We start from the raw sequence: 103458 nt of genomic DNA on the forward strand, positions 1-103458 counted from the left end.
GGCGTCGCGCCAGCTGCGCTCGACCTCGATGGCCGCGGCATCGAGCTCGCGCGGGTTGACGATCATCGACGAGCCGCCGCGCGCGGTCCGGCCCTCGACGCGCAAGCCCGCGGGCGCCTCGGCGGCCGCGATCTCGACCATCATGGCCGTCGTGCCCGTCGACGAGTTCGGATTGATGAGCAGGATCTGTCGTTRCATTTCGGCGCGGGAGTGGAGGGGTCAGTTCGCCTGCGCTGTCGCGGCGGCGTGGGCGCCGTTCACGGGCGGCGGGGCCTCGCCGGGCAGCGGCAGCGCGTCGGGCGACCGGTCATAGGTTTCGGGCACGCTCTGGACGCTGACCACGAAGATGGCGTACATCGCGGCGGCCAGGCCGAACACGCCGACCAGGCCGAAGGCAGCAGCGCCGGCGCCATCAGGCAGGCGAACAGCCAGCGCCAGGCGTTGTCGCCCGGAAAGAGCCAGAACACCAGCAGGCCGAATTGACGAGGCCGAGCGCCGTGCCGCGGAACTTGGTGGAGCAGAACTCCGACAGCATCGTGACCGCGATCGCGATCTCGCCGCCGAGGCCGAAGCCGACGATCGCGCGGCCGATGGCCATCACGGCGAGGTTCGGCGCCATCGCGCAGACACCGGCGCCGAGCGTGAACAGCAGCAGGTCGATGGTCAGCATCACGCGGGGGCCGAAGCGGTCGGCGATGTAGCCCGAGATGATGCGGCCCAGCGCCGCGCAGGCGAAGGTGACGGTGTTGAGCAGCCCGATGTCGGAAGCCGTGAGCCCCCACTGCGCTTTCAGCATCGGGCCGACGATGCCGACCGCGTTCTGCTCGAAGCTGTCGAACAGGCAGCCGATGAGGATCAGGAAGATGATCGTGTGATGCGAGCGCGTGACGCCGATCTGGTCGAGCGCGCGGTCGAGTTCGGCGACCCGGGGAGAGTCGGTCGCGGAAGAAAGTACAGGTCCACCAGCCATTTGAAACTCCTTGATGAAGGAAGTGCGTGCTCGGCGCTGCTCGGGTCTAAAAGGAGAATGAAGTCTGCCCGGGGATCCATCACTAAGTGCCTGCTGCACATGGTTTTTTTGGTCGCGCCTAGGGCCTCCAATCTATCCAGAAACGCCTGCCTTGCCTTCGATTGTTCAACGAGGTAAGCAGAGCATTGACGCAAACGTGACCCCCCGTGGCCACTAGCATCAACGTTCAGATACGACTCGACGAGCTGCAGCTTCAGTTCGGTGAGGTGCCGGCGCTCGGTGGTCCAGTGCTCTTTCCTTGGGCACCCGACAAGCCTGTGCCAATTCACACCGCCCGATCTGTCCACCCACAGGAGGGCAGTCCACCAAATCGAACACGAAGATGACATCGGCTCCATCGCCGACGGTGAATTCCGGCACGACGCGCTCCATTACGACGGATTGGTCCCATCGCGCGAGCATGGATCTATCGTCTATTTGGATATTAACCATCTAAAAAAACAGGCTTTTCCGATGGATAGAGGCCCCCTACTCTTCGGACATGCAGATCGCCGACGTTGGCGCACTGCTGGCAACGACCCCAAGCCCTTATGTCAAGAAGAGAGTCAACTATGAGCACAGTCATCCGTTTCCATGCCTACGGCGGCCCCGAAGTCCTGCAGGTGGAAGAGCGCACCGTCGGCGCGCCGGGCTCCGGCCAGGTGCGCCTGCGTCACGACGCCATCGGCGTCAATTTCATCGACACGATCTTTCGCCAGGGCATCTACCCGGTGGCGTTACCGTCGGTCCCGGGCGTCGAAGGCGCCGGTGTGGTCGAAGCCGTCGGCCCCGGCGTCGAGGCCTTCGCGGTGGGCGACCGCGTGGCCTATTTCCTGGCACCGGGCAGCTATGCCGTCGACCGGCTGATCGCGGCAGAGGCGCTGGTGCCGCTGCCCGACGACGTCTCGACCGAACAGGCGGCCGCTGTGCTGACCAAGGGCCTGACCGCCTGGGCCGCGCTGAACGGGTTCCACCGGCTGCAGGCCGGCGAGACGATCCTGGTGCAAGGCGCGTCCAGCAGCGTCGGCTTGCTGCTCGTGCGATGGGCCAAGGCCCGGGGCGCCACGGTCATCGGCACCGCAGGCGCGGGCAAGCGCGGCGCCCTGCGCGCCGACGTGCACCACGCCCTGGTCTCCAGCGACGCCGATCTCGCGGCGCAGATCCGCGAGATCGCACCGCAAGGCGTCGACGTCGTCTACGAGTTCGTCGGCAAGGCCACCTTCTCGGCCTCGCAAGCGAGCGTTCGCGACGGCGGAACGATCGTCAACATCGGTGCGGCCTCCGGCGCACCCGAGATCGACGCACCGTCGCTCGCGGCCCGGGGCGTGAAGGTGCTCGGCGGCCCGATGGCGCAGCATCTGCAGGGCGATGCGCGCGCACAGGCGACGCACGCGGTATTCGATGCGCTGCGTGCCGGTGTCTTCGGTCAGATCGATATCACGCGCTATCCGCTGTCGGCCGCGGTCACCGCGCATGCCGACATCGCGGCCCGCAGCCGCTCGGGGTCGGCCATTCTGGTGCCGTAACCCGCCACGCTGCGACGCTTTCCACGCCCTGTCCGGCCGCGATCGAACGATGCGTCTGGAAGAACGATCCTCCGCAGAGAAGCGCTCGACGAGCGCGTGCCCGGCGAATTGCTCGCCAGTAGCAAAGGCCGGCTCTGGAAAGACCTGCTGGTGCAGATCTTCCTTCGCCGCCCGATGCAGGAAAGCTTGATCATCCCCGCGGTGCCCGAACCGCTGATCGTGTGGGTGCTATCGGGCAGCGCGGTCGTCGAGGAACGCCCGCTCGAGAGGCCATGGATGGCCAACCCGGTGCGCGCTGGCGATTTCTTCCTGACTCATTCCCACCGTCCACCGAGCGCACTGATGGTGCAGGGCCTGGCACAGAGTCTGGCCGTGCACCCGGTGCGCGCCTACCCTGATGCCGACAGTCGCTCACAGGCGCCGCACGGGGGGTTGCCCGCATTCAAGCTCCATCGCATCGTCGCCATGCTCGAAGCGCGCCAGCCTGAGGACGCACCACCTCTCGGACCCAACGATTGCGCTGTCTCGCAGGAGGTCGAAATCTTCGAACACGACATTCAACGAAATCGAAAAGCGGCCCGATGGCATTTGCAGGATGCCCGAGCACTCGCGTACCCTCGCGGGACCATGATCCTCCCCCGCCTCCTGGCAGGCATCCCGAGCCTCATTGCGCGCCATCTCGCGGCTCGCCGGACATGGCTGTTGGGGTTGCTCCTGCTGGCCGTGGCCGGATGCGCCCAACTTCCTCCGCACGCGCAGCGTCCGTTGTCGCTGGCCATCCAGGACGACGGAGGCATCGCCCTCGGGCGCATCACCCGCGCCGCCAGCCCCGACCCGGAGCTCAGCGGCTTTCGCCTTCTCCCGATGCCGGCCTTCGCGCTGGAGGCGAGGCTGGAACTCGTGCGGCGCGCCGAGCGTTCGATCGACGTGCAGTACTACCTCATCCAGAACGACCAGATCGGTCGGATCCTGCTGCGCGCTCTGCGGGATGCGGCGCAGCGAGGCGTGCACGTGCGCATCCTCGTCGACGACCTCTACACGGCGAGCACCGATGCCATGTTGCGCGCACTCGCTGCTCATCCCGGCGTCGAGGTCCGGCTGTTCAACCCGTTTCCCGCGGGGCGCGCGAGCCTGCCGACCCGGTTCGCGGCGGCGATCCTGGACTTCGACCGGCTCACGCGCCGCATGCACAACAAGCTGTTCGTCGTCGACAACGCGATGGCGGTGGCTGGTGGCCGCAACATGGCGAACGAGTATTTCGTCGGCGACAACGTCGCGAACTTCATCGACATCGACGTCCTGATCGCGGGTCCGCTGGTGCGTCAGCTGTCGTCGCTGTTCGACATGTACTGGAACAGCCCCTTCGTTTACCCCATCGAAGCCTTGGTGCCGGCCCATGCATCGGACGACGCCTTGCGGGCCGGCTTCGAGTCGATGGTCTCCTCCACACCACGCCCCGCACCGCCCGACTCCAGAGACCTGCTCGGCTACAACCCGCTGGGCCGCGACATGGCCGAAGCGCCGCAGGCCCTCGATCTCGTCTGGGCGCAGGCCGAAGCCTATACCGATCCGCCGGGCAAGGTGCGGTCGTCCACCCGGGCGGGAGAACCGCTCCCGGAAAGCGCGAACGCGACGGTTCTGTATCGCGCCCGAACCCTGGTGCGCGCCGCGCAGCAGGAAGTCATCGAAACCACGCCTTACCTGATACCTGGAAAGGAAGGCATGGAATCGATGCGCCGCTTGCGCGCACGCGGCGTGCGCTTCGCCATCGTGACGAACTCGCTGGCCACCAACGACGAGACCCTGGTCCACGCCGGCTACACCCGCTACCGCACGGACATGCTGCGCCTGGGCGTCGAACTCCATGAGCTGAGTCCGACCCGTTCCATCGAGAGCGAGCGCTTCGGCATCCACGGCTCGCCCAGCGGCCGCCTGCATGCCAAGTCCGCGGTGATCGACCGGCGGACGGTGTTCCTCGGTTCGCTGAACTTCGATCCCCGCTCCGATGCCGAAAACACGGAGCTGGGCATTTTCATCTTCAGCCCCGTCATCGCGCGTCAGGTCTACAGCCTGATCGGTTACCTGCAGCAGGAGGGAGCCTACAGACTCCGGCTGAACGCGTCGGACCAGAGCACCGAGTGGGTCAGCCCGCACGGGGACGACACGCATGAGACCATCCTTCGCGACGAGCCGGAGACGAACTTCTGGCTGCGCTGGCAACTCAAGCTCTTCGCACCGTTCGTCCCCGAGGGTCTCCTGTGAACGGCTCGTCAGCCCCGATGCGTGTTGTCGACGATCGGAGAGCGCACGGCGCACACGCCATGCACGTTCACTTCGACGACCGACCCTGGCTTGGCATAGCGCCGGGGCTTGCGGCCGAACCCCACGCCCGCGGGCGTGCCGCTCGCGATCACGTCGCCGGGACGCAAGGTGATGGTCTTGCTGATGTGTTCGATGACCTGGCCGAACGAGAACACCATGTCTGCCGTCGTGCCGTCCTGCATGACTTCCCCGTCCAGCGTGGTGGTCAAGCGCAGATTGCCGGCGTCGACTGCATCGTCCGTCACGATGAACGAACCGATGACGCCGCTGTTGTCGAGGTTCTTTCCGAGCCCCCACTGGCCCGTGCTCAACGTCATCGCCTCCAGCTGGGACGCACGCCCGCTGAGGTCGTTGAACACGGTGTAGCCCAGCAGCCCCTCGAGGCCGCGCTGCGCGCTTGCGTCGACGATCGTGTCGCCGATGATCGCGGCCAGCTCGACCTCCCAGTCGATGCCGTCGGGCTCCGCCGACGGCACGGGAACCGGGATGCCGGACGGCACCAGCGTCGAGTACCAGCGCGCGAACAGGTTCGGAAAGCCCGGCGTCGGCAGGCCGCCTTCCTTGCCATGCTCCACGTAGTTGATCGCGACGCAGATCACCTTGGACGTCGGCGGAACGGGCACGGCCAGGGTCAAGCCGGCCAGCGGCATCTTCCCCTTGCGAAGCTGTTCGGCCTTGGCACGCCAGCCCCGCACGTCCGAATAGAACGACTCCAGCGATGTCAACGGGGCGACGGTGTCTTCGAAGACCACGCCCATCTGGGTGGGCGCGTGGTCGCCATCGGCGGCGGATCGGTAGGCCATCAGTTTCATAGGTCAATCTCCAGTGGGTTGGGAATGGGAAATGCACGAAATGAACGACAGCAGCGCGCCCGCATGCGCTGCCGTAAAGTAACCGCGGCGGTCGTCCCGCGAATCACGATGTCGGAGACAGGCGGAAGATGATGGATCTGAGAAGCGTCGACCTTCACCTGCTGGCGTGCTTCGACGCGCTGATGGCCGAGGGCTCCGTCACGCACGCCGCGGTGCGGATGAACCTGAGCCAGCCGGCCATGTCGAATGCGCTGGCCCGGCTGCGCGACATCTTTCACGACCAGTTGCTGGTGCGAACGGCGCGCGGGATGGTTCCCACGCCCCGCGCCATCGAGCTGCATGTGCTGGTGCGCGGCACCTTGCAGGCTTTCACGAGCCTGATGTCGGACGGCAGCGATTTCGATGCCTTCGCGTCCACATCCCGCATCGCCGTGGCGGTCAGCGACTACACAAGTTCGCTGCTGGTGCCGCACCTGCTGCCGCTGATGCGCCAGGAGGCACCCGGCATGGAGGTCACGCTCGTCTCTCCCGACCAGAGCCGGGTGCGCGAGAGCCTCGAAAGCGGCGAGGTCGATCTGATGATCGGCTATCTGGTCGACCTGCCCGAAGGGCTGCGCGCAGTGGAGCTGTACCGCGATGCCTTCGCCTGCCTCGTGGCCGCCAACCACCCGATCGCCCAGGGCGCGATGGACCTCGCCACCTACAGCGCCGCGGCGCATGTGCAGCGCGGCACACCGACGACCAACCCGTTCACGCTCGAGGTGATGGTCGACCGCGCCCTCGAAGAGCAAGGCCTGCGCCGGCGCGTGGTGCTGCGCACCCAGACGGCCTTCGGCCTCGCGCAAGCCGTCGCCTGCAGCGACCTGGTGGGCACCATGGCCCGCACCGGGGCGCGGCACTGCGCGAACATCTTCGGCCTCCAGGTGCTCGACCTGCCCTTCCCCGTCGTGACGCCGACCATCTCGATGGTGTGGCACGAGCGCACACACCGCCAAGCCCCCATGCGCTGGTTCCGCGAGGCGGTGCGGCGATGCGGTGCCTGGGACGCGCACGTCGCCTGAAGCCGTTCGCGCCACGGCCTTCATGCCTCGCGCCCGGCCGGCGCCAGGCCGAGTTCCTGCAGCAGCGCCGCGCGGTCGGCATCGAGGTGCGGTGCGGGCGTGTGCTTCGCCGGCGGTTCGCCGGCGAAACGGATCGGGTTGCCCGCGACCTTGATCTGCCGCCCCCCGCCCAGCGGCAGGGTCACGAGCATGTCGCGCGCCGCCACCTGCGGGTCGCCCATCACGTCTTTCACGTCATTGAGCGAGCCGCACGGAATGCCGAGTGCGCGCAGGTGCGCGAGCCAGTGCGCGACCGGCCGCCGTGCGAGGGCTGCATCGATCAGGTCCTTGAGCGCCGCATGGTGCTCGCAACGGTCGGCATTGGTCGCAAAGCGAGGATCGTCGCGCAGATGGGCCGTGTCGAGGGCGTCGCACAGCTGGAGGAACATCCCGTCGTTGCCCGCCGCCACGACCATCTGGCCGTCTTGCGCCTGGAACAGCCCGAAGGGCGTGATCGACGGATGGCGCGACCCGATCGCCGAAGGCGTCCTGCCATCGACCTGCAAGCGGGCCAGCGCGTTTTCCAGCAGGGCCACCTGGCAGTCGAGCATGCCGATGTCCACGTGCTTGCCGACACCGGTACGCATCCGCTCGACGATCGCCGCCTGGACGCCGATCGCGGCGAACATGCCCGCGGCCAGATCGCCGATGGAGACGCCCACCCGCGTCGGTGCCCCGCCCTCCTCGCCGGTCAGGCTGAGAATCCCGCCCATCGCCTGGACCACCATGTCGTAGGCCGGCAAGTCGCGGTACGGCCCCGTTTGACCGAACCCCGAGATCGACGCCAGGACGAGGCGCGGGTGCCTGCGATGCAGCAGCGCCCAGGGGTAGCCGAGCTTCGCGAGCGTTCCTGGCGTGAAGTTCTCCACCAGGATGTCCGCGCCGGCGAGCAGGCGGTCGAAGATGGCGCTGTCCTGCGGGTGCTTCAGGTCGAGCGCGATCGATTCCTTGTTGCGGTTGATCGAGAAGAAGTAGGCCGAAACGGCTTCGTCGCCTGCTTGCACGAAGGGGCCGATGTGCCGCGCGTCGTCGCCCTTGTCCGGCAGCTCGACCTTGATCACGCGCGCGCCGAGATCGGCCAGGATCATGGTGCAGTAGGGCCCCGCGAGCACGCGCGTGAGGTCGACGATGACGAGGCCGCTCAGGGGACCGGCGTCTCTGGGTTGAAGTGTCACGGTCATCCCCTCACGCGCGTCTCTGGGCCATCGCATGGGCGACACGCTGCGCGATCGCCTCGCCGTCGACCGCGTCGACCAGCGTGCGGTGCGCCCGCTGCGCGTCCTCCTCGCTCCACCGCGACGGGGTGGCATTCAGCACGGCCTTCATCGCGGACAGCGCCTCGCCCGGCATGGCCGCCAGCAGTTCAGCAAGCGCGTGGACCCGAGCCTCGAACGCGTCGGCCGCCACGAGCTCCGTCACGAAGCCCGTGGCCAGCATCGCCTCGGCGTCGAGCGTCGTCGCGGTCAGCACCAGCCGCTTGGCCTGGGTCAGGCCCAGCCGCGTCGCGAAGCGGCGCAGTGCGCTCGCATACAGCGGCAGGCCGAAGCGCGCGGCGGGCATGGTCATCCCGGTACGCTCCGAACCGATGCGCAGATCGCACGCCAGCGCGAGGTCGGTGGCCCCGCCGATGACCGGGCCGTTGAGCGCGGCCAGCGTGACGAGGCGCGTGGACTCGATCCGATTCGCGGCGCGCTCGAAATCTGCCTGGAGCGCATCCGCGGACGTCCCGCCGCGCGCGCGCTCCAGCAAGGAAGGCAGATCGAAGCCGGCGCTGAAGTAACGCCCCCGCCCCGTGATCACCAGCGCGTGCGCCTCGGGCCGCGCCTCTGCCAGATCGAGGCAGCGGTGCAGCGCCTCCAGTTCCTGCGGCCGCAGGCTGTTGGCACGGTCGGGGCGCGCGAATTCGATGCGTGCCACCTGCCGCAAGGGAAAGCTCAGCTGAACGGTTTCGGTTGACACGCGATTCACTCCAGGTTCACGATCACGGTCTTCTTGTGCGTGAAGTGGTCCAACATCGACTCGAGCGACAGCTCCTTGCCCATGCCCGACTGCTTGATGCCGCCGTACGAAATGTTCGGACCCGCCACCTGGTTCTGGTTGATCTGCACCAGCCCGGCCTCCAGCCGCTGTGCGGCGGAGAGCGCGGTCTTGAGGTCCTTCGTCCAGACGGTGGCGGCCAGCCCGTAGTCGCTGTCGTTGGCGATCGCGATCGCCTCGTCCAGCGTGTCGAAACGCAGGACACAGGTGACGGGGCCGAAGATCTCCTCCCGCGCAAGCCGGCTCTTGTTGGTCAGGCCCGTGAAGATCACCGGCTGCAGGAAGAACCCCTCAGCCAGGGCGGGATCGGCGGGCAACGTCGAGCACCGGATCGCCTTGGCGCCCTGCTGCGCCTGGCCGAGCTCGACGTAGTACTTGACCTTCTCGAACTGCGGGCGCGAGACGATGGTGCCGATGTCGGTCGCCTCGTCGAGCGGGTCGCCCATGACCATGGTGTTGACCCGCTCCGACAGGCGCCGCACGAATTCATCGTGCACCTGGCTGTGCACCAGCATCCGGCTGGCCGCGGTGCAGCTCTGGCCCTGCCGCGTGAAGCGCATGCCAGCCACCGCGCCTTCGACGACCTGGGCGAGGTCGGCGTCGGGCATCACGATCATCGGGCTCTTGCCACCGAGTTCCAGCGTCGCCGGGATCAGTTTTTCGGCGGCGGCGTGCGCAATGATCCGCCCCGTCTCCACCGAACCCGTGAAGGTGATCTTGCGCACGGCCGGATGGATGGCCAGCGGACCACCGCAGGCAGGGCCGTCGCCCGACAGAATGTTCAGCACGCCAGGCGGCAGCACGCTGTTCAGGATCTGGATCACGCGCAGCGCGCCCAGCGGTGCCTCCTCGGCGGACTTCACGACCACCGCATTGCCCGCGATCAGCGCCGGCGCGATCTTGAACGCCATGATCAGCACCGGCACATTCCACGGAACGATCACCCCGACCACGCCGACAGGCTCGCGCGTCGTGTAGGTGAGCGCGGTGGGCTTGAGTGGAACCGTCTCGCCTTTGAGTTCGGGCGCAAGGCCGGCGAAGAAGTTCAGCGCATCGGCGGTAGCGTTGATTTCGGGCCGCGACTCCGTGCGCAAGGCCTTGCCGGTCTCCAGCGCCACGAGCCGCGCCACCTCCTCCGTGTGTGCCGTGAGCCGGCGCGCGGCCTCCGCGAGCAGCCGGCCGCGTTCGCGGGCCGGAAGCTTCGCCCACGCGACCTGGGCGCGCGCGGCCACCGCGACGGCGTGCTCGACGTCGTCGGAATCGCCATCCGCGGCATCGCCGATGTGCTTGCCCGTCGCGGGGCTCACGACTGGGAACGTCCGCTTCGAGACGGTGGGGATCAGCTGGCCGTCCACGAGGTTCAGGCCGGACAACTGGCGGGCGAGTGCGAACGGATCGTCTGTGACGTTGAGGGTGCCGGTGGTCAAGGAAGGTCTCCGTCTGGTGAGTGGATTCGAGGCCGCAATGGTCGGGACAGCGAAGCGCCCGCGCAATCCGGTTCGGCGAATGTGCCGATTGCCTGCGCGTGATAGTGGCGATGCCACAGCGCCGCTGATACGCACATTGACGGCGCTTTATTGCACTGGCGCCGCGCGGCGGATGGAATGGCGGCTTTCAACCCCACCCGGCCATGCCGACCTGGAGAGCAGATGACGCTGACAGTGGCGCAGATATTCACCGAGGCGCGATCGCAGAACGGCTATCTCGCCGAACGCGTGAGCGACGACACGCTCCACGCCCTCTACGAGACCTTGAAATGGGGTCCGACCTCGGCCAACTCGTCACCCGCGCGCTTCGCGTTCGTGCGGACCGAGGCCTCGCGGCAGCGCCTGATCGACTGCGTCAGTCCGGGCAACGCCGAGAAGGTCCGGCAGGCGCCGGTCAGCGTCATCGTCGGCATGGACATGCGGTTCTACGACGAACTGCCCGCACTCTTTCCGCACGCGGATGCCAGAAGCTGGTTCGTCAACCAGCCCGCCCTGGTGGAAAGCACGGCCTTTCGCAACTCCAGCCTGCAGGGGGCCTATCTCATCATTGCCGCGCGCGCGCTCGGCCTCGACTGCGGGCCGATGAGCGGGTTCGATGCGCAGAAGGTCGACGAGGCCTTCTGGCCCGGCTCGACGGTACGCACGAATTTCATCTGCACGCTCGGCAAGGGCGACCCGTCGAAGATTTTTCCGCGCAACCCACGCCTTCCTTTCGAGAAGGCTTGCGTGCTGCTGTAGCGCGTGCGAAAGCCTTCGTCCGCCCCCTTCTTCTTTGCATGCCGCACCCGGCATTTCTCATTTCTATTTCTGACAGATCCCAAGGAGACAAGATGATCCAGGTTTGTGGCGCCAATTACGTGGTCTTCGGTGTGAGCGATCCCCACAGGACGAGCGAATTCATGACGGACTTCGGTCTCGTCCCAGCGGGCCGGGAGGGCGACTCGGTCTTTCTCCGGGGCGCGCTCGCTGCGCCCTACGTCTATGTCGGCAACAAGTCGGACGCCCCCGGGCTCCAGGCCGTCGGAATGGCCCTGAAGACTGCGGACGACCTGGCCCTGGCGGCCAGGATCGAAGGCGCCTCGGCCATCCGCGACCTGGACCGCCCCGGCGGCGGCCAGGTGGTCGACGTCGTCCTGCCCGGCGGGATCCGACTCGAGCTCGTGCACGGCATCGCGGGCGCCGCGCCCCTGCCGATCCAGCCGCCGCTGGTGCTCAATGAAGGTGTGCGCAAGACACGCTTCAACGCGCCGCAGCGACCGCCGCGCGTTCCCGCCCAGATCCTGAAGCTCGGCCACGTCGTCCTCGGCGTGCCGAACCCCGTGGCGGCCAAGGACTGGGCTGTCAAGAACCTCGGCATGATCGTCTCCGATGCCCTGCTCGTTCCAGGTTCGAAGGACGAATACATGGCCTTCTTCATGCGCTGCGATCTGGGCAGCACGCCCGCCGATCACCACTGCCTTCTGGTCACGAAGTCGGACATGCCCGGCGTGCACCACGTCGCCTTCGAGGTCCAGGACATCGACACCGTCTTCATGGGACACGAATGGATGAAGACCACGCCGCACCGGCCGCACTGGGGCGTCGGTCGCCATGTGCTGGGCAGCCAGGTGTTCGACTACTGGTGGGACCCCGATGGCTTCCGGATGGAGCACTACGCCGACGGCGACCTCTTCGACAACCAGGTCCCGATGACCACGGTGGAGGCCACGCACGAGCAGTTGTGGGCGTGGGGACCGGAAGTGCCGGCCGCCTTCTTCCACCAGACGCGCGAACTCTGATCCGGCGGCACCTGCCGCGCAAAGCCGCGCGGCAGGCCGAGGCAGGAGCAATGCCGCCACGCGACGACCTAGCGGAACAGCAGGCCGATGGCGAAGACGATCCCGGCCGTCGCGAACGCTGTCAGAAGGCAAGGAAGAATGAAGAGCGCAACGCCGAGGTCTTCGTGATGCTTGTCGATGAAATTACAGAGCTTCATTTCGATCTCCTGAACAGGTGATTCAAGTTGCAGGTTAGGGATATTTCGTCTCGCGCAGAAGCCTGAATTTCTCGATCCGAGCCATCGATGCGACCGATGGGTGGCCGTTTGCTTCGAACGCGATCCGTGGGGTGGCATGAGAGACGACCCTCGTCGTGACCCACGAAAAAAAAGGCCCGCTCCATCGCTGGGGCGAGCCTCCCGTTCGTGCCGGCTCAGCGGGTGGCCAGCGAATGACGGGGCACTTGCTTGCGGTTGTCGATGCTGAAGGCGCCGGCGCCGAAGGCCACGACCTGGATCAGGCCACCGGCCATCGCGAGGTTCTTGAGGAAGTGGAACAGCTGGTTCTGGTCGCCGAGCGCGTGATGGAAGATGAGTGCGGAGGCAATCGAGAAGACGGCGAGCCCGAGCGCGACGGCCCGGGTGCGGTAGCCCGCCAGCAGCAGCAAGCCGCCACCCAGTTCGATGGCAATGGCCGCCAGGTAGCCCAGCAGCGGCGCGGGCAGGCCGACGGACGCGATGTAGCCCTGGGTCGCCTCGGGCGCCGCGATCTTGCCAAGGCTGCTGACGATGAAGATCGTGGCCAGGAGGATGCGTCCGACGAAAGGCAGGACGGTGGTTTGGGTGGTGTTGTTCGTGGTCATGATGAATTTCCTAAGTAAGGTTGGTTGAAAGCACTGGGGTTGAAGACGCTGAAAATCAAACGGGGAGTCAACGGATGCGTCCGTCCGAACGAAGCTGCCGTCCGATTCGGGCGATTTCCGCCTCTCCTCGTTGAAGCGCCTCGGGCGAGGTGTGAACGGAGTAGTAGCCCAGCACGAGGTCGTGCGGGTGCTTCACGGCCGACCCGACAATGAAGTCGGTGTCGCCTTCGGCGGTGAAATCGATGGCGTCGCCTGATTCGTCGAACACCGCGAGCTCCCCCTGGAGGCGGTCGACGGCCACGAGGAGCCCCCCGCGGTGAACGTGGGTCCACGCCACGTCGTGTCCCGCGGGCGGCTGGTAGCGCCAGCGCTCGCCCGCGGCCAGCCGCACGTGCAGCAAGTTCATGCCTTCCGGTGCAGCCACGCGGCTGTGCGCGCCGTCATGGCGCCCCAGCACGACCCGGGCGGGACCTGCCTGCGGCACGGCCTCGGCGGGCAGGTACTGGCTTTGCGCCATGCGGTTCTCCAGGCTGCGCGGCAAAGCGACCCACACCTGGTAGCCCTGGAAGCGTTCGAACCCGCTCGGGCTCGCGTCGTGCCACACGCCGTTGCCGGCCCGCATCCATTCGACGCTGCCCGCGGACAGGGTGCCCGACGCGCCTGTGGTGTCCTCGTAGCGCAGATCGCCCGAGAGCAGCACGGTGATCGTCGCAATGCCCGAATGCGGATGCATCGGGAACAGCGCCTTGCCGGTCGGCTTGAAATCGAAGTAATCGAGAAAGACGAACGGCTTGATCAGCTCGCCGATGTCCGAGGGACTGACGACGCGCGTGACCGGTCCGTGCGCACGACCCCGGGTGCGGGCCACGATACGGCGCGTCTGTACAGACGGGGCCGGCGGGGATTCGCTGACTGCGTGCTCCATGAAATTTCCTTCAGGTGATGACATGGCCTGAAGGTTAGGAGCTGGACATCCCCCTGAGAAGCCTATATCTTTCGATGCAACCCATCCAAAGGAACGATAGATGCTCGACGGCTTATCCATGGACCAATTGCGGACCTTCATCGCGGCAGCAGACGAAGGCAGCTTCTCGGCGGCGGGCCGCAAGCTGCGTCGGGCGCAGTCGGTCGTCAGCCAGACGCTGGCCAATCTCGAGGCGCAGATCGACGTGCAACTGTTCGACCGATCGGCGCGCTACCCGCAGCTCACCGAGCAGGGCACGGCCCTCCTTGCGGAAGCCCGCGTGGTCGTCAACAGCATGAATGGCTTCAAGGCGAAAGCGCGCACCATGGCTGAGGGGCTGGAGCCCGAGCTGTCAGTGGTGGTCGACGTGATGTACCCGATGGAGTCGCTGACGGTGGCCGTGGGCCTGTTCCGCGCGGCGTTCCCCTACACGCCGCTTCGCCTTTATGTCGAGGCTCTGGGCGCCGTCATCCAGCCCGTGCTGCAGGGCACCTGCCGCCTGGGCATCATCGGGTCCATGCCCGTTGTGCCCGATGCGGTGGAGGCCGAGAAGCTGCTCGATGTGCCCATGGTCACGGTGACCGGCAACGCCCATTCGCTGGCGCGCCGCAAGGGGCTCATCCGGCTGCGCGAACTGGAAGAGCATGTGCAACTGGTCCTCACGGACCGCACGAGCCTGTCGGACGGCAAGACCTACGGCGTCTTCTCGCCGCTGACCTGGCGCCTGGCCGACCTGGGCGCGAAGCACGCCTTCCTGCGCGCGGGCTTCGGCTGGGGACACATGCCGCAGGCCATGGTGCGGCATGACCTCGACACCGGCGCACTGGTGCAGATGCAGATCGAGAACTTCCAGCCGCGGACGCCGCCCATCTCGATGTTCGCGGCCTACCGCAAGGATTCGCCGCCGGGGCCGGCCGGCCGCTGGTTCCTCGACCAGCTCAAGCAGACCGATTCGCCAACTCGCGCTTGAAATCCCGGGGGTTGGTGCCGTAGGTGGCCTTGAACATGCGGCTGAAATGCGCCGGGTCTTTGAACCCGACGGTATAGGCGATTTGCGTCAAGGACAGGTTCCTGTTCGCCGGCGACAGCAAGACCCGGCGCGCGGCATCGATCCGCTCGTGCCAGATCCAGGCTGAGAGCGTCAACGGCTCGTCTTCGAAAAGGCGCTGCAGATAGCGGGTCGACAGCTGGACCGTCGCCGCCACGGACTCCACCGACAGTTCGGGATCGAACAGGCGCTCCCGCACCACGCCGCGCACGCGCTCCCGGTGGTATCGCTCGAGATTGCTGGGCACCTTCACCTGCGCCGATGAGACAGACGCGATCGAAGCACTCAGAAGGTCGACCAGCGCATCGCCGACGCCTGCGGCCGTTCCCCCGACGAGGTCTGCGGCCGTGTCGCGCAGGGTGTTCAAGACCCCGAGGAAGATCCTCCCCGCGCCCCGGTTGCCCGACATCGCCAAGGAGGTGAAGCGCGCCGGATCGGACATCGACGCCTGCAGCGCACTGCGCGGCAGCTTCAGGACGTCATGGTGGATGCGGTGCGGAAAGCGCATGGCATAGGCACGGCTGCCGTCGAGCAGGACGAACTCCCCCTCTCGCAGCCATCCGGCGCGGCCGTCTTGCTCGATCCAGCTCTCGCCCTCTCGCTGAACCATCACAAAGAACGAATCGTCGCCGCTGCCATGGTGCTGCCGCGCGGTTCGCAGCACCGAGTGGCTGTCGACCCGCACCTCGGAGAAGTCGAGACTGCCCGTCGAGTGCTGAACGATCCGCCCCTCGAACCCCTGCGGTCCGGTGCGCGGTGCGTCGACCTCCAGGTGCATGAACACATCGCAGATGGCGTCGCGCCAGTACGCCACCTGTTCGCGCGCGGCGACAGCGTCGGTGCTGAAAGTCACGGACATCGGGTTCGCCTCCATGCAAGTTTCGTTGCGGCTCCAGGCAAGACGGATTCCCGGCAGCGCGTCAAAGTCGCCTCCAAACCCGACGACGAGAGATGGACGTGGCGTCCACTCCACCGATTCGGCGAACAAGAAGGAGACAAAACATGCGCACCATCGAAGTCCCGGTTTTCATCGTCGGTGCCGGGCCCACCGGCTTGGCGGCGACCTGCCTGCTTCGCACACAGGGCGTCGAGACGCTGACCATCACGCGCTACCCGGGGACGGCCAACTCCCCGAGGGCCCACATCACGAACCAGCGGACGGTCGAGGTCTTTCGGGACCTGGGCATCGAACAGCGCGTCCTCGATGCGGCCAACCCGTCGCACTTCATGAGCAACAACGTGTGGGCCACCAGCTTTGCCGGCACCGAGATTGCGCGGCTGCAAAGCTGGGGGAACCTGCCGGAGCGCAAGACCGACTACGAACTCGCCAGTCCCAGCGCGATGTGCAACATCCCGCAGCACGTCATGGAACCGATCCTGCTCGACGTGGCGCGCGAACGCGGCGGCCGGTTCCTCTTCAACACCGAACTGGTTTCGATGACGCAGGACGACGCCGCGGTGCATGCGATCTGCCGCGACCGGCTGAGCGGTGAAGAATTCGAGGTCGTCTCGCGCTACACGATCGGATGCGATGGCGACAACAGCGTCGTCGCCAGTTCCATCGGTTTCGAGACGGAAGGCGAAATGGGCCTGGGCGCCGCCCTCAACGTCTGGCTCGAAGCGGACTTGACCAAGTATGTGGCGCATCGCCCGGGCGTCTTGTACTGGATCACCCAGCCCGGCAATGACTACTTCGTCGGCAGCGGGACCTACATCTGCGTGAAACCGTTCACCGAGTGGGTGATGGTCTCGATGTACGACCCGACCGCCGGCGAGCTCGATCTGAGCGAGGAAGCGCTGATTGCCCGTGCCCGCGCCACCAACGGCGACGACACCGTTCCGATCCGCATCAAGGGCGTGTCGAAGTGGACAATCAACCGGATGGTCGCCAAGACCATGAACAAGGGCCGCGTCCTGATCGCCGGCAATGCCGCCCACCGCCATCCGCCGACCAATGGCTTGGGAAGCAACACCTCCGTTCAGGACGCCTTCAACCTGGCCTGGAAGCTCGCGCTGGTGCTGGCGGGCAAGGCCGGCCCGGCGCTCCTGGACACCTACACCCAGGAACGCCACGCGGTCGCACAGCAAGTCGTCGATCGGGCGATACGGTCGATGGAAAACATGCAGCCGATCTCCAAGGCGCTCGGATTCAAGCCGGGCCAGACTGAAGCCGAAGGCTGGGCCAACCTCGACGAACTTTTCAGCGACACGCCGCGGGGCCGCGATCGGCGCGGCGACTTGCGCGATGCCGTCGATCTGCAGAACTACCAGTTCAACTGCCATGGCGTGGAGCTGGGGCAGGTGTACGAGTCCCGCGCGGTGGTGCCCGAAGGTCGACCTCGCCCCGCGCCGCTGCGCGATCCGGAGCTGTACTACCAAGCCACGACGTACCCCGGTGCCAGCCTCCCACACGTGTGGCTCCAGCAAGGGCTCACGAAGGTCTCCACGCTGGACCTGGTCGGCAAGGGACGCTTCACGCTGCTGACCGGTGTCGGCGGCGCAGGCTGGCGCACGGCGGCCGCCTCGGTCGCCGCGCGCCTGGGCGTCGATGTCGACGTTCATTCGATCGGAGGCCCGTCTTGCGACGCACATGACGTGGACAACCGCTGGCACCGGGTCTGCGAACTGTCGGATTCGGGCTGCGTGCTGGTCCGGCCAGACCGCCACATCGCCTGGCGGCAACAGCAGATGCCCGACGCGCCCGCCGAAAAACTGGAGGACGTGCTGCGCACGGTTCTCGCACTGCCGACGCATCCCTGAACTTTCCCAGAGGAGACCACCATGTCCTGGAACACCACCGGCGAATCGCGCTTCGGAGTCCACTCGATCGACCATTTCGCCCTCGAGGTGCCTTCGCTGTCGGAGGCGCACGCGTTCTTCTCGAACTTCGGCCTGCAGGTCACCGCCAGCCAGGGCCATCTGGAACTCAGGGCCCAGGGGCAATCGCATACCTGGGCCCGTATCCACGAAGGGCCCCGCAAGCGCCTGGCCTATCTGAGCCTCGGTTGCTATGCCGAGGAGTTCGAAGGCCTGCGCGCCCAAGTGGTGCAAGAAGGCGCGCGACCCGCGTCCACAAGACCCTATGTGAATGCACAGGGCCACTGGTTCTTCGATCCCGACGGCAATCTGATTCAACTCAAGGTCGGACCGAAGACGACGCCCTCGGGGTTGGCGCCGCGTGAAGACGTTGTGCAACGGGCCGGCCAGCGCGGTTCCCAATCCCGGGGCGGCGCCAGGCGGGTGTGCCCCCGGCGCCTGTCCCACGTCGTGCTGTTCACCCCGAGCGTGGAGAAGGCGCTCTCGTTCTACCGCAACGCACTGGGCTTGCGCCTGTCGGACCGCTCGGGCGATGCGGTGGCGTTCACGCACGCACGGCACGGCAGCGACCACCACCTCATCGCTTTCTCCGCCAGCGACGCGAGGGGCTGGCATCACAGCGCCTGGGATGTGGCCAGCGTCGACGAGGTGGGCGCAGGCGCGGAGCAGATGCGCAAGGCGGGGTACCCGCACGGCTGGGGCACGGGCCGGCACGTCCTGGGATCGAACTACTTTCACTACGTGCGCGACCCGTGGGGGTCGTTCRCCGAGTACTCGGCGGAGATGGACTTCGTCCCGACCGGCACGCAGTGGACCGCCGCGGACCACCCACCGGAGGACGCGATGTACCTCTGGGGCCCGGACCTGCCGGCTGATTTCGTGAAGAACACCGAGCGCGCCGCCACAGGCGACGACACCGAATTTCCCCACTGAAAGAGAACAGGACGCCCGATGATTCCCATCACTTCCACCGCCAGCGCGCCCGAGGCGCCGACCGATTCCGACAGGCCCAGGGGCTATGAATGGAAGGCCGTCACCCTGATGTCGCTCGGCCTCGGCCTGGTCGGCATCGACCGCTTCATCATCGTGCCGTTGATGCCGGTCCTGATGCGGGATCTGCATCTCGACTACCAGGACCTGGGCCACATCACGGGCGCCCTTGCCATTGCGTGGGGCTTCGCCTCGCTTTTCACCGGCAATCTGTCGGACAGGTTCGGCTTCCGGCGCGTGCTCGTTCCCGCGCTCATCGGATTTTCCCTGCTCGCCGGCCTGAGCGGACTCGCCACAGGCGTGGGAAGTCTCATCGTCATTCGTGCCGCCATGGGCCTTGCGGAAGGGGCCTTCACGCCAGCCAGCATCATTGCGACGATGGATGCCTCGCCGCCACAGCGGCACGGGCTGAACGTCGGCATCCAGCAGACCATGCCGGCGCTCTTCGGCCTCGGCCTCGCGCCCATCGCCGTGACACAGCTTCTGAAAGTGATGGACTGGCCCTGGATCTTTCTGCTGGTCGCGGTTCCCGGCTTCATCGTCGCGCTGCTGTCGCACAAGGTGTTGCGCCAGCCGACGCCCCGCCAGATCGCCGCCCACAGCGTGACGCACGACGCGGCGCCACACCGCTGGCATGAGGTCTTCAAATACCGCAACGTTCCGCTGGCCGTTCTCTGCCAGTTGTTCTGGCTGACCTGCATCGTCGTCGTGGCCGCGCTCTTTCCCAACTACCTCGTCGACTACCTGCATCTCGAGATGGACCAGATGGGCTTCGTGCTGTCCTCGCTCGGCTTCGGCGGTGCGATCGGCGCGTTGACCCTGCCAGCGCTGTCCGATCGCATCGGAAGAAAACCCGTCATGCTGATCTCGGCGGTCGGCGCCTTCGTGTCGTTCTGGGTCTTCCTGCGGACAGGTCCGGACACGGGCACCTTGTTCCTCTGCTTGCTGACCGCCATGGGTTGCCTTTACAGCCTTCTGACATTGACGGTCGGACCCATCACCGCAGAGGCCGTCCCCGCCAAACTCATGGCCACCGGTTCGGGCATGGTGATCGGGATCGGTGAAATCTTCGGCGGTGGCCTCGCCCCCGCATTGGCCGGCTACATCGCCAAGCACTTCGGCATCCAGCATGCCGTGACCATGCCGCTGTGGGCTCTCGCGATTGGCGTGGTGGTGATCCTGGCGCTCAAGGAGACGGCGCCCGCGAGACAGCGCGGCATTTGACGCGACGCGTTCTGCACGGGACATAGGGCAGCGCAATGAAAGAAGAAGCCTCGCGAATTTCGAAGCGCTGCCGGGTCACTCGACTCGCACGCTCACCTCGCCGAGGCCGTCGATTCCGCCGCGCATCGTCTGGCCTCGCTCGACCTTGCCGACACCTTCCGGCGTTCCTGTGTAGACCAGGTCACCGGGACGTAGTTCGAAGAAGGTCGACAGGTTGGCGACGATCTCTGCACACGACCAGATGAGTTTCGCGATGTCGCTGCGCTGGCGCACCTCGCCGTCCACCTGCACCCAGATCGCGCCCTCGGTCGGGTGACCGATCACCCCGGCGGGATGCAGGTGCCCGATGGGCGCCGACTCATCGAAGGATTTCCCGAGCTCCCACGGCCGGCTCCGTTCTCTCGCACCGATCTGCAGATCGCGTCGCGTCATGTCCAAGCCTACCGCGTAGCCGAAGATATGCGCTTCGGCCTGAGCCACTGGGATGTCGCGCCCTCCCTTCCCGATCGCAACCACCAACTCGATCTCGTGCTGGAAGTCAGTGCTCTTTGAGGGGTACGCAATGCGGACCGTCTCGCCGGGTGGCGCCACGACGATCGCGTTGTCCGGCTTGCAGAAGAAGAACGGCGGCTCGCGATCGGGGTCGAAACCCATTTCCCGGGCGTGTGCCGCATAGTTGCGTCCGACGCAGTAGACCCGCCGGACCGGGAACATCGCGTCGCTCCCCGCGACGGGGACGACGACCTGCGGCTCGGGTTCGAAGACGTATGCCATGGCCCCCTCCGCCCTAGTCCAGGATCKCTCTCGCGAGAAACGGCGCGAGCTGCTCGCGGGCCATCTCCGGCGTCACGACGTCCGCGGGATCGAGCTGCTCGTAGCTGTAGCTCTCCGGATCGTCGTAGATGCGCTCTGAAATCAGCTTCGGCTTCGCGTCGCTKGTGTACGTAAAGATCTGGAACAGGTGGTGGGTCATGAGGTACCAGGCGTCGGGATCGGCGTCGATCGGGTGGTCCTTGAGGCAGACACCCGGCACCACGTGCGTCCAGACGGCCTCCGTGGTCACGCCGTAGTCCTCCACCCCCATGTTCATCGTCCGGGCACCCATGACGTTCTGCCGGGTCTCGAAGGCCTCCCGGTAGAAGCCCTCCACCGCCGCCTTGCCTGACAGGACGTGCATCACCCGCCTGTCGCCAACGCGGTACATGGGCTCGTCGACCGTGAGTTCCGGCACGATGATCTGGTCCCAGTAGCCGGCCACTTCCAGCAGCAGATGCCGCAGGTAGTTTTTCAATATGGCCCGGTGCAGCGGCTTCTCGGTCGCATGGAGAAAGGCCTCGACCTGCCTGGGCCACTCGGTGACGTCGAACTTGGGTGGCACGCGCATCAGTGTTAGCGCATCTGCGGTGTTCAGGCGTTGGTTTTTTGGGTTCACGGTCCCTGGTTGCATGGTGTCTCTCCTGTTCCGGCGCCTGCCCGAGGCGATGCGCCGAAGGTCTCTTTCGTTGATGAAATCGTAGTGGCGGCCGCCCAGCGGACGCCGATGAAAATTTCGATGCTTTCGTTCAAGAAATCAGGCAAGCGCCTTCACTGCAGTGCCTGCTGCACCGCGCGCGAAGCGATCACGCTCACCAGCGCAGCCCGATACTCCGCGTTCGCGAACATGTCGGAGAACATGTCGTCGGCGTCCAGCACCACTGCGGCCGCCGCCTCCGGACGGAAGTCGGCGTTCAGGGCCTGCTCGATCCCGGTCGCGCGAAACACATGGGCCTTGGCGCCGTTGATGGCCACCCGCACGCCACCTGCACCTTGGGCAACGAACGCGCCGACGACCGCGAACCGCGATGCGGGGTGCTTGAACTTCACGTAGGCTGCGCGCTCGACACGCGGGAAACTGACGGCCACGATCAACTCGCCGGGCTTCAGCACGGTCTGATAGAGCCCGATGAAGAAGTCATCAGCCGCGATAGGCCGGCGGTCGGTCTGGATCGTCGCGCCGAGTGCCAGCGCGGCGGCCGGGTAGCACGCCGCGGGGTCCGCATTGGCCAGCGAGCCACCCAGCGTGCCCATGTTGCGCACCATCTGGTCCGCGATGCCGCCCGCGAGCGCCGCCAACGCCGGAATGGCGCCCTGCACCTCGGCGGAATGCGCGACTTCCGCATGGCGGGTCATCGCGCCGATGACCACGGCATCGGCAGTGACCACGATCTTCCGCAGCTCGGGAATGCCACCCAGGTCGATCAGCTTCGGAACGTTGGCCATTCGTAGCTTCATCGCCTGGACCAGACTCTGTCCACCCGCAAGGAAGTTGGCCTCATCGCCAAAGGCTTCGGTGGCCTGCGCGATCGTCGCGGGGCGTCGATAGTCGAAGTTGTACATAGGGCTCTCCGTTTCGCCGACCGTTACAGCTGCCCCGCCGCGCGCTGAACCGAACGCACGATGTTCTCGTACCCCGTGCAGCGGCAGATGTTGCCCTCGAGCCCTTCGCGGACCTGCTCCTCCGTGGGATCGGGGTGGTGCTTGAGCAGCTGGATGGTCGACATGACCATGCCCGGCGTGCAGTAGCCGCACTGCAGGCCGTGGCATTCGCGAAACGCCTGCTGCACCGGATGCAGTTCGTCACCCTTGGCGATACCCTCGATGGTCGTCACCTCGCCGCCCTGGGCCTGGAGCGCCAGCATCGAGCACGACTTCACCGCCCGGCCGTCGAGATGGACCGTGCAGCATCCGCATTGCGCGGTATCGCAGCCGACATGGGTGCCCGTCAGTCCGAGGTGGTCACGGATCACCTGGACCAGCAAGGTGCGCGCATCGACGGTCACGGCCTTGTCCTGACCATTGACCTTGAGGTTGATGGTTTGCATGTTCATTGCGTTCCTCTCTTCGAAGCTGCGGCGCTCGCCGCCTTGACGACCTCAGGCAGCCGGTCGTCATTGCCCAGCGCCACCCGGCGCACCTCGGCGCTGTCCGCCGGCTGGTGCCCGACGTCGGCGCGCGGCGCCGGCGCGGCAACCACACGGTTGGCCAGGCGCCCCAGCCCCGTCACCTCGATCTCGATCAGGTCGCCGATGTCCAGGGGGCGGGAGTTCGCAGGTGTGCCGGTCAGCACGATGTCACCAGGCATCAGGGTGATATGGCGGGCCAGGTCCGCGATCAGGTAGTCGATGCCGAAGATCATTTCCGCGACCGCTCCCTCCTGCACCAGCACGCCGTTGCGAAAGGACCGGATCACCGACTTGCGGATGTCGATGCCAGCCACCAGACCCGGCCCCACGGGACAGAAGCCGTCCTGCCCCTTCACGCGCAGCATCGAGCCGCCGTCGGTGTCGCGCATGTCCTGTAATCCAACGTCGTTGGACACAGCGAAGCCCGCGAGATGCGCCCAGACCTCCTGTGGCAGGACGTTGCGGGTCGGCCGGCCTATCACGGCCGCAATCTCGCCTTCGTAGTTCAGGTAGAGCGACCCTTCGGGACGCACCAGTTCACCGCCGTGCGCATTGAGCGCCGTCACGGGCTTCTGGAAGTAGGTGGGCGCTGGCGGCGCATCGGACTTGCCGGAGAACTCGTAGATCCGGCTGCCGAAGTTGGTGTGAACGCACAGGATCTTCGAAGGCTCGCACGGCGGCAGGTACCGCACGCTGTCTTCGTCGATCGACCGGCCGTCCGCCAGCTTCAGGCGGCCATCCTCGTACGCTGCCCAATAGGCGCTTGCGCCGTGCAGCACGCGTCGCATCTCGCGGCGGGGACCGTCGAACACATTCATGAGGGGACTCCTGTGGTTCCGGCTTTCGCCGCATTGGCCTTGGCCGCGCGAATCGCGGACCAAATCTTCTGGCTCGTGGCCGGCATGTCCATCGTGGTGATGCCCAGAGGCGAGAGCGCGTCGATGACGGCGTTCATCACGGCCGGTATCGACCCCACGGTGCCCGCCTCTCCCGCGCCCTTGGCACCGAGCGGGTTCAATGCCGTCGGCACCGCGTTGCTGATCACGTGGATGGGCGGCATGTCGCTGGCGCGCGGCATGGCGTAGTCCATGAAGCTGCCCGAGAGCAGCTGGCCCGATTCGGGGTCGTACGCCACCTGCTCCATAAGCGCCTGTCCCAATCCCTGCGCGACGCCGCCATGGATCTGGCCCTTGACGCCGGTCGGGTTCACCATGGTGCCGACGTCATCGACCACGAGGTAGCCGATCACCTGGACCTGCCCCGTCAGCGGATCGACCTCGACTTCGCAGACATGCGTGCCGTTGGGCCAGGTGTCGGAAGAAGGCACGAAGGTGGCGGTCTCGTACAGGCCGCCCTCCATCCCCTGCGGCAGGCGGGCGACGACGAAGGCCGCCTTGGCCACGTCCTTGAGCGCGATCTTCCGGTCGGTGCCCGCGACGACGAATGCGCCGGCAGCGAACTCGATATCCTGCGGCGCAGCCTCCAGCAGGTGCGACGCGATCTTTCGCCCCTTCTCCACGATGCGGTCGGCCGCGTTCCACAGCGCGGTGCCACCGATCGCGGTGGAACGCGAACCGTTGGTGCCCATGCCGAAGGCCACGCGGTCGGTGTCGCCGTCGATGAACTGGACTTCCGAAGGCGCCAGGCCCAGCCGTTCGTAGACGATCTGCTTGTACATCGTCTCGTGGCCCTGCCCCTGGTTCTTGGTGCCCATGAGCACCAGCGCGCTGCCGCTGGGCGTGAAGCGGATCTCGGCAAACTCGTGCTGGTTGGGCGAAGCCGCCCTTTCGATCGCGTTGGCAATGCCGATGCCGCGCAGCATGCCGCGCCGGCGCGCTTCATCGCGCCGCGCCTCGAAGCACGCGTAATCCGTCGCCTCCAGCGCCTGCGCCATGCCCCGCTCGAACTCCCCGCAGTCGTAGACCGCACCGAAGGGGTTGCGGTAGGGCATGGCCGACGCCTCGACCAGGTTCCGCCGGCGCAGCTCGGCGCGGTCCATGCCGATCTCGCGCGCAGCGTCGTCCATCAGCCGTTCGATCACGTAGATCGACTCCGGTCGCCCCGCCCCGCGGTAGGGAGCGGTGGCGTTCGAATTGGACATCGCGCAGATCACCTCGACGTGCGCGGCGGGAATGGCATACAGACCCGACAGCGTGTGCACGTTCACGAAGGTCGCGAGCAGGTTCCGGTCCGACGAGATGTAGGCCCCGACGTTGGCGAGCGTGCGCACCCGCAGGCCCAGGATGCGGCCGTCGGCGTCCAGCGCCAGCTCGGCGTCGCTGATGTTGTCGCGCGCATGCTCGTCGGCCAAGATTGCTTCGCTGCGCTCGCAGGTCCACTTGACCGCACGCCCGAGCTTGCGCGCGGCCCAGGGAATCAGGCGATGCTCCGGGTACTGCCATCCCTTGGTGCCGAAGCCGCCGCCGATGTCGTTGGCAATAACCCGGATGCGATGCTCGGGGATCTTGAAGATGTTCTCCGCCAGCGCATTGCGCACGCGGTGCGGGTACTGCACGTCGGCCCAGATCGTGTAGCGCTCGTCGCCTTCGTCGTAGACGGCGAGCACGCCGCGCGGCTGCATGTAGTGCGCGTAGACCCGGCTGATCACGTAGCGCCGCTTCACCACGCGGGCTGCCTTCGCGAACGCGGCCTCGGTCTCCGCCGCATCGCCGGCCTGGAACACGTTCGAGATGTTGTCCGGGCATTCCTCCCACACCCGCGGCGCGCCCGGCGCGACGGTCTGGGCGGTGTCGGTTACCGAGGGTAGCGGGTCGTAGTCGATCTCGACCAGCTCCGCCRCATCGCGCGCCTGCAGCAGGGTCTCGGCGACGATCAGCACCACCGGGTCGCCGACATACTTCACGTGCCCGACGCTCAGGCCCTGGTGCGACTTCGCGAAGATGGGCGAGCCGTCCGGCCGCTTCCTGGGAAGCGTCACCTTCATCGTGCCCATGCCATCGCGCGCGAGGTCTTCTCCGGTGTAGATGCCCAGCACGCCCGGGGCTGCGCGTGCGGCCGTGCAATCCATGGAACGGATCGCGGCATGCGCGTAGGGGGAGCGCAGCAGGAACGCATGCGCCTGCCCCGGCATGTTCTCGTCGTCAACGAAGCGCCCCTTGCCACGCAGAAGCCGCGGGTCCTCGAAGCGAGAGACCGGTTGTCCGATGCCGTAGTTATCCATTCTTCACCTCGCTTGCCAACGTTGCGACCGACCGGGCGGACTTCATCCGAGCGGCCCCTGAAACACCTGATCCACGTACGTATCCGCCAAGGGCTCCAACGCCTCGGGCCACGGCGTGACGGTCGGCCTGCGCTGCGCGGCCGTGCGCGCGCGGCCTTCCCAGCCGACCTGCTCCATGTAGTAATAGAGCTGCAGGCAGTGGCCCTCCGGATCGAGAAAGTGCGCGCAGTAGTCAATGCCCGGGCTCAGTTCCGCGGGCAGATCGACAAAGCGCACGCCCTGCGCCTTCAACCAATCGACGGCGTCCCGAAGCTGGCGATAGCTGCAGACTTGCATTCCCATGGACATGCAGCTCGTGTGTTCCGACAGGCCCAGTTCGGCCCGCGCCGCCTTTGGGAGCAGCTTCAGGCTGTGGTGTTCGTTGCCGTGGCGCATGAAGACGCAGCGGTGCCCGCGCCATTCGACGGTTTCCGTCACGCTGAAACCCATCGTGTCTCGGTAGAAGGCCTCGGACGCATCGACGTCGGCCACGAAGAGCGCGGCCGGTCCGATCTTGGTGACCTTGAAGGGGCGCGGCAGCAACACGCCCCCCACGTCGAAATCCTTGCCGGCCGCCAGGTCACGGATCTGGTAGCCGGACAGGAGATCGATTCCCCGCGCCTGCGCGTCGGCGGCCTCGGCGATATCCGACATCTGCGGCAGCGGCGGTGTGTCGAGAAAGCGCCGGTAGTACATCTGCGACGGCTTGCTGCGTCCGTTGAGCCCGACCTGCTCCATGCCGTAGTAAAGCTCCACAGTGTGGCCATCGGGATCGCGCACGTACACGTGCCAGTTGCTGCCGGGCATGTCGCGTCCGCTGCGCCGGATCTCGACACCGCCCTGGTCGAAGTACTCGACCGCACGCACCACCTCCTCCAGCGTGCCGACCTGCCAGGTGATCTGCGACAGCGTCATGTCCTTGGCGCCCGCGTCGTCGCCGAACAGTGCCCCGAGGGAGCGATGCGCCAGCAGGAACGCATGGTGGTCAGTGTTGTGCGTCATGAAGAACAGCCGGTCGTCCTCGGCGCTCACCGCGGCGTCGGGGAGCAGTCGGCTCAGCCGGGCTTCGTCGGTCAGCCGGAAGCCCAGCAGGCGCCCGTAGAAATCCAGGCCGCCCTCCAGGGAACTCAGGTTGAAACCGAAGTGCCCCAGCCGCCGAACCCGGAACGGCCGCGGATAGAGGACACCGCCCACGTCATAGCGATTCACGGTCATGAAAGGACTCCTGTTGCTTCCTTGTCGTCGATGCCGAGATAGGCCTGCTGGATGTGCTTCTGGCGCAGAAGGTCCTGCGGCAGTCCCGAGGCGACGATTCGCCCGCTCTCCAGCACATAGGCCGAATCCGCGATCTCCATCGACTGCTGCACGTTCTGTTCGACCAGCAGCACGGAGACGCCCTCGCGCCGGATGTCGCGGATGACAGCGAACATCTCCTGCACGATGGACGGCGCCAGGCCCAGCGACGGTTCGTCGAACAACATCAGGCGCGGACACGCCATCAATGCCCGGCCGATCGCGACCATCTGCTGCTGGCCGCCCGAGAGCTGGCCGGCGGGCTGCAGGCGCTTCTGCTTCAGCACGGGAAATCGGCTGTAGACAGCGTCAAGCGAGGCCGCGCGGCGCTCGCGTGCATACGGCCGGTAGCAGCCGATGTCGAGGTTTTCCTCGACGGTCATGGTGGTGAAGAGCCGCCGCCCCTCGGGAATGAGCGCGATGCCCCGTTCGCAGAAGTCGTGCGGCGCGGCGCCCGCCATGTCCCGGCCTTCGAAGCGCAGGGTTCCCGACTTGTACGGCAGCATGCCAGCGATGGCGTTGATCAGCGTGCTCTTGCCGGCCCCGTTCGGGCCGATGACCGTCACGATCGAGGCCGCCGCCACATCGATCGAGACATCCCAGACGGCGGTCGCGTCGCCGTAGCCGACATGAAGATGGCGAGCCTCAAGCAGCATGTTGACTCCCGAAATAGATACCGATGACACGTTCGTCCCGCATGACTTCTTCGGGACGCCCGGCCACCAGAAGCGCGCCCTCGTTCATGACCGCGACCCGGTCCGACAGCTGCACCACCGCGCGCATCAGGTGCTCCACGAAGACGATGCTCGTCCCCTGGGCGCGGATCTGCCTGACGAGGCGGATGGCGGTGTCGACCTCCGCCGGGTTCAGTCCCGACATGACCTCGTCGAGCAGCAGCACGCGCGGCTTCGCGGCCAGGGCACGCGCCAGTTCGAGCACCTTGCGTTCGCGCAGGTTGAGGTCCGCTGGCAGCGCCTGCGCGCGATGCGCGAGATCGCAGAATTCGAGCCAGTGCATCGCCTCCAGCTTCGACGACCGTGCATCGCCCCCGCCGAACTGGGCGCACAGCGCCACGTTCTCCAGCGTGGTGAGGTGCGCGAAGGGCCGCGGGATCTGGTACGTGCGCGCAATGCCCTTGTAGGCGATCAGGTGGGCCGGCTGGCCGCTGATCGTCTCGCCGTCGAGTTTCACCGCGCCGCCTGAGAGGCTCAGGTGGCCGGTGATCATGTTGATCAGCGTGGTCTTGCCGCAACCGTTCGGCCCGATCAGGCCGAGGATCTCCCCTTCGTAGACCTCGAGGTTGACGCCGCGCAGGGCCTGCAGTCCACCGAAGGATTTGCGCACGTCCTGCACGCTGAGCACCACGTGGTCCTTCTGCGGCATCGGCGCGGGCGCCACCGCGGCGAGCGCCGCGGCCGGCGCGGCGGCGGCCGGCGCATCGCGCTCAGTGCTCGCCCGCGACGAGAGCCTGCGCCTTCTGTTCAACCACGTCGGAACGATCCCTTCGCGCAGGCACAGCATGGCCACGATCAGCATGACCGCCACCACCGCGCGCCCGACGATGCTCAAGCCCGTGCTTGCGAAGCCGAACAACGCCACGGTGATCAGCGTCGCGCCCACGGCCGGTCCGAACCAATGCCGCGCACCACCGAGCACGCTCATCAGCACGACACTCAACGGCACCGCGATGCCGAAGGTCTCCCCCACCGTCACGAAGCCCACGTAGATCGCGTGGATGCCGCCCACCGCGCCAGCGATGCCCGACGAAACGGCGAAGGCCGTCATCTTGTAGCGGAAGGTCGGCACGCCCTTGACCTCGGCCACGTCTTCGTCGTCGCTGATGGCGTAGAGGCCCAGGCCGAACTGCGAACGCGCGATCCACCATGCGACGAACAAGGTCAGCACGCACATGGCGAGCCCGAGCAGGTAAACCGACCCCGTTTCGGACGCGATGATCTTCGGCACCGGAACGCTGGAGAGGTAGACGCCCGGCCCGCCGTCGAGCGGCGTGTTCAGGATCACCGTCGCCAGGATGAAGGTCACGGCCAGCGTCATCAGCGAGAAGAGCTCCCCCCGCAGCCTTGGCAGACGGAACACCAGCGCGCCGATGCCGGCCCCCAGCAGCGCGGCCACGGCCGCTGCCATCGGGATGGTCGCCAGGAACGGCCAGCCGAACTTGGTGGTCAGCGTCGCGCTGGTGTACATGCCCGCGCCGAGGAACGCCGCATGGCCCAGGCTGAAGTAGCCGGCATAGCCGCTGAGGATCGCCCAGCTCGTCGCCAGCGAGATCCAGAAGAACAGCAGGTAGAAGAAGGAGTCGTAGAACGCAGGAAGGCCGGCCATGGGCAGCAGGGCCAGCGCGACGATCGCGAGGCCGACGCCACCGAGGACGCGCGGGCGCAGGTCGGTCACATCCATTTGGGTTGCCACAGAAGAATGACCACGAGGATCGAGAACGAAACGACCGGCGCCCAGGCGGGACTCAGGACGGCCATTGCCAGTCCTTCGCACGCACCGATGAGCACGCCAGCCACGAATGCGCCCATCGGGTTGCCGAGGCGGCCGATGATGACGACGGCAAATACCACGCCCAGCCACGCCCAGATCTGCGCCGGTGCCAGCGTGGAGATCAGCGCGATGAAGATCCCGGCAATGCCGGCGTAGGCGGCGCACAAGCCCGACAGGACATAGGACAGCCTGCGGTGGTTGATGCCAAAGGCGGCGGCTACCTGCTCGTCCTCCGCGCTGGCGCGCAAGGCCTTGCCGACATAGGTTCTGTTGAGCCAGAGCCAGGTGCTCCCGGYCAGAGTTGCCGCCGCGGCGAAGGCCGCCAGCTCCAGCACCGGCACGAAGATGGCGCCGACACGGAAGGAGGCACTGCCGTACGGCGTCTCGAACCGCCGGAAGTCGGCGGTCCAGAACCACTGGAGCAAGGTCTCGATCAGCACCGCCACGCCGAAGGTGACGAGCAACGATCCGAACTCCCCGACGCCGAAACGCTTGAAGAGCCAGTGCAGCCCCATGCCGAAGAGGAAGAAGCACGGCAGGATGAGCAGCAGCGCCACGACCAGGCTCAGATGCAGGACGCTCCCGATCTGGTAGGTGATGTACGCCCCGAGGAACGCCAGGGCGAAATGGGCGATGTTGACGAGGCGCAAGAGGCCCCAGCTGAGGCTCAGGCCAAGCCCGAGAAGGCCGTAAAGGCCGCCCGCCAGGAGCCCCGAGAGCAGGGACTGGCCGATCAAGGTGAGACTGGGCATCGCAATGCGTCCGGCGAAATGCGTCAGGACGCGACGATTGGTGCACCCGCCACGGCGCGCGGCCACACCACGACCCACTTGCCGTTCTGCACCTGCTTGACCAGCATGCGGCCCGGCCCGTGGTTGAAGTTGCCGTTGAAGGTCAGGGGGCCGAAGATCCCGTCCACCGAGCTGCGCTTGAGCCACTGCGCCAGGGTCTTGTCGTCGAGGCTGCGCGTCGCCTCAACGGCGCGCCCGAGCATCGCAAAGACGTTGTAGGTGCCGGTTGCCTGGGCGTCCAGCTGCGTGTACGGGATGCCCGCCTTCAGCGCCTTGGCCCGGTACATGGGAGAGAACTTGGGCACGTCGGTTCGCCCCGAGAAAGGCGCGTGGTCTTCGAAGAAGGTGTGCGCCAGTGCGTTCTTCGCGTCGGGTGTGGCAAGCAAGGGGCCCGGCGCCGGGTACAGGTAGAAGTGCAGCTTCGGCGCGTAGTCGAGCTTCTTGAGCGCCTCGAGCAGCTGGTTGCCCTCGACGCCCAGTGCCCCCACCCAGAGGAAGTCCGCGTCCGCGTCCTTGACGCGCGCCGCGATGGATGCAAAGTCGCGCGTGCCGAACTCGTACTCGAGGTACAGCGGCACCTGCAGCTTGCGTTGCTTCGTCGCGTCTCGCATGCCTTCGGCCATGAACTGCGCCGACGGGAACTTGCTGGTGATCACCGTCACGCTCTTCGGCGGCGACGGCAGGCTTTCCACACAGTCGAGGATCGCGAGCGGATATTCCTTTTCGGGGGTCGGGCCGAAAGGCGCCGCGGGGAACTGCATCTCATAGGTGCCGAGCTTCGGAATCCCCAGGCTGCCCTGGATGAAGATCTTCCCGTAGCGCTGGGCCACGCCCATCGCGGCCAGGATCGAGTTCGTGCCGTAGGGCCCGACCACGAGGTCCACCTTGTCCGACGTGATCAGCTTCTCGTAGAGGCTGCGCGTCACCTCGGGTTTCGACTGGTCGTCGAGCAGCACCCATTCGACGGGCCGCCCGAGAAGCCCGCCCGCCTCGTTGGTGATCTCGACATACGACTCGCCGGCGATCCGGTGGATCAGCGCGGTCTGCGCCAGTGGGCCGGTCAGCGACAGCGTGCTGCCGATTCGGATCGGCTTGCCGGCTGGCGCCGCGCGACCAGGGCCGGCATGCAAGCCCAGAGCAAGTCCCCCAGCGATGCCGGCGAGGACCTTGCGACGAAGCGCATCGGGCGCGAGGTTTGTCATCTTTGTCTCCTTCATGAAGGGTCTGGTTTCAGATCTCTCGGGCGCTTTCGGGTACGCGCCTCTCCGGATCGGGAGTATCTGGAGTCCGTGCCGGGCTGTAAAGAACTTTTTGAAAATATCAGCTAAATTTGAAAATCTAATTCTTTTTCAAACGTGTATACTCCGCCGCATGGCAAGAACAGGCAGCTCCAAAACGATGGCTGACGACATCTATCAGCGGGTTCGTTGCGACATCCTGGGAGGGCGGCTCGAAGTCGGTCAGCGCCTCAAACTGGCCGCAATGGCGGAGGACTACGGCGTCAGCCTGAACATCGTTCGGGAAGCGCTGTCGCGCCTTGCCGCCGACAAGCTGGTCAAGACGCAGCCGCAGCTGGGGTTCGCCGTCGCGTCGATGACGGCCTCCGAACTGCGGGACCTGACCTTCGTGCGGGTGTCCGTCGAATGCCTGGCGCTCAAGCGCTCGATCGAGCTGGGCGGCGTCGACTGGGAGGCCGCGCTGCTGGCCGCGCACCACCGCCTGGCCAACACGCCAATCCAGATGCCCGATGCGCCTGAGCAGCGCAACGAGGCCTATGCCGAAGCGCACGCCGCCTTTCACTTCGCGCTGGTGAGTGCGTGCGACAGCCCCATGCTGCTGGACATGTGCCAATCGTTGCACGACGCGGCGGAGCTGTACCGGCGCCTGGCCTACCTCAAGCGGCGCGTCCACAAGGACCCCGACCGCGAGCACAAGCGGCTCGTGGATGCAGCGCTGGCGCGCGACGTCGAACGCGCCACGGCCCTGCTGACCAAACACTACGAAGAAACCACGCGCGTTTGCCTGGAGGCCGGCTTCTGCCTGCCCGAGACAGCTGACGTGCGATGAACGGCGGCGGTCCGCCGCCTGTCTGCGAGACCAACCCCACCCCATCGGAGGAACCATGGATCTTGGCATCGCGGGTCGCAACGCCATCGTTTGCGCCTCGACACAAGGACTCGGCCTGGCATGCGCCACGTCGCTGGCGCGCGAAGGGTGCACCGTCTGGATCAACGGGCGCGACGAAGAGAAGGCACGACGGGCGGCCGAGTCGCTTGCGCGTGACACGGGTGGCGACATCCGCTTCGTCGCCGCCGACCTCAAGACCGAGGCCGGTCGCGAAGCGCTCGTGGCCGCCTGCCCGGAGGCTGATATCTTGGTCAACAACAACGCCGGCCCTCCGCCCGGCAAGCTCGACGACTGGCACCACGCGCAGTGGATCGAGGCCCTGGAGGCGAACATGCTCGCCCCGGCTCTCCTCATTCGCGCGCTGATCCCCGGGATGCGCGCTCGCAGGTTCGGTCGCATCGTGAACATCACATCAGCGATGGTGAAATCGCCCCGCCCTTCGATGGCGCTGTCCACCGGTGCGCGCGCCGGCCTGACGGCCTTCAGCAAATCGCTGTCGATCGAGGTCGCCGCGGACAACGTCACGATCAACAACCTGCTGCCTGAGCGAATCGACACCGATCGTCAACGCTACATGGCCGAGCGCATGACACACGAACAAGGCATCAGCTTTACGGAAGCAAGAGCCCAGATCACGGAATCGATCGCGGCGAAGCGCTTCGGAAGGCCCGAGGAATTCGGCGATGCCTGCGCCTATCTCTGCAGCGCGCAGGCGAGCTTCATCTCGGGCCAGAACCTGCAGATCGACGGCGGCTCCTACCACGGCCTCATCTGACGCCGCCGCATTCGCACCCTCCCACCACCCCCCTGGCGAAGACAGCATGGAACTCCAAGGCGAACGACTCATCCCCGCCCCCATCGAGCGCACCTGGGCAGCACTGAACGACCCGGACATCCTGTCTAGTTGCATCGCGGGCTGCGAGTCGCTGGTGCGCACCGGCGACAACGCCTTCGCCGCCGTTCTGGCGCTGAAGATCGGCCCCGTCAGCGCGCGCTTCAAAGGCAATCTGCAGATGACCGCCGTCGACGCGCCGAACGGGTACACGATGAACTTCGACGGACAGGGCGGCGTAGCGGGCTTCGGCAAGGGCTCGGCGGATGTCGCGCTCGTTCCAGAGGCCGGCCAAACGCGGCTTCGGTACAACGCCCGCGCCACCGTGGGCGGCAAGATGGCGCAGATCGGGTCGCGCCTGGTGGACGCGACAGCGGCCAAGCTCACCGACGAATTCTTCAAGGCCTTTGCCGAACGGCTGCGGACCGCCGACGGTCCGGCCGACAGCACCGCCCCTGCGGCCAAGGCAGACGCCGCGGTCACGGCAACCGCCCCGAACGCGCCCAGCGGCGCCCGTGCCTGGTGGTGGGCGGCGGGCGCGATCGCGGTGGCCGTCGCCCTGTACATCCTGGTCCGATAGGCAGCTCTTGCGCGACGCCTTCGCGCATTGCGCACTCACAGGCGTTCACAACGCCACCTCGCGGCCCGCGGCGCGCCAGGCCTCGATGCCGCCTGCCAAGGGGCGGACTTGCCGGAAGCCCCTCTCCAACAGCTTGCGCGCGACAAGGACCGCCGAGGCATCGTTGGGACAGGAACAGTAGACGACGATCAGGGCCTCCCGGGGATGGTCGTGCAGCGCGGCGGGCCACGCGGGCCCGCTGCCGAACGGCAAGGCGCCGGGAATGCGGCCTTCGGACAAGCCGGTGGAGGACGGCACATCGAGAATCAGCGGGCACTCGCCGCGATCGATGAGCGCGAGGAGGTCATGCACCACCATCCGATCCATGCGCAGCTGCCGGCTGAACCGGTAGCGCCGCCACCACTTGCGCAGCAGCCACAGCGCGGTGCCCACGGCCACCATCCCTAGCGCCGCGAGCGACTGCTCGCCCCGCACGGCCAGACTGCCCATGAACATCAGCACGGGAAAGGCAGGCAGCGGAACGCCGAGCTGTTCAATCAGCACCGCTGCGAACACAATCGGCACGCCGTACTCGGCGCCCATGCGGATCAACGCGTCCACCGCAGTGCTCCTTCTGGCGTCGCGGACACGGCTGCTTTCTCACCGCACGGGTCGTGCGCTCAGCTTTCGTCGACGATGGGGTTGGAGAGCAGGCCGACGCCTTCTATCTCCACCTCGCACACATCCCCGGCCTTCATGAAGATTGGAGGCTTGCGCGCGGCGCCGACGCCGGACGGCGTGCCTGCGACGATGATGTCGCCGGGCTGCAGTGCGAAAGGTTCCGAACAGACCGAGACCAGCGTGGCGACATCGAAAATCATGTCGCGCGTGTCGGCATCCTGCAGCACCTTGCCGTTGAGCCGCGTTTGCAGCCGAAGCCCCGCCGCACCGGGCGGCAGCTCGTCGGCGGTAACGAACTCCGGTCCGAAGGAACCCGAACGATCGAAGTTCTTTCCCATCATCCACTGGGCAGACTTCATCTGGTAGTCGCGGATCGATCCGTCGTTGAAGACCGAGTAGCCCGCCACGTGCGCCAGCGCCTGCGCCTTGTCGATGTACCGGCCGGCCTTGCCGATCACCACGACCAGTTCGCCCTCGTAGTCGAACTGCGTCGACACGTGCGGCCGCACGAGCGGCGCACCATGCTCGACCCATGAACTCGGATAGCGGTGGAACAGCACGGGGTATTTCGGCGGCTCGAAGCTGCTCTCTGCCGCGTGGTCCACGAAATTGAGACCGACGGCAATGGCCTTGGTGGGGGCCGCGACGGGGGGAAGCCACTCGATGGATGACAGACTGGTCCGCGTCCGGGCCATGGTCGCCGCGCGTTGGGCGGCTTCGAGTCCGGCGGGCCCGGCCCGTAGCAGTTCGTCCAGCGTCGATGGCAAGCCTTCGGCCGTGAGGTTGACGACTTCGTTGCCAAGGCGCAGGCCGAGTGTCGGCTGGCCGCTGTTGTTGAAAGCCAAGAATCGCATGGTGAGTCTCCTGTGAATTGAAGTAAGTGAGTCGGAATCGGTGAATCGAACGGCCATTCAGGCCGCGACGGGCAAGCCATTGGCGTCCTCGGCGCTTGCCGGACGCGACGCTCCTGCCCCTTCGCCGGCCATCCTCGTTTCGAGGTAATCCAGAAGCGCGCGCAAGGCTGCGCTGTTGTGACGGCGCTGAACGTACGCGGCATAGAGCCACAGATCACGCGGCATGCAATCGCCCAGCACCGGCACCAAGGCGCCGCGCTCGATGTGGGTCTGCGCGATCAGGGCTGGCACGCACACCGCGCCGAGTCCGGACAACGCGGCCATGACCAACGGGACTGCATCGTTGGCGTCCATGCGGCTGTGCACCGGAACGCTGTAGGCCTGCCCATCCACCTCGAAGGGCAGGCTCGGCACAGGACCGGCGAGTGAGTAGGTCAGCACCTCGTGACGGCGCATGTCGTCGGGAACCTTGGGCAGTCCGCGGCGGGCCCAGTAGGAAGGCGTGGCACAGACGACCAGCTGTACGGGTAGCAAACGCCGCACGATGAGGTTCTCATTGCCGATGCGGCCGAAACGCACCGCGACGTCGACACCTTCGGCCACGAGGTCGACCACGTGATTGCTCAGATCCAGGCTCACATGCACATCGGGATGCTTCGCCATGAACTCGCCGAGCGCCGTGGCCAGCAACGTGTGTGCGAGCCCGTGCGGTGCGGATATTCGCAGCCGTCCGCGCGGATGGCCCGCATAGCCCTCGAGATCGCTCTCGGTAAGTTCCACCATCTCCAGCAGCGGCTTGCTGCGCTCGAGCAGCAGCTGCCCGGCGTCGGTGAGCGTGACTGAGCGCGTGGACCGGTTCAGCAGGCGGACACCGAAGCGCGACTCGAGCTGCACCACGTACTTGCTGACCGTCGCCTTCGACACGCCGAGCGAGACGGCCGCGCGCGAGAAGCTCCCACGTGCGGCGACTTCGCGAAACGCCTTCAGGAGGTCCAGTCCGTCCATCAGGCACTCCAGTCGTCGCGATCGCGCGTCAGATCACCGACAGCAGGCCACCGTCGACGAGCAGCGCGATGCCGCTGACATAGCTGGACATGTCCGAGCCGAGCCACGCCACCGAGTCCGCGATCTCGGACGGCTTGCCGAGCCGGCGCAGCGGCGTGCGCTGCCTGAAGCCCTCGGACGCGGCAGCGATGCCCGGGTTGGTGCGCACCAGGTGGGTGTCGATGACGCCCGGTGCGACCGCGTTGACGCGGATACCGTCGGGCCCGAGCGCATCGGCCAGGGCCTTGGCCATGAGCACCACGCCGCCCTTGCTCGTGGAATAGGCCACGGTCATGCTGGCGCCCGCGATCCCCCCCATGCTGGCCATCAGCACGATGCTGCCGGCCTTGCGGTTCGCCTTCATTTGGCGCGCCGCCGCCTGGGCGCTGAACAGCACGCCGTCGAGGTTGACGGTCATCAGGCGCCGGTAGTCGTCTTCCGCCACGTCGGCCCCGTCCGAACGCAGCGTGATGCCGGCGTTGGCGACCATCACGTCGACGCCGCCGAATTCCGCTGCCGACTCGACCAGCGCATCGACCTGCGCGCGCTGGCTCACGTCCGTACGATGAAAGCGCGCGGCCACGCCCAGCGCCTCGATCTCCGAGGTCGTGGTGCTGCCGCCTTCGTTGGACGTCTCGGTAATGTCCGAGACGATCACCGCCGTGGCGCCGTGCTGCGCGGCGCCGATGGCGATAGCGCGTCCGATGCCACTGGCGGCGCCCGTGATGACAACGACCTTGTCTTTGAGAATGTCGCTCATTTCAGTGTTCCTTCTCGGGAGGCATCGGCACCCGCCTCAGGGGCTGCCGAGGACACCCAGTTGATGCAGCCCGGTCATCCAGTCCTCGCTGTGCCAGGTGCGAACGATCTTTCCGCTCTGGACCTCCTGGATGTCGATGGCTTGAATGCGCAGTTGCCGGTGCTTCGTGGGCATGCCCAGGAAGGCGGTCTTTTGCGTGCCGGATATCTCCGAGCGCACGACGACCTTGTCGCCCTGTTCGATTACGTCCTTGATCTCGATGCGCAGATCGGGGAACGTCGAGGTCAGCATCGCGTAGACCTTCTTCAGCCCCTCGGGCCCCGGCGGCGTCCCTTCGGGCGCCGGGATGTCGACCCAGCGCGCGTCGATGATCTGGTCGATGAGCGCCGGCTCCCTCTTGTCGAAGGCCTGGTACCAGCGCGCGGCGACCTGTGCATTGGCCGACCCCGTGTCGGCATGCGCCGAGGCGCCGACGACCGACAGGAACAGCGCGGACAGGAAGTGCTTCATGGCGCCCTCACCTCACGCTTGGGGCTGCGCCGCCGGCGGCCACGCGCCGAGTTGCTGCAGCAGGGAGAAGAGGTTGGCAACGCCCCAGTGCTCGGTGATCTTTCCGTCCTGCACGCGCATCGCGTCGACGGTCTCGAAATGGATCTTGCGGCCCGTGGGCGCGATGCCGAACACGTCGCCCTGGTGCGTGCCGTGGTAGGTCTTGAAGGTGGTCACGACGTCGCCGTCCACGCGCTGCCAATGGATGTCGGCATGGAAGTCGGGGAACGCCGCGCGCAGCGTCTTGTACAGGCCCAGCGCGCCCGCCTTGTCCGGCGTGCAGTTGGGCTGCGGTGTGTGGTCCAGGAAGTCGTCGGCAAAGAGCTCGTCGAAGAGCGCGTAATTGCCGCCGCCCTGAACCTCTTCGGTGTTACGACGCACGACGGCCTTGGCCGCTTCGCCTGCGGTGTTCTGGGTGCTCATAGCAGTTCTCCTTGGGAACCCGGTGCTCAAGCGAAGAGCTTGGCCGCCGTCTTGGCGACCAGCTCGCCTTGATGGCGCGCACCGGCCAGGTCGATCTCGGTCGGCTGGCGCGATCCGTCGCCGCCGGCCACGGTCGTGGCGCCGTAGGGCGCGCCGCCGACGATCTCGTCCACGCTCATCTGGCCCTGGTGGCTATACGGCAGGCCCACGATGGTCATGCCGAAGTGGAGCAGGTTGGTGATGATCGAGAACAGCGTGGTCTCCTGGCCGCCGTGCTGCGTGGCGGACGAACTGAAGGCACCACCCACCTTGCCGTGCAATGCGCCCCGCGCCCACAGGCCACCCGCCTGATCGAGAAACGCCGCCATCTGCGAGGACATGCGGCCGAAGCGCGTGCCGGTGCCGACGATGATCGCGTCGTAGTTCTCGAGTTCGGCCACCGTGGCGACCGGTGCCGACTGGTCCAGCTTGAAGTGCGCGCTCTTCGCGACTTCCAGCGGAACGGTCTCGGGCACGCGCTTGATGTCGACCTCGGCGCCGGCACTGCGGGCGCCTTCAGCGATGGCCTGCGCCATCTTCTCGATGTGGCCGTAGGACGAGTAATACAGGACAAGAACCTTGCTCATGGGGTATCTCCTTGGAAAGCGGTTGAGAGCGCCAACTCAGTGGGTTGGCCGCGAACTGACAGAAATCGCCGAAAGCTCGGCGTGCAGTGAAGGAAGAACGAACTTCGATGACATGGCTCTAGCGTAGGAGCCATGCATCTCTCGTGGAAGCCTGTTTGTTTCGATGGAATCCATCGAGAAACTAGATACCTACCCACTGCGAGCGCCGGACCGACGCATGCGTTCGTCTCAGGGCAACCGGATCAGATTGAGATTGGGAAGAACGCCGCCGGGAAATTGCTGCAGAGGCCCGCCGCTGCGCAGCGAGCCGATATCGACTGTTGCGAATCCGATGCTGTCCAGGAGGGCCCGGACACGCAACTTCGCATCAGGATCGTCCCCCGACATGAAGAGGACGCGATGGCCGCCTGACTCCCTCGGCTCGGCGGCAAGCAGCGCGGCTCGCAACGTGTTCGCGACCTTGACGACATGCGCCCCAGGAGCGAGCGAGGCCACGATCTCACTGGACGTCGATCCGCCGAGATCCGCGAGGCGATATCCCGGCTGAACGACGGGGTTGGTCGCGTCGATGAGGATGCGACCTTCCCATGCAGGCAGGTCGGCCGTCGCAGCGTCCAGTTCGGACCACGGCACTGCCAACATCACGATGTCCGCGCGCGCGGCCTCCTGCCGTGTTCCAGCTCTTGCCCGCGGCCCCAGTGCGGCCACGAACGGCTGGAGCGACTCAGGGCCCCTGCTGTTGCTGAGGACGACGTCGCCGCCGATCCTTGCCACATGCGTTGCAAATGCGCGGCCGATGCTGCCTGCGCCGATGATGCCGACTTTCATGCCGCCTCCGCCTGCTCAATGCCCCGGGGGCGTCGCAAGGAGTTGCTGCTCCCAGGTGAAGCTCGTGCCCACGACACCCATGTGCTCGACCAGCATCTGCGCCAGCGCTGGAACCGTGGCTGTTCGGGCCCAGTCGCGCTGGAGTTCCGACGCAAAGACAGTCCAGGTGAGGGGAACAGCCCCGGCCTGGATCAGGCGTCGAACGGCCATCTCGTGCGCTTCGAGCGTGACGCCGCCGGAAGCGTCGGTGACGATATAGACCTCGTACCCCTCCCCAAGCGCCTGGATGACAGGCATGGCCAGACAGATCTCCGTCCACAGTGCCGCCATGACGATCTTCCGCTTGCCAGTCTTCTCGACCCAGTCGACCACCTGACGGTCCTCCCAGGTGTTGATGAAGGTCCGGTCGATGGGCTTCTGCTCGGGGAACACGTCCTGGAGCTGCTTGATCAGATAGCCGCCCTGCTTTTCCACCACGGTGGTCAGAAGCGTGGGCACACCGAAGAGCTTCGCCGACTTGGCGAGACCGACGACGTTGTTGATCACCGTCTGCGTGTCGTGACTTCGAAGGCCTGCGAACTGGAAGGGCTGGTGATCGATCAGGATCAGCGCACAGTTGTCGGGCGTCAGCAACGCACCGAGGCCGACTTTCAGGTTCTTGGATTCGCTCATGGCAAGTTTCCCATCTGGTTGAAGGATGACGTTGATTCAGCGCTTTTCGCGGACCACTGCGTTCGGCAGCGGTGCCTCGAGGCGCCCCACCAATGTGCAGACTCACTGTGTCCGGACAACGCCGCTTGCGCGCGTCCATGTATCAGATGACGCGCAGTCGATTCGAAGTTCGTCGATCCGCAGCGGGCCACGCCTTGTCAGTCTTCGCGCATCGCCTGTGCAATCGCTGCGTGCAACGCCTCTCCCGTGAACGGCTTGGGCAGCACCGCATGAACGCTCAGCTGCCGGGCCAGGTCGGGTTGCCCCGGATCACGCCGGAAGCTGGCCGAGACGACGAGGATGCGGCTCGCGCATGCCGCCTGGATCGCGCGGATTCGTGCCGTAGCATGGCGCCGCCCCGACACATCGACGATCACCAGATCGGCCTCGCCGGGCGACACGCTCCTCTCGACCACCTGGTGGCCCGCATCGCCGAGCCAGCGCACGATCAGCTGGCGAACGAGTTCGTCACTCTCGACGATTGCGACGCGATACCGTGTGTGCACCATCCCCTGTCGTGAGGCGAATCCGGACACGGGGTTCGCGGAGGTTCATTGGGCGCCGGATGCCGCACGGCCGTATGACCATAGGCTTGCCCCCCGTGACAGCTGACACATCCTCGCCGCCGAGGGACGCCCCCGACGGGCTCGGCTCAGATGCGGACGACTTCGACGGCAGCCTGGAAGGCGTAGCCCACGCCGCGCTCGGTCACGATGAATCTGGGTGACCTGGCATCGGCTTCGATCTTCTTGCGCAAGCGGCCAACCTGGACATCGACGGACCGGTCGTACACCTCCGCGTTGTGCAGGTGGGAGAGCTCCAACAGTGTCTCGCGCGCCAGCACGCGCTGGGGCGAGGTGAGAAAGGCGACCAGCAAACTGAACTCGCTGTTGCGCAGCGCGACCACACGGCCTTCAGGCGCCGTCAGGCGGCGCAAGCGCAGGTTCAGATCCCATCCTTCGAAGCGGTACGCCCGCACGCAGGACACGACATCGGCCACGGTCTCGTGCATGCGCGCGCGGCGCAGCAAAGCTCGGATACGCGCGAGCAGTTCGCGCGGCGAGAACGGCTTGGTCAGATAGTCGTCCGCACCCATTTCAAGCCCCATGACGCGGTCTGCTTCCTCGAGCCGCCCGGTCAGCAGCATGATGGGCAGCTTCGAGCGCTCGCGCAGTTCGCGCGCGAGCTGCATGCCGTCCTCGCCGGGCAGGCGCACATCCAGCACCACCAGGTCCACGGGCTCGCGCGCCAGCACTTCCTGCATCTCTCGCCCGCTTGCCACGGCCGTCACCCCGATGTCATAGTCGCTGAGGTATCCGCTGATCAGCTCGCGCACCATGGGGTCGTCGTCCACGGCGAGCACCCGAGGCAAGGTCGAGGAGGGGAAGGGTCGGTCTGCGGACATCGCGGGCGATCTTAGGATGGGCCGCGGGTTTCCGGAACTCCAAGAAGTTGGTTCATAACGTTCGAAAAACTTGAAATGTCCTACCTCGGTACACCAACCCACGATCAGTTGCGGGTGTTCCTTGCAGTGGTCGACGCCGGCAGCTTCGCCGGCGCCGGGCGCAGCCTGGTGCGCGCCACATCGGCGGTGAGCTACTCCGTCTCCAAGCTCGAAGAACAGTTGGGCGTCTCGCTCTTCGACCGCGAATCGACACGCAAGCCCCAGCTCACGAAAGCGGGACTCGCCGTGCTCACGGAAGCACGCACGATCGCTCACGGCATCCACGGATTGCGCGCCAAGGTCAAGGCGCTGCAGGAGGGTGTCGAAGCAGAGCTCACGCTCGTCCTCGACGTGATGCTGCCGACGGAACGGGTCCTCGATGCCATCCGGACATTCCGCGCCGAGTTCCCGACCGTAGCGCTGCACCTTCGGGTCGAGGCGCTCGGCGCGGTCACGCAGCTCCTGGTCGACGGCGCGGCCACCATCGGGGTGAGCGGCCCGCCCGACACGCCGATCGACGGCATCGAGCGCGTGGAAGTCGGCAGCGTTCAGCTGATCCCCGTGGCCGCGCCGACGCACCCTTTGGCACGCGCGGGCCGGAACCCGCCCGGCGCCGGCCGCGATCATGTGCAGATCGTTCTGACCGACCGCTCCACCCGGACACAGGGGCAGAGCCTGGGCGTGCACGGCACGCGGACCTGGCGGGTCGCCGATCTCGCCTCCAAGCACATGCTGCTGAAGGAAGGCATCGGCTGGGGCCACATGCCGGAGCCCCTGATCCGCGACGACCTCGAAGCCGGGCGCCTCGTGAGACTCGACCTGCCGGACTGCCGCGGCGGCCCTTATCGACTCTTCGCCATCCACCGGACCGACACGCCTCTCGGACCCGCGGCGTCGTACCTCGTTGCCAGGTTCGAAGCCCAGGCCGCAACGTGAAGGCCACCCCGCTGCGCTGCCCGACATCGATCGAGATGCTTGAGCGTCTCTCGCTCGCGGTCGCCGGTTCGAACGACGGCATCTGGGACTGGAACATTGCCACCAACGACCTGTTCCTTTCCGAACGCTCACAGCGGCTCTACGGCATCGAGCCCGGCCGCGCGGAGCGGCCGATGGCCGAATGGCTCGAGATGGTCAGGATTCATCCCGACGATCTGGTTCGACAAGCTCGGCTGGTCGAGAGCTTCCTGTCCGGCGCACCGCCCCACGAGGAACAGTGGCGCATCCTTCACCCCGACGGCGTGTACCGGTGGGTCAGCGTGCGCGGCGATTGCATCCGCGACGCATCCGGCAAGCCGACGAGAGCCGCGGGGTCTGTCAGCGATATCGACAGCCGCGTACAGACAGAGGCCGCGCTGCGCACCTCGGAAGAGCGCTTTGCGCTGGCCGTTGCCGGCTCGAACGACGGTATCTGGGACTGGAACATCGTCACCAACGAAATGTTCTTCTCGGAACGCACGCAGCGGCTGTACGGACTGCAGCCCGGGCCCACGGTGCGCCCGCGCAGCGAATGGAGGGCGCTCGTCAAGATCCATCCGGATGACGGGGCGCATCAATTGAAGCTGGTGGAGGACTACCTGGCCGGCGGTCCCGCCTACGACGGGAAATGGCGTGTGCTGCACCCCGACGGCGTCTACCGATGGGTGCGCATCCGGGGCATCTGCGTGCGCGACGACACGGGACAGGCGACCCGCCTGGCGGGCTCGGTCAGCGACGTCGATCCGCAGGTGCGAGCGGAGGCGGCCCTGCTGCAGGCGAAGCGGCTGGAAGCCACGGGCACACTCGCCGGTGGCATCGCGCACGACTTCAACAACATCCTCGCAGCCATCCTGGGCTTCGGCGAGATCGCCTTGCGCGACGCCAGGCGCGGCAGCCGGCTGGGCCGCGACATCGAAAACATCATGGTCGCGGGTGAACGCGGGCGTACCCTGGTCGATCGCATGCTGGCCTTCAGCCGCACCGGGATCGTCGCGCGCGTCCCCGTGCATGTGGAAGGCATCGTGCGCGAAGCCGTTGAATTGCTCTCGGCCACCCTGCCCGGCAACGTACGCATCGCAACCCGCCTGAATGCCGGCCGAGCCGCCCTGCTCGGGGACGCCACACAGATGCACCAGGTGTTCATGAACCTCGCCACCAACGCGATCCAGGCCATGCCTGCTGGCGGCACGCTGAGGGTGTCTCTAGACACCCTCTCGTTGAGTTCATCGAGAACATGCACAACTGGCCCGCTGGAACCCGGCGGCTATCTTGTTCTCTCCGTGGCCGACGAAGGGGCGGGCATTTCGGCGGACATCGTGGAACGGATGTTCGACCCGTTTTTCACCACCAAGGAGGCCGGCAGCGGCACGGGCCTGGGCCTCTCGGTCGTCCACGGCATCGTGTCCGACGTCGGTGGCGCCGTCGATGTCAAGACCTCCGGGGCGGGCAGCGAACTGACCGTCTATCTTCCGCGGGCCGACGACATGAAGGATGACCGCGAAGCGGGAAAGCCATCGACACCGCGCGGCAACCACCAGCAGGTGCTGGTCGTCGACGACGAGAGCGCGCTGGTCAACCTGATGACCGAGGTGCTGACCGGCCTGGGGTACGTGCCCGTCGGCTTCACGTCGGGCGGCGAGGCCCTGGCGGCGTTTCGCGCCCATCCGAAGCGCTTCGATGCTGTAATTACCGACGAACGCATGCCGGGACTTTCCGGCACTGCGTTGATCGAGGGGATTCGCGCGATTCGCAAGACCATCCCCATCCTGCTGCTGAGCGGTCATTTCCACGGCGACGAAGCGGGCGCGGGAGATGCCGCCCGCGCGGACGAGATCCTGAAGAAGCCGGCGTCGACGCTGGAGCTGGCCACCTGCCTCGCCAAGCTGCTGCAAAAGTGTGGAGGGCGACGGCTTGCGAAGACGAAGTGACGGCCTCGCGCGACGCGCCAGGTGTCTGGCGTAGCATCGGCGCGCACCATGCTCTCCCTCGCCCTGACCTACTTCCGTGAAGTCGCTCTCAGCGGCTCGATCCGCCGTGCAGCGGAACACCTGTCGATCGCGCCGAGCGCGATCAGCCGCCAGATCGGCCAACTCGAGGCGGAACTGCAGGTCGCCCTGTTCGACCGCCGCGCGCGGCGCCTTACGCTGACGGCCGCCGGCGAGCTGGTGCGCGACTACGCCGCGCGCGCCAGCACCGACGCCGAGGCCCTTCGCGCCTCGCTGCAGCAGATCACCGGGCTGCAGGCGGGACAGGTGCGCATCGGCAGCGTCGAGGGCATGGTCTACTTTCTCTCGCGCTACCTGGCGGGCTTCGACCAGCGTTTTCCGGGCATCCGCGTGAGCGTCTCGATCGTCGGCTCGCGCGCGGTGCTCGAGCTGCTGCGCGACGGCGAGATCGACCTCGCGCTGGCCTTCGGTCTGCCGGCGCGCCACCCCTTCCATGTGCATGCGCGGCTGGAGCAGCCGCTGTGCGCCATCGTCGCCGCGGGCCATCCGCTCGCATCGCGGCGCAGCATCTCGTTCAAGACGCTGGCAGATCAGCGCGTGGTGCTGCCCGACACCACCTTCCAGATCCGCTCGCTGATCGACGCCATCGCGCTGAAGACCAAGACCTCGCTCACACACGTGATCGAAGCGAACACCCTCGACATGGCCAAGGGCATCGTGCGCCATTCCGAGCTGATGACCTTCCTGCCGCGCTACGCCGCGCTGCGCGAGATCGCCGGCGGCGAGCTGTGCGCGGTGCCGCTGCAGGAGCGCGACCTGGCCCAGACCCACATCAGCCTCGTCACGATGCCCTCGTACCAGCCGTCGCCGGCCGCGCGCAAGCTGCTGCAGACCTTCAAGTCCGGCATGGGCCGCTACGGCACTACCGCCGCCGAGCGCGGCTAGCGTCTTCTCTGTTCTCATTTCGGCAACACATGGGTGCCGAAGATCGGCTTCTTTGCGGCGCACAAGCTGCATAGAGTCGACACCCACGGAGACATTCACCCATGACCCAAGTCGTCGATTTCCAGCCCGGTGGCTACCGCTACATCCAGGCCGTTTTCCAGTACTCGGCCGGCGTCGCCGCACTGCCGGGCTTTGCCATCGAGCGCGTGGTGTTCCAGCGCCCGCCCGCGCTGCTCGCGGGCTTCGACGCCATCGCCGCCCACCTGGCGCAGCGCGGCCGGCCGTTGTCGGCGCTGTGCGGCTGCGAGCTGCGCTCGCCCGCGCCGCTGTCCGACGGCGGCTTCGTCGAGTTCAACCGCCTCTACGTGCGCACGCTGCAGGACTGGGGACTGGTGCACGGCGACATCAACCCCGTGGCTCGCACCAATGTCTGCCCGGCGTACGAGCCGCCGGCATCGCCGGCCTTCCATGCCTTCTCCTACACCGTGCCGGACGACGGCACCGCGCTGCCGGACTTCGTGGTGGCCGGCGGCGGCGAAGCGCCCGAGGGCCAGGGCGACTACCGCGACGTCATGGTGCGCCTGGGCGACACCAGTCTCGAAGGCCTGCGCGAGAAGGTGCGCTACGTCGTGGCCGAGATGACGCGGCGCCTCACGGCACTGGGCTTCACCTGGCAGGACGCGATCGCGACGCAGGCCTACACGGTGCACGACATCGGCCCGCTGGTTCGCGAAGAACTCGTCCAGCGCGGCGTGGCCCGTATGGGCCTCACCTGGCAGTACACCCGCCCGCCCATCGCCGACATGGAGTACGAGATGGACGTGCGTCGCGTGGCTCGTGAGTTGGTGCACGCCTAGGCGGCGAACGGAACGCAGGGGCAACGCCATGGCCACGGCAGCACACCTCAGCGCCGACCTCGCGGCCGGCACAACCACCTCGCGCGCACTGGTCGAGGCGGCGCTCGCGCGCATCGCCGACCCCGCGGGCGAAGGTGCACGCGCCTTCACCCACGTCGATGCCGAGGGCGCGCGCCGGATGGCCGACGCCTCCGACGCGATGCGCCGCAGCGGCACCGTGCGCTCACCCGTCGAAGGCCTGCCGGTGTCGGTGAAGGACCTGTTCGACCTGGCTGGCCAGGTCACGCGCGCGGRCTCGGTGGTGCGTGCCGATGCTGCACCGGCCGTGCGCGACGCCCTCGCCGTCGAGCGGCTGCGCGCCGCCGGCGCGGTGCTGCTGGGCCGCACCAACATGGTCGAGTTCGCCTTTGGCGGCGTCGGCCTGAACCCGCACACCGGCACACCGCGCAACCCCTGGGACCGCACCACCGGCCGCGTGCCGGGTGGTTCGTCCTCCGGTGCCGGCGTGGCGCAGGCGGATGGCATGGGTGTGATGGCGCTGGGCACCGACACGCGCGGCTCGGTGCGCATCCCGGCGGCGCTGTGCGGCGTGGTGGGCTTCAAGCCGACCGCGCGGCGGGTGCCGGCCGAAGGCGCCTTCCCGTTGTCGTGGACGCTCGATTCCATCGGCCCGCTGGCCGACTCCGTCGACTGCTGCGCGCTCTTCGACGCGATCCTGGCCGGCACGGCGCCCACACCGCTCGCGCCGCTGGAAGCGCGCGGCCTGCGCCTGCTCGTGCCCGAGGGCGGCCTGATGGACGACCTCGACCCCGAGGTGGCGCACGCTTTCTCGACCGCGCTGGCGACGCTGTCGCGTGCCGGGGCGCACATCGTCACCGCCCCCATACCGTCGCTGGACGCGCATCCGCGCTACTTCGAAGGCGGCGGCATCGCGGGAGCGGAAGCCTACGTGGTGCACCGCGAGAGCCTGGACCGGCTCCCGCTCTACGACCCGCGCGTCGGGCAGCGCCTGGCGCTGGGCGCCGGCATCAGCGCCGCCGACCACATCGTGCTGCTGCGCCTGCGCGCCTCGGCCATCGCAGCCTTCGCGGAAAGGGTGGCCCCGTTCGACGCGCTGCTGCTGCCCACCGTGGCCTGCATCGCGCCGCCCCTTGCCGAGGCCGACCGCAGCGACGACGACTACGTGCGCTGGAACCTGCGCATCCTGCGCAACGCCGGGGTCGTCAATTTTCTCGACGGCTGCGCCCTCACCCTGCCCTGCCATGCACCGGGCACGGCGCCGGTCGGGCTGATGGCCTGCGGCGCGGCGGGCACCGACCGGCACCTGCTGGCGGTGGGTGCCGCCATCGAGCGAGCGCTCGGGCCGCGTGCGCGAGAAGAATCGAATTTCAAGTAGGAGACCCCCCATGAAGACCCCATCGCAACGCCTCCTGGGCGCCCTCTGCGGCTTGGCGGCCGCGCTCGCCCTCGCAGGCACCGGCCACGCACAGGACATCAAGGAGCGCAACTTCAAGCTCGCGTTCGTCAACCAGAAGGAACACCCACAGGGCATGGGCGCGCAGCGCTTCGCCGACCTGGTGGACAAGAAGAGCGGCGGTAAGATGAAGGTGAAGCTCTTTCCCGCCGGCGTGCTCGGCGGCGATGCGGCCGTCATCTCGTCGCTGCAGGGCGGCACGGTGGACCTGACGATGGTCGTGCCCGGGTCGATCTCGGTGGCCATCAAGGAGTTCTCGCTGTTCGACCTGCCCTTCCTCTTCAACAACGAGAAGGAGGCCGACTTCGTGCTCGACGGCCCGGTCGGGCGCAAGCTGCTGGACAAGTTGCCCGAGAAGGGCCTGGTCGGCCTGACCTACTTCGAGCACGGCTTTCGCAACGTCACCAACAGCCGCCGCCCCGTGGCGAAGATGGAAGACCTGCAGGGCCTGAAGCTGCGCGTGATGCAGATCCCCGTGATGATCGACATGTTCAGCGCACTTGGCGCCAACCCCTCGCCGCTGCCCTTGCCCGAGGTCTATACCGCGCTGGAGCAGAAGGCCGTGGACGGCCAGGAGAACCCGTACTCGCTGGTCGAGGCCTCGAAGTACTACGAGATCCAGAAGTACGCCTCCGACACGCGCCACACTTTCAACCCGATCGTGCTGCTGTTCAGCAAGAAGACCTGGGACAAGCTCTCGGCGGACGAACGCAAGGTGCTGGCCGACGCCGCCAAGGAAGCCCAGCCCTACCAGCGCAATGCCAACCGCGAGGTGAACGCGAAATCGGCCGAGTTCCTCAAGAGCAAGGGCATGACGCTGACGGCGTTTCCGGCGCAAGAACGCGAGCGGCTGCGCGAGAAGCTCAAGCCCGTGACAGAAAAATACGTGAAGCAGATCGACCCGGCGCTGGCGCAGGAGCTGTTCTCCGAGCTCGACAAGGCACGGGCCGCCAAGTAGCCACCGCCCGACAACCGCACAAGGAAAGAAGATCATGGCTCGCCTGATCGATGGCTACTGTCGCCTGCTGGAGGGCCTGATTGCGCTGTTCCTGGCGATCATGGTGGTGCTGGTGTTCGGCAACGTGGTGCTGCGCTATGGCTTCAACTCCGGCATCACGGTGTCGGAAGAAGTTTCGCGCTGGCTGTTCGTCTGGGTCACCTTCCTGGGCGCGATCGTCGCGCTCAAGGAGCACGCCCACCTGGGCACCGACATGCTGGTGTCGCGGCTGCCGCTGTTCGGCAAGAAAGCCTGCCTGGTGGTGGGCCAGCTGCTGATGCTGTTCATCGCCTGGCTGCTGCTCGACGGCAGCCTCGAACAGGCACGGATCAACTGGGACGTGGCCGCGCCGGTCACGGGCATGTCCAGCGCCTTCCTGTACGGCTCGGGCGTGGTGTTCGCCGCCTCGGCGGGGCTGCTGATCCTGCGTGAGCTGTGGCGCGCGCTCACCGGCCAGCTCAGCGAGGCCGAGATGGTGATGGTCAAGGAATCGGAGGAACAGGGCGAGCTCGAGGCGCTGCAGGCCGAACTGGCGCGCGAAGAAGCGGTACAGGCCAGGTCGCCCGGAGAACGGCCATGACGGTCGCCATCTTCATCGGCGCGCTGCTGGGCGCCATGGCGCTCGGCATTCCGATCGCCTTCGCGCTGCTGGCCACGGGCGTGGCCCTGATGTGGCACCTGGACCTTTTCGACGCCCAGATCCTGGCGCAGAACGTGGTCAACGGGGCCGACAGCTTTCCGCTGCTGGCTGTGCCCTTCTTCATGCTGGCCGGCGAGATCATGAACGTCGGGGGGCTGTCGCGCCGCATCATCGACCTGGCGCTGGCGCTGGTCGGCCACATCCGCGGCGGCCTGGGCTACGTCACGATCATGGCGGCGGTGCTGCTGTCGGCGCTGTCGGGCTCCGCGGTGGCCGACGCCGCCGCGCTCACCGCGCTGCTGCTGCCGATGATGGTCTCGGCCGGACACGACAAAGCGCGCTCGGGCGGGCTGATCGCGGCCTCGGGAATCATCGGCCCGGTCATTCCGCCGAGCATCGGCTTCGTGATCTTCGGGGTGGCGGCCAACGTGTCCATCACCAAGCTGTTCCTGGCCGGCATCTTCCCGGGCCTGCTGATCGGCGCCGCGCTGTGGTTCACCTGGTGGTGGCTGGGCCGGCGCGAGCAGATCGTGGCGCCGCCGCGCCGCTCGCGCGCCGAGGTGCTGCAGACGCTGCGCGCCTCGGGCTGGGCGTTGATGCTGCCGGTGATCATCCTGGTCGGCCTGCGCGCGGGCGTGTTCACGCCCACCGAGGCCGCCGTGGTCGCAGCGGTCTATGCGCTGTTCGTCTCCACCGTCGTCTACCGCGAGCTGAAGCTGCGCCAGCTCTACACCATCTTCGTCACGGCCGCCAAGACCACCTCGGTGATCATGCTGCTGATCGCCGCCGCGATGGTGTCGGCCTGGCTCATCACGGTGGCCGACCTGCCCAGCAAGGTGATCGGGCTGCTCGAGCCCTTCATGGCCAGCCCGACGCTGCTGCTGGTCGCGATCATGGTGCTGGTGATGATCGTCGGCACCGCGATGGACATGACGCCGACGATCCTGATCCTCACCCCCGTGCTGATGCCCGTAGTCAAGGCGGCGGGCGTCGACCCGGTCTACTTCGGCGTGCTGTTCATCATCAACAACTCGATCGGGCTCATCACCCCGCCGGTGGGCACCGTGCTCAACGTGGTGGCCGGCGTCGGCCGCATGAAGATCGACGAGGTCACCAAGGGTGTGTGGCCCTTCATGCTGGCCGAGCTGGCGGTGATGTTCCTGCTGGTACTTTTTCCCTCGCTCGTCACCGTGCCGGCCCGATGGTTCGGCGGCTGACGGAACGACCGGCTCGCCCATCTTCAACACAACACATCGACAAGGACATTCATGAAGACACTGAAGAGGACACTGGCACTCGTGACGATCGGCCTGGCGGCGGTGGCTACATCGGCGCAGGCGCAGACGCGGCCCGTCGTGCAGTTCATCGCCACGGGCGGGACCATCGCCATGAAGATCGACCCCGTCACCAAGGGCGTCGTGCCTGCGATCTCGGGTGACGACCTCATGCAGACGGTGCCGGATGCCGGCAAGTACGCGACCATCGAGGTCAACAACTTCTCGGCCATGTCGTCCAACTACATCGAGGCGAAATGGTGGACGCGCCTGACCAAGGCCGTCGACGACGCGCTCGCGCGCCCCGAGGTGGCCGGCGTCGTGATCGCGCACGGCACCGACACCATGGAAGAAACGGCCTACTGGCTGGACCTGACCGTCAAGTCCGACAAGCCGGTGATCCTGATCGGCGCGCAGCGCAATGCCTCGTCGCCGGACTTCGACGGCCCGCGCAACCTGCTCAATGCCATCCGCATCGCCACCGCGCCCGAAGCGCGCGGCAAGGGGGTCATGCTGGCGATGAACAACCAGATCAACGCGGCGCGCAACGTCACCAAGACGCACACGGCCAACGTCGAGACCTTCAAGTCGGGCGACTTCGGTTTCCTGGGCGAAGTCTGGGACGACAAGGTCGTCTTCACCCGCACGCCGCTGCGCCGCCAGCACATCGACATCGGCACCGCCGAGATGCCGCGCGTGGAGATCGTGGCCATGTTCGGCGGCGCCGACGGATCGCTGATGCGCTACGCCGTCGACCAGGGTGCCAAGGGCATCGTGGTGCAGGCGGTCGGCATGGGCAACATGAACGTCTCGATGTTCGAGGCGCTCAAGTACGCCCTGTCGAAGGGTGTTCCGGTGGTCGTCGCCACGCGCGTGCCCAACGGTCGCACGATGCCGGTCTATGGCTTCGTGGGCGGTGCCAAGACCAGCTACGAAGCCGGGGCCGTGATGGCCGGCGACCTGAGCCCCCAGAAGGCGCGCCTGCTGCTCATGCTCCAGCTGCACCGCGGCGTCACTGGCAAGGCAGAGCTGCAAGCCGCGTTCGACCGATAGGCCAGGCCTGGCCCGAAAGGGCCGTTTACAGCATCGACTCGGGGATCACCAGCGACTGCAAGTAGAGCTTGACGCGGGTCGCCAAGTCCGCACCAGGCTCTTCACCCGTCATCACGACGGGCGGATCGCTGTCGATGCGCCTCCATTCCAGCGCACTGTCGCTGCCTGGCTGGAGACGGACCTGGAACGCAGCGTGCTGCATCAGCTCGCCGAAGAAGGCGCTCGCCTCCTCGGCCAGCGCGGGGCAATCGTTGCGCATGCCGAACTCGGTGTCCAGCGCGTCCGAGCGCGGGTCCATGTTGACCGAGCCATCACGGTGGGTCTTGATCAGCTCGACCGCCCGCTCCAGCCGCAGCCGCAGCAGCCATGCGTGGGCATGCCGGCCGTGCGCAGAAAGAGCTTCAGGAACCGGAACCGATCTAGGCCCAGTAGCAGGGCCAAGTCTTCAAGAAGAATCTTGTCGCATAGACGCGCTTCCATGAAATCGCGCACGCGCAGAAGCTGTCGGGGCGTCAATGTGCCGGCGACGACCTGCGGCGACGGCTTCAGCAGCCGCGCAAACAAGGACTCGAAGAGGTCCACGCGTGCTTCCTTCAGCAACGGATCGGCCGAGGCGTTCTGCAGCGCCGCGTGCATGGCGAGCCGCGTGTCGCGCAGCACCGCCGCGGCTTGCGAGGGAAAATGGTGCTTGGAATCACGACCTTTCATTGCGATCTCGAAGCCGTTTCAGTCAGAGGCCACCTGCAGGATCTGCGTGCGGTGCAAAAAATCTGGGAGATTGAGGGACTGAAAAAGCTACGGCGCGGCCACTGCAGGATTCTTCGGCGATTCTCGGAATGAGCAGGCACATCACCCCTCTAGCCGTGCCATTCAAGGAAGAGTCCGTTTCGCGTCTTGCAATCATCTTTCCGGAGTCGGGGGCGCGTCTTTCGCTCGCAAACGCGTTCGCGAGCCTTCCCCGTGAGCAAATCCGATGCTCCGAAAAATCCTGACGGATACGGGCTCCGCGCCGGACACTGCGAGCCACTTCTAAGCATCGATGTGCTCCAACGCACTGGGTTTCACGCGCGCGCCGCGGATGCGCAGCGGAAAGGTACGGGCTCTTCAGCTTGACTTACTCAGTCAAACAGCCGCCACGAGGCACTGGGTTATTCAGACCTCCCGCAGGCACTCCAAGAATACTTTGGCCGACGATTTCAGTCATGAATGCGTGAGCATCTCGGCGGACTGGGGCATCTCGGGCCAATACCTCACGCGGCTGTCGACCACAGCGCATCGCTACGGATCAGGAGCTTCGAGGGCCGATCGCACGCGATTGCGTTCCTGTCGGCCCATTGCGAATGGGGAGCGCATTCGTCTGCTGCTGACGCGCAAGTTCCACGCGCTCGCGCCAAGCGGGACCGGCCGCTGTCGCCCGCCGCACAGGCGCTCTCGGACTTCCTGTTCGCCTACGTGGAACAGAACTCTTGGAGCACCTGAGGCCGCGTAGCCCGTCGCGTTCGCGTCAGCCATTCCACTGTGCCATGTAAAGGCCTGCGTTGTAATCGGTCACATAGACCAGCCCCTGCGGATCGACAAAGAGGTCGGCCGAGTGGATGACTTTGTGAATGCCGGGTCGCGGGTCCATCCAGTAGGCCGGTGGTGGCGGAACGAAGTACCCCGCCTCCTGCGGCCGGAATGGATCCGAGATGTCGAAGGCGCGAACCCCAGCGTTCTGGTAAGTCGCGAAGACGAAGTTTTCGCTCTGGAAGCTCTCGGGCCGGTTTTCGTGCAGGTTGTGAGGGCCGAAGTGGCCACCCTTCTTCACGTAGTCCTGCTCGGAGGGGATCGGAAACGTCGCGATTGTGGCCGGCTGCTTCGGAGCGCGGATGTCGAGGACCCAAGTGTGTTTGAGCGGTTCTTGGTCGCTGTTGGCTACGGCTTCGTCCGCGACAATCAGCAGATTGCGCCCGGGCAGCGGCAGCGCGCTGTGCGTGCCGCCCGCGAACGGTGGGCTCCAGTTGCGGTGGGCGATCAGTTTTGGGTGAGCCTTGTCGCTGATGTCCAGCAGCGTCAGGCCGCCGTCGCGCCAGCAGCCGTAAGCCATGTCGCCACTGATGACTGCGTGGTGCAGCGCTACGCGTCCGGCAAATGCATGCTTCTCGCCACCCGCCGCCCACATGCCCGGCATCCACCAGCGGCCGATCTCGCGCGGCCGCACGGGGTCTTGCAGGTCGATGACGATAAAGATGTGGTCGGTAAAACCGTCCAGGATGGCCGAAGCGTAGGCATAACGCCCGCCCACCCACCAGATGCGATGAAGCCCGAGTCCTTGCACCGGCATGAAACCGATGGGCCGGGGATTGGCGCGATCCGAGATGTCGTAGACGCGCATGCCGGCGGAGTAGTCGATGCCACGCTTGCCGAATTTGCTGCTGTCCACACCTTCGATCGAGCGGCCGTAATAGTCCTGCTCCTTCACGTATACCGAATAGAAATTGAACTCCTCGATCACCAGCATCAGGTCACCGTGGGTCTGCAGGTGGATCGACCAGGAGCGCGGATGCACAGGAAGGAACTTGACCGGAACGGGCCGCCTTGGGTCCCGCACGTCGATGACGGAGACTCCGCCGCTGAACAAATGCGCCACGTACGCATACCCGCCAGATACCATGACTTGCACGCCGTCGGCCCGCCCGCCCTGGTCCGAATGGCCGACCAGGCTGAAATTCCTCGTGGCCTCCGGCTGAGTGAGGTCCCGATTCATGGCGCAACCCTTACCGCCGTAGCGAATGTCGCGCCGGCACGCGGGTGAACCAGAGCCTGCGGATTGACAAGATTGGCCTCGCCCTGCCCGCTGAGCATCGTCCACATGTTGCGCGCGCCCTGCCAGCCCATGTTCTGCACGCCCTCGAACGTCCAGGCCGCGACATGAGGAGTCGCCAGCACATTGTCCAGAGTGAACAGGATGTCATCGGGGTTGGGCGGCTCGACGTCGAACACGTCAAGGGCGGCGCCGCCGATGGCGCGGCGTCCCAGGGCTTCGCGCAGTGCCGCGTAGTCGACAAGTGCGGCGCGACCGGTATTGATCAGCAAGGCGCTGGGCTTCATTCGTGCCAGGGCGGCCGCATCGATCATGTGGTGGTTCTGGGCCGTGGGCGGCGCATGCAGGCTCACGACATCGGCACTGCCCAGCAGGTGCTCCAAGGTGACAAGTTCGACTCCCGGCGGTGCTTGGGTGACGAATGGATCGTAGGCCAACAGCTTCATGTTCCAGCCGGCCAGTCTCTGGGCGACACCGCGGCCGATGCGTCCCAAGCCGACGATGCCCAGCGTCGTGCCCTCCAGGTAGGTGGCGAAGGTGTCGGCGCGCCAACCGCCCTGGCGCATGTAGGCGGGTGTCCACACGTTCAAGCGCTTGCGCAGGGCCAGCATCATCGCGATCGCGTGCTCGCAGACAGGGTTGATTTGCGAATCACCGCCGGTGTGGGCGACCAGTATTCCGAGTTCGGTCGCGGCGTCAACGTCGATGCTGTCCACGCCGATCCCGAATTTGGAAATGCAGCGCAAGTGCGGCAACGCTTCAAGCACCGCACGCGAGAAATGCGCACCGCTTGCGCCCATGACGCCGTCGTAGCCCTGGGCCGCCTCGATAATTTCGTCCGCACTGTAACGCTTGAAGCCCGGCTGCCACATGGCGCGCTCGGTATCGACGGTCACACCGCGCTCGCGCAACCACTCGACCGACTCGAGCGTCGGGTCCACCTGCTCGAACACCAGGACTCGGGCGCCCGACAGGAATTCGTGCTCCGGGTGCTGCATCAGATGGCCTTCCGTGCCGCAGCCACGTAGTCCTCGCGCGGTGGCGAGAACACATCGACCAGGATCGCGACCTCGGGCCCGATGGCCCGCGTGGACCCATGTGGCGCGCCGGGCGCGATACGGCAAACATCGCCCGGACCAAGCAACACGGGCGTGCCGTCGACCGTTGTCTCGATGCGCCCGGAAACCACGACGGTAAATTGCTCGTGGTGGACGTGGGCGTGCAAGCCCGTCGGCTGGCGCAGCGGGTCGATGGTCCAGCGCACCAGCGTCACGGCGGTGCCTTCCATCACCGTGCCCTGGAGATCGGGACGGACGTCATGGAGCGGCCCGGCGCCGGCCAGAAAAACATTGGATTCGGTTGTCGTGGTCATGGGTTCAGGCAAGCGGACGTATCGAGGATGTAAAGGCCAGTGGAAAAGTCGCACACATACATCAATCCCTGGGCATCGACGAATACGTCGGAGGAGCCATAGGAGTGAAACAGCTGCGCGCCAGCAGTGGACGCGGCCGGGCGCGGCGGCACGAAGTAGCCGATTTCGGCCGGACGGAACGGGTTGTCCAGGTTCACCACCCGCACACCGGCGTTCTGGTAAGTGGCGAAGATGATGCTGGAGCTTTGCCAGCTGCCCGATCGGTTTTCATGGACGTTGTGCGGGCCGAAGTGGCCGCCCACGCCGCGGTAGTTCTGTTCGGACGGCGTCGGAAGCGTGGCGATGTTCACGGGATTGGTTTTGTCGCGCACATCGATGACCCAGCCATGCTTGTCTACGTCGGCGCCGTCATCCAGCACAGCTTCATCCAGGGCGACGACCAGGCCGCGATCCGCCAGGGGCAGGCAGACGTGCGTGTTGCCGCCGAAGGGGGGCGACCAGTTGTGGTGCGACATCAGCTGTGGATTTGCCGGATCGTTGACGTCGAGCAGCGTCATGCCGCCGTCACGCCACGCGCAATAGGCGATGCCTTGCGAAACGATGGGATGGTGCAAGGCATAGCGCGCGGACCATGTCGGTTTTTCGCCGCCGTCGTGCCACATGCCCGGTATCCACCAGCGGCCGGCCTCCTTGGGCGCGGCGGGATCGGCCATGTCGATCACGATGAAGATGTGATCGACGTAGCCGTCGATCAGGGCCGACGCGTAGGCGTAGCGGCCGCCATCGAACCAGACCCGGTGCACGCCCAGGCCCTCGACCGGCATGTAGCCAATCTGCCGCGGCATCGAAGGATTGGAAATGTCGAAGACCTTCAGCCCGGCCGAATAGTCCTGGCCACGGACACCGAAGAGCTTGCTGCTCAAGCCAATTGATCGGCCGTAGTACTGGCGGGCATCGGCGATGAGCTGGCGCTTTTTGTGGAAGTTGACCTCGTCGACCACCAGCAACAGGTCGCCATGGGTCTGCAAATGGATGTTCCATGTGCCCGGGGGCGCTTCAAGCCGGGCCCTGGCGACCGGCTGGCGCGGATCCGCCACATCGAGAATCGTCACTCCGTCGGCATGGCCGACATAGGCATGGCTCTTGTGGACCATGACCTGGACGCCGCTGCCAGCAGGCGCATGGCCCTCCAGTTTCAGGTTGCGACAAAGCGGATCACTGGCGTACGGGGCCATCGCAGGTTCTGTTAAATAAATGCATAGTGGATCCACTTTAAATCAATTCTGATGTCCACGTCAAGGTGGATACACTTGCCCCAAAAGGACCAACATGACAAGTAGCCCCGCTCCAGCGAAGGCGTCGCGCGCCACGGTATTGGCCGTTCGAGATCAACTTCGCAGCGCAATCCTCAATGCCGAACTGCAGCCCGGCGACGAGCTCTCGAGCGTTCAGCTGTCGCAGCGATACGGCGTGAGCCGCACGCCCATGCGCGAGGCGTTGCGCATGCTGCAGGAGGAAGGGCTGGTGCATGCCCACAGCAACCGCCGCCCCCGCGTGGCCGGCTTCGACGCCGATGAACTCGAGCTGGTCTACGCCAGTCGCCTGCTGCTGTCGGCCCTTGCCACGACGCTCAGCGTGCCCAAATTCACTTCCCAGGAAATCGGTGAACTGCGCGCCCTCAACGCAGCGATGAAACAAGCCGCGGCCGCGGGCGAGGCGGATCGCTGGCAGACGCTAGACCGCGAGTTTCATTTCGCTCACGCCCGGCACGTGCCGGCCGCGCTGCGGCGGGAACTGGAACAGTTGCACGCCCGGGCCGGGCTGTACCGGCGGATGTGGGTCCGCGACAAGCCCTACCGTATGCCCTCCACCGACATGGAACACGACGCGATCATCGAGGCGTGCGCCGCCGGCGATGTTCGCGCCGCCGTTGGCCATGTGGTACGACATCTTTCGAAAGTCGCCTTCAACCTGCTAGCCGACACCCTTCCCGAGCGTGAGCCGACGATAGTGAGGGCGGCGCTGCAGCTCGCGCTGAGCCAATCACCACCCTGAGAGCCGGCTAGAAGTGCTTCGCGCGTAAGTGGATCCACCTCATTGACATATTTCTGGGTGTCTCGTACATTGCGAAAAGTGGATCCACTATTTCAGGAGATCCCAAACTCAGCACTGGATTGGAGACGACAATGAAAATGCATGCCGGACCTCGGGCGCTTTGGGCCAAGCCTCGGGCTTGGGTCGCCTTTGCGGCGCTCGCCCTCGCGTTTGGAACGTCCGCGGAAGCGCAAACGTATCCCGACCGGCCGATCAAATGGGTCGTCCCGTTTGCCGCTGGCGGCGGTGGCGACACCACCGCGCGGCTGGTGGCGCGCGAGGCCGAGAAAATGCTGGGCCAGCCCTTCGTCGTGGAGAACAAGCCCGGGGCGGCCACCATCGTCGGTGCCCAAGCCTTCCTGTCGTCCCCCAAGGATGGATACACCGTTTTCTCCGGGAACGACTCGCTGGCCACCAACCTGTACCTGGTCGAGAAGGTGCCCTACAAGCTCGACGACTTCGTCGGAATCTCAGTCATCAGCAAGTCGCCCCTGGCCTTGGTCACGCGCGCGGACTTCCCCGCCAAGGACGCGGCCGAGCTCATCGCCCAGATCAAGGCCAGCAACGGCAAGCTCTCATACGGGTCTTGGGGCATCGGCAGCACCTCGCACCTGGCCATGGAAACGCTGTTGGACCGCACCGGAGCCAATGCGGTTCATGTGCCCTACAGCGGATCCGCCCCGGCATCGCTTGCCCTCATGAGTGGCCAGATCGATCTGATGTTCATCGACGTGGGCACCGGCCTTCAACCCGTGAAGGCCGGCAAGATCAAGCTCTACGCGATCTCGACCAAGGAGCGCAACGTTGCGTTTCCCRATACGCCCACCTTGGGCGAGGCATTGCTGCCTGGCTTCGACATGTACTCCTGGAACGGCCTCTGGGTGCGCGCGGGAACGGCTGCCCCCGTCCTGCAAAAGCTCAGCGTGACGGTACAGACCGTGGTCAAGTCGGCCGACTTCCGCAAGGACCAGTTCGATCGCGGGAATATCCCCTGGGGCAGCACACCGCAGGAGTTGGACAACCTGCTGCACGACAACGCGCGAGCGTACAAGAGCATCATCGAGAAGCGAAACATCCGCATGCAATGAGCCTGTTTCCCATTGATCCGGGACGTGTCTCGATCGGAACATTTGTCAAAACGCCAAGTCACCAGACCGTGGAGATACTGGGGCTGTGCCGGCTCGACTTCGTCGTGCTGGACGCCGAGCACGCGGCGTTCGATCGCACGAGCATGGACGTCATGCTGCTGGCCGCACGCGCCGCAGGCCTTCCGATGCTCGTGCGGATTGCCGAGCGCACGGATGCGGCGGTGCAGTGCGCTCTTGACCTGGGCGCGGCCGGGATTGTCGTGCCCCACGTCGACTGCGCCGCCGACGCCATTGACGCGGTTCGAGCAGCCCGCTTTGTAGGTGGCCGGCGTGGCCTTTCGCTTTCCCCGAGGTTTGCCAATTACGGGACGATGGGACAACGCGATGCGGTGGCGCGAGGCGACCAATGCGCCATCGTCTGCCAGATTGAAAGTGCGGCGGCCGTACGCGAGGTTGAGGCCATCGCTGCCGTCCGCGGAGTTTCGGCGCTGCTGATCGGGCGCCTGGACCTCGCGCTATCGCTCGGCGTCGAGGGTCCGGCCCATCCGGCCGTGCTTGCCGCTGTGCGGCGTATCGTCGCGGCAGCCCGTGCGGTGAAGTTGCCAATAGTCGTGGCCATCGGCTCGCATTTGGAAATGGCCGACATGCACAGGGAGGGTGCGCATGCCTTCATCATCGGCTCGGATCAATCCTTGCTCAAGGAGGCAGCAGGCGGCCTGAGGACCGCACTGGGCACGCAGCCCTTGCTCTAAGCGTGGTACCTGAGCAAGCATTCTGGCAACTCCATGTCGAGGTCGCGCTGCCAAGGGGCGCCGTGGACGCTAATTCCCACTTGCCGGGACAGAACGTGATGCCGACGCTGAAGTTGGCGAACTCAGTGCGAGGAAGGCGACCAAGCCGAAGAGTGCCGCCGTTCGATTTCATGGCGACAACCCTCTCAAAAGAGGCTCTGTTGAATATCAAGTGGGTTGCGGAGCATGCGGGTTGATCGCTTGAAAGTCGAGCTTCCCGGCGATCAGGAAGATGACCGTCTTGATGGTGGACAGGCGAACGAAGGCGCGCGCGCGCCGCTTGGCAGCCTGGAACAGGCCGTTGATGGCCTCGAGGAATCCGTTGGTCTGGCGCGTCTGCGTCCAGGCCACGATGCCGTCCATGTGGCGGCGCACGAGCTCGGCAACTTCCTTCATCGGTTGGACCTTCGAGCGCATGACGCAGGTGCTCCAGTACTGCAGCATGTGGCGCGTCACGTTGACCTGCTTGCGCTCGAGGATCTCTCGCAAATGCTCCTTGTAGAGCCACGCTCGGGCCGTGCGTTTAAGGGTCGGCTGTGTGATCAATGCGTAGAGATCGGCGGCGGCCTCGGGCTTGAGGCTGTAGCTGTCCTTGAGCAGCGTCCAGCGCATGCCTTTGAGGGTCTTGTCGGTACGCTGTTCGATGCGCCGTGTCCTGTCCACCGCGGCGTTGGCGTGCCAGATGACGTGGAACTTGTCGAACGTGATTCGAGCGTTGGGCAACTCCTCGCTCACGCCCTTGATGAAGGCCGGCGACATGTCGATGCTCACCGAACTGATCTGCTCTGGGGCACAGCCATGAGCCTCCAGATCGCAGGCCAGTGCCGCAATGGTCTGGGCGTCGCGGCCCTCGGTGACGAAGAGCACGCGGCGAGCGACCGCGTCGGCGGCGAAGGTCACATAGTCGTGTCCTCGGGCACGCGAGGTCTCGTCGATGGCCAGTGCGGTGACTTCGCTGAAGTCGGCCAGCCCCAACGCCATCTCCACGTAGCGATTGCAAACCTCCATGACCCGATAGGCGGACTCGCCCACGATGCGCGCGACGGCCGCAAAGGGCATCTGCTGCGCAAGCATCAGCACGAGCGCCTCGAACAGCAGCGTGAAGCCCGACAGGCGCCCGGCAAAGTCGGGCTCGACCAGGCGAACCGAGCCATTGGGCATCTTCACGCGCGGCGTGCGCACGTGCAGATGGCACTCGTGCTGGAAGAAGTTCAGGTGCCGATAGGTCTTCGCCACCGTGTCGTGCACGGGGTGCGTGCCCTCATGCCCGGCGATCGCGAAGTGTGTTCCAGGCTCGAAGTCGACCAACACGGTCAGCACCCTGGCACCCTCATCGAACTCAACCGACTTCACCGACCACGGCGCAGCAATCCCGAGCGCCGCTTCGAACAGCTTGGCAGTCATTGCGCAACCCCTCAAAGAGTTCAGCCAGCCGAAATATTACCCACTCGAAATTCAAGAGAGGCTCAAAAGACAACGGCTGATATGGCCGCAGAACCAAGTCCTTGTTGACCATCACCCGTATCGGAATGCCCGGCCGGATCGTCAGCGTCGGCTGCATGCTTACGTTGCGTGGTCGATTTGCCTGCACCATTGGCGTCGAGCAGCGCGTGGATCTCACCGGCGCGCACGTCGAGGCTCACGCCGTGCAGCGCGACTATGGAGCGCTGGTACACAGCCTCGATGCGCAACAAGGGAGTTGTGCTTCTTGCCGGGGCCCATGTCGCCCAAGCGCGGCAGCACGTCGCCGCCGAGGCCGCGCAGTGTGGTGCTTTCAAGTTGCAGAGCCAAATCGTTGCATACCCGCTCGGCTTCACACCGAGAGGTTGAAGTGCCGATCACGACGAGGTCTGCGCTTGCTCTCTTGCCCCAATACGGGTGGCAGCGATATTCACATCGTGACGCCATCCTAGGGCAAGTGGACCAATTCGCCATAGGCTGCGCGCCATGGCTTGTGCCTGCTCGGCGCGGCGCGCAGACTCATGCTCCCCGTCTGGAGGCATAGATCATGACGATTCCGTACTTTGTCTTGACGCCCGATCAGCGCGAAGCTCCCCTGAATGTGGTTGGCACGCAAGTCACGGTGCTTGCGTCGAATGCGCCAACACAGAGCTATGGGATCACTTTTCAACAGGGGAACGAGGGAACCGGTCCGCCTCCGCACAGCCACGACTGGAACGAATCCTTCTACGTCCTCGACGGCGAAATCAACTTTCTCTGCGACGGTCGCGCCCACGCCTGTCATCCTGGAACGCTCGTGCATGTACCGCGCGGAACGGTGCACGGCTTTCAGTACGGCAAGGGTGGTGGCCGGATGCTTGAGATCACCGGGCAGAACGCCTTGGCCGCCCAAATGTTCACCGCCGTCGACCATGAGATCCCGGTGGGCCCGCCCGATATGCCGAAGCTGTTGGCCGTTCTCGATCGCCACGGCGTCACTGTCGCAGCCTGAACGGCACACAAGGCCGCGTCCAGCGTCGTCCGGTCCAGGCTGTCGCGTTCGATCTCGTATGGCAGGTGTGCAGCGGTTCAGGTCTTTCCCAACCGCTCTGAGTGCTGACGCCGTGAGGCCGGCTCCGGTCATCAAGGTGACGCGTCGCGAGACCGTATGAACGTGAGCCGGGATCCTATCGCTCGAGGAAAGTTGCCAGGTCGCTTGTGAACTTGAACGGATTCTTGAACGCGAGGAAATGATCACCCTGCTCCGCGCCGGAATAGACGTGCAATTCCGACCCAGGGATGACCGAGTTCAGCCACTTCTGCGCAGACAACGAATCGCTGTACTCGCCCGTGAAGATGGCCGTGGGGACGTTGACCTTGTGACGGACTACGTCACGCCAATCATTGGTGGCGTGGTCGAAGAGCACTAGGCTCATGAACCTCATGTCGTTCCTGACGAAKTCACGCGCAAAACTCTCCGAGTTGACGAAGGCGGGTGAGTCGGTCAACTGATAGCGTTCGAACGCCTTCGACCCCACGTAGAGCGAGTTGGTCGGTGCCTGTCCGGTGAATGCGGCAATCATGCGCTCGGGCGAACTGGTGATCCCGCCAGCATCCTGGCGCTCCTGTTCAGACCAGTCAGCATGGCTGTAAATCGAGAGTGGCTCGTCGATGAACACCGCTTTGCGGATGCTGCGCGTGCCGTAGAGGTCGATGTAGCCCCAAAGGACCGAAGCGCCCATGGACCAGCCGCAAAAGTCGGCCGACTTCAACCCGAGATGGTCCATGAAATCTCTGAGGTCCGCGCTGAACCGTGAGATGCGATTGCCATAGTCCACTTTCTGCGAGAGCCCTTGGTTGCGAGGATCAAGCACATAGACGTGGTACCGCTTGCTCAGCAGGTACATCACATTGACGTATTCCGCGCCGTTGGCAGTCCATCCGGGGATGAAGATCAGCGGCTTGCCCTGACCCGCCTCCCAGTACGCGAGCTTGACGCCATCGTTGGTCTGGAAACTGTTGATCTGCAGGCCCTGGAAGTCTGAGAGCTTCGCAGGCAAGCCTTCGACCTCGTGAGGGAAGGTGTAGTCCTTCCCCAGCACCTTCAATGCGGGCTCAGCCATGGCATGCCCCAAACCAAGAAGAAGGAGGAAGGTGACGACGATGCGCGAAAGAGCGTGTTTCATACATGTTGTCCGGACTCATCATCCAGGAGATGGATCAGTCGGTGCCTGCTTCCGGCGCCTTGCCGAAAAGCTTGCCTGCACCCGCCCAGTCGGAGGCCTTCACATCTTCGAAGATCACGTAGATGTAGTTCGGGTCGGTCGCGGTGTGACGGACGATGCTTTCCGTGATTTCCGCAGCGACTTTTTCCTTTTGCCGATGGTCCTTGCCTTCGAACCAGCTCACACGAACGACGGGCATGCAATGCTCCTCAAGAATGGATGGAAGCCGCCTATGCTAATGAAGAAATAGGATTGATAATCACGTGATTCATACACTCTAAGTAGAAATGAATTCCACATTGAAGGAGCGTGATCCATTGTCCGGGGTGGCGGTGTTCGTGGCAGCGGCACGTGCCGGCACATTCACCGAGGCGGCCGACCGGCTGGGCCTGACGAAGTCGGCGGTGGGCAAGACCATTGCCCGGCTGGAGGACCGACTCGGCTTCAAGTTGTTCCATCGGACCACGCGCCTCACCAAACTCACACCGGATGGCGAGGCGTACCTCGCCGCATGCGTTGCGGCCATTGAGGAAATCACCGCGGCACAGGCCGCTCTGTCGTCCCACAATCAGATCCTGAGCGGACGCTTGCACATCGACATGCCGGTGGCCTTCGGCCGGCGGGTGCTGTTGCCCGTGCTCATCGAGATCACCCGTCCGCACCCAGACTTGAGTTTGACCCTCACCTTCACCGACGCCACCAGCGACCTGCTGCAGGATGGTGTCGATCTGGCGATCCGCTTCGGCGCACTGCCGGACAGCAGCGAACTGGTGGCGCGGCGTCTGGTGACGCAGCAGCGTGTGATCTGCGCCTCACCAGCCTATCTGCGTGCGCACGGCGAGCCGCACTCGCTGACCGACGTACGCAGTCATCGTTGCATCGTGGGCTCGCCGAAAGGACCGCCCCAGGTCTGGTTCGTGAGCGACGGCGGCACGCAGAGGCGATTCACTCCGCCGGCTACGCATCGCTTGAGCGATGGCGAGGCCATGGTCGAAGCCGCAGTCGGCGGACTCGGGCTCGCCCAATTGCCCATCTCGCTGCTGCGGGAGCCGTTGGCCAAGGGGCTGTTGAAGCCCGTGCTGCAAGCGTATTCGCCCGTCGGCGTCGACATTCATGCGGTGTGGCCGCAACAGGCGCACCTGAGCCCGCGCGTACGCTACGTGGTCGACCAGCTCATCGGGTATGCGGCCAAGGGGCGGCTGGACTGACCCACCACGCGCCGGATGATCTCAAGACGACCAGGAGGTTGAGATCGATGTCCTTGAGTTCCACCGCGGCCTCACATTCACAAAATCAATTTGAACTATTGGCCACATTCTATTGAACGATGTGCCCGGAATCTCGATGATTGCCGTACCGCGATACGACACGCAGGTCGTCCCACACGACCGCACAGGAGACAAACATGGACGACACATCGACAGTGTTCCCGCAAAAGATCCACTGGGAAGGCAAAGGCACGAGCCGCGTTCCCTTCATGGCCTACACCGAGGCCGACCAGCATCGGCGCGAGCTGGAGCGGCTGTTCTACAAGGGCCACTGGTGCTACGTCGGCCTCGAGGCRGAAATCCCCGAGGTCGGCGACTTCAAGCGCACGGTGGTCGGCGAGCGCTCGGTCATCATGGTCCGCGATGCCGAAGATTCCATCAGCGTGGTCGAGAACGTGTGCGCGCACCGGGGCATGCAGTTCTGCCGGGAGCGCCATGGCAATCGAAAGGCCGAAGGATTCACCTGCCCCTACCACCAGTGGAACTACACGCTCACCGGCGACCTGCAGGGGGTGCCCTTTCGCCGCGGCGTCAAGCAGGATGGCAAGGTCAATGGCGGGATGCCGCCGGACTTCAAGCCCGCCGACCATGGCCTCAACAAGCTGAAGGTCGCAACGCGCGGCGGCGTGGTGTTTGCGTCGTTCGACGCCGACGTCGAATCGCTCGAAGACTTCATGGGGCCGGAGATCCTGCGCTATTTCGATCGCCTGTTCAACGGCCGGAAGCTGACGATCCTCGGCTACAACCGCCAGCGCATCCCCGGCAACTGGAAGCTGATGCAGGAGAACATCAAGGACCCCTACCACCCGGGGCTGCTGCACACCTGGTTCGTGACCTTCGGGCTCTGGCGCGCAGACAACAAGTCCGAACTGCGAATGGACCGGCATCACCGCCATGCCGCGATGATCTCGACCCGCGGCGCGAGCGGCAAGGCGGACCAGGTGACCCAGGTCTCCAGCTTCAAGGAGAGCATGCAGCTCAATGACGACCGATTCCTCGACATCGTGCCCGAGCCCTGGTGGGGCGGCCCGACGGCGGTCATGATGACGCTGTTCCCCAGCGTGATCTTCCAGCAGCAGGTCAACAGCGTCTCGACGCGGCACATCCAGCCCAGTGGCCCGGGCGCGTTCGATTTCGTCTGGACGCACTTCGGCTTCGAGGACGACGATGCCGCGATGACGCAGCGCCGCCTGCGCCAGGCCAATCTCTTCGGGCCAGCGGGGTTCGTGTCAGCCGATGACGGCGAAGTCATCGAGCTGTCTCAAAAGGGCTTCGAGCAGAAGCCTTTCCATCGCACGCTCGCCGAGCTCGGTGGGCGTGAAGTCGGCGACACCGACCACATGGTCACGGAGACGCTGATCCGGGGAATGTACGAGTACTGGCGCAAGGTCATGGAGGCTTGAGATGAACTTCCAGGACTACTTTGAACTGAATCAGCTGTACGCCAGCTACGCCAGCGCAGTCAGCTCCGGGCAGTGGGAGCTGTGGCCCGAATTCTTCACGGACGAATGCAGCTACCGGCTGCAGCCGCGCGAGAACTACGAGCGCGGCTTTCCCCTCGCCACGCTGTCGTTCGAGAGCAAGGGCATGCTGAAGGACCGCGTGTACGGCATTCGCGAGACGCTGTTCCACGACCCCTACTACCAGCGCCACGTCGTTGGCGCGCCGGTGGTCCTGAAGGCCGACGCGGATCGCTTCGAGTGCGAGGCCAACTACGCGGTGTTCCGCACCAAGCTCTCCGAGCTGTCGTCGGTCTTCAGCGTCGGCCGCTACATCGACACCGTCGTGCGCACCGAACAAGGACTGAAGTTCGCGTCGCGGCAGGTCATCTATGACAGCGAAATGATCCCCAACTCCATCATCTATCCGCTCTGAGGACAGTCATGAACGAATCCCAATGGACCGATGCCGCCCCTCTGGACGATGTGCCCGCGGACGATGTCATCGGCATGATCGTCGACGGACGCGACATCGCGCTCTACAACGTCGAGGGGCAGATCTACGCGACGGACAACATCTGCACGCATGGCCATGCCCGCTTGTGCGAGGGTTTTCTCGAGGGCCATGAAATCGAGTGTCCCTTGCACCAGGGCAAGTTCGACGTGCGCAACGGAGCGCCCCATTGCGCGCCCGTGACCGAGGCGATTCGCTCGTACCCGGTGAAGATCGAGGCGGGCCGCGTGTTTCTCTCGCTCGGCTGATCGTCTTCATGAGCACCGAGACGATCGTCATCGTGGGTGGCGGCCAGGCGGGTGGCTGGGCTGCACAGACCTTGCGCGCCGAGGGCTTCGGAGGCCGGATCGTCCTGATCGGCGACGAAGCGCACCGGCCCTACGAGCGCCCTCCGCTGTCCAAGGCGGTGCTTTCGGGCGCCTCGAGCTCGGACACGACCTACCTGCAGAAGCCGGAGGCCTTCGAGGCCCTGAAGGTCGACTGGCGCCCGAACGTCAGTGCGACCGCCATCGACACGAAGTCCAGGCAGCTTCGACTCACGCACGGGGAGTCCGTCAGCTACGACAAGCTGATCCTTTGCACCGGAGGGCGGGCCCGTCGCCTGAGTATCCCTGGCGCGGAACTTCCCGGCGTCTTCACTCTGCGCAGCATCAAGGACTCGGAGCTTCTCGGCGCCGCGCTGGCCACCGGCAAGCGGCTGCTGGTCATCGGAGGCGGCTGGATCGGCCTCGAGGTTGCTGCGACGGCCAGGAAGAAGGGGCTGGAGGTGACCGTCGTGGAGGCCATGAATCGGCTGTGCGAGCGTACCGTTCCGCCGGACATCTCCGCCTACCTGCAGCGTCTTCACACATCGCACGGCGTCCGGGTCGAGCTCGGGGCCAGCGTCGATCGCCTGGCGCAGACGGCACACGGAAGCTTGAGGGCCACGCTGGGAGACGGGCGCGAGATCGAATGCGATGCCGTGCTCGTCGGCGTGGGCCTGATCGCCAACGACGAACTCGCCCGCGAGGCCGGCCTGGATTGCGATGGCGGCGTCTGCGTCGATTCGCAGTGCCGCTCATCGAATCCCGACATCTTCGCCGCCGGCGACGTGGCCGTCTGGCATTGCGAATGGGCGGGACGCCGGATGCGGCTGGAATCCTGGCAGAACGCGCAAGAGCAAGGCATTGCCGCCGCACGCGCTGCGCTTGGCACTACGGTGAACCACCAGCCCCTGCCCTGGTTCTGGTCGGATCAGTTCGACGTCAATCTCCAGATCTATGGCATGCCGACGCCGGCCCACCAGGTCGTGGTGCGGGGAAATCAGGACGCCAATACTTTCGTGATGTTCTTCCTGGACGGCGACAAGGTCGTGGCGGCACTGGGCCCGAATGCCGCGCGCGACCTGCGCTTTGCGCGCCGGCTGATCGAACGCCGCACCACTGTCGATCCAGTGCAACTCGCCGACCTCCAGGTGCCCCTCGCCAAGCTCTAGCCCCGCCGATCCGGCAACGGATTCCCACTCATTCTCCTGGAAGCATCATGACCACCACCTACCTTTGGACCCCTCCCGTCATCCCGTCGCTGCCGGTGCGCGGCAAGGCCGAGCGCCTTCCCGTCAACCGCCTTTTCTTCGTTGGCCGCAACTATCACGCGCATGCGGTCGAGATGGGACGCCCGGTCGACAAGTCGGCCGAAGTCCCCTTCTACTTCACGAAGAGCCCGTCGACCCTGGTGGAGTCCGGCGCGACCGTGGCCTACCCGCCCGAGACCCAGAACTACCACCACGAGATGGAACTGGTAGTGGTCATCGGGGCGCCGGGCTTCCGCGTCAAACGTGACGACGCATCCAAGTTCATCTACGGCTATGCCTGCGGCCTGGACATGACGCGCCGCGACCTGCAACTGGTCGCGCGCGACAAGGGCCGGCCGTGGGACCTCGGCAAGGATGTGGAGCAATCGTCCGTCGTGTCCGAGATCGTGCCGATGCCGGGCAAGGTGCTCGAGACCGGCGCGCTGACGCTGAGCGTCAACGGCCAGCCACGCCAGACCTCCGACCTCGACAAGCTGATCTGGAACATCCCGGAGCTCATCGAGGACCTGTCGAAGTTCTACCACCTCCAGCCGGGCGACCTGATCTTCACGGGCACCCCCGAAGGTGTGGGCCCCTTGCAACCTGGCGACCGCATCGACGGCAGCGTCGCCGGCGTCGGAGAGATCGTGCTCAACATCGGCCCGGCCGAATAAGCATTCGATTGCCGGCCCTCTCGAACAACAAGGCAGGCAGCAGGCGACGTCACGCCGCGGCGCTGCCCCACGAAGGAGTCTCCCATGACTGTCGACACCGCCCCTTCTCCCGTTCGCCTCAAGGCCGTCGCCGGTCCCGGCCAGCCCGACCCGAGCCCGGCGCTGGAAGCGCTCTATCGCGGCTTCGAAGCCGAGCTCCTCGTGCCGCTCTGGACCGAGATCGGCGACCTGATGCCGAAGCATCCGCGCAGCAAGGCGACGGCGCACCTCTGGCGCTGGGATCGCCTGCTGGAGCTCGCCGGCGAAGCGGGGCGCATCGTGCCGGTGGGCCGCGGCGGCGAACGGCGTGCGATCGCGCTGGCCAATCCCGGGCTGGGTGGCCGTCCCTTCGCAACGCCGACCCTGTGGGCCGCCATCCAGTATCTGATGCCGGGCGAGAACGCGCCCGAGCACCGGCATACACAGCACGCGTTCCGGTTCGTCGTCGAAGGCGAAGGCGTCTGGACGGTGGTCAACGGAGACGCCGTGCGCATGTCTCGCGGCGACTTCCTGCCGCAGGCCGGCTGGAACTGGCATTCCCATCACAACGCCGCGACCGCGCCCATGGCCTGGATCGACGGACTCGACATTCCGTTCTCGTACCTCACGGAATCCCAGTTCTTCGAGTTCGGACGCGAGCGCGTGGCGAGCGCCGAGATGGGCACGCCCGATCGGTCGCGCTCCGAACGCCTGTGGGGGCATCCTGGGCTGCGCCCCCTGTCGCAGCCCGAGTCGCCAAGTGCCACGCCGCTTCTGGCCTACCGTTGGGTGGATACCGATCGGGCGCTCGCCGATCAGCTCGCGCTCGAGGCAGAGGGCCACGCCGGCACCGTGAGCCCCGGCCATGCCGCGGTGCGCTTCACGAATCCGAGCACCGGCCGCGACGTGCTGCCAACGATCCGGGCGGAAATGCATCGCATCCAGTCCGGCGCCAGCACGGTGAAGCGTCAGGAGGTCGGCTCCTCGGTGTTCCAGGTGTTCGAGGGCAGCGGCAAGGTGAAGGTCGGTGAGCGCGAGTGGTCGGTGAAGCGCGGAGACATGTTCGTCGTGCCGTCGTGGGCGCCCTTCAGCGCGCAGTGCGACCCGGGCCATGCCTGCCTCGACCTTTTCCGGTTCAGCGATTCCCCGATCTTCGAGGCGCTGAACGCCCACCGCACGACCGCGATCGACGGCGAGTAGTCGTGCCCCCGGCGTGCCGGCAGGCCGGGATAGTCCGGGTAGTCACCGGCCGGCCGTGACCGGAAACTCACCGAACGCTGGGAGAGATCGACCTTTGCGCTCGCAATCCACTTCGCCGGACCTGCCTGACTTCTTCAACACCCGAAGCGAGCGGATAGCGCTGGCGCGTCAGCGCTATTTCGAAGAGGGGCTCTTGCCGTCGGGGATCGTCAGCGACGCTGTCTACGAGTCCTGGGCGCGATGCCAGCGGCTGCATTCGGGGCCCGCGCAGAAGGTGGCGTTCGAGCCTGTGTCCACCAGCCGCGCGCACCTCGCGCTGCAACGCAATCGCGACCTCGTGCAAGCCTGGCAGCAGGAGCTGCCCCATCTGCAGACGGTGCTGGGGACGACGTCCTGCGCCGCCATGCTCACCGACGCGACGGGGGTTCTCGTGGGCGCCACCTGCGTGGGACGTTCGCACGAGCAGATCATGCCCATCGCGACCCGCACAGGCGTCAACCTGTGCGAAGAGGCCGTGGGCACCACGGCACCTGGCGTGGCCGCGCGCACCGGAAAAGCCGTCTCGGTCGACGGTGCCGAGCACTTCTTCGACGCGGTCAAGGCCATGCACTGTGCCGCGGCGCCGATCTACAACACGCAAGGGCGGCTGGCGGGTGTGCTGGACATCTCGAGCGAATCGATCCCCTTCAACTTCGACGCCGCGGCCGTCGTGGGGGCGTACGCGGCAGCGATCGAGAATCGTCTCTTCGTCACCCAGTCCAGCGAACACCTGGTGATCCGGTTCCAGATCGACGGCAGCCTGCTCGATTCCAATTTCGTCGCCCTGGCGGGCATCGATTCCACGGGGCGGCTGGCCTGGATGAACGGGACAGCCTCCCGGCTCCTGGGCCTTCCGCCGGGCGTACGGCAGACGGCCACGACCTCGGCCGAGGCGACATTCGGAAGCTCGCTCACGCATCTCGCCTCCCTGCCAAGGTCCGGGGCCGGACTGCTTCACCTCGCGAATGGCCTGATGGTGTGGGCACGTTGCGAAATGAGGGCGCCGGACGGTCATCGCGACTTCGTCCGAGGCGCCGGAGGGGCGCTCGAGCGGACCGGCGAATCGGCGCCATCCGACGTCTGCGCCCTGCTCGATCCGTGCCCACCGGCGACCGACCCCGAAGGTTGTGCCGACGCCGAGGAGGTGGCAGCCCGGAGTTCGCTGACGCGCATCGAACTACCGTCCGCCGAGATTCCGATCAAGCTGAAGGATCGCGGCAAGGACCTGATCGAACGGACGCTGGAGAGCTGCGGCGGCAATGTGTCCAAGGCCGCCGAGCTCCTCGGCGTCTCGCGCGGATTGATCTATCGGCGGCTCCGCAGCGGCGAGYGCTCCGCTCACTAGCACTGTTCCAAAACGGAACAGAACGCTCGCCGGGTTTTCCCGATGTTCCTCGCGCCGCAGGCGGCGTCTTACCTTCCACGCTTCGCTGTCGATCGCTCGGCGCTGCGTCGTGTCGGCGGCGAAACGAGTGACCGTTTTTCTCCAATCCGAAGGTGGACCACGCCATGCGACTTCCTCACCCTACCCACAACGAGACCCTCGACGACAGCTTGCTGGATCGACTCGAACGCGCCCTGATCGCCGGACGGCTGGACCGGCGCGGCTTCCTCAAGGCCGCCGCGGCAGCCGGATTCGCCGGCACCGCCCTGCACGCCCTGGCGGACGAACTCGACGCCGCACGGGCCAACCAGGATGAGCGTTCCGCGAAGCTCCTCCCCGCCTACGACTACATCGTCGTCGGCTCGGGCAGTGGCGGCTCGGCGCTCGTCGGCCGTCTCGCCGCGAAAACCAGTGCCAACATCCTCCTGATCGAAGCGGGCGACTGGGACACCGCACCCTCGGTCATGGATCCGCGTCTGTGGTTCACGAACCTGGGCACCGAACGCGACTGGCAAGACGCCGCCGTGCCCTCGCCAAGCACCAACAACCGTGCGATCTCCGAGACCATGGGCAAGGTGGTCGGCGGCGGCAGCAGCATCAATGCGACCATCTGGGCGCGCCCGTTCAAGAACGACCTCGACCACTGGGCCCAGGAGAGCGGCGATGCTTCCTGGGGCTACGCGCACGGCCTCGACATCTACCGGCGCATGGAGAATTGGCAAGGCAAGCCTGACCCGAAGTATCGCGGCAAGGGCGGGCCCGTCTGGGTTCAGAACGCCTACGATCCGCCGCCGGTCGCACTGGGCATGCTGGCCGCCTGCCGCGCCCTGGGCATGCCGGTTCTCGACGACCTCAACGGAGCGCGCGAGGTGGGCGGTGGCGGCTTCGCGCTGATGAACCAGATCATCCGTGATGGGCGCCGCCAGAGCATGGCACGCTCCTACCTCTATCCGGTGCTGGCACGCAAGAACGTCACCGTGCTGGTCAAGTCGCATGTCGACCGGCTCACCTTCTCCGGCACGCGTGCGACCGGCGTCGAACTCCGGCGCGGCGACGGCGCGCCCGTGCGCATCCAGGCCAGGTCGGAAGTCATCCTCTGCTCGGGCGGCATCAACACGCCCAAGCTGCTCATGCTCAGCGGCATCGGGGATCAGGCCCAGCTGCGCACGCATGGCATCAAGACCGTCGTGCATTCCCCCGAGGTGGGCCAGAACTTCCACGATCACCTGCTGCATGGCGGCTGCATCTGGGAGCCCAAGGAACACGTTCCGCACCGCAACAGCGCCGCGAACGTCTCGGGCTTCATCAAGAGCCAGCCCGACCTGCAGACCCCGAACATCAACCTGGTCCAGATCGAGCTGCCCTATGCCAGCGACGTCATTGCCAAGCAGTTCTCGCCGCCGCCCACCAGTTGGGCGCTGTGCGCGGGCCTGGTCGCGCCCAAGAGCCGCGGCGAGATCAGGCTTCGTTCGGCCAACCCGGCCGATCGTCCGATCGTCGACGCGCGCTTCCTCAGTCATCCCGACGACGTCAAGGCGCTGGCCTACGGCATCGAGGTGAGCCGCGAGATCGGCAACTCGGCAGCGATGAAAGACTTCGTGAAGCGCGAGGTGGCACCTGGCCAGAAGTTGACGGGCCAGGCGATGGACGACTTCGTGCGCAACGGCGCCACGACCTACTTCCACCAGGTCGGCACCTGCCGCATGGGCAAGGATGCCCAGGCCGTGGTCGACGCCAAGCTGCGCGTCAACGGCGTGCAGAACCTGCGGATCGCCGACAGCTCGATCATGCCGCGCATTCCTGCGGTAGCCACCATGGCCACCTGCGCGCTGATCGGTGAACGAATGGCCGAAATCATGAAGCCCGGGGCTTGAACCATTCGGCTCGAAGCGTCGCTTCTCCAGACAACACCCCTCTGCTCATTCAAGGACCCAACATGGAAACACAACTTCTCATCGACAACGAAATGCGCGCCGCGAATGGCGGGGCAACTTTCGAGCGCCGCCATCCCTCCAGCGGCGACGTCGTCACGCGCGCCGCCGCAGGAACGGTGGAAGACGCGATCGCGGCGGCCGCCTCCGCGGGTGCCGCGTTTCAGACGTGGCGGCACAGCTCGCCCTCGGAACGCCGCCGCATCCTGCTCAAGGCTGCCGACGCGCTCGAGGCCAAGACTCCTGCCTTCATCGAGGCCATGGCCGCCGAAGTGGGCGCCGCTGCCCTCTGGGCCGGTTTCAACGTGCATCTCGCCGCCACCGCATTCCGCGAAGCTGCATCCATGACGACCCAGATCCAGGGCGAGACGATCCCGACGGACAAGGCCGGGGCGATCTCGATGACCGTGCGCCAGCCAGTCGGCGTGATCCTGAGCATCGTTCCATGGAACGGGCCGGTCGTCCTCGCTGCCCGCGCCATTGCCTATCCGCTGATGTGCGGCAACACCGTGGTGTTCCGCGCCTCCGAGGCCAGCCCGCGCACCCACATGCTGGTTGCGGAGGCACTGGTCGAGGCAGGTCTTCCGGCCGGCGTGCTCAACTTCCTGACCAATTCGCCGCAAGACGCACCGGAAGTCATCGACGCGCTCATCGCTCACAAGGCCGTGCGCCGCGTGAACTTCACGGGCTCGACCCGGGTCGGACGCATCATCGCCCAGAAGGCCGCGGTCCACCTGAAGCGTTGCCTGCTCGAACTCGGCGGAAAGTCGCCGCTGGTGGTGTTGAAGGATGCCGACATCGACGATGCGGTCAAGGCGGCCGTGTTCGGCTCCTTCCTCTACCAAGGGCAGATCTGCATGTCGACCGAGCGCATCGTTGTCGACGAATCAGTCGCCGACGAATTCGTCACCAAGTTCGCGGCGCGTGCGCAGGATCTCCCTGCAGGCGACCCGATGAAGAATCCGCAGTGCGTGATCGGACCGATGGTGTCGAAGGAGTCCGGCCCGCGACTCAATGCGCTGATCGACGATGCTGTTGCCAAGGGCGCCAAGCTCGCCTGCGGCGGTCACGCCGCCGGTGCCACGATGCCGGCGACGATCGTCGACCACGTGACGCGGGACATGAAGATCTTCGATGAGGAAACCTTCGGCCCCGTGACCACGATCGTGCGGGTGAAAGGAGATCAGGAAGCCGTCGCGGTTGCCAACGACACGGCGTACGGCCTGTCCGCCGGCGTGTTCTGCAAGGACGTCATGCGTGCCTTGAACGTGGCGCTGCAGATCGACACCGGCGCCTGCCACGTGAACGGTGCGACGGTCCAGAACGAGGCACAGGCGCCCTATGGCGGCACCAAGGACAGCGGCTATGGTCGCTTCGATGGGCGGGCGGTCATCGACGAATTCACTGAACTGAAGTGGATCACGATCGAACCTGCCGGCCAACAGTACCCTGTCTAGCAGTGCAATAAGGTCCGACGACGTGCCTCGTCGGACCTGTCTCAAGCCACCTGCAAGCGATTCGCAAGCGCAGACCCGCTATTCGCGAAATCTATGCGTTGTATTCACCGTATTCTATTGGTTTATGTCTCTCGGGGCGCAATGATTGCGTCACCCCGACCCACGAACAGGCGCCACGCGAGCAGCCTTCAACGGAGACAGACATGAATCGGTCCGCCCCTATCCAGCCGCCTGCATTTCAGCGCAGGCCGCGCTGACATCGACGCTCCCCTGCATCTCGCACGGCACCAAGCCAAAGCTCAGCAAGCGTTCCTTGAGCAGATGAACGCATGCAGTGCCGGGATGCAGGCGAATTCCAGCGTCTCTGGCCGCCCTGCTGAGGCGGCCCCTGCGCGTCGCGCAAGTTTGCAATCCAGTTCCACCGGACCGCCCCGATTCCGATCCCAAGATTTCTCACACCCAACCTTAGCGAGACGACACATGACCCATCGCCCTTACGTCCACCGGACCGCCTTCGCAGCCGCCCTCGCCTGTGCATTCGCCGGCCAAGCCGCCACCGCTGCCACGATCGGCATCATGGCACCGTTGTCCGGTCCGATTGCTGTCGTAGGTCAAGATCAGGTCGATGGGTTCATGCTCGCGGTCGAACAACTGGGCGGCAAGCTGGGCGGTCAACCTGCAACCGTGCTCAAGGAGGATGACCAGCTCAAGCCCGAGATCGGCGGCCAGATCGTGCGCAAGTTCATCGACAAGGACAAGGTCGACGCCATCGTCGGCCTGAGCTTCTCCAACGTCATGATGGCCAGTCTGCCGCGCATCGCCGAATCGGGCACCGTCGCGATTGCGACCAATGCCGGCCCCTCCCCCGTGGCCGGCGCGGGCTGCAAGCCGAACGTGTTCTCCACCGCCTGGCAAAACGACGGCGCCGCCGAGGCGATGGGCAAGTATGCGCAGGACAAGGGCGTGAAGAAGGTCTACCTGATGGCGCCCAACTACCAGGCCGGCAAGGACATGCTGACCGGCTTCAAGCGCTACTTCAAGGGTCAGATCGTCGAAGAGGTCTACACCCAGGTCAATCAACCGGACTACTCCGCCGAGCTCGCCCAGCTGCAAGCCGCGAAGCCCGACGCCGTCTTCGTGTTCTACCCGGGCGGCATGGGCGTGAACTTCATCAAGCAGATGGCCCAGGCCGGACTGATGTCCAAGGTGACGCTCTACTCGGTCTTCACCGTCGACGGCACCACCTTGCCCGCCCTGCGTGACGCGGCGGTCGGCAGCATCAGCGGCGCCATGTGGGATGCGGCGCTGGACACACCCGAGAACAAGAAGTTCGTCGCCGATTTCGAAGCCAAGTACAAGCGTACGCCCAGCGAGTACGCCGCGACGGCCTACGACGCCGCGAACATCCTGAACATCGCGCTTGCCAAGGCGAAGCCGGGCGACAGCAAATCCCTGGCCGCCGCGGTCAAGGCTGCGGGAAGCGAAGTGAAGTCGGTGCGCGGCCCCTTCGCCTTCAACAACAACAACCTGCCGGTGCAGAACTACTACGCCTTCGAGACCGTCAAGGCAGGCGCCAACGTCACCGGCAAGCTGCTGGCCACGCCACTGCCCAAGCAGGTGGATGCGTACCACGCGCAGTGCGCATTGAAGTAATCCCATGAGCAGCACGGTTGTTCTCGCGCAGCTTCTGAACGGGCTCCAATACGGCGTCCTGCTGTTCCTGCTGGCGGCGGGCCTGACGCTGGTGTTCGGCATCATGAGCTTCGTCAACCTGGCGCACGGGTCGCTCTACATGATGGGGGCCTACTTCGCAGCCAGCGCATTCCAGTACACCGGGTCCTTCGGCCTGGCCGTCCTGGCCGCCATGGGTGGGTCGCTGCTACTCGGTCTTGCACTGGAATTCGTCGCGGTAGCGCGGCTCTACCGACGGGATCACCTGGACCACGTGCTCGCCACGTTCGGACTCGTTTTGTTCTTCAACGAACTCGTACGCATCATCTGGGGGTCGCAGCCCGTGTTTCTCCAGGTGCCGGACTTCCTGGGAGGCGCGATCGACATCGGCGATTTCAGCTATCCGGCCTACCGCTTCGCGATCATCGTCGTCGGCCTCGTCGTCGCCATGGGCTCCTGGCTGCTGATCAACAAGACCCGGGTTGGCATGCTGATTCGCGCCGGTGCGGTCAATCCCGCGATGGTGGCCGCGCTCGGCGTCAACATCCGCCTGCTCAACGCGATGCTGTTCGCGGTCGGCGCCATGCTGGCTGGCCTTGCAGGCGCTATGGCGGGCCCCATCCTTTCGGTGCAATCCGGCATGGGCGAGTCCGTCCTCATCACGACGCTGGTGGTCATCGTGATCGGTGGCATCGGATCAGTCACCGGGGCCTTCTACGCCGCGCTGATCGTCGGCATCGTCGACACCCTCGGTCGCGTGTTTCTGCCCCTCTTGCTGCGGCAGATGACCGAGCGTTCCTTCGCAGACGCTGCGGGCCCCGCGCTGGCCTCAATGCTCGTCTACCTGTTGATGGCGGTGGTCCTGGCCTGGCGGCCGCAGGGCCTCTTCCCGGCCAAGAAGTAAATCATGACTGCCTCACTCGCTCGTCCCAGCCACTGGGTTCCGCTGCTCGTCCTGATCATGTTGGCCGGAGTCCCGTTCGTGGCCCAGGCCACGGATCAGACCTTCTACATCGCCTTCTTTGCCCGCATCATCATCTACGCGATCGCGGCATGTGCGCTCAACATCGCGCTGGGATACGGCGGCCTCGTGAGCTTCGGCCACTCGCTGTTCCTCGGGATCGGAGGCTATGCCGTCGGGCTCGCGTCGTTCTACGGCGTTGGCAACGGCTGGATCCACCTGTTGCTTTGCCTGGGCGCCTGCGGCTTCGTCGCCTTCGTGACCGGCATCATCAGCCTTCGCACCAGCGGCATCGCCTTCATCATGATCACGCTCGCATTCGCACAGATGGGCTATTTCCTGTTCGTCAGCCTCAAGGCCTATGGCGGCGACGATGGGCTGTCGATCGCCCTGGGCAGCCGGTTCGGCCCCTTGGACCTCGCATCCGCCACCACGGTCTACATCGTGGCGTTTCTCGTGCTCATTTTGTCGATCTGGTGGCTCGCCCGACTGCGCGTCGCACCGTTCGGCATTGTGATTCGCGGCGCCAAGCAGAACGCGCGGCGCGTGAGCGCAGCCGGCATTCCCGTCGTGCGCTACCAGCTGCTGGCCTATGTGCTGTCTGGCATGCTCTGCGGTGTTGCGGGACTCTTGCTTGCCAACCTCAACGCCTTCGCGTCGCCGAGCACGCTCGCGTGGTCGGTGTCGGGAGAACTGATCGTGATCGTAGTGATCGGCGGGCTCGGAACGGTTTTCGGACCGCTCATGGGCGCGCTCGTCTTTCTCGGTCTCGAGGAAGTGCTCAAGGGATGGACCGATCATTGGATGGTGATCTTCGGGCCGCTGATCGTGCTGGTCGCGCTGCTGGGCAAGCGCGGCATCGTCGGCATGCTCGAGCGCTTCGACGCTCGTGATGCGGGTCGCTCAGAACCTGAGCCGGCTCTGAGCCAGAGCGCGTCTGTTTCGAACATGCACCCGGATGCGAAAGGAGCCGCATGATGGCCAGTGCTCTTCGTACCGATTCCCTGACCAAACGCTACGGCGCCCTGCTCGTGACCGACGGCGTGTCGCTCGACATCCGCGAAGGCGAACTGCACGCCATCATCGGCCCCAATGGCGCAGGAAAGACCACGCTCATCAACCAGCTTTCGGGCGAACTGGCGCCAGACAGCGGCAACGTTTGGTTCGATGGCGTGGACGTTTCATCGCTGCCCATTCACAAACGCGCACAGCGTGGCCTGCTGCGCTCCTATCAGATCACATCGATTTTCGAGGAGTTCAGCGTGCTCGAGAACGCGACCTTCTCCGCGCTCGCCTCCCGTCGTCACGCCTTCGGCTTCTGGCGGCCGATGGCGAACGATCGACAGGCGAGCCAGGCTGCAGAGGAGGCGCTTGCTGCTGCGGGCCTCGGCCATCGCCTCAAGGTGGCTGCTGGCGACCTCGGCTACGGTGAGCGGCGACAACTCGAACTGGCCATGAGCCTGGCCGCCAGCCCCAAGTTCCTGCTCCTCGACGAGCCCATGGCCGGCATGAGCGTGCAGGAATCCACCAGCGTCATCGCCCTGCTCCAGCAATTGAAGCGGCAGTACACGATCCTGCTCGTCGAGCACGACATGGACGCTGTCTTTGCGCTCGCCGACCGCATCAGCGTGCTGGTCTACGGCCGCATCCTGTTCACCGGAACGCCGGACGAGATCCGAAACCACCCCGAGGTGCGCGCGGTCTACCTGGGCGAAGAGGAGGCTGAAGCATGAGCGCGTTTCTTTCCGTCCAGGGACTGCAGGCCTCGTACGGCCATGCACAGGCCTTGTTCGACATTTCCTTCGAGGTCGGCACCGGGGAAGTCGTCACTTTGCTGGGACGCAACGGCATGGGCCGTTCCACCACGGTCAAGTGCCTGTTCGGCATGCTGCCCGTCAAGGCGGGTACCGTCTCGGTGGGCGGCACACGAACGGACGGTATGGCGTCGCATCGGATCGCACGGCATGGCCTGGCCCTCGTGCCTGAAGGTCGACAGGTGTTCCCCAACCTCACCGTGGAGGAAAACCTCGTCGCCACCGCGCGCGACGACCGAAAGCAGAACGGTCGCCGATGGGATCTGGCACGGGTCTACGCTTTCTTCCCGCGCCTCAAGGAACGGCGCAGCAACCTGGGATCGCAACTCTCGGGCGGCGAGCAACAGATGTTGGCGATCGGCCGCGCCCTGATGACCAACCCGCGGCTGCTGGTCCTCGACGAAGCCACCGAGGGGCTTGCACCCTTGATCCGCAACGAAATCTGGCGGTCACTCGCTGAACTGAAACAGGACGGCCTGTCGCAGATTGTGATCGACAAGAACGTCAAGTCCTTGCTGAACCTGGCCGACCGGCACTTCGTCATCGAGAAGGGGCGAGTGGTCTGGCAAGGCAGCTCGTCCGAACTACGCAGCCAACCCGAAATCGTCCATCAGTACATGGGCGTTTGAGACTCGCCTTCAAAGCACAACATGAAACTCTACGACTTCTTCCGCAGCGGAACTTCGCATCGACTGCGGATCGCCTTGAACCTCAAGGGCCTGACCTATGAGCAGGTCGCGATCGACCTGCGCCGCGAGGAGCACCTGGGTGCGGCCTACGGAACGGTCAACGCACAACATCTGGTCCCGGCACTGGACATCGCCGGCACCGTTCTGACCCAGACCCCAGCGATCATCGAATGGCTGGAGGAGCGCTATCCCGCCACGCCGCTCCTTCCCTTCGATTCCCTCGAACGTGCGCATGTTCGCGCTCTGGCAGCGATCATCGGGTGCGATGTCCATCCGATCAACAACCGGCGCATCCTGGAGGCATTGCGGCATGACTTCGGCGCCGACGAGGCGGCGATCAACCGCTGGTGCCAGACCTGGATCGTCGCTGGCTTCGATGCGTATCAGGCCCTCCTGGAGGCGCGCGGTGCCGGCGGCGCCTTCTCTTTTGGGGATCGCCCGACGGTCGCGGACACCTATCTCGTTCCGCAGATCGAAAGTGCCCGACGGTTCAAGGTCGATCTCGAACGCTGGCCGCGCTTGATGGCGATCGATAGCGCGTGTGCCAAACTGGATGCGTTCCAGCGTGCCGTCCCATCGGCCCAGCCGGATGCATCCTGACCGCCGCTGAAGCTTCTGCGGCTGCTCATCTGCCGTAGAGACGCTTTGACGGCAGCACCGCTGCGAGCAGGGCCGTGAACAGGCACGCCATCGCACTCAGTTCCAGCGGTCCGAGCGGCTCTCGCCGCACGATCGCACCGGTGACCATGGCGACCATGGGCACCATGACCGTGGAGAGGCCGGATACGGTCGCCGGCACCTGATTGACGATCGAAAACCACACCACATTGCCCATCGCCATCGGCACGAAGGTGATATACGCGATCACGAGCACCGACGCCATGGATGGCATGAAAGGCTCGCGCGTCCCCAATACCAGCGCAACAACCGACAAGGGAATGGAAGCGATCAGCAGTTGCCAGCCCGAGGAAACCAGGGGCGAGATCGTCAGGCCGGCTCTGCCCAGGATCAACGTTCCGCAAGCCCATCCCATCCCCGCAGCGATGCCAAGGATGAAGCCGAGCGGTGCTGACGCGTAGCTTTGTCGCGCGGCGATGGCCAGAATCGCCACACCGCAACTCGCCAACGCCACGCTGAAGAAAAGCCGCCTGGTCGGTCGCTCTCCAAATGCGAGCCACGAGAACAAGGTCACCCAGACCGGCATGGTGAAGCCAAGCACCGCCGCCTGGCCGGACGGAATGAGAACCGACGCGTAGGTGCTTCCAATGTTCCAGATCAACAGATAGGCCAACGCGGCGGCGGCGAGGTAAACGCGTTGGGCACGTGGAACCTGCAGGGACTGCCCTTGCATCCGGGCAACGACGAGCAGCGATAGCCCTGCCCCAGCCAGGCAAAGGGCGCGGAACGTCCAGACCGAAACCTCCCGCACCGCCAGCGGGAACAACACCCAGTTGGTGCCCCAAAGCAAGGTCAGCGCAACGATCAGAGGAACGACATTCGAGAGCGAGCCGGACGCTGTCAAGCTTTGCTTCATGTCACCGCTTCGCGATTCATCTGCGCGGCTCGCGCGCAGGCTCGGAGGGGGGCCTCACGCACCCACAACGGTGAAATGCTCTACGAACGGGGGCTGGGCAAAGAAAGGACCGATGATGGCCCGCCAGGCATCGTAGGCAGGCGAAGTGCGGAAGCCCACGGTGTGATCTTCCAAGGTTTCCCAGTGAATCAGCAGAATGAACCGTTCGGGCGTCTCGATGCTCCGACGCACTTCGTATGTCCGAAAGCCCTTGGCCTTGGAAAGCACCGTCTCCAGTCCGTGGTGGGCGGCCTTTTCGAAGTCGGTCTGTCGACCGGGGTGAATGCGGATGTCGGCGACTTCCAGAATCATGGGGGCTTCCTTGTGCTCAGTGAATATGGCTGCCGCCATTGACGTCCAGGGTTGCCCCGGTCACGTAGGCAGATAGATCCGATGCGAGAAAGAGGCATGCACCTGCAATTTCACGCGGCTTCGCGGCGCGCCGCAACGGAATGCCCGATACGATCTCCTGGAACTTCGCTTCGGACATGCCATCCACCATGCCAGTCTCCGTCATCGACGGACAAATCGTGTTGGCGCGGATTCCCATCGGACCGAACTCGCGGGCGATGCTGCGCGTCAGGCTCAAGACGCCRCCTTTGGACGCCGCGTAGTGCGAGCTGCCGACCAGCCCCCCTCCACGCTGCGCTGCGACGGAAGCTACGTTGACGATGACGCCGCTCTTGCGATCGGCGAAGACCCGCAGGGCACTCTGGCAGAGGTGAAAGGCGCCTTTGAGATTGACGTTGATCATCAGGTCGAGCTCTTTGCCTCCGATCTCGAGCATCGGATGCGATTGCACGACGGCGGCGGAATTGATCATGCAGTCCATCGTGCCGTGCAACGCCAGCACATCCTGCATGAGGCGCTCGCAGTCTGCGGCACTGCTGATGTCGCAGCGCATGCCGTGTATCGAGGCACTGCGTTGAAGTCGCTGCTCGATCGACCCCTTGATGTCGGCCAGCACCTTGTCGTCCATCGACAGGTCGACCACCACCACCTTGGCGCCGTGTTCGGCAAAAAGCTCCGCCGTGGCGTAACCGATACCGCGCAGCGATGCGGCGCCCGCGATCACACACACCTTGTCCTGAAGCAGCATAGAGTTCTCGTTCATGGGTAGGTGGCCGCGGACGCATCGTCCAACGGCATTTCGTTCAGAATCCAGTCGACCGCCGAACTTTGGCGGGGCGACCAAGCCAGTTCCCGACGCGCGCGCTTGCCCCGGACCCGGCTGTTGCTGCCGAGCGAGAAGTAGGCCTTCGATCGGCCCCAGCGCTCGGCCGCTGTCTCGGGATCCAGGCATTCCACCGCGCCGAGCCCGAGGCGACGAGCCAAAGCCTCGCCCAACTCTCGAAAGGATGCTTCGCCTTGTTCCGCGAAGTAGAAGGCCCCCGCGGGCGCATGATTCAGCGCCCGGACGTAGAGGTCGACCACATCGTCGACGTGCACGTTCGACCAGACGTTCAAGCCCTGTCCCACGATCTGTACGACGCCTTGGCTCACGGCGTTGGCGGCAAGGAAAGGAATCTGGACGCTGTTGCGATTCATGCCATGGCCGACGCCGTAGATGAGGCTGGGGCAGATCACCACAGACCGAACCCCTCTCTGCGCGGCGTCAAGGATGGACAAGTCGATCTCCCGGCGCGGCTGCTTGTCCGGCGCCACGACGAGCGTGGAGTCCTCGTCGAAGATCACCTCCGATCGGCGGCTACCGCGCGCGTCGTCGCCCACGACGCTGGAGCCACTGGTGTGCAGCAACGGCTTCGACGAGTGCTCGAGTCCCGCGATCAAGGCGCGCACCGCATCGACGTGATCGGAACTCGCTGTGTTGATGACCCCATCGGCCAAGCGCGCCTGGCTGGTCAGCAGTGCGCCGTCGTCGAGGCTGCCAATGACCGGCTCGATGCCACGCTGTTCCAGCTGTTTCGCGCTTTCCGGTGATCGCACCAAGCCGCGAACCCGATGGCCCTCCAGGAGGAGTCTCGCCGCGATCGATCCGCCGATGAAGCCGGTCGCACCTGTCAGAAAAATTGTCTTCATAGCACCTACTTGATAAAACCTGTGGACAGCCATGGCACGGCCGCAACGATCACCGTTCCGATCAGAAGGGCCAGCATGTAGCCCATGATGGGCCTCATGCCGGCGCTCGGGCTCACGCGGGCGATGGCGCAGGCAGCGTAGTAGCCCACTCCGAACGGCGGCGCGAACAGCCCGATGCCCATGGCCAGCACGACGACCATCGAATAGTGGACGTCGTGCACCCCAAACTGCTTTGCAATCGGAAAGAGCAGCGGGCCGAACACCACGATCGCCGGGATGCCCTCGAGGACGCTTCCCAAGACGACGAACGCCAGGATGGAGATCGCAAGGAAGCCCGCCGTCCCACCGGGCATCTGCGTCATGGCCTCGGCCAGTTGCCGAGAGAAGCCGGATTGCGTCAGCGCCCAAGCCATGCCGGTCGCGGTTCCGATGATGAGCAGGATGGCCCCCGACAAGGCGGCGGTTTCCACCAACGCGGGCCAGAGCGACCTGAGGTCGAGTTGCCGGTAGACGAACAGGCCGGCGACCAGCGCGTAGGCAATGCCGATCGTCGAGACCTCGGTCGCCGTGGCCACGCCTTCCACGACCGCCGCCCGGATGATGAACGGCAGCGCGAGGGCCGGCAGGGCGACAAGCAGGGCGCGGCCGACCTCCTTCCACGTGGCACGAACGACCTTCGTCACGTCGACCTTCCGAACGCGCCACCAGACCACGAAACACAGCAGCACCGCGAGGACCAGGGCGGGCATCAGTCCTCCCGAGAACAGCGCGGCGATGGAGATGCCCGTGACCGATCCGATCGTGATCAGCACGATGCTCGGCGGGATGGTTTCCGTCTGCGCGCCGGTCGCCGCCAGCAGCGCCACCATCTCTCCGTCCTTTTCGCCGCGCTTGCGCATCTCGGGGAACAGAACAGGCGCGAGCGCCGCCATGTCCGCCGCCTTCGATCCCGAGATGCCCGAGACCAGGTACATGCCGCCGACCAGCACATAGGAGAGGCCGCCCCGGACGTGTCCCAGCAGCGACGCAAGAAACTGCACCATGGCTTTGGCCATGCCGCTGAGTTCGAGCACCACGCCGAGGAAGATGAACAATGGAACGGCCAGCAGCACCAGGTGCGACATGCCCTCATCCATCCGGCCGACGATCACATTCACCGGCTTGCCGGTGGTGAGCGCGAGGTATCCGAACGTGGCGAGACCGAAAGCGAAGGCGATCGGCACACCCGACAGGACCAGGAATCCGACGATGATGACGAAGAAGATCAGCAGGTTGAAATTGCCGAGGTTCGCAAAGAGCGGGCTCATGAAATAGAGCGCCAATCCCGCCCCCGCCACCAGGGCGACAGCGACCAGCAGCCGCCGCAGGTCCGTGACGGTGGCCAGCTTGAGCAAGGCCGCCACGCACATCAACGCCACGCCGCATGGCAATGCGGCGGCCCGCCAGGAGTTCGAAATGCCGAGCGACGGCGTCGTGACGATCGCTTCCTCGCTGGCGAAATCGTAGGCCGGGTGCAGGATCAGAAGCAGGAAGGCGCCTGCCGCGACCACCGCAAACAGGTCGAGGAACGCGCGCAACTGCGGCGAGGCCTTGTCGACCAAGGCCGTCATGCGCATGTGCGACGAGCGCCGGAAGGCGATCACGGCGCCCAGCATCGCCAGCCACAGGAAAAGCATGGATGCCAGTTCGTCGGACCAGTCCAGGGGACGGTGGAACACATAACGGCTCACGACGCCCGAGAACAGGACCAAGATCTCCACGGCCACCAGCAAGGCGGCGGGAACCTCGGTCACCAGGGCGAGGGCGCGGTCCGCCTGGGCCACCGCCCGATACCAGACGCTGTCCGGACGAAGGGGGGCAGAGCCTGGCGGCGCATGCCCGGCGGTGATGATCGGGTCCACGGATTCGTCTCCTGTTCGATGTAGTCATCCGGCCCTGGTGAGGCAAGCCTCCAGGCCGATCGGCCCGGGCTCTCCGGAGCCCGGGACCTTCCAGCGCGACTCCCCGTGGAATCGCAGCCGGGTCGCGTTCAGACCAGCTTGCCGCTGTACTTTTCCAGCAGGGCCCAAGGCTCAGGCCCGAACTTCTTCTGCCAGTCGGCGTAGTAGCCGGCCTTTTGCAGAACCTCGCGGAACGGCTTGGCGTCGACCGCGTTGAACTGCATGCCGGACGCCTTGAACTTGGCTTCCAAGGTGGTGTTCAACGCTGCATGCGCTTCGCGCTGCTTCACCGCGTTGGCGTCCAGGATGCGGGTGGCGAGCTGCCGCAGATCTTCGGGCAACGCATTCCAGTTTTTCTTGTTGCCGACCAGCGTGAAGCAGTCCCAGACGTGAGAGGTATAGGAAAGGTACTTCTGCACTTCGTAGAGCTTGTTCGACTCCACCAGGGGCAGCGCGTTTTCCTGGCCATCCACCACCTTGGTCTGCAGCGCGGTATAGAGTTCTCCGACCGGGATGCTGGCCGGCGACGCCTCTAGTCCCTTGAACACGGAAGTCAGAATGGGGCTGACCGGTACGCGAATCTTCATGCCGACGATGTCCTTCGGCGAAACGATCGGCTTGGAGGAGTTCGTGACCTGGCGAAAGCCATGATCGAACACCTTGCCCACGGGGACCAGGTTGACCTTGTCGAAAGACGAGCGAATGTGCGCACCGAGGTCGCCGTCCATGGCTTTCCAGACGGTCGCGTAGTCGGGGAACGCGAAGGCCACGAGGTTGATCGAGGCAACCGGCACCAGGTTGCCCCAGATGCTGTTCGCCGTGCAGACGAAGTCGATGGCTCCGGACCGCACCTGCGAAACCGTATCGGTGTCGCTGCCCAATTGCCCATTCGGATAGACCTCGATGTTGAGGCGACCACTCGACTCGCGCAGGATCTCCGCGCACGCCGTCTTCAGCGCCGCCGTCGTCGGATGGCTTTCCGGAATGGAAATCGCGATCTTCAGATTGAACTTGCCGGAGGCCTGGGCCAGTACGACGCCCGGAACCAGCGTGGTTGCGGCCACGGAGGCCAGCTGCTTCAGGACTTGACGGCGCCCGGTGGGCTGCGTGCAGAGTTGGGACGGCGCGAAAGAGGTTCTTGTTGTCACGGAGTGTCTCCTGTTGATTTAGGGATCTGTTCTCTTAGCTGAACACGTTGGGCTGGTGGACTTCGATCACGTTGCCATCCGGGTCCTGCAAGAACACTTGGTGCCAGCCCGCAATCGCCCAGCGACCGTAGTCCGAATAGCGGATGCCGAGTTCGTCGCACTTGCGCATGAAGCCCTTGATGTCGTCGGTGCGGAAGCAGAAGTGGCCGCGCGCCATCGGATTCACGATCTGCTTCATCTTGAAGCCGGTGTCGAGGTCGCGCTCGGCCCAGTGGAACTCGATGTCGCCGTCGGTGAGGAAGTCGACCTTGCCGTTGTAGCCGGAGGTTGCGCTCTCGGCGTTGACACGCGAGTGCTCTTCGTCGCGGATCGTGCCGAGATCGAAGAGCGTTTGATAGAACTTGGTGAGCCTGGGCAAGCTGTCTGTGCACAGGTTCATATGGTGGAACTTGAAGTTCATCTTGGATCCTTTGAGTGTCGTAAGGGCGCTGGCAACTCGCTGCCGGGACCGAGGAACTCCGGCGCGGCTTGCGCTTCTCGAACAGCGAACGCGGCCGCTGTCGAAGCACGGACGCAACGATACGAAACTTCATTAGTGAAGTCAATGATGCATAGGTGAAAACACCTAGGAAGCTTATTTGCCTCTTTCCCTTAGATTCCCCTACCCGTAAACTTCACAGGTGCATTGCACAATGCATATAAGAATCGTTGTCTAGCGAAAGCACGGATTGGCAACGGAGTCGTTTATGGGCACGAAAGACGAGGGCAAGTTGACTGAAACTGGGGACACCATCACGCGTGAAGAGTGCTGCAGCGTGGCTGCGGTTCGTCGGGTCGCGGCCATGCTCGATCTCGAACCCGACGGATTTCGTGCTGGCGAGCCGTTGCCGCGCGGCTGGCATTTCATCCTGCTCGGCGCCGACACGAAGAGGTCCAACCTGCGGTCGGATGGCTTTCCAGGACTGGGCGTTCCCATGCCGGACCTCGGGCTTCCGCGACTCATGCTCGGCGCACGTACGGTCGCCTTCCATGACGACATTTCGATCGGGTCGAACTTGACGCGAACGAGTTCGATCCAGAGCCTGCGTCAGAAAGAGACCGCATCGGGCGCCATGGCCATCGTGACGATCGGCCATGCATTGACGCTGCTCGGGCAGGCTGCCCCTTCGGTCACCGAAACCCAGACCTATCTGCTGCTTCCGGCGGCAAAGGCCATCTCCGCGGCAGCCGAGCCTTCGCCACCGGTCGCGGCAGAACGCTCGAGACTGGCGGTGCCCGACGAAACGCTGCTCTTTCAGTATTCAGCGCTGGGCTTCAACTCCCACAGGATCCACGTCGACCGGGCGCATGCCCGCGATGTGGAAGGCTTTCCGGATCTTGTCGTCAACGGTGGACTTGCGACGCTGCTCCTGACCGAGTTCCTCCGCCTGGACCTCGGGCTCACGCCCTCTGCGATCCGGGTGCGCCATATAGCGCCCCTGTACTGCGGCCGTCCGATGACGCTGGCGGCGARCAAAGACGGCAGCGCGTGGCGCATCAATGCGTTCGATGACAAGAACACTGCCGCGATCGACATGGAGGTAGACATTCAATGAGCTTCGAACCTTTGAAGGGCATCACCGTCCTGGACCTGACGAGCGTCGTGGTCGGCCCCGTCTGCACGTGGCGATTGGGCCAGTACGGTGCCGACGTCATCAAGGTGGAAAGTCCGGAAGGGGATCTCATGCGAGGCCTCGGCGGCCAGTCGCCTACGGGCCAGCACTCCGGCACCTACCTTCACCTCAACCGAGGCAAGAGAAATATCTGCCTCGACCTCAAGGAGGCCGGGGCCAAGGACGTCATGCGCCGCATGGTGGCCAAAGCCGATGTGATCGTTGCGAACATGCGTCCGCAGGCCCTGGCGCGGCTCGGGCTCGACGCCGACACCATCCGCACCGAGTATCCGGAGAAGATCTATTGCCTGATCACGGGCTATGGGACCGACGGCCCCTACGCGGGCCAGCCGACCTACGACAGCGTCGTCCAGGGAGCCACGGGCATGGCGGGCCTCACGCTCGCACGCGACGGCACGCCGACGTACGTGCCGATGCTGATCTGCGATCACGTCGCCGGCGAGATCGCCGCAGGGTCAGTACTGGCCGCCGTCGTACAGCGCACCACGACCGGAAAGGGATGCAGCATCGAGGTTCCCATGTTCGAGACCATGGCGGCATTCGTGCTCCAGGAGCATCTGGCACAACAGAGTTTCGATCCGCCTGTCGGCCCACCCGGCGACCAGCGATTGTTGAGCCCTCACAACAAGCCGGTGAAGACCTCAGACGGCTGGATCTCGTTCACCGTCAACACGGACGCCCAAGTCCGCGCTTTTCTCAAGGTGACGGATCGGCACGAGCTCGTCGATGATCCTCGGTTCGACAGCGTCGCCGCACGAGCACGCAATGTGGGCCAATGGTTCGAGATCCGCGGAGCCGCGCTGACGAACAGGACTACCCACGAATGGCTCGAGTTGCTCAAGGCCGCAGACATCGCGGTACAGCCCTGCCATACGCTGGAAACGCTTCAGCATGACCCTCACCTGAAGGCGGTGAGTCTGATCCGCTACGAAGCGCATCCGACGGAAGGCCGAACCGCTGCGATCCGCTCGACCATCCGGATCGACCAGGCGTACGCACCGTTGCGGGAGCCGTCGAGTCCACGAGGCGCGCAAACCCGCGAGGTGCTCGAAGAGCTTGGCTATTCAGGCAAGGAGATCGATGCACTTGTGGCCAAGGCCGCTCGGACCTGGACGGCTGAGCCCCTCTAGTTCGGTAGACACCCTCACTCTTCTCCCGTATCGGTCCGGCGTCCGGCTCCTCTTCGCCATGCAGGAGGGGGGTGGGGGCGCGCCTTTCATCTGCGGACGGCGGGGTGCTGCGCGCCTCTGACCTTGGCTGGCACGCACTACGCCGACCCGAGCGCCCTGCCCGCGCGCACAGGCAGTCGCGTCGACCGATCTGGCGTTTGCCAACCCGTCGCGCCGCCTGCCGATGCGACACATCGACTGTCTCAAGGTGTCGCAGCGACGTTGTCCGATCGCCGCTAAGTTGTTGATTTTGCTAGATGTTGCCTCGGGCATGGCACGTGCAGTTGCTCAGTGCCAAGCGACAAACAACCCGGAGACAACCTGCCATGACCTCTCGTCCGATCTGCACCGAAGCCCCTCATGCCTCTGACGTCGCGACCGCGTTTCGCGACGCCATGCGTCGCGTGGCGTCATCTGTCACCCTCATCACCACGCGCGATGCGGAAGGCTCACCCCATGGGATGGCCGCCTCGGCGGTGATCCCCGTTTCGATGGACCCGCCCGCGATCCTGGTTGCGATCAATCGAAGCTCCGGCCTGCATCCGGCGCTGTCCACGCATGGGCGATTCTGTGTGAATCTGCTGGCAGGAGCTCACCATGGCCTGCTGGGTGCGTTCGCCCAGAGTTCGAGGCGGTCCGAGCGCTTCGCTGCTGGCGATTGGCAAGACGGCTGCGACTCGCTGCCTTTCCTCGCGTCCGCACCCGCTGCCGTTTCCTGCGAAGTCGAGMAGCGCCTCGACTACGCGACCCACACCTTGTTCATCGGTCGTGTGACGGACGTCAGGCTGGCCGGCGAAGACTGCGACCCGCTGGTCTGGTTCAACGGCTGCGGTGCGGCGGTGTCCGGCCGCAGTGATCCCATCCAAGACAAGGTCACGGCTTGACCGTGTTCTTGGGCCACCGCGCGGCGCTCGTCGCGCATTCTTCAAGCAGCAAAGGAGACTTCATGAAACTCGGATTGTTCGGCATGCCTCTGCATCCGCCCTCACGCCCCATGTCGGAGACCTTCAAGGAAAACACCGACAAGATCCTGTATGCAGACGAGATCGGCTTCGACGAGGTCTGGCTCGGAGAGCACATGTCCTGCACCACCGAACCGATTTCGTCACCGCTGATCTTTCTGGCATCGGTGATCCACCAGACGAAGCGCATTCGATTCGGAACGGGTGTCATCGCATTGCCCAACCATCATCCAGCGGTCGTCGCCGCCGAGGTGGCGCAATTCGACCATATGAGCCAGGGCCGACTGCTGTTCGGAATCGGCCCGGGTGGACTGGCGAGCGACATGGAGCTGTTCGAAGTCATGGACGGCGCCTACCGTACGGAGCGCATGATGGAGTCCATCGATACGATCCTGAAGATCTGGTCTCAGGATCCTCCCTATGACATCCAGGGCAAGCACTGGAAGATCTCGTTGAAGGACATGGTCATTCCGGAGCTTGGCGTCGGCTTCATGCCGAAGCCGTTTCAGAAGCCGCATCCCGAGATCTCGATGACGGCCATGTCGCCATTCTCGGACAGCGTGAAGACCGCGGCCGCACGCGGCTTCGGCGCGATGAGCGCCAACTTTTGCCCGGAGTATGTGATTGCGAGCCACTGGAAAAAGTACGTCGAAGGATGCGAGCTTGCCGGCCGGAAAGCCACCGGGCACGACTGGCGGGTGGCCCGCAACATCATCATCGCTGCGAGCGACACCGAGGCGCGTGACAGGGTGATGGATCCGAGCGGCAGCAACTACTACTACTTCGACTACCTGTGGCGCGTCCTCAAATCGGTGAACTACACCGCCGTCATGAAGAACGACCCCAAGCAGCCCGACGAAGCGGTCACGGTGGAGCAGTTGATCGACAGCATGGTGATCTATGGATCGCCCGGCACCGTTGCCGACAAGCTTGTGAGCTTCCGTGAACGGACGGGGCCGTTCCATGGCTTGATGATGGCTTCGATGGACGGCGCCGGCCACAATCGTGAATGGGAATGGGAAACCATGCGCAGGCTCGCCCTTGAGGTGATGCCCATGGTGCGCAAGGCGACGTCGACCCACTGAAGAGCTCGCTCGCCAACGTGACAGCAAGGGGCCATGGATGCAGAATGGTTCGAGAAGGGCCGGCCCCAGGCCCCTTGCAGGAGACATGGCATCGTGGACCAAGCATCCTCCTCGAGCGCTCTGCGCCCGACATCTACGCCCCTACCGGATGCGCTGCTTGATGGCAACAGCGTCGCTGCATCGAGAGAGCGATGCCTTGCTGTCCATCGCCTCAGTCCGGAACGGGTGGAGCGCCCTTGCGTGTTGACCGCGGTGGAGATCCAGGACCATCGCGAGCCGATCTCGGATCTGCTGGCCCTTTCTCAAGGCGAGGTTCAACGCCTGTTCGAGCTGCTCGCCGAGCAAGACTACGTCGTGATGCTCACCGACCCCGCAGGGGTCGCGCTCGGCTTTCGGTCGACAGAGCTGATTCTCGACGCCTGCAGCAGCGCGGGTGTGCTGCCTGGCTCCATCTGGTCGGAGGAGAGCCAGGGCACGAACGGAGTGGCTCTGTGCATTCGCGAGCAGCGCGCGCTTTCGGTCGTGATGCACGATCACTTCGCCTCGAGCCTGGCAGGCGTCAGTTGTACAGTCGCTCCTGTCTTTGGCGCCGCCGGCCAACTCGCGGGTGTGTTGAACGTCACCACGTTGCGCCCGTCCGATCGGGCCGCCCAGGCCGTGGTACGGCAAGTGGTCGCGGCCTCGGCGCGTCGCATCGAAAACCTCTTCTTTGATCGTCGCAATGCGGGCAACACGATACTGCGCCTGTCGCGACACGGAGACTTCTGCGATGGCGCCTCGGAGTCACGCATCGCACTCGACCCCAGGGGCAGAATCCTCGATGCGACGCCCCCGGCACATCGGATCCTCGTGCCGACCGGGGAGCCACTGATCGGGCTGCCGCTCGCGGAAGTTGAAGGCATGGATCGTTGGGTCAAGGCCGTGGACTTTGGCGATGCCGCGTTTCAGCTGGCGAAGGGCAAACACTACATTCGACTCGAGCAGCCCAGGCAAAGATCCCGCCATCAGAGTTCAACTCCGATGCCAGAGGCTGCCGCCATGGATTCGGAGCAGCCTTCGGTAGATGAAATCGTCGGCGACGATCCGGTCGTGCGCGACGCCATGCTTGTTGCCAGGAGGCTGATCGCTCACCGCGTCCCGGTATTCTTGCAAGGCGAGACCGGAACCGGCAAGAGTGCATTGGCCAAGGCGCTTCACGTCGATGCAGGAGGAAATCCCGAGAAGTTCGTCGGGGTGAACTGTGCTGCGATCACAGCCGAACTGATCGAAAGCGAACTCTTTGGATACAGGCCGGGCGCCTTCACCGGCGCTTCCCGGCAGGGATCACGCGGCAGGCTGCTGGAGGCCGACGGAGGAACGCTCTTCCTGGACGAGATCGGGGACATGCCGCTCGCTCTGCAGACACGACTGCTGCAAGTCTTGTCGGACGGCGAGTTCACGCCCGTCGGCGCAACCCGCCCGGTACAGGTGCGCTTCGCGCTCGTTGCGGCCAGTCTTCATGATGTTGCGCAACAGGTCCGGGAAGGCCGCTTCAGGGAAGACCTCTATTTCAGGCTCGCCGGCGCGACGGTGCACCTGCCCGCCCTGCGTCACCGCGACGACCGGCAGCTCCTGATCGAGCGTGCGGTGGCTGCCGCGGCGCGGCGAGTCGGACGGCGAACCCCTGTCGTGGAGGCAGCGGCGATGCGCGCATTGATGGAGCACGAGTGGCCTGGCAATCTTCGCGAACTCCATCACGCTGTCAGGTTTGCCGTTGCCATGGATGTCGACGGCGAGGTCACCCTGGCGGACCTGCCTCCCCCCTTCGGCAAGAAGAGCATGACGATGGGATGCCCGCCGGGTGACAGGCGAAGATCGATCGAACAGGCCCTTGGACGGTGCAACTGGAACGTCTCCGAAGCCGCCCACTCGCTTGGGATTTCCCGCGCTACGCTGCACCGGCAACTTCGCGAGTTGGGAATCCAGCGGCCCGTCTGAGGCTGCACCCCTTCTCGGCCGCCTGAACTCTCCGCGTGGAGATGCCTCAAATTTCACTGATGCAATAAAATATTCATGGGTGTCGTACCATGTTCACGCGGGATCATCACACGCCCGCGCTCGCTCGCGACGTCAGCGAGGTTCACAAAGATTTGAGGCTTGAAATGAAAGACGATCTGAGGGCCGCCGAACCGGAGGGCAGGAGCTATTCCGCTCCAGCGCTGGAAAAGGGGCTCGACATCCTGGAGATCTTGTGTGCCAGCGACAAACCGATGTCACAGAAGGAGATCGCGCAGGTCATGGGCCGCAGCGTCGGCGAGATCTACCGAATGCTCGCCTGCCTGATCAGTCGCAACTATGTCGCCCCGGTCGATGAAAGCTACTACAGCATCACGACGAAGCTGTTCGAGCTGTCCCACATCAATCCGCCCACTCATCGGCTGCTGATGGAGGCGACGCCCATCATGCAACGGCTGGCCAGTGAGCTCGACCAATCTTGCCATCTCACCGTCTACGGGCAGGGCAAGCAGATCGTCATCTGCAAGGCGGATACGCCCAGCGGCATGGGGTTCGCGGTGCGGGTGGGGGCTGAACTCGATGTGCTGATCTCCGCTTCGGGCCGCGTGCTGCTTGCCTTCCAGGACCAGGAGACTCGGCGGTTGCGGATCGAGGAGTCGCTGCAGCGTCGTCCCGAACAATCCGATCCGCAAATCGAGAGCATCCTGGATTCGGTGCGCGTGAGCGGGTTCGAGTCGATCCCGAGCGTCCAGGTGCGAGGTCTCTACGCGGTGAGCTTCCCTATTCTTGACACTCAGGGCCGTTCCATTGCGGCTTTGACGGTTCCCTATGCCGAACGCATCGATCAACAGCAGCGCAAGTCCATACCGGAGGTACAAGAAGCGCTGGGCGCAGCGGCGCGGACGCTGTCGGCCAGGGTCGGCGGAAATTTCATCGGGCTGAAGGTTCCGCAGAGCATCGTTGACTCAGGCGCTGCTCCGGCTGGCCCGGCGGCAACCATGGCGCGCGGCGTCCGATAGTGAGTACTTGATGCAGGCCCGTGTTGCGGTCATGCTGGCGCTGCGCGAGCAACGCTTCCCGAGCATTGCGGAAGCAACGCTGGCTTGCGGCTTCTCCAGCCACTCGCACATGACGGAGGTCTTGCGGCGTCTCTTGGGAACCACGCCGAGCGAGCTGCGGCAAAGATCGGCCTCTTGAGTTCGGCTGACGTCGCGCGGCTGCAAGCTGCAGCGTTCACTCGCTCGGCGGCCAACACCCAGCCTTGAACGCCCTAGACGGGACCCAGCCGTGCGGCCAAGCTTGCGAGAAGCACGGGATGGGGCTCATGGCCCACATGCGGCGCGATGTCGACCATGATCTTGGTTCCCAACTGAAGGAGTCGGGCCTGCGCCGCCTGCGCCAACGACGAGGGCATCACCGGATCGGCGCTGCCGTGCAGCAGATGAATGACCGCCTGCGACTTGTACTCCGGCAGGCTGGCAAATCGGCCTGCAAAGGATACGACTCGAAATGCAGGCGGTCGCTCGAGCTTGGTCGACTCAAGCGCCATGATGGCGCCTTGCGAGAAGCCTGCGATCCACGTGCGCTCCGCATCGACGCCAGCAACGTCCTGCCAGTGGCGCACGGTCGCCAGGAAGGCGGGCATCGCTGCATCCACGCGCGCCTGACGATTTTCCTCGGTCACATTCCGCACCGAAAACCACTGCAGGCCGCTGGAGATGTCGGAAGGCTCCGGAGAAGCGACGCTGACCACGAAGGCAGCGCCATCCCGGCTGGCGAACCAGCGTGCAATACCCAGCATGGACTGTGGATTGGAGCCGACGCCGTGCATTAGCAGCATGAGACACGCCGCTTGGCCCTGCGGCTGCTGGACGACAATGGATGTGGATGTCATGTCTGTGCCCTCGATTAGTATGGGATCAGGCAAGGCCTGTCGCGGGAAGCTCGCCGAAGACATAGCCTTCCATCGAGAGCACGCCATAGGTAACGCCGCCTTCGATGACCTCGACGGATTCGCCCACACCGCTGGCGCCGGCAGCTATCAGCAACGGCAAAAAGTGCTCGTCGGAGGGGTGAGCGCGGCGGCTGTGCGGCGCACCACGAAAATCGATCAGCGCGGCCTCGTCGTGCGCAAGGGTGGCGTGGCGCGCCCATTGCACGAACTCGCGCACGTAGTCCTCGGGCGCCTCGGTCTCCGACTGCCGAAACTCGTACAGGTTGTGGGTCAGGCTGCCCGAAGCCACGATCAGCACGCCGTGGTCGCGCAACGGCGCCAGCGCGCGACCCAGCGCCCACGCGTCGGCCGGGCGCAGTTCGATCGGGAGCGACAGTTGCAGCACAGGCAGCGGCGCATCGGGCAGCATGTGCAACAGCGGCACCCAGGCGCCGTGGTCGAGCCCCTGCTCGTCCACCAGGTGCGCGGGTAGCCCGGACTGCGCCAGCAGCGCCGCCACCTCCCGCGCCACCGCCGGCTCGCCGGCCACGGGGTACTGCAGCGCGTACAGCGGCGCCGGGAAGCCGCCGAAGTCGTGAATGGTCTCGGGCCGAGCGCTGGCACTGATGCGCAGGCCGCGCGTGCGCCAGTGCGGCGAGACCACGAGGACGGCCCTCAGCCCGGACAGCGCGAGCACGCGCCTGCCGATGTCGTGCAGCAAGGGGCCGGCCCGGCCGGGTTCCAGTGCGAAGGTGGGCGCGCCGTGCGAGACGAATATGGCAGGAGTTTTCATGGGAGCATTCCTTGGTGCTGGCAGACCCGCGCCGCATGGCACGGGGATCTGCTTTTCGGACTCAGGCGCGGTGGATCCAGGTCGGCGCGATCTGCGTGCCTTGCCCGGCGCCATAGGCGAAATAAATGTTGAGGCCGGCCACGGGCTCCAGGTAGCGTGCGTTCTTCAACCCGCCCGCATCCACGGCCTGGAACCCGATGCTTTCGACCAGTGCACGCGCGGTCTGCTTGGCGCGCTCGTCGTCGCCGGCATAGAAAACAGGCACGGTCTGGCCGTTCGCGAAGGCTGGGCCCTCGGCCAGCACCTGCGCCAGCACCGTGTTGAAGGCCTTGACCACCAGCGCGCCAGGCAGCGCCTTGGCGATCTCTTCGGCGGCGGAGGTCTCGAAGCCCAAGGTCAGGCCCATGTAGTCAGCGGTCAGCGGATTCGTGATGTCGATCACGATGCGGCCTTCGAGCGAGCCAAGGGCTTTCAAGGCCGGCACGGCGTCGGCGTAGCCGGTGGCGACGATGACGACCTGCGAGTCGCCCAATGCGTCGGCCGGTGTTGCGGCCGTGACACCCGGATGGGCGGCGGCCAGCGCCTGAGCCTTGGCCAGGTCGCGCCCGGTGACGCGGACCTTGTGACCTGCGGCGCTGAGCTGCTTGACGAAGCCCGCGCCCATGTTGCCGGCGCCGACGAGTGTGATGTGCATGATGGAAGTCCTTCTGGGGATGGGGTTGTGGTTGAGCCGTGGCGTACTGCTGGCTTGGGTGAAGACTTTATTAAGATAAGAGCTCGAGATAAACAGCCATTCACGGCACACATTGTTTTGCCGTTCGAGACTATGGACATCCTCCAAGCCATGAAGACCTTCACCGCCGTGGTCGACGCCGGCAGCTTCGTCGGGGCCATGGAGGCGACGCAGTTGTCCAAGCCCGCCGTGTCGCGGCATGTCACCGAGCTCGAGGCGCACCTGGGCGCTCGCCTGCTGCAGCGCACGACGCGTCGCCTGTCGCTCACCAGCGAAGGTCAGACCTACTACCAGCGCTGCAAGGAGGTCTTGCTGGCGGTTCAAGAGGCCGAGGCCGAGGTGGGGTCCAGCACCGGCCAGGCGATGGGGCGCCTTCGCATCGGTGCGCCGCAGACCTTCGGGGCGCTGCACTTGGCCGCGCTCTGGGGGCGCTTCGCGGCCGAGAACCCGCAGGTGACCCTGGACATCGTGTTGTCGGACCGCGTGGTCGATCTGGTCGAGGAAGGCTACGACCTGGTGGTGCGCATCGCGCGGCTGTCCGACTCCAATCTGGTCAGCCGCGCGCTTGCCAAGACGCGCATGGTGCTGTGCGCGTCACCCCGATACCTCGCGCTGCACGGCACGCCCACGCAGCCGCAAGAGCTCGCACAGCACGACGTGGTCTCCTACGCCTACTGGTCATCCGGCGATGTGTGGAGCTTCCAGGGTCCCAGGGGCGAAGTGACGGTGCGTACGCGCTCGCGCATCAACGCCAACAACGGCGACACCTGCCGAGCCGCGGCGCTGGCGCACCAGGGCATCATCCTGCAGCCCGATTTCCTGGTGCACGAAGACCTGCGCAAGGGCACGCTCGTCGAACTGATGCCCGAGTTTCGTGCCGCCGAGCTGGGCATCTTCGCCGTCTATCCCACGCGCAAGCAGCTGCCGTTGAAGGTACGGCGACTGGTGGACTTCCTCGTTGAAGCGTTGCAGGCACCAGCTTGGGCCAAGGCATAGGACGCCATCGATGTATCCCCCAGCTCTACCCAGAGTGGAAAGATCGGGGCGCTATCGACCTGGACTCCTCACTAACATGGACACCCCATTCTTAGAGGAGCACTGCAATGCAGGCGAGCTTTTCGGCAAGGCGCCCGAAGCAGGCAGCGACTGAAACATGACCCAGACAATGAGGGCGGTCGTTATGCACGCGCCGGGCGGGCCTGAGGTGCTAAAGATCGAGCAGCGGCCGGTGCCGCAGCCGCAGCCGGGTCAGGTGCTGATCCGCGTGGAGGCCTTCGGGTTGAATCGATCCGAACTATTTACCCGACAGGGACACTCGCCCGGCGTCGCGTTTCCGCGCGTGCTGGGCATCGAGGCAGTAGGCACGGTGGACGACGCGCCCGGCAAGGAATTCCAACGCGGCCAGACCGTCGCCACGGTCATGGGCGGCATGGGTCGGAAGTTCGACGGCGGCTATGCCGAATACACCCTGGTGCCCGCGAGCCAAGTCCAGGCGTTCAGCACGTCGCTGTCGTGGGCGAAGCTGGGCGCGTTGCCCGAGATGCTCCAGACCGCCTGGGGAGCGCTCTTCCGCGCGCTGCGGCTGGCCAAGGGCGAGCGCTTGCTGATCCGGGGCGGCACCACGTCGGTAGGCCTCGCCGCCGCCGCGATTGCCAAGGCACAAGGTGCCGAGGTCAGCGCGACCTCGCGCAGCCCGACGGGCGAGGTGATAGTGCGCACGGCCGGCTCGGATCGATTCTTCCTCGACGACGGCGCAATCGCGCAGACGGTTCGCAATCAGTGGGATGGCGGCGCCGACAAGGTGCTCGAACTGGTTGGGACGACGACGCTCGCAGACTCTCTGCATTGCACGCGCGAACCCGGCATCGTGTGCATGGCCGGCATGGTCGGCGACCGCTGGTCGCTACCCGACTTTGCGCCGATGGACATGATCCCCACCGCGGTGTCGCTGACCACGTATTCCGGCGACGTGTCCGATTTCATGGCGACCCCGCTACAGCAACTGATCGACCAGGTGAGTTCAGGCGCCCTTGGCATTGCACCGGGCCGCGTCTTCAACATCGACGACATCGTGGAAGCGCACCGCACGATGGAGACGAACACGGCCGGTGGCAAGATCGTGGTGCTCACGCGTTGACGTGGGGCCCCGCATGGAGAAGTAAATCTTGAGCGAGCATGCCGTGACTGTCCTGATCAGCCGCAACGTCAAGGCCGGCTGCGAAGCGGACTTCGAACGAGTGACGAAGACATTGATGGAAGCCGCAGCCCGCTTTTCGGGCTACTTGGGCGCCCAGTTGGTCCATCCGGGCGAAGACCCCGAAGTCGAGGACGCCATGTATCACGTCGTGCTGGCATTCGACCATCAAACCGACCTCGACGCCTGGCACGATTCGCCAGAGCGCAAACGGGGAATGGCTGCGCTGGCGCCGTTCATTCAGGGCGAGTCCAGTTTTAAACCGATGTCGGGTTTGGGACTGTGGTATCGCACGACGCAACCAAGCCCACCGCGCTGGAAGGTCGCCGTGGTGACGTGGCTGGGTATTTGCCCCACGGTCTACGTGCTGTTCCTGCTGACGGGTGACTTGATGAAGTCGTGGTCGCTGCTGCCGCGCACGGTCCTGCTGACGCTCGCCGTTGTGATGTCGATGACCTGGGTCGTGGCGCCGCAGCTCACCAGGCTTCTTAGGCCGTGGCTGTTTTCCCGTCGATCGTAGCCGTAGGCACTTCATTGGCGAAGCCCCGAATAAAGTGAAGGGCCCGGTCCTGTCCGTCGCGGTTGACCACCGGACAGAGGCTTCGCCGTGTAGACCAGCCGTTCGCGAAGAAGAGTGCCAAGGTCGGGTTTCGGCAACCGCTGTCATTCGGCAGTCAAATTCGAAGGACAGCAGCCAGTCTTGAAGAGCCCTCTAGACGGGARCGACCATATCAGTGTCGTGAGCTAGAAGTTCGCAGACAGGGCAGCAACGGCTGCGTGCGGTCCAGCGCCTGGATTTGGCTTTTCTCATCCACGCACAGCACCATCGCCATCAGCGGTGGGTCCATGTACAGGCCGACGATGTCGCGCACCTTGTCCACGAACATCGGGTCGGTGGAGAGCTTGAAGATTTCCTGGCGATGGGCACCAGTTGGGTCTTGGGTCGTCCACTCATAGCCGCCTCGTCGTGTGACCACAATACACGACAGATTCGCGGGCTCGAAGATAGTTCAACGACCTTCTAACTCAGCACACTGATGCCTGACGTCGTGGCGCTGAACGATACGGAGAACTCCGCCCCCGATCGCTGGTTGCGCACCGAAATGGTCCAGCCGTGCCGATCGGCAATCTGCTTGCAGATCGCAAGCCCCAGTCCAGCGCCCTCATCGCGCCGATGCCGCCCGCGCCAGAAGCGCTTGAACAGTTCGGGCATGTCCTTCTCAGAAATGCCGGGACCATAGTCGCGCACAAGGATCCGCGCTTGACTCACTTTAACGACCACTCGTGATCCGGTCGGCGAATGATGAATGGCATTCTCGATCAAGTTCCGGATGAGGACCTGGGTCGCCCCCGGATCGGCGGCGACCACCGCTGCGCCGGGACACGCCACCTCCATAGTGATCTCCTTCGAGCTTGCCAGTCGAGAAAGCTGTTCGATGGCTGACTGCGCAACTTGCTCGATGTCGACGCGCTCTATTGAGTAGTTCTGTGGCTCACTGGTCTCCGCCAGATGCAAGAGTTGCTGGACATGGCGAGCCATGTGGTCCAGATCCATCAGCAGCAAGGTTCTGTCTGCGGCTCCATCGAGTTCGATCTGCCCTCGCATCAGGGTGATCGGTGTCTTCAGCTCATGCGCCGCAGCTGCCAGAAACTCCTGCTGAACACGAAAGCCCGTCTCCAGTCGTTCGAGGACGACKTTGAACATTCGAACCAGTGGCGCGACTTCCGCGGGTATGCCGCCCACCTCCAGTCGTTGCGTTAGGTTGTTGGGATCGATGCTCGCCGCGGCTTCGCTTACGCGACGAAGTTGATGAATCATTCGGCGCGTGGTTATGAAGACGACCAAGCCAAAGATCGCCAGGGCGATGACCACAGCGGCGCTGGCGCTCTTGCGTGCCACGGATCCAGCGATCGTGAGGATGGCCCGATCGAACCGATCACTGCGCACCATCTGCAGGTAGCTAACGTGGTTTGCAGGGCCCACGGGCAAGGTCAGCACATGAAGTGTCGTCTCGCCCCTGGGCAGCGAGAAGTCGGCGCGAGCGGGGTCGAACACCGCGCCCTCTGGAGCGAGTGCCGATGTTGCAAGGTCCGAACTCAGGAGGACACGACCCTGCTCATMGACCACGCGGTAGAACAGCTCTGTGCGGAGCGCATCGAAGATTTGGGTCAGCTCGGGAGGGAGTTCAGCGGATACTGGCTTGCCGGAGGCGTCGAAACGAAAATCCTTGCTCAGATGCAAGGCGATCTCCCGCTGGCCGATGCGACCCAGGAATGAGGGGTACTGCTCAGTCAGTGCGGCAGCACCGAAGAAGACGAGGGTCACGGTGCCGAGCAAGGCGAAGGTTGCGGCGAACAGCATGCTCGCCGACAGACTGCTATCGGGACGTCGAATTCGCCAGCGCATATCCCAGCCCTCTCATGTTCAGGATCTCGACGGTGGCCCCGATGGCGGCGAGCTTTTTGCGGAGGCGATGCAGGGCGACGTCCAGAGCATTGGGAGTCACTTGCTCGCTCAATCCCCAACCGGCAAGCTCCAATGCCGTGCGCCTGACCGTGCGGCCTTGCGCCTTCACGAGGCACAGCATGATCTGAAGCTCCGCCGGCGCCAGAGAGATCTTTTCGTCGTCGTGCCTCATCGAGGCTTCCGACGCCTGAATCTGCAGCCCGGAATACTCGGGCGCGAGGTCCTCCATTTGAGCCGGGCGGCGCAACAGTGCACGCACGCGCGCGACGAGTTCTTCCATGGAGAACGGCTTCACCAGGTAGTCATCCGCTCCGGCTTCGAGACCCTCGACGCGATCGTTGAGTGCGTCCCGGGCCGTGAGCATGAGGCATGGCGTCGAACTTCCCCGAGCGCGCAGCTGACGTACCAGATCAAGGCCGTCGCCATCGGGCAAACCGCGATCGACAATGAGCGCGGAGTACGAGAGCTGCTCGATCGCAGCCTCCGCATGCGCAATGCAATCGAATGCGTCGAGTTCGATGCCAGTTCCCTCGAACGCCTTGCGGATCAGCGCCGCCAGGCGTTCATGGTCCTCGACAAGTGCGACTCGGTTCACAAAAGCCTCCACAACAGTCTCATCAGAAGCGATACAGATACCCGACGCGGACGCCGGGTGTGGTCGCCTTGTTCACGATCGGGCTGCTCGTGATGCCGGTTCTTCGGCGCATCGCGCCCAGTTCAATGAAGACCCGCTGATGCGGATCGATCAGATAGCCGAAACGCACAGAGGCCTCCGCGTTCAGCGTGGCCTTGCCGAGGTACTCTGGCCTGGCTGCCGTCGCCTCGGCCGCCGTGACTCCGCAGTAGTAATCCACGTATTTCTTGTCCTGCCAAGTCAGCCCGAGGCCAGGGGTCAGTTCGAATCGACTGTTCCAGACGAATGACCGCTCCACACCCAGCTTCAGTTGCTGACCCTTACCGTGACCAGAGACATCGGCAAGCCATTCCGCCTTCAGTTTGGCATACGAGGTCGCCCACGTAG

General features: G+C 65.3%; 104 protein-coding genes and 4 pseudogenes. 51 read left to right on the plus strand and 57 right to left on the minus strand.

What is annotated here, in order from left to right; translation table 11 throughout:
- The 3 genes and pseudogenes from AC1D2E_RS03740 to AC1D2E_RS03750 all read right to left on the minus strand — a co-directional run.
- Positions 1-198: pseudogene (locus AC1D2E_RS03740) on the minus strand (aspartate/glutamate racemase family protein); the annotation flags it as partial.
- A gap of 21 nt (positions 199-219) precedes the next feature.
- The gene (locus AC1D2E_RS03745; protein WP_478196261.1) at positions 220-378 is read right to left on the minus strand and encodes a hypothetical protein; all 159 of its coding nucleotides are present in this window, start codon (positions 376-378) and stop codon (positions 220-222) included.
- 17 nt (positions 379-395) lie between these two features.
- Positions 396-970: pseudogene (locus AC1D2E_RS03750) on the minus strand (MFS transporter); the annotation flags it as partial.
- A gap of 611 nt (positions 971-1581) precedes the next feature.
- Between AC1D2E_RS03750 and AC1D2E_RS03755 the strand changes: the two are divergent.
- Both AC1D2E_RS03755 and AC1D2E_RS03760 read left to right on the plus strand, forming a co-directional pair.
- A complete protein-coding gene (locus AC1D2E_RS03755) occupies positions 1582-2535 on the plus strand; it encodes a quinone oxidoreductase family protein (protein WP_478196158.1) in 954 nt (317 codons plus the stop codon).
- A 96-nt stretch (positions 2536-2631) separates the two neighbouring features.
- On the plus strand, positions 2632-4797 hold the full coding sequence (locus AC1D2E_RS03760) for a phospholipase D family protein (protein WP_478196159.1): 2166 nt from the start codon (positions 2632-2634) through the stop codon (positions 4795-4797).
- Between the two features lie 8 nt (positions 4798-4805).
- On the opposite strand, the gene AC1D2E_RS03765 is transcribed toward AC1D2E_RS03760, so the two are convergent.
- Positions 4806-5669 (minus strand): fumarylacetoacetate hydrolase family protein, encoded by an 864-nt coding sequence (locus AC1D2E_RS03765; RefSeq protein WP_478196160.1) that lies wholly within the window; start codon positions 5667-5669, stop codon positions 4806-4808.
- Positions 5670-5800: 131 nt separating this feature from the next.
- Between AC1D2E_RS03765 and AC1D2E_RS03770 the strand changes: the two genes are divergently transcribed.
- Positions 5801-6730 (plus strand): LysR family transcriptional regulator, encoded by a 930-nt coding sequence (locus AC1D2E_RS03770; protein ID WP_478196161.1) that lies wholly within the window; start codon positions 5801-5803, stop codon positions 6728-6730.
- Positions 6731-6750: 20 nt separating this feature from the next.
- Here the strand turns inward: AC1D2E_RS03770 and AC1D2E_RS03775 are convergent, their stop codons facing one another.
- From AC1D2E_RS03775 to AC1D2E_RS03785, 3 genes are read right to left on the minus strand one after another with little or no spacing between them, the layout of a single operon-like run.
- A complete protein-coding gene (locus AC1D2E_RS03775) occupies positions 6751-7950 on the minus strand; it encodes a CaiB/BaiF CoA transferase family protein (RefSeq protein WP_478196162.1) in 1200 nt (399 codons plus the stop codon).
- Between the two features lie 4 nt (positions 7951-7954).
- Positions 7955-8728, minus strand: a complete 774-nt coding sequence (locus AC1D2E_RS03780) for an enoyl-CoA hydratase/isomerase family protein (protein ID WP_478196163.1) — start codon at positions 8726-8728, stop codon at positions 7955-7957.
- A gap of 5 nt (positions 8729-8733) precedes the next feature.
- Entirely contained in the window at positions 8734-10233 is a 1500-nt protein-coding gene (locus AC1D2E_RS03785) for an aldehyde dehydrogenase family protein (RefSeq protein ID WP_478196164.1), read from the minus strand.
- Positions 10234-10455: 222 nt separating this feature from the next.
- Between AC1D2E_RS03785 and AC1D2E_RS03790 the strand changes: the two genes are divergently transcribed.
- Positions 10456-11031 (plus strand): malonic semialdehyde reductase, encoded by a 576-nt coding sequence (locus tag AC1D2E_RS03790; protein ID WP_478196165.1) that lies wholly within the window; start codon positions 10456-10458, stop codon positions 11029-11031.
- A gap of 92 nt (positions 11032-11123) precedes the next feature.
- Positions 11124-12071 (plus strand): VOC family protein, encoded by a 948-nt coding sequence (locus tag AC1D2E_RS03795; RefSeq protein ID WP_478196166.1) that lies wholly within the window; start codon positions 11124-11126, stop codon positions 12069-12071.
- Positions 12072-12139: 68 nt separating this feature from the next.
- On the opposite strand, the gene AC1D2E_RS03800 is transcribed toward AC1D2E_RS03795, so the two are convergent.
- The 3 genes from AC1D2E_RS03800 to AC1D2E_RS03810 all read right to left on the minus strand — a co-directional run bounded on the left by AC1D2E_RS03800 (position 12140) and on the right by AC1D2E_RS03810 (position 13837).
- A complete protein-coding gene (locus AC1D2E_RS03800) occupies positions 12140-12268 on the minus strand; it encodes a hypothetical protein (RefSeq protein WP_478196167.1) in 129 nt (42 codons plus the stop codon).
- A gap of 215 nt (positions 12269-12483) precedes the next feature.
- Positions 12484-12912 (minus strand): DoxX family protein, encoded by a 429-nt coding sequence (locus AC1D2E_RS03805; RefSeq protein ID WP_478196168.1) that lies wholly within the window; start codon positions 12910-12912, stop codon positions 12484-12486.
- A gap of 67 nt (positions 12913-12979) precedes the next feature.
- Complete coding sequence (locus AC1D2E_RS03810; RefSeq protein ID WP_478196169.1) at positions 12980-13837, minus strand: pirin family protein; 858 nt, start codon at positions 13835-13837, stop codon at positions 12980-12982.
- Between the two features lie 100 nt (positions 13838-13937).
- On the opposite strand from AC1D2E_RS03810, the gene AC1D2E_RS03815 reads away from it, so the two are divergent.
- Positions 13938-14846: a LysR family transcriptional regulator gene (locus AC1D2E_RS03815; RefSeq protein WP_478196170.1), complete on the plus strand. Its 909-nt coding sequence runs from the start codon at positions 13938-13940 to the stop codon at positions 14844-14846.
- On the opposite strand, the gene AC1D2E_RS03820 is transcribed toward AC1D2E_RS03815, so the two are convergent.
- Positions 14815-15798, minus strand: a complete 984-nt coding sequence (locus tag AC1D2E_RS03820; protein ID WP_478196171.1) for an AraC-like ligand-binding domain-containing protein — start codon at positions 15796-15798, stop codon at positions 14815-14817. The genes AC1D2E_RS03815 and AC1D2E_RS03820 overlap by 32 nt on opposite strands.
- Positions 15799-15926: 128 nt before the next feature.
- On the opposite strand from AC1D2E_RS03820, the gene AC1D2E_RS03825 reads away from it, so the two are divergent.
- The 3 genes from AC1D2E_RS03825 (at position 15927) to AC1D2E_RS03835 (ending at position 19955) form a co-directional block, all read left to right on the plus strand.
- The gene (locus tag AC1D2E_RS03825; protein ID WP_478196172.1) at positions 15927-17684 is read left to right on the plus strand and encodes an FAD-dependent monooxygenase; all 1758 of its coding nucleotides are present in this window, start codon (positions 15927-15929) and stop codon (positions 17682-17684) included.
- A gap of 21 nt (positions 17685-17705) precedes the next feature.
- Positions 17706-18674 carry a VOC family protein gene (locus tag AC1D2E_RS03830; protein WP_478196173.1) on the plus strand — a complete coding sequence of 323 codons (969 nt, stop codon included), beginning with the start codon at positions 17706-17708 and terminating at the stop codon, positions 18672-18674.
- A gap of 108 nt (positions 18675-18782) precedes the next feature.
- A complete protein-coding gene (locus tag AC1D2E_RS03835) occupies positions 18783-19955 on the plus strand; it encodes an MFS transporter (RefSeq protein ID WP_478196174.1) in 1173 nt (390 codons plus the stop codon).
- Positions 19956-20030: 75 nt separating this feature from the next.
- Here the strand turns inward: AC1D2E_RS03835 and AC1D2E_RS03840 are convergent, their stop codons facing one another.
- The 11 genes from AC1D2E_RS03840 to AC1D2E_RS03890 all read right to left on the minus strand — a co-directional run bounded on the left by AC1D2E_RS03840 (position 20031) and on the right by AC1D2E_RS03890 (position 31911).
- On the minus strand, positions 20031-20729 hold the full coding sequence (locus AC1D2E_RS03840) for a fumarylacetoacetate hydrolase family protein (RefSeq protein WP_478196175.1): 699 nt from the start codon (positions 20727-20729) through the stop codon (positions 20031-20033).
- 13 nt (positions 20730-20742) lie between these two features.
- The gene (locus tag AC1D2E_RS03845) at positions 20743-21402 is read right to left on the minus strand and encodes a hypothetical protein (protein WP_478196176.1); all 660 of its coding nucleotides are present in this window, start codon (positions 21400-21402) and stop codon (positions 20743-20745) included.
- A 137-nt stretch (positions 21403-21539) separates the two neighbouring features.
- Positions 21540-22331, minus strand: a complete 792-nt coding sequence (locus tag AC1D2E_RS03850) for an FAD binding domain-containing protein (protein WP_478196177.1) — start codon at positions 22329-22331, stop codon at positions 21540-21542.
- A 23-nt stretch (positions 22332-22354) separates the two neighbouring features.
- Positions 22355-22816 carry a (2Fe-2S)-binding protein gene (locus AC1D2E_RS03855; RefSeq protein WP_478196260.1) on the minus strand — a complete coding sequence of 154 codons (462 nt, stop codon included), beginning with the start codon at positions 22814-22816 and terminating at the stop codon, positions 22355-22357.
- Positions 22817-22818: 2 nt separating this feature from the next.
- Positions 22819-23715, minus strand: a complete 897-nt coding sequence (locus tag AC1D2E_RS03860) for a fumarylacetoacetate hydrolase family protein (protein WP_478196178.1) — start codon at positions 23713-23715, stop codon at positions 22819-22821.
- Positions 23712-26078 carry a xanthine dehydrogenase family protein molybdopterin-binding subunit gene (locus AC1D2E_RS03865; protein WP_478196179.1) on the minus strand — a complete coding sequence of 789 codons (2367 nt, stop codon included), beginning with the start codon at positions 26076-26078 and terminating at the stop codon, positions 23712-23714. Before AC1D2E_RS03865 ends, AC1D2E_RS03860 begins: the two co-directional genes overlap by 4 nt.
- 42 nt (positions 26079-26120) lie before the next feature.
- A complete protein-coding gene (locus AC1D2E_RS03870) occupies positions 26121-27332 on the minus strand; it encodes a VOC family protein (protein ID WP_478196180.1) in 1212 nt (403 codons plus the stop codon).
- Positions 27329-28066: an ABC transporter ATP-binding protein gene (locus tag AC1D2E_RS03875; protein WP_478196181.1), complete on the minus strand. Its 738-nt coding sequence runs from the start codon at positions 28064-28066 to the stop codon at positions 27329-27331. Before AC1D2E_RS03875 ends, AC1D2E_RS03870 begins: the two co-directional genes overlap by 4 nt.
- Complete coding sequence (locus tag AC1D2E_RS03880; protein ID WP_478196182.1) at positions 28056-29828, minus strand: branched-chain amino acid ABC transporter ATP-binding protein/permease; 1773 nt, start codon at positions 29826-29828, stop codon at positions 28056-28058. The genes AC1D2E_RS03875 and AC1D2E_RS03880 overlap by 11 nt, the downstream gene beginning before the upstream one ends.
- A complete protein-coding gene (locus tag AC1D2E_RS03885; protein ID WP_478196183.1) occupies positions 29819-30736 on the minus strand; it encodes a branched-chain amino acid ABC transporter permease in 918 nt (305 codons plus the stop codon). The genes AC1D2E_RS03880 and AC1D2E_RS03885 overlap by 10 nt, the downstream gene beginning before the upstream one ends.
- A complete protein-coding gene (locus AC1D2E_RS03890) occupies positions 30694-31911 on the minus strand; it encodes an amino acid ABC transporter substrate-binding protein (RefSeq protein WP_478196184.1) in 1218 nt (405 codons plus the stop codon). The genes AC1D2E_RS03885 and AC1D2E_RS03890 overlap by 43 nt, the downstream gene beginning before the upstream one ends.
- 196 nt (positions 31912-32107) lie before the next feature.
- Here AC1D2E_RS03890 and AC1D2E_RS03895 point away from each other — a divergent pair, with 196 nt between their 5' ends.
- From AC1D2E_RS03895 to AC1D2E_RS03905, 3 genes are read left to right on the plus strand one after another with little or no spacing between them, the layout of a single operon-like run.
- Positions 32108-32776: a GntR family transcriptional regulator gene (locus AC1D2E_RS03895; protein ID WP_478196185.1), complete on the plus strand. Its 669-nt coding sequence runs from the start codon at positions 32108-32110 to the stop codon at positions 32774-32776.
- 55 nt (positions 32777-32831) lie between these two features.
- On the plus strand, positions 32832-33611 hold the full coding sequence (locus tag AC1D2E_RS03900) for an SDR family oxidoreductase (protein ID WP_478196186.1): 780 nt from the start codon (positions 32832-32834) through the stop codon (positions 33609-33611).
- Between the two features lie 46 nt (positions 33612-33657).
- Positions 33658-34248: a CoxG family protein gene (locus AC1D2E_RS03905; RefSeq protein ID WP_478196187.1), complete on the plus strand. Its 591-nt coding sequence runs from the start codon at positions 33658-33660 to the stop codon at positions 34246-34248.
- 45 nt (positions 34249-34293) lie between these two features.
- Here AC1D2E_RS03905 and AC1D2E_RS03910 read toward each other — a convergent pair whose 3' ends face one another.
- The 11 genes from AC1D2E_RS03910 to AC1D2E_RS03960 all read right to left on the minus strand — a co-directional run bounded on the left by AC1D2E_RS03910 (position 34294) and on the right by AC1D2E_RS03960 (position 42066).
- Positions 34294-34848: a rhodanese-like domain-containing protein gene (locus AC1D2E_RS03910; RefSeq protein WP_478196188.1), complete on the minus strand. Its 555-nt coding sequence runs from the start codon at positions 34846-34848 to the stop codon at positions 34294-34296.
- A 59-nt stretch (positions 34849-34907) separates the two neighbouring features.
- Positions 34908-35762, minus strand: a complete 855-nt coding sequence (locus AC1D2E_RS03915) for a fumarylacetoacetate hydrolase family protein (RefSeq protein WP_478196189.1) — start codon at positions 35760-35762, stop codon at positions 34908-34910.
- A gap of 57 nt (positions 35763-35819) precedes the next feature.
- Positions 35820-36767 (minus strand): LysR family transcriptional regulator, encoded by a 948-nt coding sequence (locus AC1D2E_RS03920; RefSeq protein ID WP_478196190.1) that lies wholly within the window; start codon positions 36765-36767, stop codon positions 35820-35822.
- Between the two features lie 28 nt (positions 36768-36795).
- Positions 36796-37566, minus strand: coding sequence for an SDR family NAD(P)-dependent oxidoreductase (locus AC1D2E_RS03925; protein WP_478196191.1), 771 nt, complete (start codon positions 37564-37566; stop codon positions 36796-36798).
- A 36-nt stretch (positions 37567-37602) separates the two neighbouring features.
- The gene (locus AC1D2E_RS03930) at positions 37603-38076 is read right to left on the minus strand and encodes an ester cyclase (protein WP_478196192.1); all 474 of its coding nucleotides are present in this window, start codon (positions 38074-38076) and stop codon (positions 37603-37605) included.
- Between the two features lie 12 nt (positions 38077-38088).
- Entirely contained in the window at positions 38089-38538 is a 450-nt protein-coding gene (locus AC1D2E_RS03935; RefSeq protein ID WP_478196193.1) for an ester cyclase, read from the minus strand.
- A gap of 26 nt (positions 38539-38564) precedes the next feature.
- Entirely contained in the window at positions 38565-39164 is a 600-nt protein-coding gene (gene wrbA / locus AC1D2E_RS03940; RefSeq protein WP_478196194.1) for an NAD(P)H:quinone oxidoreductase, read from the minus strand.
- A gap of 228 nt (positions 39165-39392) precedes the next feature.
- Positions 39393-39992: an NADPH-dependent F420 reductase gene (locus AC1D2E_RS03945; RefSeq protein WP_478196195.1), complete on the minus strand. Its 600-nt coding sequence runs from the start codon at positions 39990-39992 to the stop codon at positions 39393-39395.
- Positions 39993-40007: 15 nt separating this feature from the next.
- Complete coding sequence (locus AC1D2E_RS03950) at positions 40008-40664, minus strand: hydrolase (protein WP_478196196.1); 657 nt, start codon at positions 40662-40664, stop codon at positions 40008-40010.
- A 197-nt stretch (positions 40665-40861) separates the two neighbouring features.
- Complete coding sequence (locus AC1D2E_RS03955) at positions 40862-41239, minus strand: response regulator (RefSeq protein WP_478196197.1); 378 nt, start codon at positions 41237-41239, stop codon at positions 40862-40864.
- Positions 41240-41355: 116 nt separating this feature from the next.
- Positions 41356-42066 carry a response regulator gene (locus AC1D2E_RS03960; RefSeq protein WP_478196198.1) on the minus strand — a complete coding sequence of 237 codons (711 nt, stop codon included), beginning with the start codon at positions 42064-42066 and terminating at the stop codon, positions 41356-41358.
- 117 nt (positions 42067-42183) lie between these two features.
- Here AC1D2E_RS03960 and AC1D2E_RS03965 point away from each other — a divergent pair, with 117 nt between their 5' ends.
- The 9 genes from AC1D2E_RS03965 (at position 42184) to AC1D2E_RS04005 (ending at position 52308) form a co-directional block, all read left to right on the plus strand.
- Positions 42184-43083 (plus strand): LysR family transcriptional regulator, encoded by a 900-nt coding sequence (locus AC1D2E_RS03965; RefSeq protein ID WP_478196199.1) that lies wholly within the window; start codon positions 42184-42186, stop codon positions 43081-43083.
- On the plus strand, positions 43080-45050 hold the full coding sequence (locus AC1D2E_RS03970; RefSeq protein WP_478196200.1) for a PAS domain-containing protein: 1971 nt from the start codon (positions 43080-43082) through the stop codon (positions 45048-45050). The genes AC1D2E_RS03965 and AC1D2E_RS03970 overlap by 4 nt, the downstream gene beginning before the upstream one ends.
- 48 nt (positions 45051-45098) lie before the next feature.
- Positions 45099-46013: a LysR family transcriptional regulator gene (locus AC1D2E_RS03975; RefSeq protein WP_478196201.1), complete on the plus strand. Its 915-nt coding sequence runs from the start codon at positions 45099-45101 to the stop codon at positions 46011-46013.
- A gap of 101 nt (positions 46014-46114) precedes the next feature.
- Positions 46115-46870, plus strand: coding sequence for a 2-amino-5-chloromuconate deaminase CnbZ (gene cnbZ / locus AC1D2E_RS03980; protein WP_478196202.1), 756 nt, complete (start codon positions 46115-46117; stop codon positions 46868-46870).
- Positions 46871-46898: 28 nt separating this feature from the next.
- Positions 46899-48266: an amidase gene (locus AC1D2E_RS03985; RefSeq protein WP_478196203.1), complete on the plus strand. Its 1368-nt coding sequence runs from the start codon at positions 46899-46901 to the stop codon at positions 48264-48266.
- Positions 48267-48276: 10 nt separating this feature from the next.
- Positions 48277-49302 (plus strand): TRAP transporter substrate-binding protein, encoded by a 1026-nt coding sequence (locus AC1D2E_RS03990; protein WP_478196204.1) that lies wholly within the window; start codon positions 48277-48279, stop codon positions 49300-49302.
- Positions 49303-49336: 34 nt separating this feature from the next.
- Complete coding sequence (locus AC1D2E_RS03995) at positions 49337-49921, plus strand: TRAP transporter small permease (protein WP_478196205.1); 585 nt, start codon at positions 49337-49339, stop codon at positions 49919-49921.
- Entirely contained in the window at positions 49918-51198 is a 1281-nt protein-coding gene (locus tag AC1D2E_RS04000; protein WP_478196206.1) for a TRAP transporter large permease subunit, read from the plus strand. The genes AC1D2E_RS03995 and AC1D2E_RS04000 overlap by 4 nt, the downstream gene beginning before the upstream one ends.
- 51 nt (positions 51199-51249) lie before the next feature.
- Positions 51250-52308 (plus strand): asparaginase, encoded by a 1059-nt coding sequence (locus AC1D2E_RS04005; RefSeq protein ID WP_478196207.1) that lies wholly within the window; start codon positions 51250-51252, stop codon positions 52306-52308.
- 25 nt (positions 52309-52333) lie between these two features.
- Here the strand turns inward: AC1D2E_RS04005 and AC1D2E_RS04010 are convergent, their stop codons facing one another.
- The 6 genes from AC1D2E_RS04010 to AC1D2E_RS04035 all read right to left on the minus strand — a co-directional run bounded on the left by AC1D2E_RS04010 (position 52334) and on the right by AC1D2E_RS04035 (position 57718).
- Positions 52334-52606 carry a phospholipase D-like domain-containing protein gene (locus AC1D2E_RS04010; RefSeq protein ID WP_478196208.1) on the minus strand — a complete coding sequence of 91 codons (273 nt, stop codon included), beginning with the start codon at positions 52604-52606 and terminating at the stop codon, positions 52334-52336.
- A 29-nt stretch (positions 52607-52635) separates the two neighbouring features.
- Complete coding sequence (locus AC1D2E_RS04015) at positions 52636-53016, minus strand: hypothetical protein (RefSeq protein ID WP_478196209.1); 381 nt, start codon at positions 53014-53016, stop codon at positions 52636-52638.
- A gap of 796 nt (positions 53017-53812) precedes the next feature.
- Positions 53813-55054 carry an LVIVD repeat-containing protein gene (locus AC1D2E_RS04020; RefSeq protein WP_478196210.1) on the minus strand — a complete coding sequence of 414 codons (1242 nt, stop codon included), beginning with the start codon at positions 55052-55054 and terminating at the stop codon, positions 53813-53815.
- The gene (locus tag AC1D2E_RS04025; RefSeq protein ID WP_478196211.1) at positions 55051-56109 is read right to left on the minus strand and encodes a hydroxyacid dehydrogenase; all 1059 of its coding nucleotides are present in this window, start codon (positions 56107-56109) and stop codon (positions 55051-55053) included. Before AC1D2E_RS04025 ends, AC1D2E_RS04020 begins: the two co-directional genes overlap by 4 nt.
- Positions 56109-56483, minus strand: coding sequence for a cupin domain-containing protein (locus AC1D2E_RS04030; RefSeq protein ID WP_478196212.1), 375 nt, complete (start codon positions 56481-56483; stop codon positions 56109-56111). Before AC1D2E_RS04030 ends, AC1D2E_RS04025 begins: the two co-directional genes overlap by 1 nt.
- Positions 56480-57718, minus strand: a complete 1239-nt coding sequence (locus AC1D2E_RS04035) for an LVIVD repeat-containing protein (RefSeq protein WP_478196213.1) — start codon at positions 57716-57718, stop codon at positions 56480-56482. The genes AC1D2E_RS04030 and AC1D2E_RS04035 overlap by 4 nt, the downstream gene beginning before the upstream one ends.
- Before the next feature lie 94 nt (positions 57719-57812).
- Between AC1D2E_RS04035 and AC1D2E_RS04040 the strand changes: the two genes are divergently transcribed.
- The 3 genes from AC1D2E_RS04040 to AC1D2E_RS04050 all read left to right on the plus strand — a co-directional run bounded on the left by AC1D2E_RS04040 (position 57813) and on the right by AC1D2E_RS04050 (position 60417).
- On the plus strand, positions 57813-58538 hold the full coding sequence (locus AC1D2E_RS04040; protein ID WP_478196214.1) for a GntR family transcriptional regulator: 726 nt from the start codon (positions 57813-57815) through the stop codon (positions 58536-58538).
- A 131-nt stretch (positions 58539-58669) separates the two neighbouring features.
- Entirely contained in the window at positions 58670-59665 is a 996-nt protein-coding gene (locus tag AC1D2E_RS04045; RefSeq protein ID WP_478196215.1) for a Bug family tripartite tricarboxylate transporter substrate binding protein, read from the plus strand.
- A complete protein-coding gene (locus tag AC1D2E_RS04050) occupies positions 59662-60417 on the plus strand; it encodes an HpcH/HpaI aldolase family protein (RefSeq protein WP_478196216.1) in 756 nt (251 codons plus the stop codon). The genes AC1D2E_RS04045 and AC1D2E_RS04050 overlap by 4 nt, the downstream gene beginning before the upstream one ends.
- A gap of 207 nt (positions 60418-60624) precedes the next feature.
- Here the strand turns inward: AC1D2E_RS04050 and AC1D2E_RS04055 are convergent, their stop codons facing one another.
- Together AC1D2E_RS04055 and AC1D2E_RS04060 are read right to left on the minus strand one after the other, a co-directional pair.
- Complete coding sequence (locus AC1D2E_RS04055) at positions 60625-61860, minus strand: ISL3 family transposase (RefSeq protein WP_478196217.1); 1236 nt, start codon at positions 61858-61860, stop codon at positions 60625-60627.
- A 167-nt stretch (positions 61861-62027) separates the two neighbouring features.
- Positions 62028-62150, minus strand: a pseudogene (locus AC1D2E_RS04060) (ATP-binding cassette domain-containing protein); the annotation flags it as partial.
- Between the two features lie 314 nt (positions 62151-62464).
- Here AC1D2E_RS04060 and AC1D2E_RS04065 point away from each other — a divergent pair.
- Entirely contained in the window at positions 62465-62908 is a 444-nt protein-coding gene (locus AC1D2E_RS04065; protein ID WP_478196218.1) for a cupin domain-containing protein, read from the plus strand.
- A gap of 175 nt (positions 62909-63083) precedes the next feature.
- Here AC1D2E_RS04065 and AC1D2E_RS04070 read toward each other — a convergent pair whose 3' ends face one another.
- Positions 63084-64082 (minus strand): alpha/beta fold hydrolase, encoded by a 999-nt coding sequence (locus AC1D2E_RS04070; protein WP_478196219.1) that lies wholly within the window; start codon positions 64080-64082, stop codon positions 63084-63086.
- Between the two features lie 34 nt (positions 64083-64116).
- A complete protein-coding gene (locus AC1D2E_RS04075; RefSeq protein ID WP_478196220.1) occupies positions 64117-64320 on the minus strand; it encodes a tautomerase family protein in 204 nt (67 codons plus the stop codon).
- An 88-nt stretch (positions 64321-64408) separates the two neighbouring features.
- Between AC1D2E_RS04075 and AC1D2E_RS04080 the strand changes: the two genes are divergently transcribed.
- The 16 genes from AC1D2E_RS04080 (at position 64409) to maiA (ending at position 81332) form a co-directional block, all read left to right on the plus strand.
- Positions 64409-65329: a LysR family transcriptional regulator gene (locus AC1D2E_RS04080; protein WP_478196221.1), complete on the plus strand. Its 921-nt coding sequence runs from the start codon at positions 64409-64411 to the stop codon at positions 65327-65329.
- Positions 65330-65526: 197 nt separating this feature from the next.
- Positions 65527-66792 carry an aromatic ring-hydroxylating dioxygenase subunit alpha gene (locus tag AC1D2E_RS04085; RefSeq protein ID WP_478196222.1) on the plus strand — a complete coding sequence of 422 codons (1266 nt, stop codon included), beginning with the start codon at positions 65527-65529 and terminating at the stop codon, positions 66790-66792.
- Between the two features lies 1 nt (position 66793).
- Complete coding sequence (locus AC1D2E_RS04090) at positions 66794-67264, plus strand: aromatic-ring-hydroxylating dioxygenase subunit beta (RefSeq protein WP_478196223.1); 471 nt, start codon at positions 66794-66796, stop codon at positions 67262-67264.
- An 8-nt stretch (positions 67265-67272) separates the two neighbouring features.
- On the plus strand, positions 67273-67590 hold the full coding sequence (locus tag AC1D2E_RS04095) for a non-heme iron oxygenase ferredoxin subunit (RefSeq protein WP_478196224.1): 318 nt from the start codon (positions 67273-67275) through the stop codon (positions 67588-67590).
- Positions 67591-67598: 8 nt separating this feature from the next.
- On the plus strand, positions 67599-68816 hold the full coding sequence (locus AC1D2E_RS04100) for an NAD(P)/FAD-dependent oxidoreductase (RefSeq protein ID WP_478196225.1): 1218 nt from the start codon (positions 67599-67601) through the stop codon (positions 68814-68816).
- 47 nt (positions 68817-68863) lie between these two features.
- A complete protein-coding gene (locus AC1D2E_RS04105) occupies positions 68864-69568 on the plus strand; it encodes a fumarylacetoacetate hydrolase family protein (RefSeq protein ID WP_478196226.1) in 705 nt (234 codons plus the stop codon).
- An 84-nt stretch (positions 69569-69652) separates the two neighbouring features.
- A complete protein-coding gene (locus AC1D2E_RS04110) occupies positions 69653-70786 on the plus strand; it encodes a cupin domain-containing protein (RefSeq protein WP_478196227.1) in 1134 nt (377 codons plus the stop codon).
- A gap of 94 nt (positions 70787-70880) precedes the next feature.
- Positions 70881-72170: a helix-turn-helix domain-containing protein gene (locus tag AC1D2E_RS04115; protein WP_478196228.1), complete on the plus strand. Its 1290-nt coding sequence runs from the start codon at positions 70881-70883 to the stop codon at positions 72168-72170.
- Between the two features lie 164 nt (positions 72171-72334).
- A complete protein-coding gene (locus AC1D2E_RS04120) occupies positions 72335-74083 on the plus strand; it encodes a GMC family oxidoreductase (RefSeq protein ID WP_478196229.1) in 1749 nt (582 codons plus the stop codon).
- A 62-nt stretch (positions 74084-74145) separates the two neighbouring features.
- Positions 74146-75597, plus strand: a complete 1452-nt coding sequence (locus AC1D2E_RS04125) for an aldehyde dehydrogenase (RefSeq protein WP_478196230.1) — start codon at positions 74146-74148, stop codon at positions 75595-75597.
- Between the two features lie 480 nt (positions 75598-76077).
- Positions 76078-77250 carry an ABC transporter substrate-binding protein gene (locus tag AC1D2E_RS04130; RefSeq protein WP_478196231.1) on the plus strand — a complete coding sequence of 391 codons (1173 nt, stop codon included), beginning with the start codon at positions 76078-76080 and terminating at the stop codon, positions 77248-77250.
- A 4-nt stretch (positions 77251-77254) separates the two neighbouring features.
- Positions 77255-78172, plus strand: a complete 918-nt coding sequence (locus AC1D2E_RS04135) for a branched-chain amino acid ABC transporter permease (RefSeq protein WP_478196232.1) — start codon at positions 77255-77257, stop codon at positions 78170-78172.
- A gap of 3 nt (positions 78173-78175) precedes the next feature.
- Positions 78176-79207, plus strand: coding sequence for a branched-chain amino acid ABC transporter permease (locus tag AC1D2E_RS04140; RefSeq protein ID WP_478196233.1), 1032 nt, complete (start codon positions 78176-78178; stop codon positions 79205-79207).
- Complete coding sequence (locus AC1D2E_RS04145) at positions 79207-79962, plus strand: ABC transporter ATP-binding protein (RefSeq protein WP_478196234.1); 756 nt, start codon at positions 79207-79209, stop codon at positions 79960-79962. The genes AC1D2E_RS04140 and AC1D2E_RS04145 overlap by 1 nt, the downstream gene beginning before the upstream one ends.
- On the plus strand, positions 79959-80672 hold the full coding sequence (locus AC1D2E_RS04150) for an ABC transporter ATP-binding protein (protein ID WP_478196235.1): 714 nt from the start codon (positions 79959-79961) through the stop codon (positions 80670-80672). The genes AC1D2E_RS04145 and AC1D2E_RS04150 overlap by 4 nt, the downstream gene beginning before the upstream one ends.
- A 21-nt stretch (positions 80673-80693) precedes the next feature.
- Positions 80694-81332, plus strand: coding sequence for a maleylacetoacetate isomerase (gene maiA / locus AC1D2E_RS04155; RefSeq protein WP_478196236.1), 639 nt, complete (start codon positions 80694-80696; stop codon positions 81330-81332).
- Between the two features lie 25 nt (positions 81333-81357).
- Here maiA and AC1D2E_RS04160 read toward each other — a convergent pair whose 3' ends face one another.
- The 7 genes from AC1D2E_RS04160 to AC1D2E_RS04190 all read right to left on the minus strand — a co-directional run bounded on the left by AC1D2E_RS04160 (position 81358) and on the right by AC1D2E_RS04190 (position 87893).
- Positions 81358-82266 (minus strand): DMT family transporter, encoded by a 909-nt coding sequence (locus AC1D2E_RS04160; RefSeq protein ID WP_478196237.1) that lies wholly within the window; start codon positions 82264-82266, stop codon positions 81358-81360.
- A gap of 54 nt (positions 82267-82320) precedes the next feature.
- Positions 82321-82617, minus strand: coding sequence for an antibiotic biosynthesis monooxygenase family protein (locus tag AC1D2E_RS04165; RefSeq protein ID WP_478196238.1), 297 nt, complete (start codon positions 82615-82617; stop codon positions 82321-82323).
- 16 nt (positions 82618-82633) lie between these two features.
- Entirely contained in the window at positions 82634-83419 is a 786-nt protein-coding gene (locus AC1D2E_RS04170) for an SDR family NAD(P)-dependent oxidoreductase (RefSeq protein ID WP_478196239.1), read from the minus strand.
- Positions 83416-84345: an NAD-dependent epimerase/dehydratase family protein gene (locus AC1D2E_RS04175; RefSeq protein ID WP_478196240.1), complete on the minus strand. Its 930-nt coding sequence runs from the start codon at positions 84343-84345 to the stop codon at positions 83416-83418. The genes AC1D2E_RS04170 and AC1D2E_RS04175 overlap by 4 nt, the downstream gene beginning before the upstream one ends.
- Before the next feature lie 5 nt (positions 84346-84350).
- Entirely contained in the window at positions 84351-86246 is a 1896-nt protein-coding gene (locus AC1D2E_RS04180; protein ID WP_478196241.1) for a TRAP transporter large permease, read from the minus strand.
- 128 nt (positions 86247-86374) lie between these two features.
- On the minus strand, positions 86375-87349 hold the full coding sequence (locus AC1D2E_RS04185) for a TRAP transporter substrate-binding protein (RefSeq protein WP_478196242.1): 975 nt from the start codon (positions 87347-87349) through the stop codon (positions 86375-86377).
- Positions 87350-87467: 118 nt separating this feature from the next.
- On the minus strand, positions 87468-87893 hold the full coding sequence (locus AC1D2E_RS04190; RefSeq protein ID WP_478196243.1) for a VOC family protein: 426 nt from the start codon (positions 87891-87893) through the stop codon (positions 87468-87470).
- Positions 87894-88179: 286 nt separating this feature from the next.
- Between AC1D2E_RS04190 and AC1D2E_RS04195 the strand changes: the two genes are divergently transcribed.
- From AC1D2E_RS04195 to AC1D2E_RS04225, 7 genes are all read left to right on the plus strand, one after another.
- The gene (locus tag AC1D2E_RS04195; RefSeq protein WP_478196244.1) at positions 88180-89028 is read left to right on the plus strand and encodes an HTD2 family dehydratase; all 849 of its coding nucleotides are present in this window, start codon (positions 88180-88182) and stop codon (positions 89026-89028) included.
- On the plus strand, positions 89025-90236 hold the full coding sequence (locus AC1D2E_RS04200) for a CaiB/BaiF CoA transferase family protein (protein WP_478196245.1): 1212 nt from the start codon (positions 89025-89027) through the stop codon (positions 90234-90236). Before AC1D2E_RS04195 ends, AC1D2E_RS04200 begins: the two co-directional genes overlap by 4 nt.
- Before the next feature lie 365 nt (positions 90237-90601).
- Entirely contained in the window at positions 90602-91159 is a 558-nt protein-coding gene (locus AC1D2E_RS04205) for a flavin reductase family protein (RefSeq protein ID WP_478196246.1), read from the plus strand.
- Positions 91160-91221: 62 nt separating this feature from the next.
- A complete protein-coding gene (locus AC1D2E_RS04210) occupies positions 91222-92322 on the plus strand; it encodes an LLM class flavin-dependent oxidoreductase (protein WP_478196247.1) in 1101 nt (366 codons plus the stop codon).
- Between the two features lie 240 nt (positions 92323-92562).
- Positions 92563-94299 (plus strand): sigma-54-dependent Fis family transcriptional regulator, encoded by a 1737-nt coding sequence (locus AC1D2E_RS04215; protein WP_478196248.1) that lies wholly within the window; start codon positions 92563-92565, stop codon positions 94297-94299.
- 164 nt (positions 94300-94463) lie between these two features.
- The gene (locus AC1D2E_RS04220) at positions 94464-95336 is read left to right on the plus strand and encodes an IclR family transcriptional regulator (protein ID WP_478196249.1); all 873 of its coding nucleotides are present in this window, start codon (positions 94464-94466) and stop codon (positions 95334-95336) included.
- Positions 95337-95346: 10 nt separating this feature from the next.
- Complete coding sequence (locus AC1D2E_RS04225; RefSeq protein WP_478196250.1) at positions 95347-95514, plus strand: helix-turn-helix domain-containing protein; 168 nt, start codon at positions 95347-95349, stop codon at positions 95512-95514.
- Positions 95515-95587: 73 nt separating this feature from the next.
- On the opposite strand, the gene ypfH is transcribed toward AC1D2E_RS04225, so the two are convergent.
- The 3 genes from ypfH to AC1D2E_RS04240 form a co-directional block, all read right to left on the minus strand.
- Positions 95588-96211: an esterase gene (gene ypfH, locus AC1D2E_RS04230; protein ID WP_478196251.1), complete on the minus strand. Its 624-nt coding sequence runs from the start codon at positions 96209-96211 to the stop codon at positions 95588-95590.
- Positions 96212-96236: 25 nt separating this feature from the next.
- The gene (locus AC1D2E_RS04235; RefSeq protein ID WP_478196252.1) at positions 96237-97043 is read right to left on the minus strand and encodes a dioxygenase family protein; all 807 of its coding nucleotides are present in this window, start codon (positions 97041-97043) and stop codon (positions 96237-96239) included.
- Between the two features lie 61 nt (positions 97044-97104).
- Positions 97105-97737 carry an NADPH-dependent F420 reductase gene (locus AC1D2E_RS04240; protein ID WP_478196253.1) on the minus strand — a complete coding sequence of 211 codons (633 nt, stop codon included), beginning with the start codon at positions 97735-97737 and terminating at the stop codon, positions 97105-97107.
- Between the two features lie 132 nt (positions 97738-97869).
- Between AC1D2E_RS04240 and AC1D2E_RS04245 the strand changes: the two genes are divergently transcribed.
- From AC1D2E_RS04245 to AC1D2E_RS04255, 3 genes are all read left to right on the plus strand, one after another.
- The gene (locus tag AC1D2E_RS04245; RefSeq protein ID WP_478196254.1) at positions 97870-98772 is read left to right on the plus strand and encodes a LysR family transcriptional regulator; all 903 of its coding nucleotides are present in this window, start codon (positions 97870-97872) and stop codon (positions 98770-98772) included.
- Between the two features lie 157 nt (positions 98773-98929).
- Positions 98930-99913 carry a zinc-binding alcohol dehydrogenase family protein gene (locus AC1D2E_RS04250; protein ID WP_478196255.1) on the plus strand — a complete coding sequence of 328 codons (984 nt, stop codon included), beginning with the start codon at positions 98930-98932 and terminating at the stop codon, positions 99911-99913.
- Between the two features lie 28 nt (positions 99914-99941).
- Positions 99942-100490, plus strand: a complete 549-nt coding sequence (locus tag AC1D2E_RS04255) for an antibiotic biosynthesis monooxygenase (protein WP_478196256.1) — start codon at positions 99942-99944, stop codon at positions 100488-100490.
- Between the two features lie 241 nt (positions 100491-100731).
- On the opposite strand, the pseudogene AC1D2E_RS04260 reads toward AC1D2E_RS04255, so the two are convergent.
- From AC1D2E_RS04260 to AC1D2E_RS04275, 4 genes and pseudogenes are all read right to left on the minus strand, one after another.
- Positions 100732-100893 (minus strand): annotated as a pseudogene (locus AC1D2E_RS04260) (IS630 family transposase); the annotation flags it as partial.
- Between the two features lie 98 nt (positions 100894-100991).
- The gene (locus tag AC1D2E_RS04265; protein ID WP_478196257.1) at positions 100992-102332 is read right to left on the minus strand and encodes a sensor histidine kinase; all 1341 of its coding nucleotides are present in this window, start codon (positions 102330-102332) and stop codon (positions 100992-100994) included.
- A 16-nt stretch (positions 102333-102348) separates the two neighbouring features.
- Positions 102349-103032: a response regulator transcription factor gene (locus tag AC1D2E_RS04270; RefSeq protein WP_478196258.1), complete on the minus strand. Its 684-nt coding sequence runs from the start codon at positions 103030-103032 to the stop codon at positions 102349-102351.
- Between the two features lie 22 nt (positions 103033-103054).
- The coding region (locus AC1D2E_RS04275) for a MipA/OmpV family protein (protein ID WP_478196259.1) at positions 103055-103458 on the minus strand (404 nt) is incomplete at its 5' end.

It is taken from the genome of Variovorax sp. P1_H2, from assembly GCF_056405295.1.

Bases quoted from the DNA above. Each gene is read 5' to 3' on its own strand.
- AC1D2E_RS03860 (WP_478196178.1), bottom strand. From the start codon at position 23,715: ATGAATGTGTTCGACGGTCCCCGCCGCGAGATGCGACGCGTGCTGCAC.
- AC1D2E_RS04200 (WP_478196245.1), top strand. From the start codon at position 89,025: ATGAGCTTCGAACCTTTGAAGGGCATCACCGTCCTGGACCTGACGAGC.
- maiA (WP_478196236.1), top strand. From the start codon at position 80,694: ATGAAACTCTACGACTTCTTCCGCAGCGGAACTTCGCATCGACTGCGG.
- AC1D2E_RS03795 (WP_478196166.1), top strand. From the start codon at position 11,124: ATGATCCAGGTTTGTGGCGCCAATTACGTGGTCTTCGGTGTGAGCGAT.
- AC1D2E_RS04025 (WP_478196211.1), bottom strand. From the start codon at position 56,109: ATGCAGCACCCGGAGCACGAATTCCTGTCGGGCGCCCGAGTCCTGGTG.
- AC1D2E_RS03915 (WP_478196189.1), bottom strand. From the start codon at position 35,762: ATGCGATTCTTGGCTTTCAACAACAGCGGCCAGCCGACACTCGGCCTG.
- AC1D2E_RS04005 (WP_478196207.1), top strand. From the start codon at position 51,250: ATGAAGACACTGAAGAGGACACTGGCACTCGTGACGATCGGCCTGGCG.
- AC1D2E_RS03995 (WP_478196205.1), top strand. From the start codon at position 49,337: ATGGCTCGCCTGATCGATGGCTACTGTCGCCTGCTGGAGGGCCTGATT.
- AC1D2E_RS04090 (WP_478196223.1), top strand. From the start codon at position 66,794: ATGAACTTCCAGGACTACTTTGAACTGAATCAGCTGTACGCCAGCTAC.
- AC1D2E_RS03825 (WP_478196172.1), top strand. From the start codon at position 15,927: ATGCGCACCATCGAAGTCCCGGTTTTCATCGTCGGTGCCGGGCCCACC.
- AC1D2E_RS03880 (WP_478196182.1), bottom strand. From the start codon at position 29,828: ATGGATGTGACCGACCTGCGCCCGCGCGTCCTCGGTGGCGTCGGCCTC.
- AC1D2E_RS04240 (WP_478196253.1), bottom strand. From the start codon at position 97,737: ATGCACATCACACTCGTCGGCGCCGGCAACATGGGCGCGGGCTTCGTC.
- AC1D2E_RS03805 (WP_478196168.1), bottom strand. From the start codon at position 12,912: ATGACCACGAACAACACCACCCAAACCACCGTCCTGCCTTTCGTCGGA.
- AC1D2E_RS03945 (WP_478196195.1), bottom strand. From the start codon at position 39,992: ATGAAAGTCGGCATCATCGGCGCAGGCAGCATCGGCCGCGCATTTGCA.
- AC1D2E_RS04145 (WP_478196234.1), top strand. From the start codon at position 79,207: ATGGCCAGTGCTCTTCGTACCGATTCCCTGACCAAACGCTACGGCGCC.
- AC1D2E_RS03800 (WP_478196167.1), bottom strand. From the start codon at position 12,268: ATGAAGCTCTGTAATTTCATCGACAAGCATCACGAAGACCTCGGCGTT.
- AC1D2E_RS04110 (WP_478196227.1), top strand. From the start codon at position 69,653: ATGACTGTCGACACCGCCCCTTCTCCCGTTCGCCTCAAGGCCGTCGCC.
- ypfH (WP_478196251.1), bottom strand. From the start codon at position 96,211: ATGACATCCACATCCATTGTCGTCCAGCAGCCGCAGGGCCAAGCGGCG.
- AC1D2E_RS03900 (WP_478196186.1), top strand. From the start codon at position 32,832: ATGGATCTTGGCATCGCGGGTCGCAACGCCATCGTTTGCGCCTCGACA.
- AC1D2E_RS04125 (WP_478196230.1), top strand. From the start codon at position 74,146: ATGGAAACACAACTTCTCATCGACAACGAAATGCGCGCCGCGAATGGC.
- AC1D2E_RS04160 (WP_478196237.1), bottom strand. From the start codon at position 82,266: ATGAAGCAAAGCTTGACAGCGTCCGGCTCGCTCTCGAATGTCGTTCCT.
- AC1D2E_RS04250 (WP_478196255.1), top strand. From the start codon at position 98,930: ATGACCCAGACAATGAGGGCGGTCGTTATGCACGCGCCGGGCGGGCCT.
- AC1D2E_RS04175 (WP_478196240.1), bottom strand. From the start codon at position 84,345: ATGAAGACAATTTTTCTGACAGGTGCGACCGGCTTCATCGGCGGATCG.
- AC1D2E_RS03765 (WP_478196160.1), bottom strand. From the start codon at position 5,669: ATGAAACTGATGGCCTACCGATCCGCCGCCGATGGCGACCACGCGCCC.
- AC1D2E_RS03810 (WP_478196169.1), bottom strand. From the start codon at position 13,837: ATGGAGCACGCAGTCAGCGAATCCCCGCCGGCCCCGTCTGTACAGACG.
- AC1D2E_RS03820 (WP_478196171.1), bottom strand. From the start codon at position 15,798: ATGGAGGCGAACCCGATGTCCGTGACTTTCAGCACCGACGCTGTCGCC.
- AC1D2E_RS04165 (WP_478196238.1), bottom strand. From the start codon at position 82,617: ATGATTCTGGAAGTCGCCGACATCCGCATTCACCCCGGTCGACAGACC.
- AC1D2E_RS03755 (WP_478196158.1), top strand. From the start codon at position 1,582: ATGAGCACAGTCATCCGTTTCCATGCCTACGGCGGCCCCGAAGTCCTG.
- AC1D2E_RS03905 (WP_478196187.1), top strand. From the start codon at position 33,658: ATGGAACTCCAAGGCGAACGACTCATCCCCGCCCCCATCGAGCGCACC.
- AC1D2E_RS04050 (WP_478196216.1), top strand. From the start codon at position 59,662: ATGAGCCTGTTTCCCATTGATCCGGGACGTGTCTCGATCGGAACATTT.
- AC1D2E_RS03895 (WP_478196185.1), top strand. From the start codon at position 32,108: ATGGCTGACGACATCTATCAGCGGGTTCGTTGCGACATCCTGGGAGGG.
- AC1D2E_RS03975 (WP_478196201.1), top strand. From the start codon at position 45,099: ATGCTCTCCCTCGCCCTGACCTACTTCCGTGAAGTCGCTCTCAGCGGC.
- AC1D2E_RS03775 (WP_478196162.1), bottom strand. From the start codon at position 7,950: ATGACCGTGACACTTCAACCCAGAGACGCCGGTCCCCTGAGCGGCCTC.
- AC1D2E_RS04080 (WP_478196221.1), top strand. From the start codon at position 64,409: ATGAATTCCACATTGAAGGAGCGTGATCCATTGTCCGGGGTGGCGGTG.
- AC1D2E_RS03875 (WP_478196181.1), bottom strand. From the start codon at position 28,066: ATGCTGCTTGAGGCTCGCCATCTTCATGTCGGCTACGGCGACGCGACC.
- AC1D2E_RS03890 (WP_478196184.1), bottom strand. From the start codon at position 31,911: ATGACAAACCTCGCGCCCGATGCGCTTCGTCGCAAGGTCCTCGCCGGC.
- AC1D2E_RS04065 (WP_478196218.1), top strand. From the start codon at position 62,465: ATGACGATTCCGTACTTTGTCTTGACGCCCGATCAGCGCGAAGCTCCC.
- AC1D2E_RS04040 (WP_478196214.1), top strand. From the start codon at position 57,813: ATGACAAGTAGCCCCGCTCCAGCGAAGGCGTCGCGCGCCACGGTATTG.
- AC1D2E_RS04100 (WP_478196225.1), top strand. From the start codon at position 67,599: ATGAGCACCGAGACGATCGTCATCGTGGGTGGCGGCCAGGCGGGTGGC.
- AC1D2E_RS03790 (WP_478196165.1), top strand. From the start codon at position 10,456: ATGACGCTGACAGTGGCGCAGATATTCACCGAGGCGCGATCGCAGAAC.
- AC1D2E_RS04075 (WP_478196220.1), bottom strand. From the start codon at position 64,320: ATGCCCGTCGTTCGTGTGAGCTGGTTCGAAGGCAAGGACCATCGGCAA.
- AC1D2E_RS03850 (WP_478196177.1), bottom strand. From the start codon at position 22,331: ATGTACAACTTCGACTATCGACGCCCCGCGACGATCGCGCAGGCCACC.
- AC1D2E_RS04190 (WP_478196243.1), bottom strand. From the start codon at position 87,893: ATGAACTTCAAGTTCCACCATATGAACCTGTGCACAGACAGCTTGCCC.
- AC1D2E_RS04030 (WP_478196212.1), bottom strand. From the start codon at position 56,483: ATGACCACGACAACCGAATCCAATGTTTTTCTGGCCGGCGCCGGGCCG.
- AC1D2E_RS03855 (WP_478196260.1), bottom strand. From the start codon at position 22,816: ATGCAAACCATCAACCTCAAGGTCAATGGTCAGGACAAGGCCGTGACC.
- AC1D2E_RS04210 (WP_478196247.1), top strand. From the start codon at position 91,222: ATGAAACTCGGATTGTTCGGCATGCCTCTGCATCCGCCCTCACGCCCC.
- AC1D2E_RS03840 (WP_478196175.1), bottom strand. From the start codon at position 20,729: ATGGCATACGTCTTCGAACCCGAGCCGCAGGTCGTCGTCCCCGTCGCG.
- AC1D2E_RS03925 (WP_478196191.1), bottom strand. From the start codon at position 37,566: ATGAGCGACATTCTCAAAGACAAGGTCGTTGTCATCACGGGCGCCGCC.
- AC1D2E_RS04140 (WP_478196233.1), top strand. From the start codon at position 78,176: ATGACTGCCTCACTCGCTCGTCCCAGCCACTGGGTTCCGCTGCTCGTC.
- AC1D2E_RS03920 (WP_478196190.1), bottom strand. From the start codon at position 36,767: ATGGACGGACTGGACCTCCTGAAGGCGTTTCGCGAAGTCGCCGCACGT.
- AC1D2E_RS03965 (WP_478196199.1), top strand. From the start codon at position 42,184: ATGTCCTACCTCGGTACACCAACCCACGATCAGTTGCGGGTGTTCCTT.
- AC1D2E_RS03835 (WP_478196174.1), top strand. From the start codon at position 18,783: ATGTCGCTCGGCCTCGGCCTGGTCGGCATCGACCGCTTCATCATCGTG.
- AC1D2E_RS04105 (WP_478196226.1), top strand. From the start codon at position 68,864: ATGACCACCACCTACCTTTGGACCCCTCCCGTCATCCCGTCGCTGCCG.
- AC1D2E_RS04055 (WP_478196217.1), bottom strand. From the start codon at position 61,860: ATGACTGCCAAGCTGTTCGAAGCGGCGCTCGGGATTGCTGCGCCGTGG.
- AC1D2E_RS03935 (WP_478196193.1), bottom strand. From the start codon at position 38,538: ATGAGCACCCAGAACACCGCAGGCGAAGCGGCCAAGGCCGTCGTGCGT.
- AC1D2E_RS04095 (WP_478196224.1), top strand. From the start codon at position 67,273: ATGAACGAATCCCAATGGACCGATGCCGCCCCTCTGGACGATGTGCCC.
- AC1D2E_RS03770 (WP_478196161.1), top strand. From the start codon at position 5,801: ATGGATCTGAGAAGCGTCGACCTTCACCTGCTGGCGTGCTTCGACGCG.
- cnbZ (WP_478196202.1), top strand. From the start codon at position 46,115: ATGACCCAAGTCGTCGATTTCCAGCCCGGTGGCTACCGCTACATCCAG.
- AC1D2E_RS03950 (WP_478196196.1), bottom strand. From the start codon at position 40,664: ATGAGCGAATCCAAGAACCTGAAAGTCGGCCTCGGTGCGTTGCTGACG.
- AC1D2E_RS04135 (WP_478196232.1), top strand. From the start codon at position 77,255: ATGAGCAGCACGGTTGTTCTCGCGCAGCTTCTGAACGGGCTCCAATAC.
- AC1D2E_RS03870 (WP_478196180.1), bottom strand. From the start codon at position 27,332: ATGACCGTGAATCGCTATGACGTGGGCGGTGTCCTCTATCCGCGGCCG.
- AC1D2E_RS04020 (WP_478196210.1), bottom strand. From the start codon at position 55,054: ATGAATCGGGACCTCACTCAGCCGGAGGCCACGAGGAATTTCAGCCTG.
- AC1D2E_RS04015 (WP_478196209.1), bottom strand. From the start codon at position 53,016: ATGAAAGGTCGTGATTCCAAGCACCATTTTCCCTCGCAAGCCGCGGCG.
- AC1D2E_RS04010 (WP_478196208.1), bottom strand. From the start codon at position 52,606: ATGGACCCGCGCTCGGACGCGCTGGACACCGAGTTCGGCATGCGCAAC.
- AC1D2E_RS03815 (WP_478196170.1), top strand. From the start codon at position 13,938: ATGCTCGACGGCTTATCCATGGACCAATTGCGGACCTTCATCGCGGCA.
- AC1D2E_RS04225 (WP_478196250.1), top strand. From the start codon at position 95,347: ATGCAGGCCCGTGTTGCGGTCATGCTGGCGCTGCGCGAGCAACGCTTC.
- AC1D2E_RS04130 (WP_478196231.1), top strand. From the start codon at position 76,078: ATGACCCATCGCCCTTACGTCCACCGGACCGCCTTCGCAGCCGCCCTC.
- AC1D2E_RS04245 (WP_478196254.1), top strand. From the start codon at position 97,870: ATGGACATCCTCCAAGCCATGAAGACCTTCACCGCCGTGGTCGACGCC.
- wrbA (WP_478196194.1), bottom strand. From the start codon at position 39,164: ATGAGCAAGGTTCTTGTCCTGTATTACTCGTCCTACGGCCACATCGAG.
- AC1D2E_RS04120 (WP_478196229.1), top strand. From the start codon at position 72,335: ATGCGACTTCCTCACCCTACCCACAACGAGACCCTCGACGACAGCTTG.
- AC1D2E_RS04035 (WP_478196213.1), bottom strand. From the start codon at position 57,718: ATGGCCCCGTACGCCAGTGATCCGCTTTGTCGCAACCTGAAACTGGAG.
- AC1D2E_RS03930 (WP_478196192.1), bottom strand. From the start codon at position 38,076: ATGAAGCACTTCCTGTCCGCGCTGTTCCTGTCGGTCGTCGGCGCCTCG.
- AC1D2E_RS03990 (WP_478196204.1), top strand. From the start codon at position 48,277: ATGAAGACCCCATCGCAACGCCTCCTGGGCGCCCTCTGCGGCTTGGCG.
- AC1D2E_RS04235 (WP_478196252.1), bottom strand. From the start codon at position 97,043: ATGAAAACTCCTGCCATATTCGTCTCGCACGGCGCGCCCACCTTCGCA.
- AC1D2E_RS04220 (WP_478196249.1), top strand. From the start codon at position 94,464: ATGAAAGACGATCTGAGGGCCGCCGAACCGGAGGGCAGGAGCTATTCC.
- AC1D2E_RS04000 (WP_478196206.1), top strand. From the start codon at position 49,918: ATGACGGTCGCCATCTTCATCGGCGCGCTGCTGGGCGCCATGGCGCTC.
- AC1D2E_RS04150 (WP_478196235.1), top strand. From the start codon at position 79,959: ATGAGCGCGTTTCTTTCCGTCCAGGGACTGCAGGCCTCGTACGGCCAT.